The sequence below is a fragment of the Polyangium fumosum genome (assembly GCF_005144585.1).
Classification (GTDB): Bacteria; Myxococcota_A; Polyangia; order Polyangiales; family Polyangiaceae; genus Polyangium; species Polyangium fumosum.
Genome location: NZ_SSMQ01000008.1, coordinates 57,252 through 171,447, shown reverse-complemented (window position 1 = coordinate 171,447; position 114,196 = coordinate 57,252). Strand labels below are relative to the sequence as shown.

The following is a 114,196-nucleotide window of genomic DNA, read 5'->3' as shown; positions in this document are numbered from 1 at the left end:
GCGTCGAACGTGATCACCGTCGCGACCGACGCGCCTCCCTCGCCGTCGAGCTTCGCGACCCCACACCGCCGCGCGCCGAGCGCCCGAAGCCCGTTGATCCATCCCTTGAAGCGCGTCTCCGTGTCCGCGTCGTCGAGGTTCACCCCGGACAAGGACCACGCCTTCGGCCACACGTGCGGGTCTCCCGCGGCGCGCAGCGCGAAGGCGAGCTCGTCGGCCGTCAGCGCGCTCGCCCCGTCGAGCTGGCGCCGCGCCACGAGGCCCGCGACCTCCATGAGCGCGCTGTCGGCGGGCCCGCAGAGGCCGAGCAGCGCGGCTTCGCGGGGCCCGGCCTTCGCGGCGGGGTGTGGGGACGAAACGGCTGGCTTCCAGGTGACGCGCAGCGCGCCGGCTTCGGCGGAGGCGACGAGCGGCAGCACGAGGGCGGCCAGGGCGGGCAGCGAGCAAACGAGCGCGTGGAGGAGGGACGGACCTCGGTGCAATCGGCGCGCATGAGCGTTCATCGACGATCTCCGGGTGGTGTCAACGCGCCGCCGTGTACACCCCTTGCGCGGGGTCGGCGACGAGCGGCGCGCCGAGCATCGTGCGTTCGACGTAGCGCACCATGGCCTGATGCACCTCGCGTGGCGCTCCCCGCGCCCGCTCGGGACGGTGCCGGCCCAGGATCTCGGTCATGACGTATCCGCCGAGCCCCTCCTCGTGGGCGACCTCGAGCAGCGCCTCCATCGCCGGATCCGCGGGCGCGCCCTCCTTCGACATCCGCGCGGCGATGTACGTCCCGATCGCGGACTCCAGGCAGATCAGCTCTTCCATCATCGTGAGGTGGTAGGGCACGTCCTCGGGCTGCTCGAAGATCCGCGCGCGGACCTCGGGCTCGTAGCGCATCACGGCGCGGCAGCCAGCGTAGATCCGCGCGGGATCGCCGCCCGAGGAGCCGACGTGGATCGCGCCTGCACTGTCGACGTCGAGGAAGACGTGGAACAAGGGCAGGCGCGTGTGACGCGACGAGGCAAGGCCGTTCGAGAGCCGGTCGGCCAGGGCCATCGCGCGGCGCGAGGCGGGCCAGAACGCGATGGCCTCGGCGAGCCTGCGGCGCGCCTCCTCGCGCTCCCCTCGCTTTTCGGCGAGCTCGGCGAGCCGGAGGTGCGCCGTCGCGAGCGTGGGGTCGATGCGGATCGCGTCTTCGAAGGCCTCGCGTGCTTCCTGCGGATGCTTTTGCGCGACGAGCATCTCCCCGAGCTCGAGCGCGATCCCCGCGGCCCGCGTGAACCCGCGCGCCGCGCGAAACGCCTCGACGGCGGCCTTCGTCTCGCCCGCGTCGCGCTTCGATCGCGCTGTCGCGAGCGACGCCTTCGCCTCGTCCGAGAGCTTCACCGGAACCAGCGAGAGCGCGCGGTCCTTGCGGACCACCTCCACCGTTTGCCACGGATCCGGCTCTGCGGCCGGGGGCGGGCCGTACTGCGCGACCAGGTTCGCGAGCTCAGGGGCCGCTTTGTCGAGCGCGTAGAGCCGCGGTGACTTCTCGATCACCGTGATGATCAACGTCGAGAACCGGAGCGTCCTCTTGATGTCGTCGAGGCGCGCGGGGCCTGCGTACTCGAACCGATGCAGGTCCGGATACACGCGCGGCGCGGGCACCTGAATCGGCGTGTCGACGGGGGCGAGCAACTCCCGCTGCGCGTCGGTGTACGCGGGGAGCCACGCCGGCGCGTCCCCTCTGGCTTGCGATTCTGTGGCCGGCGCCCCAGGGGCGGGCGTCATCGGCGCGGCGCCGGCGCAGCCCATCCCGCTGAGCGCGAACGTCACGAGCGCTGCCCGAGCTCCGCCACGCATGCCCCAGGTGGTAGCAAATTTCGGCGCGCCTGTCGCTCCCTGGTGATCGTCGCAGTGACCACGCGAAACGCGCGCGTCTCTTCGGCATTTCCGTGGTACGCTCGGTTTGCTTGGGCATCGAGGTCAATAAAGGCGCCAAGGTCGGCTTGATGACCGTCGCGCTCGCGGCTGCGGCGTGGGGCGCGTATCGCTTCATCTCGCCGGATGCGGGCACCGAGAACGGTTATCGCGTCTGGGCATACTTGCCCGACGTGACCGGCGTCGCGCCTCACTCGCGCGTGATGATCCAGGGCATCCAGGTCGGCACGGTCGACCGCATCTGGCTCGACGGCGGCAAAGCGCGTGTCGACATCAAGATGTTCCCGACGGCCCCGCTTTACGACGATGCCGCCATTGGCAAGCGCGCGACGAGCCTGATCGGCGAATACTACATCGTGCTGGCGCCCGGGACGGAAGGCACGCCGCGCATCCCGGATCGCGGGCAGATCACGCACTACATCGAAGAGCCCTCGATCCAGTCCTTGCAGGGGCAGGTTTCGGAGATCCTGAAGGACGTCAAAACGGTGACCGAGTCCTTGAAGGGCACCGTCGGCAGCGACACGGGCAAGGATCAGCTCGAAAAGATCCTGAAAAACCTCGCCGAGGTGACCGAGGCGCTGAACGAGACCGTCAAAGAGAACCGCACGGCGGTCCGCGACACGATCAACAACATCAACACGATCACGCAGAACTCGCAGCCGAACATCAACGCGATCCTCGACAACCTGCGGCAGGTGACGGGCGACATCCGCAAGATGACGAGCGCGCCCGGCGAGAACGGCAAAGGGGGCGAGCTCCGGAACGCGGCGACGCGCATCGACAAGGCGACGAGCTCGCTCGAGAGCGCGCTCGCCCATGCGGACAACGTCGCGGCGCGGATCGATCGGGGCGAGGGCACGCTCGGCAAGCTCTCGAAGGACGAGACGCTCATCAACGAGGTCGAGAGCGCCGTCGGCGACGTCGGCGACCTTGTCGGCGGCATGGGCCGGTTGCAGACCATTGTCGGCCTGCGGACCGATTACAACTTCCTCGCGAACACCATCAAGAGCTACGTCGAGCTGCGCCTCCAGCCGTCCGAGGACAAGTATTACCTCATCGAGCTCGTCAACGACCCGCGCGGCCTCACCACGTTCGAGCAGATCGACGTGGACACGACAAACCCGAACGACCCGCCGCATTACCGCGAGGTCCGCACGGTCACGACGAACGCCTTCCGCTTCTCGTTCCAGTTCGCCAAGCGATTCGGCCCCTTCACGGGCCGCTTTGGCATCAAGGAGTCGACCGGCGGCATCGGCCTCGACTTGCACCTGCTCGACGATCGATTCGAGCTCCGCCAGGACCTCTTCGGCTTCGGCGAGCAGGTCTCGCCGCGCTGGAGGGTCGCGCTCGCGTACGAGTTCATCCGCAAGCTGTGGCTCCTTGGCGGCGTGGACGACATCCTGAACGCCGACCGGCGTGATTACTTCATCGGCCTTCAGCTCCGCTTCAACGACAAGGACCTGAAGACGATCCTCCCCTTCGCGCCGCCCGTGTTCTGACGTCCCGCGCGTGGTGCGGAGCCCGCGCCGCACCGAACTCTCCGCACGTCGCCCCCGCGGCGACTCCTCCGCAGCCGATTTCCCGCGAAAATCGCGGATACGTCGCGCGAACGGGCTCGGCACGGCGCGTGCAATTCCTCCTCGCGAGCGCCGAGACAAGGCGCTGTCCCAAGGAGCCAGCCATGACGTACGTCCCCTCGTTCTTCCGCCCCCTCGCCGTCGCTCTTTGCCTCGCTTTCGCCGCCGCGCCCACGGTCGCTTTCGCGGGTGAGGGCAGCGCCCCGGCCGGCGCCAAGGCCAAGGACGAGGCCGGCAAGAAGCCACGCATCGCCTTCCCGATCCCGGCCGAGCAGTTCACGAAGCACGTGGAGAAGCGCATCGAGAAGGCCCGCGGACGCATGGAGAGCCACATGAAGGAGAAGAACCTCCCCGAGGCCGACCGCGCCGCGCGCCGCAAGGCCTTCGACGCGAGCGCGACCGAGGTCCGCGCCGCCGTCAAGCGCGCCGCGCAGGACGGCACGGTCACGAAGGACGAGGCCCAGGAGGTTCGCAAGCTCGCGAAGGGCCTCAAGCAGGGCGGCCACGACAAGAAGAAGGGCCGTCACCACGACAAGAAGCCCGGAAAAGCGGCCTGATCCGTCGCCCGCCCGCCTCGACCGGAGGCTCCCGCTGTACTACTGAACAACCGAACCCTGTTCACTCCGGTCGAGGCGCCCCGACGCACGTATTCCATCCAACGAAACGCCTGTTCGTCCCCTTGGAACCACAGGCCTTTTTCCGCAGTGGATCCTGTGCCGAACCTGGATCGCGAGCCTGTTGACATGGACTGAAACTTCGTTCAGTATCCGGCCCAGGTCGCGCCTCGCCCGGACGTGCTGCTCGGGCCTGCACGCGCGCCAGGGAAGTCGTCATGGCTCCGCCCAGCGCCAGTCATCGTGTCGTTTGCCTCGGGGTGCCCGGCGTGTCGCAGCTCGGGTGCGAAGAGACCAATGCCCGCGACGTGTTTCACCTGTTCACGGGGGCGCTCGGCCCCACGGGCACCGTCGCGACGTGCCTCGTGGGCGAGGACGCCACGAAAAAGGCCGTCAATAGCGCATTCGACGCGGCGTCCCGCGAGAGCACACCGTTCTTCGTGGTGTATTTCTCGGGCCGGGCCACGGACAAGGGGCTTCACGTCGCGGATGGATGGATTGGCGCCGAGGCGCTCGCTCGCCATTTCGAGCGCGTGCCCGCGCCGTCCGTGCTTTTCGTCCTCGATCTCGTGGTGGGCGCCGTTTCCGACGACGACGTCGTGCCGAAATGGGTCGAGGCGGTGGCGCAGGCGCGCAAAGGCCTGCGGGTGGCGGCGGCGCGGGCGACGCGGATCGGCGTCGGGACCGAGGGGGAAGGACGCGCGCGTTTCACCGGGGCCCTGCTCGAAGCGTTGCAGACGTCCGACGGGGATCTGGAGTTTCAGGGCGCGCAGTACATTTCGGATATGCGGGCGCTCGACCAGTCGCAGGCGATTTTGCAGCGACGGTGGCATGCGACCCACGTCCCCGTCCGCATGGGTCCATTCGGGGATTTTCCACTCGCGCGGTGCCAGGGCGCCGCGGGCGTCGGCAAAGGAAGCATCCTCGGCGTCGCGGCGGGGACGCGCCTCTCTGCGACCGTGCGTTATTCGATCGAAGGGCGCGCCCACGTGCCGACGACCCTGCATTACGCGCTCGAGGATACGAGCCACGAGGTGCTCGGGGAGGGCGACGTCGTCGTGATTCCCGACGGCGACGTCCACGTGGGCCGCCAACGTATTCGCTTGCCCTCGCGCGTGCTCGCCCACCACACCGTGTGGGGGCCGACGCTCGACCTCGGCGAACGCGTGCACGTCCGCTGGCGCGTTTCGATGCGAGATGCTCGGGGCCGCACGCTCGATCGGAAGGTCTTCGGCCACGAATACGCGGCCCTGCCGAAGTCGTCCCGGCGCTCGCGGGGCTGAGGGGCGCGGCGGCCGGCCGGCGACGAAGCGTCGCGCGCTGTGCTACAAGCCGTCCGATGCCTCGCGCGCTTCCCAGCACGGCTCTCATCGTGTCCCTTGTCCTCGGAGCCACCGTGGCCGCGTGTCAGGGGTGCCGGACGCCTCCCGCCGTCACGGCCGAGGAGGACGCGGTTGCCGCGCAGCCGACGGTACGCCTGTACCTCCTGAGCACGGTCGCCGGCGCGATCGAGCCGTGTGGTTGCACGAAGGATCAGCTCGGAGGCGTCGATCACCTGGCGGCGTTCCTCCGCGCGGAGTCGGCCGCCGTGCCTGCGAGCCTGGTGCTCGGCGCGGGCCCGATGCTCTTCGGCGAGCCGACGCTCCGGCCCGAGGAGGTGACGCAGCAGTCGTGGAAGGCGGAGACGCTCGCGGCGGCGGCGAAAGAACTTGGGCTCGTGGCGTGGGCGCCGGGCTTGAACGACTGGGCGGCGGGCGGCGAGGCGCTCACGAAGTACGTGTCGGCCGCGGGATCGGCGCTGCTCGCGGGGAACGTGGACGGCGTGCCCGGCGTGACGGGCGTCGTGGTGCGCGAGGTGTCGGGCGTGAAGGTGGGGATCATCGGCGTGGCCGAGCCGCGGGATCGCGCGGGGAAGCTCCCCGACGGAATCCGCACGAAGCCCGCGGTCGACGCGATGAAGGCGGGGGTCGCGGAGGCGAAAAAGCAGGGCGCGCGCGTGCTCGTGGGGCTCGCGGCGATCCCGCGCGGCGAGGCGCTGCGGCTCGCGGACGCGATTCCCGAACTCGCGGTGCTGGTGCTCGGCAAACCGCAGGAGACCGACCACAACAACGACGCGCCGAAGCCGCCGATGCGCGTGGGCTCGACGCTCGTCGTGGAGACCTCGAACCACCTGCAAACGGTGGGCGTCGTGGATCTTTACGTGCGGGCGCGGGATTCGGAGGTCCTCGCGTTCGCGGATGCGAGCGGCATCGAGCGGGCCGAGGAGCTCGTCTCGCTCGCGGGCCGCATTCGTGACCTCGAGACGCGCATTCAATCGTGGGAAAAGGGCGGCAAGGTGAAGGCCGAGGATCTCGCCGCGCGCAAATCCGACCTCGAAAAGCTGCGCGCCGAGCGGGCGAAGCTCGAAGAGCCGATGCCTTCGCCGAAGGGCAGCTTTTTCCGGTACAAGCTCGTCGAGGTGCGCGAAAAGCTCGGCGCCGACCCGACGATGGCGACGAAGCTCGTCGATTACTACAAGCGCGTGAACGAGCACAACCGCACGGCGTTCGCCGACCGCAAGCCCGTGGCCGCGGCGGCGGGGAAGGCGACCTTCATCGGCATCGAGGCGTGCACGGTTTGCCACGACGAGGAGCGCAAGGTCTACGACGGCACGGCGCACGCGAAGGCGTACGCGACGCTGCAGAAGGATTTCAAGGAGTTCAACCTCGACTGCGTGAGCTGCCACGTCACGGGCTACGACAAACCCGGCGGCTCGACAGTCACGTTCGTGGACAAACTCAAGGACGTGCAATGCGAGGAGTGCCACGGGCCGGGGTCGCTCCACGCGAGGAAGCCGGATGCGGAGGGGCTCATCATCCTGAAGCCCGATCCGCAATCGTGCGTCTCGCAATGCCATCACCCGCCGCACGTCGAGAACTTCGACCCGGTGGCGAAGATGGAGCTCGTGCTCGGACCGGGGCACGGCAAGTAGCATTCCGGCGCGCGGCCTGCGCGGCTGCGAGGGACCGCTCACCGCGACCGTGCTCGAGACCCAGGTCACCTCGCGCCACCGCGAGCTCGATCGGACGCCTCGCCGCCTGGGTCGGCGACGCTGTTCTCGACCTCTCCCCACAGGATCTCGCCGCCTGGATTGCCGCGACGAACGGCCATTGACGGCCGGACGCCCTTCGCACCCCCCTTCTCCTTTCCATCGCGGCCGCGGCATTCCCAGCATCTCCGCGGCGCGGGTCTGGTGCCCTCCTTAGGGACCGAGCGCCGCGTCGATCCGACGACGCTCGATCGCCAGGTTTGCCCCTGTATTCAGCCGCGCGCGGACAACCCGGCGTTCATCATGACCCGCGTCGCATTGCCGTCCCCCTCGTCGATGCCCGGCTGGGCGCGGAGCACGACGCGGTCGCGGAAGCGGTACGTGCACTCGATCGACGAGAGGCCTGCTACGTCGAGGCGTTCTTCCAGCTCGGGGAGCTGAAGCCTGCGCACGGGCCCGTCGAGCCCGCCGTGAGCCCAGGGCGCGCCGAGCGTCTCGACGAGGAACAAGGTCCCGTTCGGCGCGAGCATGGCCGCGAGCTCTTCGAGCGCACGATCGAGCCACGCGAGCCCGTCGCGGAGTGTCCCGCCGCGCAGCTCCATGATGGGCATGAGCACGCTGCCCACCGTGACGACCGTGGCGAGCGGCGTGATGGCGAGCCCCCCTTCGCCGAGCCCCTGCGCGATCGACTTGATGCGTGTCGAGGAGCGCGTCAGGGCTTCCGCGAGCGACCGCTCGGCGCGGATGATCTTCTGGATGTTCGGCTCGACCAGCGTGATGCGGCCGAGCTCGGGGTACGCCGCGGCGATGAGGCGCGTCAGCTTGCCCGTACCGGCGCCGACGTCGACGAGGTGGTCGTCGGCGTCGAGCGGCGGGAGCGAAAGCACGAGCTCGCGGTGGTGCTCGGGCTCCCGCTCGGGCCCGGCCGTGAAGGTGGTGTCGTGCAGGTCGTACCAGTCGGGGTGCTCCCACGGGGGCAACATGCCCCGAGCTTATCGCGGCGCCGCCGTCCGCGCCACGCGCCGCCCGGCCGGCCCCGGGGGGCTGCGCGTCCGCTTCGGGCGGGTTCGGCCGGACGTACCCAGAGTTTGCCCTGGGACGCACCCGTTGAAAAAAACCGACCCGGGACAAACGTCGAGGTTGTCAAACGTGGTCGCAGAGCCTATAGTTTGCCTCGGAACAATGTTCGTCTGGACAATCGATGGCGAGACACACTGCGCGGGATTCGACGAGACCGGCGCGCTCTTCGGAGGCGCCGGTGCGCTCGTGTTCGGGGGGCTTCTCGCGGTGCTCCTCTCCCTGCCTTCGGCCTGGGTCCTCGGGGGGCTCGGGATCGTCGTCACGTTGTGCGTGGGCTGCCGGTATTCGATCCGGATCGGGCCGGACGGCATTCGCTTGACGCTCTACCGCTTCTGGCTCGTCCCCGTCCACCGGCGACATTCCTTGCTCGACGCGAACATCGACCTTCATCAGGACCTCGACGTGGCGGAGCTCCGGGGGCTCGTCATTCGCGAGCTGTACGCCGATCCCGGCTTCGACAACGAGTCTGACGTGTTCGGGCCTCGGTTCGGCCAGACGCGCCTCGTTCGTCTGCACGCGAGGCTCGTGGACGCGCTCGAAGCCATGCGCGCGGCCGCGGCGAACGCGCCCGTGCCGCCCGAGCTCCGCAATTTCGGGCTCGGCCCGCAGATGGGCGCGTTCGACCTCGTCCGAGCGATTCGCGACGACCGCGGCCGCCTTCGACGGGTCCGATCCGTCTCACCCGTCTACGTCGGCGAGGTCGAGGTCCCGCCGGGGTCGATGTTCCATTTCAATGAAGACCGCTTCCTCGATCCACGCCGCGAAGACCGGCTGCACGAGGTGGTGCTCGGCGGGCCGATTCCGCTGCTCGGAAAGACGATCCGCCCGGGGGCGAGCCTCGTCTTCACGCCCTCGGGGCGTTTGTCGAGCTTGCGCGGCGCCTTCGAATCGGAGGTGGAGATCGACGGGACCTGGGTGAACGGGCGCGACGTGCTGTCGTTCAATGAAGAGGGCGAGCTCATGGGCTTCACGCTGGCGAAGGACGGGCGCGCCGCCGGCCGTCGTTTTCCCGTGGGTAGCCGGTTTCAATGCTGGCCCGGCGACGATCTCTTGCCCACGCGCTGGACCGTACGCCTCGGAGGTCCCCTCGAATTGCCCGACATCACGCTGCGCGCCGGGGAGTGGATCGAGCTCTCGGACGACATCTCCCGGATCACGGCCATCTGGCCGCGTTCCGACGTGAAGGCCTACAGGCTCGTGGTGCGGGCCGGCATCGTGCCGATTCCGCTCCGCAAGGACGGGCGTATCGATCTGGCTGGCTGCTTGAAGAGCGGAATCTTGCGGCCCCGCGGGGAGGCCGAGGCGCAACGAGGCTGCTGACCTCAGGCCTTCGGCATCGGCGGCGTCGGCACGAAGAAGCCTTCGAATTCGTCCCAGCCTTCACGCGGACCGGGGAACCCGAGCACGGCGAGCGTCCGCCGCGCCGGCTCGACGACCCCGGGCGGCAATTGCTCCTCGATGGGAGCACCCCCCGGCAGCGCGTCGCAGATCTCCTCGACGAGCGTCGCCGCCTCGATCACGCGGCCGACGTCGCCTGAGAGCGAGCCGTTCCGAGACCGGATCCCTTCTGCCGTGCGCACGAACGCGCGGAGCGTCTCCGTCGCCGAGGCGAGCGCTTCGGGGCTGGCCGATCGGACGGAGGCGAACACGCGGGGCGCCGCGAACATGAAGAGGAGGTTCATGCACTGGGACATCGCATGCGCGACCTCGGCCGCGCGCGTGGCGCTCGCATTCATGGGGGGACATGGTACCACGGACTTTCGGCGTCGGAAAAGCCCTTCGCCGCCTACAGCACGGCCACGACGAGGCGCTCCCGCCGCTCCGTCCACAATGGAGAATGACCGTACGATCACTCCGCCGACGAGGAAAAAAACGCGTTTGGCGGGGTCAATCGTGACGTTGTGGAGCCTGCTTTTCGGCGGGATGACGGCGCGCGACGCCCAGGCGGGCGCCCAGAAAGCCGAAGAGCGCGCCCAGCCCGCCGAGCACGACGAGCAGCGCGGCCCAGATCGGGGCGCCGGGGCCCGGCGTGGGCGCCGCCGCCGCGAGCGCCCACGCGAGGGCGGCCGCGACGAATCCGCCCACCGCGCCCTCCTTCGGCCCCGCCTTGCCGCCGAACCGACCCACGAGAAATCCACCTGCGAGCGTGGCGATCAAAAACCCCACGAGCTGCAGGCCGATGAACGCGAGCTGCGCCGAGAGCGGCACCGCGAGTTTTGCGTCCGCCGGCGCGGGGACGCCGAGCTCGGCCCGATCGACGAGCCGCGCGCCGAGCTTCGCCGCGATCGCCGCGAGCGGCAGCCAGACCAGGAACGTCGCGACCGCGCCGATCCCGGACCAGTGCCACGGCGGCCGATCCTCGGCGTCCGGCTCGTCCGGCGGCGGGCCCGCCTGCACGAGCGGCAGGCGTCGTTTCTTGTCTTCCGCGCTCACCCTAGCTCGGCTTGCGCCAGCGCGCGCGGGCCTCGTCCTGTATGCGGAGCAGCCGGCGCTGCTCCTGGATGAAGCTGCCGTAGGCGCGCGGGACACGCGAGTCCTTGGCGAGCGCGTAGAGCACGCGCAGCGCGGCCTCGGCGTCGTCGGTGGCACGGTGCGCGTTGACGAGCTCGATGCCGAGCAGCGCGGCCATGTCACCGAGCGCGCGGCTGCCCTCGTGCTTGTAGAGCTCACGCGCGAACGTGAGCGGATCGATCCAGTCGACCTCGCGGCGCATCGCGGGCGGAGGGTTCTCCGGGCGAACCGAGGCGCGCTCGAGCTCGGCGAGCATGAAGCCGCGGTCGAAGACGGCGTTGTACGCGGCGGGGATCGCGCCCGCGAGCGTCGCGAGGATCTCGTTTGCGACCTCGGCGAACGCGGGCTTTCCGGCGACGTCCTCGTCGCGGATGCCGTGCACCGCGGTGGACTCGGCGGGGATCGGGCGGCCGGGGTTCACGAGCCAGCTATGGCGCGCGACCACGTCGCCGCGCAGGCCGATGACGACGGCGACCTCGACGAGCCGATCCTGCGCGGCGTTGCGTCCCGTGGTCTCGACGTCGAGGAATGCGATCGGGAGATCGATCCACGGCGCGCTCGCGTCGAGCTCGGAGGCGACGCCGACGGCGCGCACCTTGAGCAGATGCGCGATGCCGGGGTAGTGCCTCCCGGTCGGGAAACAGCCGCAGGGATCGGCGACCTTCATTTCTTCGCGGGACCCGTCGCGGGCACCGCCGAGCTAGCCGCAGGGATCGCGGAGCCGGCGGCAGGCACCGCCGAACCTGCTGCGGGCGCGGCCGAACCAGCTACGGGGATCGCCGAACCTCCGGGCTTCGCGGGCGCCGGGGCCGGCTTGATGCCCGCGAGCTCGAGGTCGAGCTTGATCCACTCCTCGAGGTCTCCGTAGAGGTCCGTGAGTTTGCCGAGCTCGACCTCACGGCCGTTGATGAAGACCGTGGGCGTGCCCTGGAGACCCACGCCGTCGGCTTGCTTCTTGTCCTTCTCGATGCGGCCGCTCGTGTCGTCCGAGTTCATCTCCACGCGGAACTTCGCGACGTCGAGCTCGAGCTTCTTCGCGTACCGTTCGAGGTCCGACTGCTCCAGCCGATCCTGGTTGTCGAAGAGGAGATGGTGCATCTCCCAGAACTTGCCCTGCTTGAACGCCGCGTTCGCCGCGCGCGCGGAAATCTCTCCGTGGGGATGGCTGCCCAGCGGGTAGAACTTGTAGACGGCGCGGACCTGGCCCGGGAACCGCTTCACGAGGTCGTCGACCACCGGGTAAAACGCGCGGCACGCGGGGCACTCGAAGTCCGCCCACTCCACGATCGTCACGGGCGCGTCGGGAGGACCAAGCTCGGGGGAGCCGTCGGTCACCAGCGTGCGGACCTTCTTCGGATCAAAACGAGCCGTGTACGCTTCCTCGCGCTCTTGCTTGCTGCGCCCGGCTTGCACCTGTTTCAGGAGAAACTGCGCCGCGGGAAAACACGCCTTGCAGGGCCGGTTCTCCTGGATGCACTGGCTGATCGGGACCGGCGTCTCCGCGCAAGGGGCGAGCAGCGTCGAGACCTGCGCCGTCCAATCGCGCCGCTCCCGCGGCGTGAGCTGGCCGAGCTCGATCCCCGCGACGCTCGGATCCGGCGTCGCGGAGGGGGCGGGTTTCGGTTCACTCCGGTCGGACGAACCATGACAGGCGCCGCCGCTCCCGAGGAGAGCCAAGAGGAGAGGCGACCATCGCAGTAGGGCCATCGCGGCGCGAGCTTAGTCGGACCGTTCGTCAGGCGCTAGCCCCGTAGCCCCTTGGGCGAACTGGGTGTAGCGTGTGCGCGTGCGGAGCATCTGCTATCGGTTTCCCGACCCTCGGCAGTTCGAGCAGATGATCGGTTCGGCCGGGGATTCCGAGCTCGAGCTCGGGCTTCCTTCCGGCGAATCGGTGGAAGACGGCGAGTGGGTGCTCGCCATCTTCGACGTCGGTCCGGATCGACGGGCCACGTCCGCGGCGGCGCGCGCCACGATCGGCCTCGAGGGTCCTCTCCTCGCGTTCGAACCTCGCGATTGGCGCAGGCTCGCGGACTTCGCGGCGATCGAGGCGTTCCATCGCCCCTCGTCGCGGCCGCCGGCGCGCGCCTCGCAGCCCGACATCGAGCTGCCGCCGAGCCTGCCGCGCTCGTGGCCGCCGCGCGCCGGCGAAGGCGCGCAGATCCTCGTCGTCGACGACGACCCCGACATTCGCGACGTCGTGAGCGCGATGCTCGAAGCCGTGGGCCTCGTCGTCACGACCCGCACGAGCGCGGAGGAAGCGCTCGAGACCGTGCAGCGCGAGAACTTCGATCTGCTCGTGCTCGACTGGAACCTGCCGAAGATGACGGGCATCGAGCTCTGCCGGATGATCCGGCGCGACCTCAACGTCACGCTGCCGGTCCTGTTCTTGACGGCGAACGCGTCGAGCCAGGACATGGTCGAGGCGTTCGCGAGCGGCGCCGACGACTACGTCGTCAAGCCCTTCCGCGCCCCCGAGCTTGGCGCGCGCATCTTCAGCTTGCTGCGCCGGACTGTAGTTCGAGGAGCGTGATCTCCGCGGGCGCGCCCACGCGCATCGGCGGGCCCCAGTAGCCCGTCCCGCGGCTCACGTAGATCTGCGTCTCGCCGAGGCGATCGAGCCCCGCGACGAAGGGCTGCTGAAGCCGCACGAACATCGTCGCGGGGAAGATCTGCCCGCCGTGCGTGTGGCCGCTGATCTGCAGGCCCACGCCGTGCGCGGCGGCCTCGAAGATCTGGCGCGGCTGGTGCGCGAGCAGCACGAGCTCGCGGTTCGGATCACGGCCCGCCACGGCCTTCGCCATGTCGGGGCCGTGCCCCTTCACGTACGAGCCGCCCGTCCAGTCGTCGACGCCCGCGAGGTCGAAGCTCGCCGCGCCCTCGCCGATCGACACGTGCTCGTTGCGCAGCACGCGCACGCCGATGCGGCCGAGCTCCTCCATCCATGCCTCCACGCCCGAGTAGTACTCGTGGTTGCCCGTGACGAAGTAGACGCCGTGCTTCGCGCGCAGATCCCCGAGCGGCGCGACGTGCTCGCGCAGCGCCTCGACCGAGCCGTCCACGAGGTCGCCCGTGATGACGACGACGTGCGGGTCGAGCGCGTTCACGCGGCCGACGATCTCCGCGAGCCACGCGCGCCCGATCGTAGGGCCCACGTGTACGTCCGTGAGCTGCACGATGCGCAGGCCCGAAAGCTCCTTCGGCAACCTGCGCAGCGCGACGTTCACCTTGCGCACCGCGACCTCGCCGAGCGCCTCCGCCGCGCCCGAGCCCGCGAGGCCGAACGTGATCACGCCGGCCGAACCGGCGATCGTGCGCGAGAGGAACTTGCGCCGCGCCTCGTCGAGCGGGCGCGAGGCGAGCTTCGAGAGCGCGTGCACCGCGGCGCGCATCGGCTCGCTGACGAGCAACGTCGAGACGAGCAGCGCGGCCACGCCCATCCACGTGTACACGACGAACGAGACGAGCGCGCCCGCCGAGCGCGGCAAGAGCCGCACGAGGAACATCGACACGGGCAGCGCGACGCCGAGCGCGACGAGCAAGCGCTTCCCCCAGGTCTGCACGCGCTGGTGCAGCGCCGGCGCGCGCAGCAGGCGGTGCCAGAGGTAGTAGTGGATCGCGCCCACGAGCAGGGCGAAGACGACGAGGAAGATCGCGTACTGGAGGAGGGAGCGCTGCACGCGCGGCAGGATGCCACGCGTCTTTGCGCGGCGCTCCGTCCGGCCCGCTCGATCACACTACTTCACACAGACGCCGATCCCGTCGGGGTAGCTGTTCGCGCCGCCCTGGCAGAACATGCCCTCGGGGCAGTCGTTGCCGCCCGTGTGGCAGAGCGCGAGGCACTTCTTGAAGGCGGCCACGCAGAGGTAGCCCGCGGCGCACGGGCAGGCGCCGTCGAGCCCGCTCGCGCCCGGCGCCACGCAGCTCGTCGTGCCGTCCTCGCGCACGATCGTGCACGTCAGGCCCTCGGGGCACGACGTGTCGTCGAGCAGCGTGCACTCCGTCGCGGGGATGCACACGGGGATGGAGAGCGGCGCGGCGTTCATCGTGTCGTCCGCCATCGGCGCGGGCGCGCAGTACGTGTCCTCGGGACACGCCTCGACCGCGCCGCAGCAGTAGGGCCTGCACGAGCCCACGCTCGACCCGGTGCGCGCGCAGCCGAGCCCCGGCGCGCAGTCGCTCCCCTTCGTGCACGGGTCGCCGGCCTGGAAGGTGCCCGGCGTCAAACACTGGGCTGACGCGCCGTTCGGGGTCGGCACGATTTGACACGCCACCTGCGGCGTGCCGTCGGGGTTCATCGCGACGCCGCAGCCGAGCGCGCTCTCGCTCGACATGCACCCCGCGCCGCAGAGATGCGTGTACGACGTGTTGCCGTCGGGCGGCGGGTTCGGCGGGGGAAAGTCGATGCCGCCGCCCGAGGTGGCCCCGCCCGTCCCGCCGCCGTCGGTCGTGGTCGGCCCTGTGGCTTCGCTCTCGCCTGAGGACCCGGAGTCGTAGTCCACCACGTTCGAACGCTCATAACTGGCGTCGACCTGGAAGCTACACGCGACGCCGAGGACAGACGTGGCCGCGAGGAAAGAGAGGAGGTGAAGGGAGTGGGGGGAGCGCTTCGTAGAGGCCATGGCAAGGAGGGGTGCGAGCGCGGGAAGGAATGCCCGAGGTTATCACCACCCCTCATTCACGTCCCGTGCCGCGGCCTGCGCACGCACGGGATCGACGCGTCAGGATCCCGCCTCCCGCCCGCGGATGCAGCACGAACGCCCCGCGGGGCACAGAGGAGGTGGGAGGCTTCGGCGTCGAGATATGACGCCCGTGTCGTGGCGCGAGGTCGAGGCACAGCACCCGGCTCTTCCCGCTCCGTCGACAGGCGCGGGAAGAGCGTCAGGGCATCGTCGGGTTACTTCGCTTCGACGTCGCGCGTGACCAGGTTGCCGGCGCTGTCGTAGGCGCGGACGGCCACGATGTGCGCCCCGGGCGGCACGATCGACGCGATGTCGACCTCGAAGGCCTCGGCGGGCTCGTCGAGGACGCCGTCGCTCGGGAAGAGCGGGCGCCACTCGTCGGAGCCGGCGATCGAGACCTCGATGCGGGCGATGGGGCCGAGGCCGTCGACGACCTCGCCCTTCAGCTTGCGGCCTTGGATGGCGAGCGCCTTGTAGACGGGCGGCGTGTTGTCGACGAGGACCGTGGCCGATTCGAGCGCGTGCTTCTGCACGCGGTCGGGCGGGTTCGAAAGCTCGTCCGTCGCCTCGACGAGGATGCGGTAGGGGCCCTCGGGCAGGCCCGTCGTGTCCCAGTCGAGCTCGGGCCGCGTGAGCTTCTCGCCCGGCTTCTGCACGCTGCGCCACGTGTTCTGGCCTTCGAGGCGGTACGAAACGCGGTAGCGCAGGTCGTCTTGATCGGGGTTGTCGACGCGCCACGAGAGCTTGACCGAGCTCGACGGCCGCGGCGACTCGCCGCCCGAGGCGACGATGCCCATCTTGGCGCTCTTGCTGCCGCTGTTCTTCGCCGTCGCGTCGATCGAGGTGATCACCGCGCGCGCGTTGTCCGTGACGAAGTAGAGCGTGACCTCGCGCAGCACCGCCTTCGGGTCGCGGCCCCACCGCGCGCGGATCTGCACGTAGCGGCCCGGCGGGCTCTGCACGTCGCCGGGCGCGCCGAGGCCTGAAGACCACGCGCTCCACGTCGCGTCGGGCGTCTCGGTGTTGCCGCTGCGCGTGGAGAGCTCGAGCTGACCTTCCGAGCGCCACGCGAGGCGACCAAACGTCGCGCGCAGGCCTGCGTCGAGCACCTTGCTCGTCCACACCGCGTCGGCGCCGCCCGTTCCCTTGATCTCGCGGAACACCACGGGGTCGGTCGTCGCGAGGAAGCGCTGCTTGCCGCTCACCACGACGGCGCCGATCTGGCGCTCGTCCGTGTCGGCGACGAGGCTCGCGACGTGCGCGTCGTCGACCGTGTAGAGCCGCCCCTCGGCGCCCGTGCCCACGTACGGCGCGCCGCTCTCGTCGATCGCGAGCGAGACGTAGTGCGTGTCGTTGTCGGTGAGGAGCTGCTCGGCGATGCCGTCCTTGCCGAAGCGGTAGAGCATGCCCTTGCCGGGCTTCGCGGGCCGCGTCGACTGCGGGCCGGCCGAGCTCGTGCGGTTGCGCTTCGGCGGCGCGAAGCTCTCGTTCATCTTGTTCGCCACCACGAACATCGCGCCGTTCTTGCCGAACGCGATCGCCTTCACCTCGTCGGCGTCGAAGTCGTACGCGACCGTCGCGCGACCCGGGCCCGTGATCTTGTAGAGCAGGCCCTTGCCATTCGAGCCCGCGTAGACCGTGCCGTCGTCGGCGACCGCGAGCGAGACGATGTGCGCCTCGTCGCTGTCGAAATGCACCTGCGCCTTGCCGGCTTGATCGACGCGGAAGACCTTCCCCTCGGGCCCCGTCGCCGCGTAGAGCGACTTCGACTTCGCGTCGAACGCGAGGGCCCACACGTCCTCTGCGCCCGGCAGATCGCCGAACGCCGCTGCGGGGCCGCCGTTGCCGCCGCCCGCGGGCAATCGATAGAGCTTGCCCTCGGGGAACGTCCCCGCGATGACGTCGCCGTTCCACGCGAGGACGAGCGCGCTCACGGCCATCGCGCCCGTCGTCGCGACGAGCGTGGCCTTGCCGCCGGAGACCTTGAAGATCTTGCCGTCGCTGCCGGTGCCGAGCAGCACCGAGCCGTCGGGCAGCACGACCGAGCTCCACACGCTGCTCGCGTCCTGCACGGGGATCGAGCCGAGCGTGAGGCCCGCGCGCACGTTGCCGTTCGAGTCGACGCTCACGCCCGTCAGATCGCCGCCCTTCAGCTCGTCGATCGTGTCGAGCTGGAAGGTGCGGGTGCCGACGGCGGAGGCCGTCTTCGCGGGAACGACGGCGGCGGCGAGGACGAGCGCGCCGATGCCGAGGCGCGCGAGCTTTCCAGGAGAGAGGGATGTCATGCGTGGGGCTTTCTTCAGGCGGCGAGAAACAAGAGGCTGAGGGTGAGGGGAGTGCGGGGGGGCTCAGCGCAGGACGTTGCGCACCTTCACGCGCACGACGTCGCGACCGATCAGGAACTGCTTCAGCGGCACGGCGGTCTGCACCTGCGCGACGAACACCTCGGCCGAGTCGGAGTCGACGCTCGATCGGAGCGTGTCGAGCGCGCCGGCGGGCAGGCGCGAGGCGAGCTTGCCCTTGTAGGCAGCGCCGTTCTCGCGCAGCCGGAACGAGGCCACGATGCTCTCCGGATCGAAGGTCTGGTTCGGCAGGTTCGCCACGAGCTGCGCGACGTTCTCGGGCGAGGGCAGCGGGCGCTCCACCTCGTAGCCGGGGGCGAGCTCGATCTCGACCTCGCGGCCCGCGAGCTCCGTGGGCACGTCGACCTCGATGATCTTCGTCTCGGTCTTGCCCTGGTAGCGCTGCAATTCGAGCTGGATGTGCACCTTCGCGCCCGCGTCGATCTCCGGTTCGAGGATCTTCGCGCCGCGCAAGGTCACGACATCCCGTTCGTAGGAGACCTTGACCTCGGTCTCGATGCCTTCGATCGACACCGGCTCCCAGGGGTTGTTCATGAGCGAGCCGACCGCGCGCACGAGGCGGCCGCGCACGAAGTCCTCGGCGCCGGGCGGATTGCCGCTGCCGGCGCCGAAGTCCGTGAGCGTGATGGTTCCCCAGCGACCGATCTTCAGCTTGCTCGTGGCGCGGTAGGTGAGGTCGTTGCGCTCGGAGGCCGAGGTCTCGAACGCATTGCCGATCGCCATCGCGACGAACGTGGGCGAGAGGAATTGATCCTGCGCGACCTCCAGGTTCCACGTCGGGTGCGGGACGCCGCCGGGCGCGGTGATCGTGACCTTCATCGGGAAGACGGGCGCCTTCACGGACGCGTCGACGACGATCGCGGCCTGTCGATCGTTCACGAGCGCGCCGACGGAGCGCACGGACTCGCCAATTTTGAAGCTCCGGTTCTGGCTCGCCATGATCCAGTGCACGCGCGCGACGGCCGTGGGCAATGCCTCGATGCCGCCGCCGAGCATGGGATGACCAAAGGCGACGAGCTTGTCGCCGCTCACGCGCGTGACCGTGCCGAGGCCCATCGCGGAGATGTCGCCGCGGATCAACTCGACGCCGATCGCGCCGCCGTCGACGAACTTCGTGGGCGCGTCGGCCGGGGGTTTCGTCGACGTGCCGCCGCCCGCCTGGAGCGGCTCCATCCCCATCGGCCCGAGCAGGTTCTGCGCGATCTTGAGCGACGACCCCGCGAGCCCGCCGAGCATGATGGGCGTCGAGGCGCGGGCGAGCGCGCTGCCCTCGGGCGGCGCGAGCAGGCTCGCCGCGCGGGACGCGAGCTGCGTCGCGTGTCCTTGGAGGTCATAACTTTCCGGCGCGCCGTGGAACGCGCGGGCGTGTTTGTCGCGCTTGACGCGGCCGTCGTCGTCGACCGAAGGCAGGGGGCCCTTGCCGGGGATGGGCATGATTGCCTTCGGCATCGGGCGGGCGAGCTCTTCGAGCATCGACTTGATGGGCGTGACGCCGGCGATGGGCTCGACGCCGAAGAGCCATCCGTAGGCGTAGGCGCCGATCATCTTGCCATTGAGGTAGATGGGGCTCCCGCTCATGCCGCCGACGGTGCGGGCGACGTCGAGGCGCGGGTGGTTCGGCGTCTTGATCAGGATGAGATCCTGGTTGGGCCGGAAATTCCTGAGCGTGGAGATGACCTCCACGTCGAAGCGCTCGGGGTTCGTCCCGGAGAACACGGTGAGCCCGTAGCCCTTCATGCCGGGCTTGACCTCGGAGAGCGGCAACGTGTCGGGCGGGTCCGTGACGGCCTCGGCGACGCCCACACCCACGAGGGCGCTCGTGATCACGCCGAGGGCGAGGCCTGCGGGCACGACGCGGGAGCCGGGGAGTCTGTCGAGGAGGGAAGATCGAGGAGAGGCGGGGCGAACTGCGTCGCGGACGGGGAGGAGGCTTCTCGGCACGGGCAGAGCTTAGCGTGAAAATGGAGCGGGGACAGAGCCGCGAAGGTGGATCGATCGTGGGGATCACGGCGGGTTCGTGGGAAAGGACGCGGGGAGACTGCGAAGTCGAGGCGAGTCGGCTCCGCCCGCGCTAGGCTCGGGCGCGTGTCCGGCAAGGACGTTGCCGTCGTCGTCCTCCTGATCGTGGGGTTCGCCTCGTTCGTGACCACGCATGTGTGGCTCGCGGGCAGGCTGATTCTCCACGGATCGTCCCGCCTGCGCGGGCTGCTCGCGCTCGTCGTGCCGCCGCTCGCGCCGATCTGGGGATATCGGCAAGGCTTCCGAAAAGGCGCCGTGTTGTGGGTGGCCACGCTCGTCACGTACGTGGCGGCGCGGGTCGTCGCGCATCTCGCGTGAGCCGAAGCGGTCCTAGAACATCGATCGGTTCAAGAACCGCTCGATGTTCTAGGTGGCTGGTGTTTTTCGAGCCGCGACCACCACAGCTAGCGCATGTTCACGCAGCGGCCGCGCTGCAGGTAGCGTGTCCGCTGCGAAAAACACCAGCCACCTAGGCTTCTTTCGTCCCGAGGGGGACGCCTCGCGTCCCCCTCTCGCCCGGGCAAAGCCCGGTCGATTCACCCCCCGAGGCGAGCTCGCTTCGCGATCTCGCAGAGCATCGAACCGTTCGATGCTCTAGAACTCGGGCGCTTGCTTCACCTTCCGCGCCCAGGCGAGTTTCGGGGCGGCTTCGGTGATCCAGCGGCTGCGGACCTTGGCGGCGAGCTCCGGGTGTTCGGAGGCGACGACGGCGAAGCCATGGACGAGGCAGGTGCCCGGGAAGGATTGGTAGGCGGCGAGGGCGCCGAGGTAATCGTCGCGGTGGAGGAGGTTGTCGATACGTCCTTCGAGGAGTTCGATGACCATGGGCCGGACCTCGGCGCCGACGGACTGGTTCATGCGGATACGCTGCCGGCCGCCGATCCGTACGCCGTTCGCCTCGGCCAAGGGCATGGCTTCATCGATCGTCTTGGCGAGGCAGGCTTCGGGGTCGTTCGGACCTTCGATCGGCGTGTAGAGGAGGGTGGCGGCGGCGTAGTACGCATCGCCGTAACGAAACGACCTCCGTGTCGGCTTGCCGAAAATCTTGAGGCCGCGCCAGTTTTTCTTGTCGGCGAGGGGGACGAGGATCGTCTGCGCGTTGTCCGATCCGTTGACCCAGGGTTCGGTGGCGAGGCGCATGAGCGCAGCGAACGTGGGATCGTCGGCGTCGCCCCCGGGGGTTTTGGGGGTGACGGATTCGGGGCTCGGTGGGCGGGGGGGTGCGCTGGGCGCGCTGGGGGCATCGGGTGCGCTGGGTGCGTCCTGGGTCTGCGCGACGGTCTGCATGGCGCAACCCTCGGCGGCGGCGAGGAGAAGGGCGAAAAGAGGAAGCAAACGCGGCAGCGACATGGCGAGCCCCTTGGGGTGAGCGAGCCTCAAGACGAGAAGGTAGACGGAGTTCACGTGCGGAGCACGCAGGGGCGCGGGCAGGATCGTGGGGCCCGGGTGGAGGTCTGGGGACCTCCCGGACGAAGTCGGCGACCTCCCGGACGAAGTCAGCGACCTCCCGGACGAAGTCGGCGACCTCCCGGACGAAGTCAGCGACCTCCCGGACGAAGTCAGCGACCTCCTGGACGAAGTCAGCGACCTCCCGGACGAAGTCAGCGACCTCATGGACGAAGTCAGCGACCTCCTGGACGAAGTCAGCGACCTCCTGGACGAAGTCAGCGACCTCCCGGACGAAGTCAGCGACCTCCCGGACGAAGTCAGCGACCTCCTGGACGAAGTCGGCGACCTCCCGGACGAAGTCGGCGACCTCGCGCGTGTGGTCAGGCGGGTTCGCCGATGGCGTCCACGAAGGCGCTCGCGCTCGTCGCGGTGGCGGCGAGGATGAGCCAGCGATCGAGCGTCTCGATGTCGGTGCACGTCGCAATGCGCGCGCGCGTCAGAGGCGGAACGACCAGGCCGCGAGCGAGGAGGACCCGTTCGATCGACGTGACACGACCACGTGCTTCCCCACGCGTCTCGCCGCGTGCTTCGCCACGCTTTTCCACCCACTCGTCCGTGTAACGCGCCACCTCGCGTTGATCGAAGAACGCGGTCACGGGCAGCGTCGTGAGCCCGTACTTGTCGAGCGCGGGGATCATCGGGACCTCCGCGCCGGGGCGGTAGACGACGGACGCGACGCCGCGGCGCAGGACCTCGACCTCGTGCCGCTCGGCGTGGACGATCCACACCTCGGGCCAGTCGTGCTCCAGGTAGAGCTTCACCTTCTCTTCGAGGTACTTCTTCGACTGCGTGCCGCGGATCTCGACCGCGAGCACCGGCGTGCCGCGATAGGCATCGTTTCGCGGGGCGGCGAGGTCGCTGACGACGACGACGTCGGGCGCGCGGAGCGAGGGGCCCTGCTCGTCGGTCAGGTCGCAGTAGATGTCGGCGAGGACCGTGTGTCCCTCCCGGGCATGCACGCGGAACAAGGCCGCGAGCAGGGCCATGACAATGGAGTCGGTGGCCTCGCCTCTCATTTGTTCCACCAGCCCGCCTCGGTGAAGCTCCCAGGGGCTAGCGTCGTAGCAGTCGTCCGGGGTGCCGAGCCGAAGGCCGTTCGGTCCGAAGTCGCGGAGCTCGATCGGGCCGGTCCTGCGGGGAGGGCGGGTCGGTCGTGCGTCCATGGGGGGGACGTAGCACGAGCGGCCGGATCGCGACGGACGAGGGGACCCGACGTATCCGTCGGCCAGGGCGGAGGGCCGGCGCCGCGAAGGAGCGCTACCGCTCGCCGCGGCGGAGGCGATCGAGCTCCGCCTGGAGCGCTGCCGCTCGTTGTTCGGCCTCATCGGCCCGCTTGCGCTCTTCCTCGGCCCGCATTCGCAGCTCATCGGCCCGCATTCGCAGCTCATCGGCCCGCATTCGCAGCTCGTCGGCCCGCATTCGCAGCTCGTCGGCCCGCATTCGCTCTTCGTCGACCAGCCGCCTCGCCTCTGCCAAAGCGCGCTCGGCCTTCTCGCGATCCTGGGGCCGCGCGGCCGGCAGCATGTCCACGACGCGCCGCCGCTCCTCGGCAGACAGGGCATTCCAGACCTCCTCGGGAGGGGCGCGCGGGTCCTCGGGATCGACGGCGAACGCTCGCGGCGGCGTCATGGGGGAAACGTAGCATGGCGGGTCTCGCCATCGCCGCTGCGCGCCGCGGGTGCGTCGCCGAAGGTCGGTGTGTTAGCGTCGCAAGAACGAGTTTTTCCGCCCGCATGAGCACCGATAGCGCCCCAAAGAGCCCCGCCGGTGCCTCGCCCGAGCCGAAGGCGCCCGAGCTGGGGGACGTCGTCGCGGGCAAGTACCGCGTCGAGCGCGTGATCGGAAAAGGCGGCATGGGGCTCGTGGTCGAGGCCCAGCACACGACGCTGCCTCAGCGCGTCGCCATCAAGATCCTCCTGCCCGAAGCGGCCAAGCAGGACGACGCCGTGGAGCGATTTCTGCGCGAGGCCCGCGCCGCCGTGTCGATCCAGAGCGAGCACGTCGCGCGCGTGATGGACCTCGGCACACTCGCGTCCGGCTTGCCGTACATGGTGATGGAGCTGCTCACGGGGGCCGATCTGCAAGAGATCGTGCGGCAGCGCGGACCCTTGCCCATCGCGCAGGCCGTCGACGCGCTGCTGCAAGCCTCCGAGGCCATCGCCGAGGCGCACGTGCTCGGCATCATCCATCGCGACCTCAAGCCCGCGAACATCTTCGTCACCACGCGCCCCGATGGATCACCGCTCGTGAAGGTGCTCGATTTCGGCCTCGCCAAGGCGACGAGGGGCGGCGCGCTCTACACGAGCCTCACCGCGGCGAACGTGATCATCGGCTCGCCGTTCTACATGTCGCCCGAGCAGATCCGCGGGCTCAAAGGGCTCGACGCGCGCACCGACATCTGGGCCCTCGGCGTCATCCTGTATCAGATCCTCACCGGCAAGCGGCCCTTCGAGGCGGACGCGACGCACGCGCTTTTCCTCATGATCGGCGGCGATCCGCCCGCCCCGCCGCGCTGGCAGAGGCCCGAGATCCCCGCGGGGCTCGAGGCCGTCGTGCTGCAATGCCTCGAAAAAAAGCCGAGCGATCGCCCGCCGTCGGTCGCCGATCTCGCGCGGCTCTTGCTCCCGTTCGCCTCCGAGGAGGGGCGCATCTCGGTGGAGCGCATTCATCGCCTGCAAGGCGTCGCGCCGCCCGAGCGTCCGCCCTCGATCCTCGACGGGACCGAGAAAGGCGCGGCGCTCGAGCAGGCCGTGCGGCAAGCGTTCGGCGAGGTCTCGCTGTCGGACAACGCGACGACGCTGAAGCGCCCGGTCAAGGCGCCTCCACCCGAAGTGCCCGCCGCGGCTCTCGCGGCTCCCGCGGAGGAACTGAATGCGCGCAATGGCGCCACGGTGGTGATCCCGAAGCCCGCGCCGATGGCCTCGGCGCCGGTCCTCGAGCCGCCGAAGCCAAACGCGCGTGGGCTCGTCGGGGTCGTCGCGGCCGTGATCGTGGTCCTCGTCGTGATCGCCGCGGTGCTCGCCTTGCGCGCGTGGTGATAGCGTCGGCGGGCCATGGACGTCGTCGCTCAAGGTCCGCTGCCCGTCGCCTCGCTCCTCTGGCAATCGCGCCCCGGCACGTGGGCGCTCACGGTGATCTGCAAGGCGACGTTCTTGCTCGTGCCGACCGAGGCGCAGCTCGCGCCCGAGCAGGATCCGATCGTCGAGCAGGACGAGCACTGGGACGACGACGAGACACGTAGCCTGCGCGCCGCGAGCGACATCGCCCCGCTCAAGCAACGCGCCGACGTCGTGCTCGTGGGCATGGCCTTCGCGCCCGAGGCGCGCCCCGTGCGCTCGTTCGTGGCGCGGATGATCGTGGGCGACATCGATAAATCGGTCGAGGTGTTCTGCGACCGGGCCTTCACGCTCGACGGCGCGCTGCAAGAAGGGCCGCGCATCACGCGGATGTCCTTGCGTTACGAGCGCGCGGGCGGCGGGCCGGATACGTGGAACCCCGCGGGCATGCGGCCCGACACGCGGGATCGGCAGGGCCGCATCGCCGTCCCCAATTTGCAGCCGCTCGACAAGGTGGTGAGCGGCCCTGGAGATTTGCTGACGCCGATCGGATTGGGTCCGATCGCGGCGCGCTGGCCCTCGCGGCAGCAGAAGCTCGGTCGTCACGCAGGTCGTTGGAGCCCCGCGGATCTCACGCGCGCGCCCGCGCCGGAGGACGTCGAGATCGCGTACTACCAGGTCGCGCCGCCCGATCAGCAGGTCGACGTGCTGCGCAGCAACGAGCGCATCGTGCTCGACAACCTGCACCCGACACACGCGCACCTCGTGACGAGCCTGCCGGGGCTCGAGCCGAAGGCCGTGCTCGCGGGGCGCGAAGGGGGGCCACGCGTGATCCCGATGCGGGCCGATACGCTGGTGATCGATACGGAGCGCGCGGCCCTCGTGGTGACGTGGCGCGCGCAGATTCCGCTGCGAAGCGCGCAGGAAGAGGGACACGTGACCGTCAGCCTGGAGCACGCGGAGAAGGAGCCGGCGCCACGCGAGGAGATGGGCAAGACGACGGCGTTCGTCGGCGACGAGGAAGGGCCGGCCACGTTGCCCTTCAAGGCGACCTCGCCGGACGCGGTCATCACCTTCGCGCCGGCGCCGCCACGATCTCCGCTCGCTCGGCCACCTTCGGAGGGGACGGTGGCGCTCGAGCGGGTCGATCTTCCTTCGCCCGCCGCGGCGTTGCCCTTCGCCGCGACGTCGCCGGACGCGAACGAGAACGCTGCTGCTCCGGCGATGAAGCCGCCTGCGTTGATCTTCGAGACGCCCGCGCTTTCTCCCGCGCCCGCGCCGAGCCCGTGGGCGAGCGGCGTGCCGCAGACGCCCGCGCCAGACGCGCCGGGGACCGCGCCGCACGCGCGGGCGCCGGAGCCGATCGTTGCTGCTCGAAAGACCATCGGCGAGGTCGTGGTCGAGGGTGCGTTGCCGACGTCGCCCGCGCCGTCGGCCGCCGCGGCGCCGGGCTTCGCGGTCGCGCCGTCGGCGAACGGGGGCATGTCGCCGAGTGATGCGCTGCTGCTCGTGTGGCTCGATCGCAAGACCATGCCGCGCGTCGTGCGCAAGCGCGCGTGGCAGGAGATCCTCGACGCGCGCGAGGAGGAGCCGATCGATCCGGAGTTCGACGATCCGGCCCTCTTCAAGGACCCGGCCGAGATGGAGGACCGCGCAGAGGCGCACGCGATCCTCGGTCGTGCTGCGGCCGTGAGCTTCGAGGGGTTGCTCGACGCGGCGATGCGGGCGGCGAAAAAGGCCCATGCGATTCCGCCCCTCGAGGTCTGCGAGGGCGAGCTCTCGCTGCCGTTTGATCCCATCGAGGCCTTGAAGACGACGGCGGCGACGGCGAGGCCGTTCGCGGCGGGAAAGGAGGCGCTCTCCGCAGCCATCGAGGAAGCCGAAGGGTTCATCGGCTCGCCGGGTTATCAGAATGCGCCGGGCCTCGCGGAGCGCTTCACCCGGAGCATCCGCGAGGCGTATGCGTTGAGCGCGCACGGGCTCGGCGGGGACGACCTCGACGTGCTCGTCGCGCGCGCGCTTTGCGAGGGCCGGCATTACCAGCGGCGCCGGGTCCTCGGCGGAAACCACCTGCGCGCGCTCCTGCGTGCGCCGGGCGAGCGGCACCCGCTGGTGGTCTACTTGCCGGGCGCCATCGCGGACGATCTGCCGCTCTTCGGGCAATTTCCCGCGCGGCTCCTCGGCGAGGTGCATTTCGCGGTCGACCCCGAGGAGAAGCTGCCGATCGCGCTGCGGGCCGTGGCGCTCGGGCGGGTCGTGCGGCTGCCGCAGGCCTGACGCGCATCGCGGGATTGCCGGCTCAGAACTCCGTCACCCACTGGGTGCAGTGTGCGCAGCGCGCCTTGTATTTGAAATCGAAATCCGTGGCGTAGGTCTTGATCTGCTCCAGGCGCACTCCGCGCAGCAAGAGCTGAACGGCCGCGTCGACCTCTGCGCAGACGTAGACTTCCCAGGCCTCGACGCACTGGATCTTATTGAGCTCCGCGCGCAGCGGTTCGAGCACCTTGGCATAAACCTCCGCGGCTTTCGTGCAGCGGATCATCCCGTCCTGGTCCCGATAGAAGGCCTGAAAGGGCCGGTGGTTTCCCACGGAGCTGATCCCGAACGCCATCGTCGTTTGCGTGCCTTCCTCGACGACCGCCGTGCAGAGCGTGGGGTTGTCGCTGACGATGGCCGTCAGCGCCTTGGGATCGTTGAAATGTTCCTTGTGAGCCCTCGCGAGCGCCGCCACTTCTTGCTGGTGCTGCTTCTCGCGCAGCTTCTTTTGCACCTGCTCGGCCGCGATCAACGTCTGCTTGTCCTCGTTGCCCTGCGTCCTCCTCTGCTCGTTTCGCTGGATCAGCTCCTTCTGCTTCTTCTCCTCGTCGCGCCGCTTCTTCTCCTGGTCGACGAATTTCTTGAGAGGGACGAGCGTGGTCCCCCAAAACTTGTGAAACGCGGTCCACTTCGACAAAACGTTCGTGTCGCCCGCCCGCTTTACCCTGTACAGATCTTGATAAAGCTCCCCGATGGTCTCGGGCGCCACGATTTGTTGCTGGAGGCTGACGGCCTCCTCCACGAGGTCCTCGACCTTGCCTGCGAACTCCCTGATCTCCTCGGGGGTCCTTTCCTTCTTCGCGGGTGCGCTCGACGACGGCTCGGCGACCTTGCCCGCGGCACATGCGACGCTCGCGCTGGGCGGCGTCGAGGGGAGCGCGACAGAGGCAGCGTTGATCATGCTCGTCGCTGCCGTCGAGGTCGTCGACGTGGTGGTCGTGGTGGTCGTGGTGGTCGACGTGGTGGTCGTGGTGGTCCGGGGATCGGGGGACATCATCGCGTCATCACCTCCGGGTCCGAAGCCTCGCGCCATTCCTCTTCGGTGAGCCTGTCGCGGAGCGCGGCGATTCGCTCGTCGGGCGGGATCGCCTCGTCCGTCAGAATGGCGCGCACGGCCGGGTGTTCGTGAAACCTCGGCCCCACGACGATCGAGAGCCCCACGAACGCGCCGAGCGACGATTGCCACGTGAGCCCGAACGACCGCCCCTGCGCCACGCCCGCGCGGATGGCCGCGCGGAGGTGCGCGTCGTCGAGGCGATGAACCTCGGGTTCGGGACGCTGGCGGAGGAAGACGAAAATGCGCTCGACGAGCGCGTCCTCCACCAGCGGTTCGAAGGCCTTTTGCTGCCCCCGGCGCAATGTCAGCATCGCCTCATCCCTCCCGGGCGAATCGCAGCACCTCGCCCGTGGTGCCCTCGACGAGAAACGATTCGATCTCCGTGCCGGCTATCTCGCTTTTTTGCCGCGGCGTACATGCCGGCCAGAACAGCCGCAGGACGCGCGGGTCATACAAACGGAAATACATCCGCTTCCCCGTCTCCTCGTCCTGCACCATGAGCGACCGGCGCAGCCTTTGGCGGACCTCCTTGAAGGGTCGCGCGCTCGTCAGATACACGCCCCAGCTCGCGCCCCACGCGTCCTCCACGAGCACGGGGAGCAGCGGCGAGCCCGGCTGGAGGTGCACGAGGTACGGCGCCACCTCGGCGAGGGCCTCGCCTTTTGGGCCTTCGTAGAGCGAGCGAAATTCCTCGTCGCATGCGGCGAGCAAGGCGCGGACGCGCCGATCCCGGGCTGCGTCCAGAATCGCGAAGAGATGCTTCTCCCGCGACAGCACCACGAGCGCCTCCCGGCGCGCCGAAAGCATCTCCGGCGAAGGCGGCGGCGCGGGCGGCGCCGGCGGCAGCTCCGACCGGAGATCCTCGCTGCGGATGCGGAACAGAAACCGCGTCCCGCCCGCGCCGATCCACGCGCCGTTCTTCAGCTCGGCCTCGTCCACGTGCTTGCCGTCGAGCTCCGTCCCTTGCCGGCTCCGGTCGCGCAGGCGGCACGTGGCGCCGTCCCATGCGAGCTCGAAATGCACGAGGGCCATCTTCTCGTCGTGCGCCAGGATCAGATCCGCCCGCCCGCCGCGCCCCACGCAAAAGGGCTGTCCCAAAGGGAGCCGCACCCGTTGCCCTGCCGATCGCCCCGTCACAATGGAAAGAACGGCCTTCATGGCTCCCCGCTCGGCCCGGCGAGCGAGCTCGGCTCGCATTCCTCGCAAAAGGGCAAACCCAGCGCCGCGGCCAGGAGCAGCACCTGGATCTGCGGCGTCGTGCCGATGTTCACCGTGGCAAATCCGGTGCTGATCACCGCGCCGTCCACGGCCACATCGTCGACGCGCGCGGCCGGCATTCCGCCGATGAACACCGTCTCGCAACCCTTGGCGATCTCGCTCGGCACCTCCTGGCAAAGGATCTCGTCCTCGACGCGCGCGGCCGGCTGGAAGCCGATGATCACCGTCGGGCACCCTTCGGTGATGATGCCCGCGCCGTGGACCTCGCACGTCAGCTCGTCGTCGATGCGCGCAGCGAGGGGCATGGCCTAGCTCCCACCTTGGCCGGACGTGCCGCCGGTGCCCGTGCTCGAATTCCCCGCCGGCGCGCCGGGCGGCCTGTCGCGCGGCTCGGCCTCCGTCGCGTCCTCGGGCGCGTCGGGGGAGGCGCCCTTGCCGAAGGCCGGAAACCCGCCGCTGTTGATGTTGACGAGGAGCCCCACGATATCGATGCCCATCGGGTGGAAATCGATGAAGCCGGCCGGTCCCTTGATGGTCAGCCGCAGCCCGGCTTCGAGCACGAGCGTCATCCCCGCCTTGAGGTGGATCTCCTGCCCGGCGTCGAGCGCGTAATCGGCCCCCACCTTCTCCTGCTTGCCCATCTTCACGGTGAGCGAGACGCCGCCGTCGACCTGGCTGCGCTGGTCGAGCAACACGTGCAAATGGTCCTCCGATTCGATGAGCTGCTTGCGCGCGCCCTTCACCACGAGGTCGGACGTGCCGTCCACCGTCTCCATCTTGTTGTGCTGCGTGCGGAGCACCTCGTCGTTCTTGACGAGCTTGTGCAAGTCCCGCTCGGCCTGCACGTAGACGCGCTCCGATCCGGCCTTGTCGTCGAATTTGATCTCGTTGTAGCCGCCCGTGGCGGGGGAGGATTGGCTCTTCCACGTGCTCACGGTCATGTCGTCCGGCAGCTTGTACGGCACCTGCTCGATCGCATTGTAGACGCGGCCCGTCACGATCGGCCGATCCGGGTCGCCGTCGAGGAACGTGACGAGCACCTCCTGGCCGACGCGCGGAATCGTGATCATCCCGTACGCCGTGCCGGCCCAGCCCTGGCTGACGCGCATCCAGCACGAGGAGCGGTCGTCGCTCTGGCCCTCGCGATCCCAGGGGAACTGCACGCGGACGCGGCCGAATTCGTCGGTATGGATCTCCTTGCCCGGCGGGCCCACCACGGTCGCGCTCTGCACACCGAAGACCCGCGGGCGCGGCGTCTTGACCGGCGGGCGATACGGGGCGGCGGGGTCGGAGAAGACCGCGGCGCCGCGCATGGTCCATGCGTCGCCCGGCGTGCCTTCCACGGAGAACGACGAGACGAGCAGCCGCTGGCTCGGCGCGAGCGAGGGGTGCAAGTGGTCCTCGATCGTGAAGACCGCGCCGGGGAAGAGGTCGAGGGTGTTCGTGTCGAACGTGACCCGACGTTTGTCGGCGCGCAGCGATTGCAGGCGGCGCGTCGCGAGGTCTGTCCCGTATTTGGGGTCGTGCCGGGCGATGCCCTGATCGTCCGCCACCGGCGTGCCGCCGCCGCCCATCGTGCCCTCCACGAGGAACGCGCCCGGGCCGTAGGTGTATTGCTCGTATTTGCCCTCGGGGCCCGTCGCGGCAGGGGTGGCCTCGCCGAGGAGCTCGAAGGAGGGTTTGCGGAAATCGTGGTCGCGCATCACGTGCGCGCCCGGCCGGACCTCGTGGCCGAGGCGTACGAGCGAGAGGAACTCGCGCTGCGCGGCCTGGTTCGGGTTGTCGACGAAAGGAATGGGCGGGCGCGGCGCCGCCGCGTGCAGCTTGTCGCCGAACGTGAGCACGGAGCCCGCGCCGTCCTGGTCCGAGAACCAGAACGTGATGCCGGCCTCTTCGAGCAGGCGAGACAGGAACGTGAAATCGCTCTCGCCGTATTGCACCTTGAATTCGAGCTTCGGATAGAGCCCACGATCGATCTGCCAGGTGGGCTTGACGCCCCATTCGCCGAGGAGCACGTCGGTGATGTCGGGGATGGAGAGGTGCTGGAAGATGCGGTGGTTCGTGCGCTGCGTGAGCAGCCAGAGGTCGGGGACGATGGACAGGTGATAGGTCGATAGCCCCGTCTCTTCGGTCTGGGCCTGGTATTGCTCGATGTAGCTGCAGACGCCTTTCCAGGTGCGCGTGCCCTGGTCCTGCACGTAGGTCCATCCGGCCACGATGTGGAGCGAGGCGGGTTTGCCGACGATCGCCTCGAGGTCGAGGTCCGGCCGCTGCGCCCGCGCCACGATGGAGACGTGGAAGAGCTCGGAGAGGGCTTCTTGCACGGAGAAGTTGTGCACGGAGAGCTTCGCTCCGCCTGATAACGTGAGTTCGAGGATCGGCATACAGGTCCCCCTTCGATGGCCCGCTCAAGGGGAGAGCGGCTTGGGTTCGTCGTTGTGGGAGATCACGGCGCGATCGGGGTAGACCCGCGAGACGCGCAAAAGACCGAGCAGCCCGTGAGCTCGGCGGTGAAAGAGACGGGCGGATTGACGTTCGCGCCCGCGTCGTCGTGGACCTCGGCGTCGGGGATGTGCATCGTGGGCCGCGTGCGGGCGAATTTGAGGGGCCCGTGTTCGAGAAACTTCTGTGTGCCGGTGGCGCTGGCCATGGGACGCTCGCTCCGGAGGAGAAGCAAAACGGATCTCGTCGGCGCTGGCAAGCAAGTTCGTGGGCGTTGTAAGATCCGCGTATGAACGTTCCGCTCCATCGCACGGCGATGATGGGTATCACGGCCGTGCTCCTATCGAGCTGCGTCCTCGGCGAGGAGTACGACGAGTATGCCCCCAAGCCCCCGCCAAACCTCGCGTGTGCCGTGATCCCCTGCGGGGGCAGCGGCGATACGTGCGCGCCGTTCGTGATCGAGCCGAACGTCGTCATGGGGGCGCTGAGCTCGGACGCCGCGTCGATCGTCGTCCGGCAATACGAGACGCCCGGCTCGGTTCGGCGCTTGCCGAAGCCGGGCTGTTCGGCGCCCCTGCTGGACGTCGGGGGCCTACGGGTCGAATGGGCCGTGGTCTCGCACGATTTCCTCGCCTGGACCCAGCGCGGCAATGAGACCACGTGCCTCGGGTCGAATCTCTCCTGGTGCGACCCGAGGGACTGCAATCCCGACGTGATCCCCGTGCTCGGCGAGCAACCCGAGTTCGAGAAGCTCGCCGGGATCACGCTCGGAGGCGATTTCCTCTATTACATGCTCACGGACGGGCTCGTGGGGCGGGTGAAGAAGGGCTCGACGAAATACGAGGCGCTCTGGATCGACCCGGAATACAAGCAGGACAAGGCGGCCGCGCTGCTCTACGACATCCGCTACAGCGAGAGCGACGGCCGGCTCTATTTCACGCGCTTCGCGCTGGGGGACGACGTGCCGAACTCGTGCGACGACGGCGAGAAGCCTTTGACCGGCGCGGTGTACACGATCGATCCGTCGGTGGGCGTGGGCGTGGAGGAGAAGGCGCTCGCGGCGGGCCTCAATGACCCGTCGAGCCTCGACGTCTCCGAGGAGTACGTGTTCTTCTTCGCGCAGAACAACGCGCTCCTGAACCGCGTATCGAAGTCCGGTGGGAAGGTGGAGTCGTACGTGCCGAGCAGCGGCGAGCTCATCTTCTCCAATGCGGCGACGGACTTCACGCTCGCGGTCTTGCCGCCGGTCGAGGTGAATGGGGACTGGGTCTATTTCGGCGCGTCGACGTACGACGGCGGCAAGGCGATCGCGCGGCTGCCCGTGGGCGGCAAGAATTGGGGGAGCCAGGTGGCCGAGATCGTCGTGCGGCCGAGCGGGCCGTTCCATTTCACGGTCGACGACGAGGCGCTCTACTGGATCGAATGCGAGACGAACGCGGCGTGCGCGAACGGGCGGCTCAAGGCGCTCGCCCTGTCGCCGCCGCCGTGAGCGTTCGGACGGAGCCCGTCAGAGCGTGACTTCGCGCAAGGAGATGCGGTTCTTGTCGTAGACGCCGAGCCCGAGCTCGCTCGCGATGCGGATGTACGTGGGTTCGCGGCCGGCGTCCTTGAGCGTCGGCAGGCCGTTCTCCTTGCGCCATTGCTCGAGGATGCCCCAGCCGAGCGTGTCCATCGCGACGGGGTCCGTCGTCGCGTAGACGGCCTCGTGGAGCACGCGGCGCTTCTTGTTCTTGTCGAGCGGGCCCTCGTCGTAGATGAGCTTGAAGCCGTCGATGATGTGCAAGCGGACGCGGCTCTTGACGACGTCCTGCGCGTAAAGCTCGGCGATCTGCGGGCTCGCGTTGTGCTGGTGGAAGGCGTGCGGGTTGATCGTCGCGCCGTGCGTGATGTTCTTGAGGCAACCCGTGAAGCCGCAGATCGAGTGATCCTTGATCAAGCCGAGGTTGATCACGGCCGTCGCCTCGGTGAAGGGACGGACGAACTTCGTCGGGATGCCCATCACGCTCCGCTCGGGCATCGTCGCGTCTTCGTTCTCGTGCACGGCCGTCGCGATGCCCGCGGGCAGCGCGGGGTCGGGGCCCTTGTGGCGATCCCAGATGCGCGTGCCCTCCAAGAACTTCGGGTACTGCTCGAAGATCATGATCTGGCTCGCGGGCACGCCGGCCGCCATGACGCCGCGGACGACCTCGAGGATGAGCTCGCGGTTCGTGGCCATCGTCGCGCCCTTTTGGCCCGCGATGCCGTTCGGCTTGATGGCGACCTTGTCGTCCTTGTGGACGAACTTGGCGAAGGCTTCGCCGAGGTCACTTTTGCCCGTGAGCTCGGCCATGACGCGTTCGAGCATGACCTTGGCCGCGCCCTCGGTGGGCCACAGGCCGTTCGGCTGCATCACGTTCGACTTCGCGACCTTCGCGACCTTCCCGGGGATCGAGAGGGGCACGAAGCCCGCGGGAGGTTTCGCGGCGAGGCCGGAGCCCGCGGCGAGCGCGTGATCAGCGCCGAGCAGCGCCGCGCCGGTCAGGGCTGCGCCGAGGAAGGTGCGACGCGAGAAGGCCTCGGGGTACGGGGAAAAACGCGGGTCGGACATGGTCACCTGCTCCCGCGCCATCGTAGCGCAGGTCGAGCGCAAGGTCCCGGTGGCGTCGCCACCCCGCCGCCATGGCGGCGCCACCCCCGCGCAGACCCTTTGCACCCCAAAGGACGCGCTTTCCCGCGTCCCGTCCGTCGGCACGAAGATCGCCAAGGAGCCCGCCGAGGAGGTGTTCGGTGGAACGTTCAGCAGACGACAAGCAGGTCGGGGCGCGGGCGCGGGCGTTGTTCGGGTCGATCGGGGCGCGGCTCTGCGGGTCGGCATGGACGCCGCTCGCAGGGAAAGCCGCGCTCGGGGCGCTCGGGTTTTTGGCGCTCGCGTTCGTAGGGTCAGGCGCGGCGGCGGAGTGGATGCCGCGTCGCGTCGGGGCTTACCTCGGTCCGCCGGCGACGAGCGCGAGCGCGGCGGCGCCGGTGCCGGCGGCGGTCGCGGATGCGGGGGCGGCAGCGGATGCGGGAGCGGCAGCGGATGCGGGCGCGCATGCGGAAGCGGAAGCGGCAGCGGGCGCGGATGCGGGCGCGGTCGCGGACGCGGGCGCGCCGATCGCCGCGGTGACGGCCGATGGAAGGGTGATCCTGAACCTCGCGACGGAGGAGGATCTACGGAAGCTGCCGGGCATCGGGGCCACGAAGGCCAAGGCGATCCTCGCGCTGCGGGCGAAGCTCGGGCGGTTCAAGCGGCCGGAGGATCTCCTCCGGGTGAAGGGCCTCGGGCGAAAGTCGCTCGCGCGGCTCCGGCCGAAGCTCCTGATCGACCCGCCGTAGCGGACGAGCAAGGCCGTGCCAGACTGCGCGCCCATGCGAACGCGCCCCTTCGCCGTCCTCGTCTCGATCGCCGTCGCCGCGTGTTCCCAGGAGCCAGCCGGGGACGCGGCCGCGCCCGCGCAAACCGGGACGCCCGCGCCCCCGTCCGCCGCGCCGCCGCCGGTCCCCGAGGCGGTCGCGGCGCCGGACGATCTCGACGTCGCCGCGCTGAAGAAGGCGCTCACGTGCGCGGCCGACGCGAAGAAGGGGCCGTGCGCCGTGCTCGCCGCGTTCGGGACGTGCAAGCCGTGGAACCCGGTCGTGCCCTCCGGCGACGGTCGATGGATCGGCCGGGGCCACCGCGTCGAGGGCGGCAAGACGAGCGACGAGTTCACCGTCGTCCGTTCGCGCCGCGTGCCCTCGAACGAGGTCGGCCCGGGGCAGCTCCCCGCGAAGGTCGGCATCAGCGATGTCGCCAAGCAGGAGGGTTCGGCGTTCTCCCAGGCGGACCGGCTGATCCGCACGCTCGAACGGTCGGACATCCCGCCGCGGAGCAACATGGCGCTCGACTATCTGAAGAAGCGCGCGTCGTGGCCGGAGGGGTTCTCGATGAAGACCGTCGGGGGCCAGGTGTACGTCGCGTCCGAGGGAGGCGCGTTCGCCTGCCAGGGACCCAAGCAGGAGCTTTATCTGGTGCAGCGCGCCGCGACGCGCGGCGGGCCGGGCGACGGGCTCTACGCCACGGTCTACCCCGTGAGCTGGTAAAACCAGGCACCGGGCGCGCAGGCGGGACGAGGAGAGCGAGGGCCGGGCGTGAGGAGGCCCTACGCGGCGTTGCGCCTGTGCTAAGGACGCGGCGTGTCCCGTCCCGATGGCCGTAGCCCCGCCGAACCTCGCTCCGTCGAGATCGTCCCGCACTTCCACCGCAACGCGGAGGGCTCCGTGCTCTACCGCGCCGGCGGCACGGTCGTGCTCTGCACCGCGTCGATCGACGCCGTCGTGCCCGCATGGATGGCGGGCAAAGGCAAAGGCTGGTTGACGGCCGAGTACCAGATGCATCCGCGGGCGAGCCGCGCGCGAAGGGAAGCGCGTGAAGGGCGCGGCAAGGGGCCGAGCGGGCGGACGCAGGAGATCCAGCGGCTCATCGGGCGCGCGCTGCGCAGCGCGATCGACCTCGACGCGATCGGCGAGCGCACGATCGTGATCGACTGCGACGTGCTGGAGGCGGACGGCGGGACGCGGACGGCGTCGGTGACCGGAGGTTTCGTGGCCATGGCGCTCGCGCTCGCGAAGCTGCGCACGTCGAGCGCGGTCGCGCCGGTGCTGCGTGATCAGGTGGCCGCGATCAGCGTGGGCCACGTCGGCGGCGAGGCGATGCTCGATCTCGTCTACGAAGAGGACAGCCAGGCGCGCGTGGATCTGAACGTGGTGGCCACGGCGCGCGGGGCGATCGTTGAAGTGCAAGCGACGGCCGAGGGCGAGGCGCTCGAACGGCGCGCGCTCGACGGCATGATCGACGTCGGGCTCGCGGGCGTCGCAGCGCTCGTGGCGATGCAACGAAGCGCGCTCAGCGCCGCGGGCGTCGAGCTCGCTTCGCTCTTCCAGGCGGGGAGGTTCGCATGAGCGAGCCGAACCTGCCGCTCTCGATCCTCGTCGCCACGACGAACCGCGGGAAGCTCGCGGAGCTTTTGGCGATCTTCGCCGACCTGCCCATCCAGCTCCTGCCGCTCTCGCAGGTGCTGCCCGACCTGCCGCCGATCATCGAGGACGGCGCGACGTTCGTGGACAACGCCTTGATCAAGGCGCGCACGGCGTCCGAGGCCGCGATGATGGTGACGCTCGCAGAGGACGCGGGGCTCGAGGTCGACGCGCTCGCGGGGCGGCCCGGCGTGCGCTCGGCGCGCTTCGCGAAGGAAGGCGCGACCGATTCGGAGAACAACGCGGCGCTGCTCGCGGCGCTCGAAGAGATCGACGACGAGCACCGCACGGCGCGCTTTCGCTGCACGATGGTGCTGCTCGATCCGTGGAACGAGGTGCAGCCCGAGGTGATCTGCGAGGGCCGCTGCGAGGGGACGATCGCGCAGCAGGCGCGCGGCGCTGGCGGCTTCGGCTACGACCCGCTCTTCATCGTCAAGGGCGACGGCCGCACGATGGCCGAGCTCGGCGACGACGAGAAGAACCGCATCAGCCACCGCGCCGAGGCGGCGCGCGCGATGCGGCCGGTGCTGGAGGCGTTGATCGAGAATCGGCGCGCGACGGTGACGCGCGTGGTAGGCGAGCGGTGAACGGCAAGGAGCGCAAGCGCCCGCCGAAGGTGGAGGAGTGGCGCGGCGTCGGGAGCCTCGGGACCATCGGGCTCGAGGTCGTCCTGTCGATCGCGTTCGGCTACTTCGGCGGCCGCTGGCTCGACGGCAAGTTCGGCACCGAGCCGTACCTCGCGATCCTCGGCTTCTGCTTCGGCATCGGCGCGGCCGTGAGGGCCTTTCAGCGCGCGCTGCGCGAGATGAAGGCGCAGGCCGAGCGCGAGGAGCGCGAGCAAGGCAATCCGCTTCCGCGCTACGACGCGCCCGACGAGCGCAAGGACGAGCCTCCGATCACGAAGGCGGACGACGAGGGCACGAACAACGACGACGGGAAGGGGGGCGCATGAGCGAAACGGAAAAGCCTTCCAAGCTCGACGCGCCGATGCGCGGGGCGCTCGTCGGGGTGATCGGGTCGGCGGTCGTCTTGACGATCGGCTCGTTTGCGCTCGGCGGGCCGCGGTTCGGGATCGGCGTGGCCATCGGCGGGGCGCTGGCGCCCTTGAACCTGTGGGTGTTCGCGCAGGTGGGCGAGGCGTTTTTGTCCCGGCGGGGAAACACCGCGCCTTGGGCGGTCATCGCCACGTTGAAGCTCGCGCTTTTGCTGGGCGGGGTTTGGCTCATTCTGCGCAGCGGGATTGCGTCGGGCCTCTCCCTCATCGTGGGGTATGGGGCGCTGCCCATCGGGATCACGGTGGGGACGCTGTTTGGCCCGAAGCCCCCGGACGACTTCGCGGACGGTGATCCAAAGCGCAGATCTTTCGGGGACGCGCCGCGCAAAGATGTGCTAAAGGCGAGGCCCGCCGACGAGGGGGACCCCTCGAACGAGCCCTGAGATCGAGCAGCGAGTACGAGTTCGAGATTGGAGCGCTCCGGTGATGGAGCGACGACGGTCATGCCCGAGCATACTGGTTTTCTGACCTTCCTCCTGGCCCACCTCCCTGGTCTCCGCGAGAACGCGAAGAACCTCGGCTACAGCTTCATCGGTCACGAGCCGATGAGCTACCACTCGGTCGAGCCGATCTTCGCGAGCCTGCTCATCGTCATCGTGTTCATCGCGATGGCGATGTCGGTGCGCTCGAAGTTCCGGCGGCTCGACGAGTCGGTGGTCCCGGACGACCGCCTCAGCCTGCGCACGTTCTTCGAGGCGTTCTTTGGCTACTTCTACAACATGGCCAAGGACGTGATGGGGGCGGAGAACGCCAAGCGGTACTTCCCGCTGATCGGCGGCGCCGCGGGCTTCATCTTCTTCTCGAACGTCTCGGGCCTGATCCCCGGCTTCTCGCCGCCCACGTCCAGCCTGAACGTCACGCTCGGCTGCGCGCTGCTCGTCTTCCTCTCCTTCAACATCTGGGGCATCAAGGAGAACGGCTGGAGCTACATCGCGCACCTCGCGGGGCCGAAGTGGTACCTGGCGCCGCTGATCTTCCCGATCGAGGTGATCTCGACCTGCGTCCGTCCGATCACGCTCAGCGTGCGTCTGATGGTCAACATCGCGGTCGACCACCTCATCGCCTCGGTCTTCTTCGGTCTCGTGGCGATCTTCCTGCCGCTGCCCGTGATGATGCTCGGGCTCATCGTGATCGTCGTGCAGACGCTGGTGTTCTGTCTGCTCAGCAGCATCTACATCGGCCTCGCCACGGAGCACCACCACGCAGACCACCACTGAGGCGCCCCCACCGAAAGATCGCGGTGGAAACCTCAAAAAGTCCCTAGCCAAACCGTCAGATTCGGATTAGAGCGGGGCCGCCCGAAGCGAAGCCCCCGAGCCCTCGGGACGTGAGACCGAAGAGTCGGTCCCCCCGAACCCCGTGGGTCGTCTCGATTGATGCATGCAGCCCCCCATGGGGGCGCGTGGCCTGAAAGGAGCAGAACCGGATGTCTCTCAAGAGCAAGCTCACCCTGTCCACGCTGGTCGCCACCGCGCTGGCCCTCGTTCCCAGCATGGCGTTCGCGCAGGATGCTGCTGCTTCGAACAAGTTCGACACGAGCGGCATGATCGCGCTGGCCGCCGGCCTCGCGATCGGCATCGCCGCCCTCGGCGGTACGCTCGGTCAGGGCCGCGCCGCTGCGGCCGCCCTCGAGGGCATCTCGCGCAACCCGGGCGCCGCGGCTCGTATCCAGACGCCGATGATTCTCGGCCTGGCGCTCATCGAGTCGCTCGTGCTCTTCGCGCTGATCATCGCGTTCTTGCTCCAGGGCAAGATCCCGCAGCTCTGATCGGACAGGCCACGCACGGACTTCACCGGGCCGCAAAGCAGGGCGTCGAGGAGACTCGGCGCCCTGCTGTGCACATGCGGCGGCCTGATGCAGACGGCGGCTAACGTAGGTGGCGGAGCACGTCGAGGACGACGTGCCCGAACATCACGAGCACGCCGAAGACGAGGAGCGTGATGCCGAGCGGGTCCTTGCGATCCGTTTGAAGCAGCCACGTCCCCGCGAAGACGAAGGTCGCCACGACGAGGCCCGCGAAGAGGCGACGTCCGAGGCGATCGACCGTGCGCGGGAGGGTCGGATCGGTGGTGCGTAAGGTCAGCCGCCCGAGGCGTAGGTCGTCGAAGATCTCGCGGAGCTGCTGCGGCATGTCGTAGGCAGCGCCGGAAAGGCGCTCGACGCCGCGCCAGAGCTCCATGCCGATGCGCTCGGGCGAGTAACGTTTGCGCAGGAGATCGAGGAACAACGGACGCGCGACGCCAAAGACGTCGAGGTCCGGGTCGATCTCCTTGCCGACGCCTTCGATCGTCATGATCGCCTTGCCGACGAGCAGGAAGTCCGGCGGGATCTCGATGCCGTACTTGGCCGCGCCGCGCATGAGATCGCTGATCATGGCGGCGACGTCGATTTCCTTGAGCGGCCTGCCGACGTACTTCTCGGCCAAGAGGCTGACCTCGGCGCGGTAGGCGCGCATGTCGATCTTCTTCGTCGGCGTGCCGATCGCGTAGAGCGCATCCGCGACGCCGAGGTGGTCCTGACGAACCGCCGCGATCATCAGGTCGAGCGTCTTGTCGCGCATCTCCGGCGACAAACGGCCGACCATGCCGAGATCGATGAGGCCGATCGTGGGGCTGTCGGGGTCGCCGGAGATCAAGATGTTCCCAGGGTGCGGGTCCGCGTGGAAAAACCCGTCCTCGAAGATCATCTTCACGACGATGCCGACGGCGGCCTGCGCGATCGCCGGGCCTTTGTGCCCATGGTGGCGGATCTCGTCGTAGACCTTGCCGCCGGGGAGGAGCTCCAGCGTGAGCACGGTCTTCGACGAGGCTTCGCGGTAGACGCGCGGGAAACGCGCGTGCGGGTGGCCTGCGAAGTTGCGCGCGAACTTCTCGGCGTGTTCGGCTTCGAGCGCGAAGTCGAGCTCGCTCGTGATCGCACGGTCGAACTGATCGACGAGCGCCGAGGGTTGGTACAAGGCCGATTCGGGGATCGTGCGCTCGATGAGCTTCGCGAGCGCATGCAAGAGCTCGAGGTCCCGCGCGACGGTCGTGCGCACGCCGGGCCGCTGCACCTTCACGACGACCTCTTGCGGGCCGTCCGCGTGCTTGAGCACGGCGCGGTGGACCTGGCCGATCGAGGCCGCAGCGAGAGGTTTTTCCTCGAAGCCTTCGTAGACGTCCTCGATCGGCGCGCCGAGCGAGGCCTCGACCGCGCCCTTGATGTCGCTCCAAGGCAGCGGGTTGACCTCGTCCTGGAGCTTCTTCAGTTCGAGGATCCAGTCGTTCGGCAGGACGTCGGGGCGCGTGGAGGCGATCTGGCCGAGCTTCACGAACGAGGGGCCGAGATCCATGCACACGAGCCGCACGCGCTCGGGCAGCGAGATGCGCCGTCGTTCTTCCTCGCCACGCTTCGTGTCGTCCTCGGGCGCCTCGACGAGCGCGTCGCTCGCCTCGTTGCCTGCGGGGAGCTCGGGCAAGGCTTGCGCGCGTCCACGACCGCCGAGCCCGAGCCGCTGCGCGAGCTCGCCGAAGCCATGACGAACGAGCACGACGTAGATCTGGCGCAGTCGGCCGAGATCACGAACAGCGTTGACGATCGAGACCATGCAGGGCGCTCTCTAGCGTACACGCACGACGGTGCCCACGTCGTGCGTGCTCGGCAAGGCGGCCGTCCATCCGGCGGGCACGCGCGGCGTGGTCCAGAAGAAGAGCCGCTGCGCGTCGAGCGGCGCGAGGTTCACGCAGCCGTGGCTGCGCACGTGGCCGAACGAGCGATGCCAGAACGCGCCGTGCAGGCCGACGCCCTTCGCGAAGAACTGCACCCACGGCACGTCTTCCATCCGGTAGTACCGCGTCGCGCCCTCGTCCTCGAGGTTGTCCATGTTCGACGTGAAGAGCTTCGCCCAGATCCGCGACGTGCCGCGCGGCGTGGCCGTGGCCGATCCTTCGCGGCCCTTGCCGGTCGAGACGAGCGTCGCGAACACGGGGCGTTTGCCCTCGTAGGCGACGAGCGTCTGGCTCTCGAGCTCGACGTCGATCCACTTCTCGCCCGCAGCGACGTCGACCTCGGGCGGCGGCGGGGCGATCGTCGCATGGCGGAGCTCCGACGAGCGAACCCATGCGCCCTCGCCGATGCGCGAGAAGCGCGCGCCGCCGACGTTTTTCTCCTCGAAGAAGGGCACACGCTCGAAGCGCGCGCGGCTCGACTCCACCTTGCCGAGGGCGCCCGGCGTCGAGAAGACCTTCGCCTTGTCGACGAGGATCCACGCGAAGGGCAAGACGTCCGCGGGCGCGTCGGGTTTGATCTCCTCACCGCGGAACGCGATCGGTCGCGCAGGGCCGAGGTCGCGCATCGGGATCCAGAGCTCGTTGTGGCTGCGGCCGTAGCGCGCGCCCTCGACCACGCGCTCTTCCACGATCGCCACGGCAAACCCCGGTTCGAGCTGCATGTCGGGCGCGCCGACGTCGACCGCGTGAAGCTTTTTGTACGCAAACGATCCGTCGGGGCCGACGAAGTAGTACCGGAAGGGCAAACCATCCGCGGTCTCGCGGATCGCGCGGTAGGCGGCGTCCACGAAGGGCGTCTCCGCGAGCTCGACGGCGTCCTCGCAGACCCACGCGATCGGGCCGATCGAGAGGAACCGGCCCTTGCAGCCAGGGCCGCGGCGCGCGGCGAAGATCGGAAGGTGCACGTCGAGCGCAGCCGATCCGCGGCGCGGCGCGCCTTCCCACGGAGAAGCGAGGATCGGCTGGTCGGCCTTGAGGATGCGCGCGCTGACGATGCCCTGGGGCAGCGGCTCGGTCTCGGGCGCGACCCAGGGAGGCTCGTTCGAGGCGCGGGCGTGGCCCGTGACGAGGAGCGCGGCGAGCGTGAAGGAGAGGAGGGGCGGGGCGTGACGGGTGGCTCGCACGGTTTGTCCACGCGAGCCACCCATGACCACCCCCATCAGCCCATCAGCGGTAGGAGAACCGGACCTCGTGATCGCAGATCCGATACGAGTCGCCTTCGCCGATCGCCTTGCGCGTGATGCGCTGGCCGTTGAACTCGACGCCGTTCGTCGAGCCCATGTCGACCATGTAGTACTGGCCGTTCAGGTACTCGACCATCGCGTGCTGGCGCGAGACGTTCGGGTCCTTGATCGTCAGGTCGCTCGACTGCTTGCCGCGGCCGATGATGAAGCGGTCCTTGTTCACGATGCTCCGCTCGCCGCCGTAATAGGCGAAGAGCGGGATCGCGCCCGGGATGCCGCCGGCCGCGGAAGGCGCAGGCGCAGGCGGGGCCGGCGGCGGGCCGGGAGGCGCCATGTTGCCGTACTGCGGCGGCGGAGGCGGCGGCGGAGCCCCGAAGCCGATCGCCGAGGGAGGTCCCGGCGGCGGGGGCGGCGGCGCGCCCATCATCGGGCCCGGCGGCGGGGGCGGCGGAGCGCCCATCATCGGACCGGGCGGAGGCGGAGGCGGCGCGCCCATCATCGAACCGGGCGGAGGCGGAGGCGGCGCGCCCAGCGACGGCGGGGCCGGAGGAGCGCCGGTCGCCATCGGGGGCACCGGCGTGGCGGCCGGGGGCGGCACCGAACGCGTGAGCGGAGGCGGAGCACCCGGGCCCATCGTCTGCCGGTTCGGCGGCGGGGGCGGAGGCGGACCCCCGGGACGCGCGACGCCCGTGGGCGGCGGCGGCGGCACGTTCGGGCGCGACTGCATGCCCGGGCCCGGCGGCGGCGCGGGGACGCTCGGCGGCCGGTTCCCCGGCTTCGGGGGCGGCGGCGGCGCGCCGGTCATCGAGACAGACGGCGGACGCGTCGTCCCCGGCGGAGGCGGCGGCGGCGTCGCGGTCGCGGGGCCGGGCGGAGGCGGCGGCGGCGCGCCGAGGCCGGGGGGAGCGCCCATCGGAGGAGGAGCGCCCATCGGAGGAGGAGCGCCCATCGGGGGAGCGCCCATCGGAGCCCCTCCCATCATGGGCGGAGGCCCAGGCGGAGCGCCTGGACCTGCGGTCCCCGTGAGGCTCGGCGGCGCACCCCCGTAAGGCGAGGGCGGCGGAGGCGGAGCGCCGTAGGGCGAAGGCGGCGGAGGCGGCGGCGCGCCGAGGCCCGGACCACCCATCATGGGCGGAGGCGCGGGCGGCGCGCCGGGGCCTCCCATCATGGGCGGAGGCGCGGGCGGTGCGCCGGGGCCTCCCATCATGGGCGGAGGCCCGGGGGGCGCGCCCGGACCTGCGGTCCCCGTGAGGCTCGGGGGCGCACCGTAGGGCGGGGGCGGCCCCGGCGGCGTGCCGAGCATGGGCGGCGGCGGCTGCGGCGCCGGGGCGCCGACCATGGGCGGCGGCGCGGGCGGCATCGCGGACATCGGGGCCGAGCTGTAGGCCGCGGGCATGGCGGGCGCGGCTGCGGCGGGGGCCGGCGGGTAGCCCGGCGGCGGTGACGGCGGCGGCGCGGGGATTCCCGGCGTCGACATCGGGTTGCCGCTTCCGGGGGCCGACTCGTTGCGGACCGCGCCGGGGAACGGTGTACGCGGGCTGTAGCTGCGCTGCCGCGCGTACTGCTTCATCGACTCGTTGATGAGGTAGTCGATCGAGCACTCCAGCTCGCGTGCCATCTGTTCGAACGTCTCCCAGAGGACGTCGCGGCACTGGAATGTCCTTGCGCTCTTCTTGTTCGGATCCGCGCTCATTTTTCCCTAATCGTCGTCGATGGTTCCGAGCCGTGCTGAGGATCCGGCACTCCCGATCCTCCGAGACCTGGGCGGCACGCTCGGCGATCACTCGCCGGGGCGTGCTCTGCCGCTCATTTCTTTTGCTCCTTGGCAGCTTCGGGTTTGCGCTCCTTCATGGCCGGCACGACGCAGTGGCGGACGAACTCGCCGATCGTCTTGATCTCTTTCTGCTCGCGCTCCTGGCTGCCCTCTTTCGGGACATCGCAGACCCATTTGCAGTCGGGGTCGCTGTCGCACTTCGGGGCCCTGCCCTCGTCGGACTCCAGCGACGACAGGGCGGAGACGTCCGCCGACGTTCCGTACGTGAAATAATACGCGATCGCGCTCGTCCGCGCTGCGGGTGATCCAGGGCCGAAGTATTTCTTCAGCGCATCGAGGGGCGTGCCCTCCTTCAGCTCACCCATATATGCGCCATACGTGAGCGCCTCGCCGAGGGCGAAGTTTTTGTCATCGGGGAGCTTGCCGAGGAACTCGCCCACGTCCTTGACCGTCGACATTTTGAGCACCGTCGTCGCGGCGGCGCGGCGCACCTTCCATTTGTCGGTCTTGAACAGGGCGTAGAGCTTCTCGACGACGGCCTCGCGGGGCAGCTCGCCGATGCGGCGGAAGGCTTGATCCAGCACCACGTCGGGCGCGTCGCTGCCCGCGATCTCGAGGATCCGCTTGACGTCGTCGGCGTTGTCCTTCTTGAGGTGCCCTTCGAGCGCGGCGAGCGCGGTTTGCCTTCGTTTCTCGCTTTGATCCTTGCGCGCCGCGAAGCCGAGCAGGTGATCGACCACGGGCCGGCCGCCGACCTTGCGCATCGAGGCGAAGACCTTGATCAGCTCGTCGTCCTGGAGCGCCTCGATCTGCTTCTTGAACTGCTCCTCGGTCGGCGTGAGCTTTTGCGCCGCGTTCGAGTCCTTGAGCTCGGGCGTGCGCACCTTCGTCCAGTCGTCCGAGAGGATCCACTTCGCGACCTCGACGAGCGCCGCCGACGCGGCTTCTTTCGTCTTCGCGTCGCCGAGCTCCGCCACGAGCGAGGCCATGGCGTCGAGCTTGCGCGTCTCCTTCGTCATGAGCTTCGGCAGCCCCACGACCGCTTCCACCCCGATCACGCGCAGGAGCTGCTCCATCCCGTAGGCCTGCCCGCGTGATTCGAGGCGGCGTTCGAAGTCGGCCATCGCCCACTCGACGAGCGCGCCGCGCAGCGTCTGCTTGAGGCCTTCGTCCGTGACGAGCGGCGGCTTGTCCGCCACGAGCATCGCGTAGGCCGCGTCTTTGTACGGAAACGATCCGTCCGCGGGCGCAGGCTGCCCGGGCTGCGCGACGGGCGGCGGGCGCTTCAGCTCCACGATGATCGAGGAGACGAGCTGCGACACGATCGGCCCTTGCACCTCGGCGCGCAGGCCCGAAAGCACGTCGACGAGGCTGCCTTTGCAGGCCTCGTTCTCCGGCGGATCCTCGCTGTCGATCTGCGTGAAGGCGAGTCGCCTGCCGGATCGCGGCTTCATGCGGATCAGCGCCAGCGCGCTCTCGACGCGGAGCGAGGTGTCGTACTTGTCGTACAGCAGCACGGCGCAGAGCTTTTTCGGGCCGTGGGCCGTGTTCTCCCAGCGGTGGATGTCGTTGTCGTCGACGCGGCAACCGCTCGACACGAGCCCCATGCCCAAGGCCACGAGGCACGTCGCGAGAACGCTCGCGGTCTTGGGGCGCGGCCCTGCTCCATCAACGCTTCGCATGCTGTCCTTGAGAATGGCGGCGATGGTACCGCTCGGGGCGTCCCAGGCTCAAAGAATTTCGGGTCCTTAACAAAGGCGCACCCGCGCCGCGCCGCGCCGAAGAGGAGGATCCTCTGTGCCCTCGACCACGAACCCGGCACGTCCCGCCAGCTTCGCCACCAGGGACTTGCATAGAAGGAAGAGTGGGAATATGTAGGCAAGGTAGGTTCAGGTAGGCCATGACCGTTCCCCTCTTCGCTCCGCGTCGTGTGCAGACCGCCCCAGGTCCCGGTGAAACTGTTTCGTCGCCCACGAAAAAGACGCGTGGCGGCGGAGGCCGGGGGGGCGAGGGCGAGAGCGCGTCCGCGGCGACGGCCGCGCCGGCGCGCCATACGTATGCGCGGGAGGCGGCGGCGCTCGTGCTGCTCGCGTCCGCACTTTACACGTCGCTCGCATTGGCGTCGTTCCGTGGAGACCCGCTGCGACCGGAGGTCGTGGGGCCGGACTGGGTCGGGCCCGTGGGCGCAGCGTTCGCCGGGTTCGCGGCGAGCACGGTGGGCGTCGTCGCGTGGGCGCTTCCGATCGAGCTCGTGGCGCTGTCGGCGCCGCTGCTCGGGGGCAAGCCGTCGCGCGCGAGCGTGTCGCGCTTCGGCGGGGACACGGTGGTCGTGGTGATCCTGGCGGCGCTCGCGCACGTGGCGTTCCCGGTGGCGACGTCGTTCGGCGCGATGCCGCTCGGCGGCGCGGTGGGCGAGCTGTTCGGCGAGGTGATGCGCTCGCTGTTCTCGGCGATCGGCTCGTACATCATCGGGTTGACGGTCGTCTCGTTGATCCTGGTCCAGCGCGCGACGTTCTCGTTCATCGAGCTCGTGCAGCGGATGCGGCGATCGCTGGAGAACGCCGGCGAAAAGGGTGCCTTCGGCCTGCGCGCGCTCGCGTCGGCGTGGCAGAAGGCGCGCGAGATCGAGCGCGCGAGCACGAAGGACGAGAAGGCCGAGCGCGCGGCAGACGCGAAGATCGTGGCGACGCCCGCGGCGGACGCGATCATCGCGGCGCTGACGGCCGGTGACGAGGGCGACGAGATCAAGAAGGACGCGACGCCCGACGCGATGAACGTGGTGATCGCGAAGGGCGCATCCGAGCCGGCGCTGCCGGTCGCTGCGTGGAACGACGGCGGCGCGATCGCGAGTGCGCTCGTCGAGGCGGATGCGCCGAAGCCGCAACAACGCAAGCGGCGCGTGCAGCCGGCGAAGCCCGCGGCTGCGTCCGAGGAGACGGAGACGAAGGAGAATGCGGCGCCGGCTGCGGTGATCGTGTCGAACACGTCGGCGGCGCCGATCGAGGCCGCGCGATCGATCACGCCTGCGGCGTCGGCTGCGCCTGCACCTGCTGCGCTCACGCCCGCTGCTCCGGCTGCGCGCGCTGCGATCGCGCCTGCCCCGATCGCGCCTGCCGCACCTGCGCCTGCTCCGATCGCGCCTGCTGCACCCGCGCCCGCGGCTGCGTCGAGCACGTCGAGCGTCAAGGCGTCGACGGGCCCCGCGATCTTCGCGCCGCCCGCAGATCCCGCGGCGATCGTGGCCGTCTCCGACATGGCCGCGGGAGACTCGTTCTTCGAGGCCGCCGCCACGCCGACGCCGCCCGTCGCGCCGCCGAAGCCGCAAGCGCCCAAGGCGATCACGAAGGCGCGCCCGATCGAGCCGCCGAAGACGCCGGCCGCGCGGCCGCCTCCGCCGCCCACGCCCACGCCCGCGCCCGCGGTCGTGAACGAGGAGATCGACGACGAGGAGGACGAAGCGGACGACGAGGACGAGCGCGACTTCGAACACGACCTCGAGCACGAAGCACCGGCGAGCGAGGACGAACCGGACGAGGCGATCGACGAGAGCCCGATCGTGCCCGTGAAGGTCGAGGCCCCGAAGTCCATCGCCAAACCCGTGACGCCTCCGAGCGCCGTCGCGCCGGCCGCGCCGCTTGCGGCACCGCAGGCGATTCCGCGCGCGCCCGAGAAGCCGAGCGCGCCCGAGGTCGTGAAGGTCGTGCCTGCGGTGGGCAGGGGCTTCCGCTTGCCCACGACGGACATGCTCGAACCGCCCTCGCCCGGCGATCGCTTCGCCATCGACGAAGAGCAGCTCCGCGACAACGCCGCGCTCCTCGAAAAGACGCTCGCCGACTACGGCGTGAGCGGCAAGGTCGAGGAGATCCACCCCGGGCCGACCGTGACCACGTTCGAGGTCGCGCCGGCGGCGGGCACGAAGGTCTCGAAGGTCGCGAGCCTCGCCGACGACCTCGCGCTCGGCCTCTCGCGCAAGGTGCGCATCATCGCGCCGATCCCGGGCAAGAACCGCATCGGCTTCGAGCTGCCGAACGAGCGGCGTATGCCCGTCTCGCTCCGCGAGCTCGTCGAGGATCGACGCTTCCAGGAGATGAAGGCGCCGCTGCCTTGTGTCCTCGGCCGCGACATCATCGGCGCGCCGTACTTCGCCGACCTCGCGTCCATGCCGCACGTGATCGTCGCGGGCGCGACGGGCGCGGGCAAGAGCGTCGGGCTCAACGTGATGCTCGTCAGCTTGCTCTTCCGCAAGACGCCCGACGAGCTGCGCATGCTCATGATCGATCCCAAGGTCGTCGAGCTCGCGCCCTTCGATCGCATCCCGCACATGCTGCTTCCGGTCGTGACGGACATGAAGCAGGCGGCGAATGCGCTCAAGTGGGCCGTCGACGAGATGGAGCGGCGCTACCAGCTCTTCGCGAACGCGGGCACGAAGAACATCGGCACGTACAACGCGTGGGTCGAGAAGGTGCAGCGCGGCGAGGCCAAGCCTCCGCGGCCGCCGAAGAAGGTCGCCGCGATCTCGGCCGAGGGGCTCGAGGTCGAGGTCGACGCCGCGAAGGACGGAACCGACGTGGCCATGCCGGAGAAGATCCCGTTCATCGTGATCGTCGTCGACGAGTTCGCCGACCTCATGATGCAGCAGGGCAAGGACGTGGAGGCCAGCGTCGCGCGCCTCGCGCAGAAGGCGCGCGCGGCGGGCATGCACGTCATCCTCGCGACGCAGCGCCCGAGCGTCGACGTGATCACCGGCATGATCAAGGCGAACTTCCCGACGCGCATCGCGTTCCGCGTGGCGCAGAAGGTCGACAGCCGCACGATCCTCGACGAGCAGGGCGCCGAGCACCTGCTCGGCCGCGGCGACATGCTCGTGAAGATGAACGGCGCCACCGACACGCGCCGCGTGCAGTGCCCCTTCGCGAGCGAGGAAGAGGTGCAGCGAATCACCGACTTCCTGCGCCTCCAGGGCGAGCCCGTCTACGACGAGGCGATCCTCAAGCCGCGCGACGAGGAGGGCCAGGAGGCGGACACGAATGATGCCGAGAACGATCCGATGTACGACGCTGCCGTAAGGATCGTGGCCGAGACGCGGCGCTGCTCGACGTCGTGGATCCAGCGCAAGCTCGGTGTCGGATACAACCGTGCCGCAAAAATCGTCGAGGCCATGGAAAAGCGTGGGATTGTCGGTCCTGCGAACGGAGCGAAGGACCGGGAGGTGCTGATCGCGCCCCTCTGATCGCTATTTGTTTTCCGTCCCCGCGTGCTAGAGACACCGTTCGAGATGGCGTGCGAAGAAGAGCGCACACGGCTCATCGCTCAGATCGCGAGCCTCCTTCGGGAAAACGCGTTGCCGCCCGCCGCTCGGGAAGCGGGGCTGACGCTGATCGCGTGGCTTGCGCGGCGCATGCCCGGCGAGTCCGTCTCGCTCGCCGGCAAAGAAGAGATGATGCGTCGCTGCGTGGAGCACGGCTACACGCTGAACGGCGTGCACGGCGCGAACGGCGCGGCCACGAACGGCGCGCACGGTTCGTCGGGTTTGAACGGCGCGAGTCCGGGGCAGATCCGCGGCGGCGAGAAGCGTAGCGGTTCGTCGCGCAGTCGCGGTCGTCGCGCGCGGTGAGGGTCGCGCCGGGGCCGCTCCTCGCGTCCGTGGCCGCCGCGACGATCGTCTCCGCACTCGCCGCCGGACGCGCGCAGCCGACGCGCATGACTGCGCGCGCGACCGAACAAGTGATCCTCGACCCAGCGCTCCGCCTCGCGGAGGCCTTCCCGCCGCCGCCGCCGCCTCCGCCGCCCGAGGTCGTCGTGCGCGGCCCGCCGAGCCGCACCTTCCGCGGCGACGCAAAACGCCGGCATCAAAGCCCCTTCTACGGCCCACGCGCGCTCCCCGCTGCCTCCGTCCTCCACGAGGCCGCCGCACCCATCGCCGCGATGCCTGCCATCCTCGAAGGCGGCGATCTCCTCGTCGCCTCGCTCGGCGGCACGCTCACGCGCCTCTCGCCCACGGGGGATCTCCGCTGGAAGATCCAGCTCGGCGATCGCATCTACGCGAGCCCGCTCGTCACCGGGGATCACGCTGTCCTCGGCTCCGACGCCGATCGTGTCGTCGCCGTTCGCCTCTCGGATGGCCGCATCCGCTGGCAGCTCCTCGTCGACGGAGACGCGGACACCTCGCCGGCGGAGGCGCCCGATGGATCGATCGTGATCGCCGCCGGCACCTCGCTCTACGTGATCCGCCCGAGCGGCGCCTTGCGCACGCGCATCCGCTTGCAGCGCAAGATCTACGGCTCGCCCGCGATCGACGACGACGGCACGATCTACGTCGGCGCGCAGGACGATCACCTCCACGCGTTCACGCTCGCCGGCGCGCGTGTCTTCCGTCGTGATCTTGGCGCCGACGTCGACTGCGCCCCGCTCGTCGGCGACGACGGCGCGATCTTCGTCGGCACCGACGGCGGCCAGGTCTTCGCGTTCGAGAAGAGCGGCGCGCTTCGGTTTCGCGCGGACGTCGGCGGGTTCGTCCGTGGGGGGCTCTCGCTCGGCCGCGATGGAAGCGTGATCGCGGGAGTGTACGGCCCGAGGCCCGGCATTGTCGCCCTGGATCCGACGAGCGGCGTCGAGCGGTTTGCCTTTCGGGTACGTGAGGGCGGCCCCCGGGAGCTCGGCGTCCATGGCGGGCCCCTCGTCGATGCGGAGGGGCGCCTCTACTTCGGCGCGGCCGACGACCACGTCTACGCCGTCGATTCCCGCGGATCGCGCCTCTTCTCGGTGCCGCTCACGGGCGACGTCGACGCGCCGCTCGTCCTCGGCCCGGGCGGGGTCCTGTACGCCGGCGCAGAGGACGGTCGCCTCTACGCGATCCAGGGGGCGGCACTTCCCGCACCGACCAGAAACGGCCTGTGGTAGGGGTTGTCTGGTCATGGCCGAGCTTTCGGTGACGCTTCCCGATCCGCGCCCCGACGACGCGGAGGATGTCGTCTGGGGGTTGTCGACTGCGAAAACGTTGTGGGCGCGTGGTGAGCGGAGAGACGCGGTCGTCTGGCTCCGCCGCGCCGCCGAGGCCGCCGAGTCCTCGGGCAACGTCTTCCGCGCCTCCGAGCTCGGGATGTACGCCCAGGAGCTCGATGACGCGCTCGCCGCCGCGCCGGCCGCCGACGTGCCGCCTCCGCCGCGTGCGCCCTTGCCCTCGTTCGACATCGAGTTCGATCCCAACACCGGCACGCCGCCGCCCGCGCACGTGAGGCCCGCGATCGTGCCGCCGGCGCCGCTCCCGCCGATGGCGCCGCCGCCCGTGCCGCCGCCCCAAGCGACGACACCGCAGCCTCCCTCGGCCGTACCACACACCATGCGGCCGCCCTCGATGGCGCCGCCGCCTCTTCCTCCACAGACCACGCCGATCGCGCCTTCGCCCGGCTCCTTGCGACCGCCGCCTCCACCGTCCGTGCTCCCGCCGGCGGCGTCGTTCGTCGCGTCGCCCCCGCCGAGCGTCGCGCCGCTCCCGCCGCCCGTATCGCCCATCCCGCCGGCGCCGCTCCCCGAGGGAGACCTCCTCGCGCCGCCGTCGCGCCCGCCTTCGGTGCGTCCTCCGCCTCGCTCGGTGACGCCGCCGCCGATGTCTGCGACGACCGCGCGGACGACCTCCACGCCCCCGCCGGGGCCGGGCAAGTCCGTCGCGCCGCCCCGCAAGACCCCGCTTCGCTCGCCGATCCTCGATCCCTGGTCGGAGGGAGATCCGCAGAGCGCGAACCTGCCGCGCGGCGAAGAGCCCGTGCAGCGGCGCAAATCGCCGACCGGCGAGTCGAGCGCTAGCCTCGCGCGGCCGCGTCTCCCGGCCGTGCACGAAGACGACGGCGTCCTCACCTCGGCTGCGCCGCTCGAGCAGACCCTCGGGAAAAAACGCGCCGTCCCGCCGCCGCTCCCCGGCGGCACCGCGCTCGCCGCGTCGCCGGCGTCGGCCGCTGCGCCGCCGGCCAAGCCGCCGCCGCCGCCGCTGCGCGCCTCGTCCCCCGCGAATCCTGCGGTCGCGCCGCCCGTGCCGTCTCCGGCCTCGGTGCGCCCGCCCGTGCCTCCGCAGCCGCCGTCCGTGCGGCCGCCGCCGCTTCCGCCGCCCGTCGCCGAAGCGCCGAACGAAGCTGCCGCCCCGCTTCCCCCGCCGGTCCCTGCGGCCCCCGAGCCGCCGGCTCCCGCGGCTGCGGCTGCGCCGGCTCCTGCGGCCGAAGCGAGCGGATCAAACGAGCCCGCGGCCGCGCCGCAGCCGGGACAGCTCGCCACCCAGGCCGCCGCCGTCCCGCAAAAGCAAGGCCCGCGCACGCCGAGCGTGCCTCCGAAGGCACCCACGCCGGCCATCGTGCAGAAGTCCGCGGGGCCCGCGACGACGCCCTCCCCGCCCGTCCTCGAGCCGCGCACCGAGGCGAAAACGCAGCCGCCCGTCCTCAAGGCGGATGCGCCGCCGCCCGAAGCTCCGAAGGCTCCTACGCCGACCAAGCCCGCGATCGGCGGCATCAACCCCGCCGCGCGTCGCGCCCTCGCCGACACGCTCCAGAGCCCCATCCCGGCGAGCGCGCTCCGGGTTCCGAAGCCTCCGACCGTCGCCACGCAACCGGCGCCGGACAAGGAGCCCGGCTGGGCCGTGCCTCCGCCGGCGAAGACGGCGCCCGCCGTGCCCGACGCCATGAAGCGGTCCGGCACCACGATGCCGCCCCCCGCGCCGCCGCGGCCTGCGGCCTCGCCTGCCGGTCGCGCCGCGCTCACCGCGCTCAAGCCCGACGCGGCGCAGCCTGTCGCCGAGGCGCCGAAGGCCGAAGCGCCGAAGGCCGAAGCACCGAAGGCCGAAGCACCCAAGCCCGCGCCGCCGGCCGCGGCCGAGCAAGCGCCGCTCTCCTCGGGACCGCCGCGCATCGGCGACGTGATGCTCGAAGCGATCGAGCCGCTCACGGACCTGCCCGAGGACGTGCAGCGCGCCCTCTCGCGCGCTGCGAAGCTCGAGGAGCTCGGCCCCGGCCAGACGCGCGCGCTCGGCGTCATGCTGGTGATCGCGGGCGACGTCTCCGTCTACGCGACCGACGCGACCGTGCCGGGCCACGTCGCGGGCCCGCGCTCGTTCTTGACGTCGCGTGGCTCGTTCGAAGGTGGCTTCTCCATGCGATTCGTCACCGGCGCGAGCGGCGCGAAGATCGCGTCGTGGGACGAGGCCACCTTCGACCACGCGCTGCGCTCGTGCCCCTGGGTGCTCGACGACTGCAAGGCGAGCGCGGATCGCTTGCAGGCGCGCGCCGGCCTCGCGCTCGGCGCGCTCGGCGGGCTCGACGCCAAGACCCGCGACGCCCTCGTCACGCGCCTCGACATGCGCGTGCGCGAATCGGGCGAGATGATCACGCAGGAGAACGAGCCGATGCCTGGGCTCGTCTTCGTCGTCGGAGGCGGCGTCGAGATCCTGGAAGGTGATCCGCCGGCCGTCGTCGGCGAGGCGCGCGCCGGCGAGCTCCTCTTCGCCGACGCGTTATGGGCCGGCGTCCCTGCGCCGCTCTCGTCGCGCGCGATGGCCTCCGGCGTGATCCTCCTCGTCGGCGATCGCAAGCTCGCGCTCGAACTCGCGGCGGACGTCCCGCTCATCGCCGAGCTCCTCGCGCGCTGAGCCGTCTTCTCCCCTCTCCCGCGAGGGAGAGGGGTCGGGGGTGAGGGCGCTCAGCGAACCGCCGTCGTCGTGCCGCGTGGATCCGCGGCCGGCGCGTTCGGGCTTGCCGGATCCGCGGAGCTCGTCCCTTCGACGGGCCCCGTCTCTTCGATCATCCAGATGAGCTCGCTGTTGCCTTGGGCGCCGGCGAAGCGGACCCCGAACCATTTGGCTTGGGGCGAGATCGTCGGCCTCCCGTCCCCCGTCGAGCGCGGGAAGCGGATCCGGAACGCTTGCCTGTGCACCGTGCTGTACGGGAAGTACGTCCGTTCGAGCGCGTTTGGCTTCGTGATCGCGATGATCTCTTCCGGCGCCGTCTCGTTGCCCGTGTCGTCGATCAGCCGCACGATCCACGCGCTGTCGGCCTTCGTCAGATCGTTGAACCGACGCTCCCCGCCGTAGAGCGCCACGAAGAACTGGTGCCGCTGCCGCGTCTCGTCGAGCGTGCGTTCGAGCAGCTTCTTCCGTTGATCGATCGTGAGCCGGTAGTCCTGCACGTAACGCACGACGTAGGCCCATCGAAAATCCCACGACTCGAACGTCGCCGTCGCGGTCAGGTAATTTTCGAGTTCGCTCACCGCGAACAGGTCTTCGGTGCGCGTCCACTTCCGCAGCACGCTCTCGTAGTCCGTCGCGACGTACTCGCGTGGACCTTCGGCGAGGCTCACGCGTGGGGTCACGCATCCTGTGGCGCCGAGGAAGAGCGTGGCCGCGAGCGTGGCGCCGAGGAGCGTGCGTTCCATCGTGATCACTTCGAGAGCATGTGCGGCACGTCTTTGAAGACCGTGATGTACAGCGCGAGTCCGAGCAGCGTCAGGATGCCGAAGCCGTTCGTGTAGACCTCGACCATCGCGTTCGGCTTGCGCCGCGTCACCGCCTCGTACGCGAGGAACACGAGCCGCCCGCCATCGAGCGCCGGGAACGGCAGCAGGTTGAAGATCCCGATGTAGGCCGACAGCACGCCGAGCAGCCACAGGTACGCGGCGAGCCCTTGCTTCGCGGCGTCCTCGGTCTCCTTCATCATCCGCAGCGGGCCGCCGAGGTCCTCCGTGTTGCCGCGGAAGAGCTGCGACAGACCTGCGCCGATGCTCTTCACCACCTTCGGCGGCTCGGTCAGCGCGAAGATCGCCGCCTCCTTGAGCGGCACGGGCAGCTTGTGCGGCGCGACGCCGATCTTGCCCTTGCCGTCCTCGTTCGAGGGCGTGATGTCGAGCGACTTGCGCTCCTCGTGGTTCTCGTCGACCTTCCGCTCGACCACCACCTTGATCGGCTCGCCCGGGCGCTTCGAGATCTGCTCCGCCATCTCGTTCCACGTCCCGACGGGCGTGCCGGCGACCTCGACGATCTTGTCGCCGGGCTGCACGCCTGCGTTATGCGCCGGCCGGCCGGGCAATGCGTCGACGTACGTGAGGAGCTGCCGCTCGTTGTTGATGACGACCTCGGCTGCTTTGCCGCCGTAGAGCGTCGCGCCGAAGAAGAACACCGAGGCGAAGAGGTAGTTCGCGAGCGGGCCGCTGAAGATCGTCACGATGCGGCCCCACAGGCTCCCGTTCGAGAAGTTGCCCTTGTCCTTCGGGTCGACCTCTTCGAGCGGGTTCATCCCGTCGATCTGCACGTACGCCAGGAAGGGGATCATCGCGACCTGGTAGACCGTCGGCCCTTGCTTCTCGGCGTCGTGCTTCCAGAGCCTGAGCTTCACCTTCTCGGCGGCCGAGGTGAACCAGTAGTAGCCGTCCTTCGGGGAGATCTTGAAGAACGTCGGTCCGAAGCCGATCGAGAACTTCAGCACGCGCATCCCGAACGTACGCGCCGCGAGGAAGTGCCCCCCTTCGTGGACCACCATCAACAAGGCGAGGGCCAGGATCCCGAACATCGTCGCCAGTCTACCTGCCCGGCAGACGATCCGCACGCGTGAGATGCGCTCGGATCACCAGCTTTACCGTGCTTTTTGACTCGAATGAGGGGGGCCGCTCGGGGGGGCCCGGAGCCGTTTGCGGGCGGGCCCGTCCCCCCGGGGGCGGGAAGGCGGGCCCGGGGGGCTCGGTCAGCTCCCGACGAAGAAGGACACGCCGACGCTGAACATCGGGTACCCGAGGCGGAAGGTCAGGGCGATGTCGTTGTTGAAGTGGATACGCGTGCCGAACCAGATGGCCGGGTCGATGTCGACGTAGCGGAAGGCGCCCTCGCTGCGGAGGATGCCGCCGAACTCGGCGAATGCGCTCCAGCTCCGCGTGAGGAAGAAGTTCCACTGGAGCGCCACGGGCGACCAGATCGCATAGTTGTCGCGGTAGTAACGACAGTAGCGACACTGGGTGAAATCGAGGCCGAACGAGATGCCGATCGTGTTGTTGATCTTCTTGATGAACATCGGATCGGCGAGCTCGATCGTGGCGCGGAAGCCACCGCCGAGCTCGGCCCCCGAGCCGTACCGACCGATGCCGTAGCCACGTCGGAACAGGATGAAGTTGGCGTGCGGCTCGAGCTCGGCCCGGTACGCCGGGTGTTGCGAGGGGTTCTTGATCACCCAGTCGACGGCGTGCGCGTCCGGCGAGTACGCCACGAAGGCCCCGGCGGCAGCGAGACCTGCAGCAAGCAAGCGGTGTGTCGTGCGCGTCTTCATGGGACCTTCGTAGCAGTAGAATTTCCGGGAAGGAAGGAACCAGCATCAACTCGTTCGCCCGGTGGTCACGCGAGATCCCAGGCCGCGAGCCGCTCTCCGCGTCTTTTTGCGTCGAGGGCGGCCCCGACACCGCAAACGCTCGCCTCGCGGCGGGGATCGATCTACCTACGGCGGGGTTCGTCCCCGTGGGCTCACGGGTGACCACGTCCCCGGATCCGCATGTCTCCTCGCACGAGCGCACGTTGTCTCGGCGCGACCGCGCTCGTCGCGGCGCTCGTGATCCCCGCGCGCGGCCATGCCGATGCGGACGCCGACGAACCCACGAAGCCCGCGCTCGACGTCACCGTCCGCGGCTCCACCACGCCTGCGTTCGTCTCGCGCGCCTCGATCGACGATCGCGCCCGCGAGCCTGTGGATGCCGCTTCGCTCCTCGCCGAGCTGCCGAGCGTGCACGTACGTCGCCTCGGCGCGGACGGCGCGCAGGCCACGCTCTCCATCCGTGGCTCCGCGTCCACGCAGGTCGGCGTCTTGCTCGCCGGCATCCCGCTCACGAGCGGCGCGGATCCTTCGTTCGACGTCGGCGCGCTCCCGCTCTGGCCCGGCGCGAGCTTCCGCGTCTACCGCGGCTTCGCGCCGGCCTCGCTCGGCGCCACCGGCTATCTCGGCGGCGTCCTCGTCATCGATCCGCCGACGCCGCTCGCGGGCGCGCGCACGGAGTGGCAAGCGCTCGCCGGCTCCTTCGGCGCGCTCAAGGTCCGCGCGGGTGACGCGCGCAAGATCGGCGACGTCACGCTCGGCCTCGGCGTCTTCGGCGCACGCTCCGACGGGGACTTCTCGTACGAGGTCACCGACCCATTCACGGGAAAACGCGCCGCGCGCACGCGCACGAACGCGGGCGCCGTCTCTGCGGGCGCGGTCGGCCGCGTCGCGCTCGAACGATCGTGGGGCTCGGTCGGCGCGACCTTCCTCGCCGACGCGCGCCGCGTCGGGCTGCCCGGCTCTGCCACGTACACCACGCTCTTCCCGCGCCTCGAAACGGATCGCCTCGTCCTCGGCGTCGACGCCACCGTGCGTGACGTCGCGCGTGGCTCGCTCCGCCTGCAAGCGTGGGGACGACGCGAGGGAGCGACCTACGCGGACCCGTACGGCGAGATCGATCCCACGCGCGTCGGCGTCGACGCGCGCCAGACGATCCTCGCGGCGGGCGGCTCCGTCGGTTACCGCGTCGTGCTCCCGCGCGCCTTGCGCTCGAACCTCGGCGTCTTCCTCGACCTCCGCGGCGAGTCGCTCACGCCTCCGGAGACGAGCGCCGTCCTCGCGGGCACCACGGCTTCACGCCTCGCGGGCGGCGCCGGCGTCGAGTTCGAAGTGCGCCCGTTCGAACCGCTTCGCCTCTTCGCGACCGCGCGCCTCGACGCGCGCCGCGACCGCGCGACCGACGTCCCTCCCTCGCTCTCCCCGACGGGCGACACGAGCCCCACGGCGGCGGACCTCGTCCCGAGTGGCCACCTCGGCGCCTCGTACCGCTTCTCCGACGCGGCGATCCTCTCGGCGCACGGCGGCTTCCTTCGCCGCTTCCCGAGCTTCGTCGAGCTCTACGGCGATCGCGGCAGCTTGCTCGGCGACCCGCGCTTGCGTGTCGAGGGCGCGCTCGCGGCGGACGTCGGCTTGCACGGCGACGTCGCGGCGGGCCGCGCGACCTTCCGCTACGAGCTCGTCGGGTTCGTCACGGCGCCACGTGACCTCATCGTCTTCCTCCCGCTCGGGCGCAGCACGTTCCGCGCGAGCAACGTCGACGCGGCGCGCATCGTGGGCGCGGAGGTCTCGGCCTCGCTCGTCGCCGCGAACCTCGCGACCACGTTGAGCTACACGCTCATGCACACGGAAAACCTCGGCGCGGATCCGCTCTCCTACGGCCGCCCGCTGCCGGGCCGCCCGCTGCACGACCTCTCGTACGACGCGGCGTATCGCTTTGGCCCGGTGCGGCTGCGGTATGGCATCGACGCAGTCGCGGGCACGACGGTGGACACGGCGGGCACGCTCCTCGTCCCGCCGCGCTTCTTCCACAGCGCGGGCGCCTCGCTCGACGTGCCGCGCGTGCGCGTGTTGCGGATCGGCATCGAGGTGCAGAACCTCTTCGACGTGCGCACGTTCGGGGTGCCGTCGGAGCTGCTCGGGACGAGCGTGGCGATGCCGGTGAGCGACTTTTTGGGGTTTCCGCTCCCGGGGCGGACGGTGTGGGTGACGGCGCGGTATCGGGGGACTTGAAGGCTCAAGCGGGACGGGTGTTCGGGGCGATGCCCCAGGCGACCAGCTTTTCGCAGAGCTCGCCGACGGGCCCCTTCTTTTCGATGCCCAGCAGCTTGGCCATACGCTTGCGGTCTTTGTTTTCCATCCACGCGACTGCCAGCTCGAGCGCCTTTTTTCCGAGTGCATCCTTCAGATTGGCGTGATCGTGGAAGGCAGACGTCCCTCCTTGCCTCTCGGTTTGCTTCAGCTCAGCAAGCGCCGTGAGCTCCGACTTCTTCCCAGCAAATGCCTCTTCGTAGACCGGCGGGCTGATCAAATTTTCCGCATAACGCACATGTAATACGTGAACGTGCTGCAAGGGGGTGTGGCCGATTTTCTGCACATTCTCCGCCGTCTGCCCCAGCGGGGCCCCGGCATGACTCCGGTCGCTGTCCACGATGGCGAGGACGATCTTCCCCTCCGCGCAGAGCTTCGCGAACGTTGGCGCTGTGGTGCTTCCGCCTCCGCCGCGCTCGTCGAAGGAGAGCTGCGTCCGCCACCCGCAATGCGCGACGAATGCCTCGCCCAGAATTCGATAAAGCACAGCGTCCTTCGGGTTTTCGCCGAGCAGGATGGTTCCGTTCGTCGACCGCGTCAGATCGTCGAAGTGATGCAGCGATACGCGGATGATCTCTTTTCCGCCTTGCATCGCGCTTCCGTCGAACGTCGCGCCCAGCCCCACCTGGATGAGCCATTTCATCCGGTTCCGGAGCCCGAGGATCTCCGAGCTGCTCGCTTCGATGTTCCGTAGTGCACCCTTCTCGCGTGGCCCGAGCGCATCGTGGACTGCCGATAGTCGCGCGGTTTGTGCCTTGTCGATCCACACGACGTGTTTCCCGGCGCGATGGGCGAGCAGGAGGTTTTCGATGCACTCGCGGGATTTCTCCGCCGAGTTGCCCTTCCCGATCGCGTCGTCGATCGCCGACGAGTCTATCTCGATCAGCACCGCTCAACCATCCGCGACGGGGGCGAAGAACCCGAAAGGCCAAGCGTCGTTCAGTGCGCCGTCGGGCGTGTATCCCGCGATGCGGACGTCGGTCTGGCGCGTCTCGGGATCCTGGTCGAAGATGACGATCTGCACGTCCTCGGCGCCGATCACGCCCTTCTGGATGAGAGCGCCGAGCCCGTTGACGATCCCCTCGCTGTGCGTCTCGACCATGATCTTCACCTCTCGCCCGGCGTCGCGGCTCGTTCGCCAGGCGCTCGCGATGGCTCCGGCGAGCTTCACTTGATGCGCGGGGTGCAGGTGGAGTTCGGGTTGCTCGATCGCGAGCAACGATGTCGGCGGGTCGTCCGCCCCCCGCTCGCGGCAACAGGTCGACCAGAGGATCGCCATGAGGGGCAGGACCTCCGTGTATCCGAAGCCGATATCGACGAGGTTGATGTGGCGGCTCCCGCCTGGCTCCCGGACGAGGATCTCGGCATTGAGCCCGGAGATGTCTATCTTGGATTCGAACTCGAGGTGCTCTTCGGTGAACGCCGCGAAGCTCGCCCGCTCCGCCTCTGATAAAGAGTACATGAACATGGCGAGGTTTTGCCCGTCGGGGTCGACGTCGTCGACGGAGATGTCTTGCAGACGATAGGACCGATCGGCCGTCGCGCGAAGCGGGGCGAGGTAGGCGACGCGGCTCATGAAATCTGCGATTTGCATGTCCGCTGCGTCGAGGACCCACGGGACCAGGCGAGCGAACGTGCGATAGAAGATCTCCTGGAACACGTGCCCAAAGTGGCCGTCTTTCCTGGCGTCCTTCTTGACGCTGAGCCCGCTGTCCCTCTCCAGGTGTTGCCACATCGCGTCGTGCCCGCCGAGCGATACATGATCCGCGATCTCCACGAGGGTCTTGTCGTGCGTCTTGCCGTGATAGAGCGGACGCAACGAGCGCGCGAGCTCGTTCAAGAGTGCCTCGTCGTAGTCCGTGTCTCTCCATTTGGGTGGGTCGAGGTGTAGCGGCGGGACGACGGGTTGATACTTCACCTTGCCGTGGCTCCCTGGGCGAATGTTGGGCAGGAGGTAGGCGATACCGCTCAGCGCCATATCGAGGTCTTGTGGCATCATGTCCGCACCGTCGACCGTGAAGCTCAGGAGACGGCCGGTGGGCGAGAATCGCAGCGACGCCGTGACCGCGAAGTCCGGCTGTGTGATGTCATATCCCTGCACGAAGGAGCCGTGCGGCGGTTGCCCCTCGGCGAGGGTCATCGAGACATGAAACCGTGGCGGCGTGTCCCGGAGCGTGACTTCGGTGCTCAGAGGCAAGAGGACCGTGAACTCGAACGTCACCGTCCGCTCGGTCGCGCGGTCGTTGATGGCGTTGTTCAGCGTGCCGAAATCGATACGCCGTTGGAGATACCAGAGGATCGGGCTCTCGGTCGGCCTCTCCACGCTCTGCTTCAGCAGCGGGAACGTGCGAAGGAACGTGCTCTTCCCGGAGCTGTTCCGGCCGACCAGGACCGTGATGGGGCGGATGGGGATCTGGGGCGTGTCGCTCAGGGAGCGGAGGTTCTTGACGCGTAGCGCTTCGAGGCCCATCGCGGGCCAGCCTACCGCGTTTCGAGACCAGGGGCGAAGAATTCCGGTGGGGAGGGGGAGGCGAATCAGCCGGCCGTCTCGGGGTCGGGCACGGCGGCCTTCTTCCCCCGCCGCGTCGCGCGGCTCGCCGCGACGGCCTTCGCATGGGCGATCGCGTCATTCAGGGGAGCGAGCAGGCCCCGATTCTCACGGGCGACCTCGACGTTCCCCGCCGGCACGCGGCTCTCCAGGTATTTGCGCAGCCGCCCGACCACGTCGACCCACGCGGCCTCCGCCTCCTTCCCCAGGCTGACATGGTCGCCGACCGCGCCGCGCGCCGTGGCTCTCTCCGCGAGCGCGAGGTCACTCTCTCCGACCGCGAACTCGAGCCGCTCGATCCATTCCATGGGAAACGAAATGCCCGCGAGCGTCGCGGCGTGCTCCGGCGCGCGCAGGACGGCGAGGATTCGCCGGACCTCCCGGTTCTCGTCGGGCACGTGATCGTCGAGGAATGCGCGTCCGCGCGGGAACGCGGCGGTATGGAGGGCGCGCGCCGAGACGACGTAGGGACCTGCCCGGCGGCTGCCCTCGACGTCGATGAACCCCTCGATGTGCCGGCCGATGGTATCGACCTCGATATCGGCCTTCTCGCTGCGGTCGGCATGCGCGGCGCGCGCGGCGCTCGTCTCGTCTTTGCCGGCGACGTGCGCTTCCAGGCGCGTCGTCGTGGCGTCGAGCTGGGGGATGAAGGCGTCGAGCGCGGGCTCGGGCGGGCCTTTCTGGGCGCGGAGGAGGAGGTTGTCGTGGACCTGGCGGCCGATGGTGGCTTTTTCGGCGCGGGAGAGCTTGGCGGGAGAATGATTCGTCGGCACGGGAAATACCTCGTTGAACCGAGCGCGGCGGAATGCCGCGCGGCGGGCTTCGAGGGATCGCTATGGCAAGTCGGATGCCAGCGTGAAATGGGGCGGAAAAGAGGGGGGCGCGGGTCGGGCGCGGGGGGCGGGTGATCCGAAACGGAGCGGTGAGCGCTCCAAAATGGAGCGGGGCGCTCCAGAACGGAGCGGCGAAGCGCCAGGCGGAGGTCTGGAGGGGAGGGGAGGGGCTCGGCGAGGCGCCAGGCGGCGGTCGGGGAGGTCCGGGAGGGGCTGGGCGAGGCGCCGGGCGGAGGTCGGGGCGGTCGGGGGGCGGCTTGGCGAGGCGCCGGGGGGAGGTCGGGAGGGAAGGGGAGGGGCTTGGCGAGGCGCCGGGGGGAGGTCAGGAGGGGAGGGGTGGGGCGGGCGAGGCGCCGGGCGGAGGTCGGGGCAGCAGGAGGGAGGCCAGGCTGCGCGCCGCGGAGAGGTCCGGGGGATCCGGGTGGAACGTGGCGAGGCGCCGGGTGCGGAGGAGCGAGCGGTCCGGGGTGTTTGGCGCGGCGCCGCGGCGGATCTGCCGGTCGGGGCATGGTAGGGTGCGGGGCATGTCGGCGAGGCAGGACTGGGAGGAGGTCTACAAGCTGTTCGATCCCGAGCAGCCCGCGTACGACAGCCGGATTCGCGTGGATCGGACCGACGGCCCCGTCACGCAGATCGTGAAGGCGCTCGGGCGGACGTTCGGCACGCCGCGCGTGCTCTTCACCGGGACGACGGGGACGGGCAAGACGACCGAGCTTTTGCGGCTCGCCGAGCAGCGCCGCGGGATCGAGCTCGTCGTGTTCCTCGACCTCGAACGGCATTTTTCGGACGTCGTCCAGGACCCGAGCGCGCTCCAGAAAGTGAGCCCGTGGGAGGTTTGTTTCCTCGCGGGCCTGCACCTCATCGCGGAGTTTCGCGGGCAATGCGGGATGGAGCTGCCGGAGCTGCTCGTCCGGGATTTCGCCGAGGCCTGGTCCCGGGCGGCGCGGCGGACCGAGACGCCGAGGGCCGCCGAGGTCGACGTGGGCGTCTTGACGAAAGCGCTGCTCACGGTGGCCTCGGGCGGCGTGGCGATGGCGACGGGCGCGCCGGCCGCGGCGGTGCCCGTGATGGGCAAGCTCGTCGCGGAGGCGTTCGGCGCGCTCAAATTGAGCTTGCCCGTGGGCCGCAGCGCGCGCGAATTGCCGGATCAGGACCCCGACATGCAGACGCTGCTCGGGTGCGTGAACAACCTCGTCACCGAAGCGCGCCGCAAGAGCCGCCCGGTGCTCTTCGTCATCGACGGCCTCGATCGGATTCGTGACATCGAGCGGGCCAAGGCGCTCTTCGTCGATTCGCAGATCATCTCGAAGCTCGAATGTCCGAGCATCGTCTGCGGCCCCTTTGCGCTGCGGCATCACCCGTCCACGGCGGCGGTTCGGGGCTGGAGTGCGGTCTGCGTCCTCGTGAACGAGCCGGTCCTTCTCCAAGCGGATCCCCGAAAGCCGGGCCCGGGGGTCGCGTTCTTCTGCAAGCTCTTCGACCGCCGGGTCGAGCACATCCAGCAAAGGAACAAGCAGAGGCTCATCCCCGACGACCTTCTTCAGCGGCTCGCCTATCGTTCGGGCGGACGGGCTCGGGATTTCATCCGTTTCGTGCAGGCGGTGGCAGAGCAAGCCTGGGACGCCGATGAGCCGGTCGCGTCCGAGAAGACCGTGAAGGGCGTGCTGGACACGATGCGGCGGCAGCGCGAGATGGGCCTGCACATGGGGCACATCCACATGCTGGAGCAGGTCGCCGCCGAGCCCGAGCACCGTTTGCCGGAGCATCCGCTCGCGCAGGAGCTCCTGACCTATGGCACGCTTCTCCCGTACCCCAACGAGTCGGAATGGTTCTACCCGCACCCCCTCCTGACGATGCACCTCGTGAAGGAGCCTGGCTCGACGCCATCCTCCGCGAGCTGAAGCTTGCGGGCGAGGGCCGGGGCCTGCTCGTCCTCGTGGACCACGCGCGCCCGGAGCGGCTGCGCGACCTCGTCCTCGCGCTCCTGCCGACGTATCCGGACGTCGAGGTCTATACGGACGTGCGGGCCGTGTACGAGGTGCCAGAGGGCGCGGTAATGGTCCTGGCGCCGCGGGCGGAGGATGCGGACTGGCTGAATCAGCAGAGGCCGGTGTTCGCGCGGCGGAAGCTCAGGGTGATCCTGTGGTGTGAGGCGGAGACGTCGGTCGCGCTTGCGCAGAAGGCGGTCGATTTTTTCGATTGGATATCGCATCGGCACGAGTGTCCACCGGGGGTGCCGATGCATGCGGTGTATGGGATCCGGGCGGCGCTTTGTGCGCGGGCGCCGGGCATTCTGTGGAGGGGTGAGAACCTCGAAGCGTGTTTTCGGGTGGCATTGCCGGGGAGGCGGCTCGTTCATGTGAGCGCGCAGCTTTCGCACGAGGAGCTTGTGCAGGCGATCCGCGACGCGGGACGCGCGTGGCTTGTCGTGCACGATGCTGCCGATCAGGCCGACGCATCGAAGGTCGAGGCCGCGCTCAAGGAACTCGGGATCAGGACGCGCGTCATTTGGGTTGATGTCCTCCTGGGGCTTGGCAGCGTGGACATTTTTTGGACCTTCAAAGCGCATTGCCTTGGCCTCGTCGAGGCGCGCGCGGCCCTGGCGGCCCTGGGAGCGCGCGCCCCCGGACGAATCGCTGCGCTCGCCGCGCTCGAGCCAGAAGCCGTCCAAGTGATCGAGTTCGGTTTGCGGCGTGGCGTTCCGGAGACGGACTTCGAGCGGTTGATGCGAAACGCCGAGGATCCCGGAGCCGCTGCGGTGAGCCTGGTCGAAGACGACATTCCGTGGTTATGGGTCATGTTTTGGCGCTCGCTGTTGTGGCGCGGCACGGGACGACTGTGGCCTTCGTGGCTCCGCGCGCCGCACGAGGACACGCCGCTTTCCTGGGTGGCGTTTTTCGCCACCAAGGACGCACTTCAGCGCGGAACTGTCCGCGAGGCGACCCGATGGGCTCGCTCCTCATACATCATCTCTGCGGCAGGGATCCACGAGCGGGTCAGCGTAGAGTTTACCAATGCGCTTCGCGCGCTCGCACTGGTGTATTCCCGCAAGGAAAAGTTCAGCGACGCCGTGTCCCATCTTCATGAGGCAATCCGCGTGGCCCAAATCCGCCTCGGCCCCGACGACCCCTTCCTCGGCGGCCTCTACGGCGACCTCGCGGACGTCCTCGCCCAGAAGGGCGACTTTGACGAAGCCAAACGCCTCGCCGAGCGCGCCTTCCAGATCGAAAAAGGCATCCCCTCCCTTTCGAGCCCCTACATGAGCCGCGCCTACAAGCGCTTCGCGTACATTCAATCCCTGCGGGACGCTGCGGCCGCTCAGGCCGAAGGCAGGAGTCAGGGCAGCGGATGAGAAGGAATGGTTCTGCCTGGGCGCACGGCACGTTGCACCGACGATGACGCGGTAGTAGTCCTGACGGACAACCACCATGCCCCCCCTCTCCACCCCCCGCTACGACCACATCGGCCAAGGCTACGCCCATACCCGCAAGGAAGACCCGCGCCTGCGGGATCGCATCCTCGCGGCGCTCGGTCCGGCGCGCACCGTCGTCAATGTCGGCGCGGGGGCCGGGTCCTATGAGCCGCGCGACCGCCACGTGGTGGCCATCGAGCCGAGTGATGTCATGGCCGGACAGCGCCCGCGCGAGCTCGCCCCCGCGATTCGGGCGACGGCCGATTCGCTCCCGCTGCGTGATGGCAGCGTCGATGCGGCCATGACCGTCTTGTCCCTCCACCACTGGGACGAAGGGCAGGAGCGGGGCGTGCGCGAGCTGCGACGGGTCGCGACAGGGCCCGTCGTCATCGTCACCTGTGATCCGGAGGTGAGCGGCGCGATGTGGCTGATGGCCGATTATCTGCCCGAGGTCGCGGCGCTCGACCATCGGACGTTCCCCCGCCCCGCGCAGCTCGCCGCCTGGCTCGGCGGCCGCACCGAGATCGTGGTGGTGCCCATTCCGCGCGACACCTCCGACTGGACGCTGATGTCGTTCTGGGCGCATCCCGAGCGGGTGCTCGAGGAGGACGCGCGCAACGCCACCTCGGGTTTTGCCCGGATGGAACCCGCGGTCGTCCATCGCGTGGTGACCGCGGTGCGCCGCGACCTCGCAGACGGCACGTGGGACGCGCGCCATGGCCACTTGCGGAGGCTCGACGAATACGACGCCGGTCTGCGGCTCGTCCTCAACCTGCCTTCTTGACCGCGCGAATCCTGGAGGGCGGTCGGATCGGGTACAGCCACGCGTGCGCCCATCCGTCCTCTCCATGGATTGCATCCGCGCGGCCGACGAGAATGGAGGGCATCATCGTGCCCTGGGGGAGGAAATCATGAAGGCACAGAGCGCGTGGTTCGTCCTGGCACGTTTTGCGCGGCGCCGAGGCGGACCTGCCGGTCGGCGCATGATAGGGTGCGGGCGACGTCATGGGACTCTACGATACGGTGCGCGTGAAGGGGCTCCAGGGCTGGACATGCTCCGAAGGACACGACCTCATGCAGGCCGCGTGGCAGACGCAAGATCTCGGCTGCACCATGGGCTCCTGGACCTTGGCTGCGAGGCTCGACGGAACACCCGGCTTGGAGGGAGAACGAATCGAGCTGCCATTGACCGGCCGAATCGCCATCTACACGCATTGCATCCAGTGCCCGGCTCTCTTCGACGAGCTCGACGTCGGGGGCAACGTCATTCTTCCGTTCGTCGAATTCGAGGTCGACCTGGTGGAGAGTGTCGTTCGAAGCGCTGAACGGGTAAGCGAATCGACGCCGGAGCATCTGGCCCGGTGGATCGAGCGATACGGCTGTGAAGGTCCGATGACGTATGCGGAAGCGGTCGCGACGCAAATCACGCACGTGCCGGATCGGGCTCGGTCGCTACGGCGTTTCTTGACCAAGCTCGTCAGGAGGGCCTTTCGCGCTGAGCCGAGCGACGTCGAGATTCTCGCCCGATTGATTCGAGAAGAACCGACGCTGGTGCACGCTCGTGACGCCATCGGACGAACGCCTCTTCATCACCTGATCGAGCAGATCCGTGCCGATCCCCCCTCCCGTCCGGAGAACGTGACCCTCGAAGCGCTGGCGGAGCTTGTTCTGTTGAAAGGCGGCGATCCCAATGCGAGGGACGAAAAAGGGCTCACGGCGCTCTTCCTCGCATCGACGCCTCGAGCTGCCGCGCTGCTCGTTCGGCATGGGGCGCGTGTGAACGAGGCCAATCACCAGGGAAACACGGCGCTCATGCATGCGGTTCACGATCCGAAGCTCTTTGATGCCCTGCTGAATCTCGGAGCAGATCCCCATCAGGTAAACTCCAGTGGACATAGTGCTCACACGTGGAAGATGCTTGACGAGGGACGGAAAACTTGATCGCATTCTGATACCGCATGGAATCCCCGCGGGACGCGGCGGCCGCTCAGGCCCACCCGGACCGCCCATCACACCACCGCTCCCCTCCTCGTTCCACCCATGACCCTCACCCTCGCCATTCACCTCCGATCCTTGAGCGAACCCCTCGTGCAGGCCTGGCGAGAGGAGTTCGCCGGCGTGCCGGGCGTCACCGTCTCGTACGGGGATATTTTCTTCGATCGACCCGGCCCGGTCACGGCGAAGGATCCCATCGACGTACACGCGGACGCCGTGGTGAGCCCCGCCAATAGCTTTGGCTTCATGGATGGCGGCATCGACGCGGTGTACACGCACCACCTCGGTCCCGAGCTCGAAGCTCGATTGCGGGCGACGCTCGCGACGCGGTTCGGCGGTGAGCTTCCCGTGGGCCAGGCTATCCTCGTTCCGACGGGACACGCCGCCATTCCCTGGTGCATCAGCGCGCCCACCATGCGCGTCCCCGCGGACGTGAGCGACACGGTCCATGCGTATCTCGCGATGCGCGCCGCGCTGCTCTTGGTGCTCTCGCACAACGAGAGCGCGGCCGAGCCCATTCGGTCGGTCCTCTGTCCGGGGCTCGCGACAGGCGTCGGGCGTATGCCGCCCGCGCGCTGCGCGCGGCAGATGCGGGAGGCGTGGAACCAGGTCATCGGCCGACGGCCCACGCTTCCCTATTCGCTTTACGAGGCCATGGAGGAGGACAGCCGGCTGCGCGCGTGAACGCGCTTCGCGCCGCTGCCGAGGGGCTTCCCGGCCCAGGGCATGGTGCTACTTCCCGGTCAGCGTCGCGTACAGGATGTTCGTGCACATCTCGTCATTCGTCCCTTCGCCCCACGTCGTCGGCGTCGTGCGCCCCCGCGTGTCGAAGTCGCACGAGATCCCGAAGGTGTTCCCAGGGGCCACGTCGATCGGGGTCTCGTACCACCACAGGTCTTGCCAGTGGAAATTCCAGCGGTCGACCTCGGTGAGGCACTCTTCACCGCTCTCTCGTTTCAGGGAGGTGCGCTGCTCCCGGCCAATCACGTGCATGTGCGGCATCGCGCCGTAGACGCGAATGCCGCCGGAGGCATCCACGCCGCCGTACCACCCGAGTTGCTCCAGCGGCAGATCGACGCTGACATTGGCTTTTGCGGCCTTGGGGGGCAGCGAGAACTGAAAGCTCCCGACCGGTAGCAAGTACGCCCGCGTCAGGGAGGGATCCTTTTCGAGCTGGTACGTCACCTTCGAGCGGTCGGAGAAGGGTCCTCCCGTCAGTGGTACGTTGTAATGCACCTGAAGGGCGATCTTGCGGCCCGCGCCGTGGAAGATCCCCGTGCCCGCGGGAAGGATCGTCGCCCCGCTGCCCGGGACCCATACGCCGTAAAGGACGGAGTTCTGCACCCCGGCGGCGCCGAAGCATCGATACCCCGGCCCGGGATCCGCGGCGTCCAGGGCCTCCGCGTCGGCGTCGGCCTGGTCGTCGGCCAGGTAAAAGAGCGATACGTGGTGCACGACGCGCGCGTCCCCGGGCTGGATGTCATACCCCGTGATGAACGTGTCCTCGGTGATGCCCGGATCGACGACGAAGCAACGGTATTCGTCGAGCTCGCCCGGAAGAGGCTCGGGCGTGTAATCGAGGCCGATGTCGAAGCTCGCCAGCTCGCCCGCGAGCTTCGGTGTGTCGAAGGTGGGCGGCGGGGGCGCGTCCTTCGGATCCCCGAGCGGCGCGCCGGCTTCGGACCAGCGCTGGAAGAGCGCGATCTGCTCGTCGCTCAGCCACCGAGCATTCTTGTAGGTATGGCACGAGCCGTCGTTGTTGACCGGCATCGGCGGCATCGTGCGGGACCCGGTCGCGGCCGCCATGGCCCCCGCCATCGTCGCCGCGGTCTCGGCGTCGGTCAGGGAAAACGGCGCGATTCCGCCGGCCACGTGGCAGCTCGTGCATGCTTCGTTCACGAGCGGCGCGATGTCCTTGTAATACGTGGGACCGGTCGAGCCGCCGGGATTCTCGGCGGCGCCGCATCCGGCGACGCAGCCAAGAGCCAGGAACGAGGACACGACGATGGAACGTCTCATGGTTCCTCCATGCGCAGAGGGCGACAAGCAAAGACGAACGGCCTGCCCGCTCGCACGCATGGACAGTATCAGGCTAGATATATCTGTCAAGATTCATCTAGGGGGTAGATGTATCTGCACAGATTCATCTACCCCCGGCGCGGCGGTTTCTTCTCGGGCGCCTCGGGGCCATCCTCGTCCTGCTCGCCTGCGCGCAGGACGAGGTCGTGGACCAGCTCCAGCGCCGCGAGCACGCGGGCTCGCTCGCGCGCGGTGGCGTGGGTTAGGAGGGGTTCGATCGCCTCCTCGACGCTGCGTGTCATGCGTTGTTCGACGGTCTCCTTGTAATGCACGGTGGCCTCGATGCGCTGCTTGCGTCGGTCGTCCGCGTCCGGGAAGCGGCGGACGAATCCCTTGCGCTCGAGCTCGGCGATCACCTGAGAGATGCGGCTTTGCGCGATCGAGAGCTGCGTGACGAGGTCGCTCGCGGTGAGTCCCGGGCGCTCGATCACGGCGCGCAGCACGAGCCGCTCGGCCACGGCACGCAGCACGAGGTGCTCGACCGAGGGCTCGTCAGGCACCCCCTCCGGAGCGGCCATCGCGCGCTCGGCGAGCGTGGCTAGTTTCCGGCCGACGAGATAGAGGGAGGCAGCATCCATCCGCCCTTGCTCACGAAGATCGCGCGTGCTGTCAAGACGAAACGTGCCCACACCCTGCGAGGCGCACACGGCATGAAATCCAGCCCCCTGCGCTTCTTCCTCCTCGTCTTGCTCTCCCACGGATGCGCCCCGCAGCCCGCGCGCGTGCACACGGCGGCCGCTCAAGCCCACCCGAACCGCCGATAAAACCACCGCTTCACGACCTCCACCGTCCCCAGATACGCCGCCACGAGCGGGACCAGCATCAAGAAAAACGCCGGCGGCAGCGGCGCGAAGCCCACCTTCGCCCCGAGCGATGTGAAGGGAAGGAACACCGCCAGCGCCACCACGAAAAGGCTCGTCCCGAAGAGCGCCCGGCTCGGCCTTCCCCGCAGCGCGCTCCCTTGCGTCCGGATCACGAAAATCACGAGCACCTGCGTCGCCAGCGATTCGACGAACCAGCCCGTCTGGAACAACCGCTCGTCTCCTTGGAAGAGGTGGAGCAGCAGCGCGAAGGCGGCAAAATCGAAGAGCGAGCTCACGGGCCCGATCACCAGCATGAAGCGGCGAATGAACGGCATGTCCCACCGGTGCGGTCGGGCCACGAAGTCCGGGTCCACCCGGTCCGTCGGGATCGGCAGCTCCGAGAGGTCGTAGAGAAAATTGTTCAAGAGGATCTGCGCCGGCAGCATCGGCAGGAACGGCAGGAAGAGCGAGGCGCCGGCCATGCTGAACATGTTGCCGAAGTTCGAGCTCGTCCCCATCAGGATGTATTTGAGGATGTTGCCGAGCGTCCGGCGCCCCTCGACGATCCCCTCCGCCACCACCGAGAGGTCCCGTTCGAGCAGGAGGATGTCCGCCGCCTCCTTCGCCACGTCCACCGCGCTGTCCACCGAAATCCCCACGTCCGCCGAATGCAAGGACGGCGCGTCGTTGATCCCGTCGCCGAGATACCCGACCACCCGCCCTCGTTTCTTCAAGGCGAGGATCACCCGGTTCTTTTGCGTCGGGTTCAGCCGGCAAAACAGGTTCACGCTCTCCACGCGCGCCCCGAGCGCGTGCACGTCGAGCTTGTCGAGCTCCGCCCCCGTCAAGCATCCACGCACCGGAATGCCGAGCTTTTGGCAGACGTGCGTGGCCACGTGCTCGTTGTCCCCCGTCACGATCACGACCGACACGCCCGCGCCCGCGAGCGCGTGGAGCGCCGCGCCCGCGCTCTCCTTCGGCGGATCCTCGAAGGCCGCGAACCCCGCGAAGACGAGCTCCATCTCGTCGCCTTTCACCACGTGCTGGCACGCGGGCGCCTCGGCTTTCCAGGCGATCCCGAGCACGCGGTATCCCTCCCGCCCGAGGGCCTCGAATCGCTCGGAAAAGGCGCGCCGCGCCGCCGCGTCGAGGGGACGGACGTCCTCGGGCCCCTTCCCCTCATAGTGCGTCGAGACCCGCAGGACCTCCTCGAACGCGCCTTTCACGACGAGCCGCGTGTCTCCGTTTCGACGGACCAGCACCGAGATACGCCGGCGCTCGAAATCGAAGGGCACCTCGTCGAGCTTCTCCCAGCCGCCGACGTCCACCGTCTCGTGCCGCAGGATCGCCTCGTCGAGCGGGCTCCGCAGGCCCGACTCGAAATGGCTGTTGAGGTACGCGAGCTCGAGCGTCCGCGGGCTGTCCCGGCCCTGCGGGTCGAGGTGCTTTTCCAGGCGAATGCGCGCTTCGGTCAGCGTGCCCGTCTTGTCCGTGCAGAGCACGTCCATGCTGCCGAGGTCGTGAATGGCCGAGAGCCGCTTCACGAGCACCTTCTTTTTCGACATCCGCAGCGCGCCGCGCGCCAGGGTCACCGAGACGACCATGGGGAGCAGCTCCGGCGTGAGGCCCACCGCGAGCGCGAGCGCGAACAGGAACGACGTGAGCCACGTGCGCTCGCGGACGAGGTTCACGAGCAGCACGAAGAGCACCATCCACATCGCCAAGCGCAGGATGAGCAGCCCGAAACTCCGCGTGCCGAGCTCGAATGCGGTGGGCGGCGGCTTTCCCGCGAGCGCGACGCCGATCTTGCCGACCGCCGTCTTCGTCCCCGTCTGTGTGATCACGGCCTTGCCGCTGCCGCTGAGCACGGACGTGCCCATGAAGACCTCGTCCGTCTTCGGCCCGGGATGTTTTTCCACGGGATAAGGCTCGCCCGTCAAGAGCGCCTGGTTGACGAAGAGGTCGCGCGCTTCGAGCAGCGTTCCATCGGCGGGGATGAGGTCCCCGGCCGCGAGGAGCACGACGTCGCCAGGCACGACCTCCTCGATGGGCACCTCGCGCGGCGCGCCGTCCCGCACGACGGTCGCGTGGACCCGCGTCGCTTTGCGCAGCGCCTCGACCGCGCGGCCGGCGCGGTGCTCCTGCAAGAAATCGAGCACCACGCTGAGCACGACCATGATCATGATGATCGTCGAGCTCCCGAGGTCCCCCGTCACCGCCGAGACGACACACGCCGCGAGCAAAAGGAGAAGGAGGGGGTTCTTGAAGCGAGCCAAGAACTCCACGATCGCCGCGCGGCGGCGCCCGCCGAGGAGCTCGTTGCGCCCGTGCGACGCGAGGCGCTTCGACGCTTCGGCCTGCGAGAGGCCCTCGTCCGTGCTCAAGGCGCCTCCCCGAGGCCGAGCTCCTCCGCGAGCGCGAGGAGCCTCCGATACGCCGGCACGTCTTCGAGGGAGTTCCGTCGAAATGCAGGACCTTCGATGCGCGCCGCCGTCGTATCTCCCGTCGACCGCTCGGCCGCGCGGGCGTGGTAATGGCAGGCGCGTTCGAGGTCGCCGCCGCGCTCGAAATGCTCGGCCAGCACCGTCGGGTCCTGCTCGCCGTGCCGTTCGAGCCATTCTCCGGCGAGGAGGTGGCCGAGCGCCCGATCCTCGCCGAGGAGCATCGAAGACGCGCCTTCGCGGAGCAGGGCGTGACGAAAGCGGAATTCCTCCTCGCCGGGGAATCGGCTCTCGTGCGCCTTTGCGATGAGCTCGCCCTCCATGAGCCGCGCAAGCGCGTCCTGCATTTCGGATGCGTGGAGGCTCGCGCCGAGCAAGGCCGCGACGCCCCCGGGCCAGAACGTCTCCCCGAAGATGCTCGCCGCCCGCAGGATGCGGCGCGCCGGCCCGTCGAGCTGCGCGAGCCGCGATTGCACCATCGACACCACGGTCGCCGGGAGCGTGGTTTGTTTCTCCTCTGCCGCGCGGATGAGCTCCTCCAGGTAAAACGCATTGCCGTCGGAGAGGGCGCAGATGCGCGTGACGGTCTCCTCGGACGCCGCGTCGCCGAGCACGTGCCGGACGAGCTCCTCGCTCGCCTTCGGGCCGAGCTTGCGGAGCCGAAGCTCGTACAAACGCCGCTTCGACCAGAGGTTCGGAAAGGCGTCGTGGACCTCCGGCCTCGCCAGCGCGAGCACGAAGAGCGGAGCGCTCCCGCATTCCCGCAGCGCGGCGTCCACGATCTGCACCGTCGGCCGATCGCTCCATTGCAAGTCGTCGAGCACGAGCAGCACCGGTGCCGCGCTGCATTCGGCCTGCACGAAGGAGAGCCAGGCGTCCTGGATGCGCTCGGCGAGGAGCTGGGCGTTCTTGCGCGCCTCGCGGAGCTGTGCGCTCTCCGCGTTCGGAAAGGGCGCGGAGGTGATCTCGCCGAGCATCTCGGCCACGGGCCGCCCGGCGGGGCCCATGCGCTCGGTGATACGCGCGAGCAGCGCCTCCCTCCGCGCTTCGAGCGGCAGACCTTCGCGAAGCCCGCACGCGCTCCGGAGGGCCTGCCCGAGCAGGCCGAGCGCCGAGCTTTGCCGGAGCAGATCGGCGCGCGCGTGCCAGATCGAAAGGAACCCGCTTCGCGCGCGCAGCTCCCGCACGAACTCGTGGGCCAGGCGCGATTTGCCCATGCCCGGCGGCGCCACGACGAGCACGCCCTGCGCGACCCCGTCCTCCACGCATTCGTCGAAGAGCTGCAAGGCCAGCGCGAGGTCGCGCTCCCGGCCCACGTACGGCGTCGGCTTTCCGAGGAGCAAACGCGGGCCCTCCGCGATCTGTCGCCGCACGACCGTGCGCCGCTCGCTCCCGGTGAGCGCGCTCCGGGGGCGCTCCTTTGCCGGGGCGTCGTCGACGAGCCACGACGTCGAGAGGGCCGCGGCGACGGCCCGCCCATCGGCCGGCCGGCCCTCCGGGTGTTTCGAAAGCATTCGCGCGAGGAGCATTTCGAGCCCCTCCGGCGCCCGAGGGACGAGTGCCCGCAGCCGCGGGGGTTCGTCGAAGAGCGTCTTGCTCAGGACGGCCAGGAACGTCGCCCCCGGAAATGCGCGCTGCCCGGTCAGGCATTCGAAGAGGACCGCGCCGAGCGAAAAGACGTCGGCCCGGGCGTCGACCCCTTCACGATCCCTCGCTTGCTCGGGGGCCATGTACCCGGGCGTGCCGAGGATCAACCCCGTGTCCGTCAGCCGCGAGGCGCCGGGGAGCTGCGCAATGCCGAAATCGAGGACCTTCAATCCCTCGATGCGCCCGCCGACGAGGAACAGGTTGCCCGGCTTGACGTCCCGATGCACGACGCCCCGCGCGTGCATGGCGCCGAGCGCCTCGGCCGCGGCGCGGAGCAATCGAACGCCCTCGGCGACGCCGAGCGGACCCCGCCGGAGGCGGCTCGCGAGGTCCTCCCCCTCGAGCCACTCCATCACGAGCCAAGGCTCTCCGGACGGCAGCACGCCGCGCGCCACGTACCGCACGATATGCGGGTGCGAGGACGTGGACAGGATCGCCGTCTCCCGCTCGAAGCGCGCGGCAGCGTCGTCCGGGCCGGCCCGGAGCACCTTCACGGCGAGCCGCTTGCCCGTCGAGCACTCCCGCGCTTCGTAGATCTCCCCCATTCCGCCGGTCCCCGCGAGCCGCACGAGCTCGTACCGCCCCCCCAGGGTCTCCCCGATCCCGAGCATAGGTTTCCCCCCCCCTCCGACGCGGACGGGCCACGCTACCATTGCCTCCGGCCCGCCGCGAGGTTATGCGCGAACGACGGCCATGACCACTCCCGCCGAGCCTGCCGAGACCGAGACCGAGATCCCGCCGGAGCTCGTCCCCAAGAAGCGCCGCTTCTGGCCCGTCGTCGCCGTGTTCGGCGCGCTCGCGGGCGCAGCCGGCTTCTTCGGCTTGCGCTCGCTCGCCGAGCCCGAGCCGCTGCGGGTCATCGTCGCCGTGGATCTCGACGGGCACTTCTGGGACGGCTCGCGCGCCTCGGCGCGGCTCGTGAACGAGCTTTGCCAGCGCCTCGACGCGATCGGCTTCGAGCCCGTGCGCGCCGGCGACCCCGAGGTCCTCGACGTCCTGCGCGAGGCCGAGAGCCCCGAGGCGGCCGCGAAGAAGCTCCGCGCCGCGTTCATCGTCAAGGCGAAGCTCACGCCCGAGACGATCGAGCATCCGGTCTCCGGCGGGTACTTCGAGGTCCGCGCCGACGCTTCGTTCGAGGTTCGCCACGTCCGCGACGAGGTCGCGCAGAGCGGCCGCCTCGTCGGCTGGGCGGGGGGCAAGCAGAAGGTCGACGCCTTGCGCCGCCTCGCCGACACGCTCGCGCTCCAGGCCTTCGATCAGGTCGTCCCGCACCTGGTCAAGCACCCGGCGCTCCAGAGCATTTTCCAGGGCAACGACATCAAGCTCGCCGATCACGTCGCCAAGGCGAAAAAATACGTCGAGGTCCGCGGCGGTCGCCTCGGCGACGCGCAGCGCACGTACGAGGACCTGGAGAAGCGCCGCAAGGAGTTCGACAGGGGCCCCGCGAAGGTCACCTACCACAGCGTGCTCGGGGCGGACGACGCGCTCGGCGGTTCGGCCGCGCCCGGGTTTCTCGTGAAGACGGCCGACATCACGCCCTTCGTTGCGCCGCGCACGATGAACCTCTCGTGGATCACGGGGCTCGAAACGCTCGAATGGCGAAAGCCCGGCGGCGAACGGAAGCTGCTCTGGAGCGGGTATCACCTCTTCAGTTATCCGGCGGCCGCGCCGGACGGCGGGCGCGTGGTGTTCGCGGAAGATTTGTTCGGCTGGGCGAAGACGCTCACCGTGGTCGAGCCCGACGGCAAGGCGCGGCGCCTGCGGATCGACGAGGATCACCGATTCTCGTCGCCCGAGGTCGCGCCGGGCGGCAAGGCGACCGCGCTTTATGATCGTCCCTGCCGCGATTGCCCGGGCAACCTGCTCGTCGTCTCGCTCGACGATGGCAAGACGCTCTACGAGCGCGCGCCCGAGGGCGGCTTTTTCTCGGGTTTCGCCTGGCTCGACCCGAACCGGCTCGCGTTCCTGCACATGCCGGGGTTGCAGGAGAATGCGCCCGCGCCGAGCGAGGAGGCGTCGGGCGAGGCCGCGTTCAAGCCTCTGCACCAGACGTTGTACGTCGCCGACCTCGGGGCCTCGCCGCCGGCCGTGACGCGGCTCTACGAGGTGGACCCCCACGACCGCTTTTCGGCGCTCGAAGCGAGCCGCGACGGCAAAAAGCTCGTCATGGAGACCCTGGGCCTTTCGATGTTCGACATGGAGGCGGGCAAGCTCCTGCGCTTCGACATCGGGTCGGTGGAGAACCCGAGTTTTTCGCCCGACGGCAAGCTCGTGACGTTCACCCGGCACGGGGACGTGTTCCTGTTCGACGTGGAGCAAAAACACGTCCGTCGGTTCACGCAGAACCCCTGGAAGGAGCGATATCCGCTTTTCTCCGAGGACGGATCGCGCATCTACTTCGAGTCCACGAGCGACGACCCGAACTACGAGCGCCGCACGATGTCGCTCATCGGTTCCGTCGCGGTCAAGGACGCCGGGCCGCCGGAGCCCGCGAACGCGCCTTGACGGTCTGATTCCCCCTCCTTACCCCCTTCTTCCTTTTTGCTCCCGCGTGCGGGAGAGGTAAACGGCATCATGTCCCAGCAGCGGATCGTCCTCGTCACCGGCGCGACCGACGGAATCGGGCGCCAGACCGCGCTCGAGCTCCTTCGGCGCGGCGCCCGCGTCCTCGTGCACGGGCGGACCACGGCCAAGACGAACGCGGTCTGCGAAGCGCTCGCGCGGGAGAGCCATTCGAACGACCTCGTGCCCGTCGCCGCGGATCTCTCGTCGATGTCCTCCGTCCGCGCGCTCGCCGCAGAGGTCGCGGGCCGCGTGGAGCGGCTCGACGTGCTGCTGAACAATGCCGGCGTCTTCATGCACGAGCGGAAGCTCACGGAGGACGGATTCGAGATGACGTTCGCCGTCAATCACCTCGCGCCGTTCCTGCTCACGCACCTCTTGCTCCCCAAGCTCCGCGCGAGCGACGGCGGCCGCATCGTCACCGTGAGCTCGATCGCCCACAACCGCGGGCAGATCGAATTCGGCGATCTCACGTCCGAGCGATATTTTCACGGGTATACGGCGTATGCCACGTCGAAGCTCGCGAACGTGCTTTTCGCGTATGAAATGGGAAGGCGGCTCGCCGGGACGCGCATCACCTCGAACGCGCTGCATCCGGGGGTGATCGGCACGAAGCTCTTGCGCAGCGGCTTCGGCATGGGCGGGGGCACGGTCGCGCAGGGGGCCGCGACGTCCGTGCGGCTCGCGATCGACCCTGCGCTCGCCGAGGTCACCTGCAAATACTTCTCCGACGAGCACGAGGAGGCCTCGTCGAAAGCGTCGCACGATCGCGTGCTCCAGCGCCGGCTCTACGAAGTCAGCACGAAGCTCGTGGGCGTCGAGGGTCTGCCGGACGTCACGTAGGGTCACGTTCGCCCCTTGTGGCGTTCGCCCTTGTGTGTACACTCCGCGCCAAACCAAACAGGGAGACGATCCACATGGCGACGATCACGCTGAAGGGCAATCCGATTCACACGTCCGGCGAGCTGCCGAAGCAGGGCAGCGCGGCGCCCGATTTCCAGCTCCTCCGGGGCGACCTCGCCCGGGCCTCGCTCGCGACGTTCTCGGGCAAGAAGATCCTCAATATCTTCCCGAGCATCGACACGCCCGTTTGCGCCATCTCGGTCCGCAAGTTCAACGAGCTCGCGTCCAAGAAGGGCGTGACCGTGCTGAACATCTCCGAGGACCTGCCCTTCGCGCAGAAGCGCTTCTGCGGCGCCGAGGGCCTCGCCAACGTCGAGACGCTCTCCGCGTTCCGCTCCTCGTTCGGCAAGGATTACGGCCTGGAGATCACCGACGGCCCCCTCGCCGGCCTCGCGGCGCGCGCCGTGCTCGTCCTCGACGGCGACAACAAGGTCCTGCACGCCGAGCTCGTCCCCGAGATCGCGCAGGAGCCGAACTACGACGCCGCGCTCGCCGCCATCGGCTGATCTCCGCCGCCTCGCCCCCCTTTCGCCTTCCCTGCGAAAAAGATTACACATTTCCAGAAGTTGACGCCGCTTCCAGGCGCCTCGACAATCTGGCGCATTGCGTCGTGCTCACGCCTGCTTGGAAGGCGCCGGCCCGGCGCTCCACGGGAGATGGCGTATGAGGAAGCTTGCGCTTGCGGTGGTTCTCGGTTCGGGTCTCGCTTCCGTGGGGGGATGCACGGTGTCGCAGTACGAGCCTCCGCCTCCGCCGGGGCTGGGCGATGGCTGCACGGCGGAGGTGGCCTGCAAGGGGACGCCGGTCGCGGTCGAGCACGGGGTCGTCACCGCGAAGGACGATGCCTTCCATGCTGTCGCGGCCTCGAACGACGGCGTGGTATTCATGGGCGGCTTCGGGTCGGGGACGACGGAGGCCGACGGCGTGCCGAAAGAGGGCAACGTCCTGCTCACCCGGCGCGGCCCTGATGGGGCGATCTCGGATTGGTCCGGCAAGTTCGTGCCGGGGAAGGAAGGCACGCTCGTCACTGTCGCGAGCCTCGCGGTCGCGCCGGCCGGGGAGGTCGCGGTGGCCGGGTATTTCAATGGCACGCTCCAGATCGGGATCGAGTCGTACGCCTCGCAGGCGAACTCGCGGGACGCGTTTCTGGCCGTGTTCGATGCGCAGGGCGCGCTCGTGTACCTCAAGGCCTTCGGGGACCAGGCCTACCAGGTGGCGCACGCCGTCGCGTTCGATCCGGCGGGCAACGTGTACCTCGGCGGCTCGTTCGCAGGGACGGTGGATTTCGGCGACAAGGCAGCCCTCGAGGCGTCAGGGACGGGCGACGGGTTTTTGGTGTCCTACGATCGCACCGGCAAGCTCCGCTGGAGGGTGCCGGTGCGCGGCGCCGGATTCCAGGCGGTCTACGCGCTCGCCATCACGGACGACGGCGATGTCGTCGCGGCGGGTCTCATGGATGGGGAGAGCTCCCTCGGGCCGCTCGAAGGAGAGCTCACCGAGTGGAAAGACATGTTTCTCGCGCGCTTCGACGCGGCGTCGGGAGATGTGACGTGGGCGCAGAGGATGGGCGGGTCGGGCGACCAGATCGTCGACGCGATCGACATCTCCCCGAAGACCGGTGAAATCGCGCTCGTCGGCAATTTCCGCGGCGGGAAGATGGACCTCCTCGGCAAGCAATACACGAACGACGACATGCACGTATGGGACATGTTCGCCGCGTTTTATTCGCCGACGGACGGCGCGCTCCTCCGGAGCGCGGCGTTTCAAGGACCCGGGATCCAAGCCGGCACCGGCGTCGCGTTCGATCCGGCCGGGGATGTCGTGATCGGCTGCCTGTTCTCGCAGCAGCTCCAGCTTGGCATCAAGCTCCTCGCAACGGAGAGCGGGCTCGACGCGGACGCCTGCGCCTTCAAGCTGCGGGGCGGGACCCTCGACGTGGTCTGGGGCCACGACTTTGGCGACGCCTGGGCGCAGGGGATCACCGCCGTCGACGTCTCCCCCAAGACGGGCCGTCCGCTCCTCGTCGGCGGCTTCCAGAGCAAGCTCGTGGGTATCCTGGACGAGCCTGAGAGCGCCGGCGGGTTCGACGCGTTTTTCCTCGAACTTTCGCCCTGACCGGGCCGCGATCGCCTCGTCCCGAAAAAAAGTTGGTCACATCGAGGCCCGACCTCGCCACATGGCGAGCGCGCTAAGCTTGCGCTCGGAGGGAGGAACCGATGGTGAATGTGTGGAAGGTCTCGACGCTCGTGCTCGCGGGAGCGCTCGTGGTCGTCGTCGGCAGGGGCGCGGTGCAGGAGTCGGCCGCGTGTGACGCGGAGCTCCCCTCGGCCGAGCAGGTGACGCGGCTCAAGCTCGCGCGGGGCCTCGCGTTCCTCGATCGCGCCGAGCAAGAGGTCGAGCAAGCGACAGCGGCCCGGCCGCGGGAGCGCGCGAATGCGCTCGCGCAGATCGCCAAGGCCAAGGCGTCGATCGAGCTTGCCCTCAGTCCGGCCGTCGAGCCCCAGCCCCTCCCCAAGCCCCAGCCCCAGCCTCTCCCCAAGCCCAAGGTGCGCATCCCGCGCAAGCCGGTGAGCGAGACGCCGGCCACGCAGGCGGCGACCACGACGGTGCAGCCGCGCGGCAATCCGTTCCTGGTTTCCACGCGCAAGGACCCGCTCGGCGGCCGCGACTGAGCGCGCGGCCGCGAATCTTCACCCCTCCCGCAAAACCGATCGGCGGAAAACCCGTAGCCCTTCAGCCCACGCGCGCCGTCACCGCCCGCAGGATCTGCTTCTGCACCGCCGCGAAGAGCGCGAGCACGGGCAAGCTCAAAATCACGTTCCCCGCCATCACGATATGCCAGCGCACGCCCGTGCCTTGCTCGCGGAGCAAGGCCACCGCGAGGGGCAAGGTGCGCACGTCGTCGTCGGTGGTCATGACGAGCGGCCAGAAATAATCGTTGTAATGGAACACGAAGCTGAAGAGGAAGAGCGACGCGAGCGTCGGCCGTAACATCGGGGCAAGCAGGCCGTAGACGATCCGAAGCTCGCTCGCGCCGTCGAGCCGCGCCGCCTCGATCATCTCGTCGGGCACGGAGAGCAGCGCTTGCCGCACGAGGAACGTCCCGAGCGCGCTCACGCCGAACGGCAAGACGAGCGCCGCGAACGTGTTCACGAGGCCGAGCGGGCCGAGCATCGAGAAGACCGGGACGAATGTCACCTGCGCTGGAATGAGCAGGCACGCGAGCACGAGGGCAAACGCCACCTTCTTGCCGACGAAATGCAACTTGGCGAGCGCGTATCCCGCGGGCAAGGCGAGCAGGATCTGGAGGAGCGCGATGGCCACGGCCATGACTGTCGTGTTGAGGAAATACCGACCGACGGGGATCGCCGTGAGGACCTCGCGGTAGGCGTCGAACTGGATCGATTTCGGGAGGGGCCACGCGGGCGCCGCCACGATTTCCGGCAAGGTCCGGAGCGAGGTCAGCACCATCCACGCATACGGCCCGACCCAGAGCAGGGCCACGACGACGAGCAGGATGCGCGAAAAGGCGAGCTTCATGCGCGCCTCGCGCCGGTGCGGCCGAGCCGCCAGGAGCCGAGCTGCAAGGCCGTGAGCCCGAGCAGGAGCACGAAAAACGCGACGGTCATCGCGCTCGCCCGCCCGACGCGCAGGTTCACGAAGACGTGCTCGTAAATCGCGTAGACGAAGACCGTCGTCGATTTCACGGGTCCGCCCTGCGTCATCACGCGGACCACGTCGAAGGCCTGGAACGAGAGGATCAAGCTGGTCGTCCCGACGAACGAGGCGCTCGGGCGCAACATGGGCCAGGTGACGTGAAGGAACCGCGAAATGGGCCCGGCCCCGTCGAGCGCCGCGGCTTCGTGCAAGGAGCGCGGGATGTCCTGCAGGCCCGCCAGGAAAATCACCATCGAATACCCCGTGATTTTCCAGACGCTCACGGCCGCGAGCGTGTAGAGCGCGACCGCGGGATCCCCGAGCCAGTTCTTGGGGACGATGCCGATGGAGCGGCAAAGCGTGGAGAGCAGCCCGCCGTCCGCGTCGAGGATCCACATCCACAAGAGGGCCACGGCGACCCACGAGACAACGTACGCGCTGAAGACCGCGCCCCGCACGAAGGCATACAGCTTTCCGGGGCGATCGAGCGCGAGCGCGAGGCCGAGGCCGAGGCCGAGCGAGGTCACCACGACCACGACGCTGTAGGAGAGCGTCCGCCCGATCGTGCCCCAAAGCTCGCCGCTCGCGAGGAGCTGTCCGTAGTTCGCCGTGCCCACCCATTCGGGAGGCGTGAGCATGTCCCAGCGATAAAAGCTGTTCTTGAAGACGAGCGCGAGCGGCCAGAAAAAGAAGAGGCCGAGCACGAGCGCCGTCGGGGCGAGGAAGAGATAAGGATCGAGCGGGCGCTTCGGCTTCATGGCTCCCCCGCCGCGCGGCGCGCCTCGTCGAGCGTCGCCCGCGCGTCCCTCCTGACGAGGACGGCCTCTTCGAGCCGCGGCTGCACCGCCTCGCGCTGGATGCGGAACAAGGACGGCGCCCACGGCCACGCGAACGCGTCCTTCAATTGATCGAGCGCGACCCGGTCGTTCGGGTGCTCGCGGTAATACCCGCTCGCTTCGAGTTCGGCGAGCCCCTTTTGCGAGACGGGCAAATACCCCGTCCGCGTGGCCCATTCGTTCGCTTGCCGCGGCTCCATCATCCATTGCAGGAAGGCGCGGGCCGCGGGGCGCTCGTGCTCCGAGGAGGCGGTCGGCACGACGAACATCGTGCCGCCCGTGGGCACGCTCCGGCGTACGTCCCCCGGCAGCGGCGCGGCGCCGACCGGGAATTTGGCGTTCGTTTCGAGGTACTTGAGGAACGCGGTCGAGGTCCAGATCATCGCCACGCGGCCCGCGAGGAAATCGGTGTTCGTGGCTTGCCAGGCATTGTAATCGCGTCCGGGCGGCGGCTTCATCGTGCGCTCCTCGTGCACGAGCCGCTGCCAGAATTCGAGCGCGCGCACCCCGGCCTCGCCGCCGAGCGAGGGCGTCCCGTCGTCCTCCACGACAGTCCCGCCCGCTTGGCCCACGAGCGCGACCCAGAACCACCAATCGATGGGGCAAGTGAATCCATGGCGGGTCACGGTCCCGTCCTTGGCACGGACGGTCGCCGCGCGGGCCACGGATTCGAGCTCTTTCCAGGTGGTCGGCGGGCGCAGGCCGAGCGCGTCGAAGATCGCGCGGTTGTAATACGCAATCGGCGTCGATCGATTGAAAGGCGCGCAGACGATCGGCCGCTCGCCGCCCCGCACGAAACACCCGGTTTGCCCGAGGGCGGCGACGACGTCCCCGGTCACCGGGTGGGTCTCGTCGATCGGCAGGAGCGCACCAGCCTGCGCGAGGTACGGCACGACTTCGCCGACCACGTGCGTGAGCGCCGGCGCCGCGCGCGCCGCGATTGCCGTCCGGAGCTTCGCCAGGGCCTCGAAATAGTCACCCTGGTAAATGGCCTTGATGCGATACGTGGATTGCTCGGCGTTAAACCGATTCACCAGCGAGAGCAGCACCTCGCGGTTGGTCCCGCCGTACGCGAACCACAACGACGCCTCGCCGTCCTTGCCGCCGCGCGCGCAGCCGGCCCCCGCGAGGGCGGCGAACGACGAGGCGAGCGTGATCAGCGCGTCCCTGCGCCCGAGGCGCGCGCTCATCCTCGCGCCTCCGCGAGCCTTCGGCCCGTCTTGGCATCAAAAAACAGGCAATGGCGCAGCTCGACCGCGGCCACGAGCGCGTCGCCCGGCGCGAAGGACCCCCAGCCCGGCATGCGCGCCGCGATCCTCGTCCCCGCCGCGTCGAGGTACAGATACGTCTCGGCGCCGAGGGGCTCGGCGTGCACGACCTTCGCGGTGATCGAAATGTCGTCGGGGCGTGGTTTGTCACGCTCGATCGATACGTGCTCCGGCCGGATCCCCACGACGACGCGGTTTGGCAGCCCGAGCGTGACCGGCACCGAAAAAAGGAGGCTCGGCGCCTCGATCGTCCCGGCGTGGTACGTCGCCTCGATGCGATTGATGGCCGGCGTCCCGAGGAACGAGGCCACGAAGACATTGGCCGGCGCCTCGTAAATCTCCTTGGGCGTCCCCACCTGCTGGAGCACGCCGCTCTTCATCACGGCGATACGATCGCCGATCGTCATCGCCTCGACCTGATCGTGGGTGACGTAAATGCTCGTGACGCCGAGCCTGCGCACGAGCGAAGCGAGCTCGACGCGCAACTCCGCCCGGAGCGCGGCGTCGAGGTTCGAGAGCGGCTCGTCGAACAAAAAGACCCGCGGCGAACGCACGATCGCCCGCCCCATCGCGACCCGTTGCCGCTCTCCGCCCGAGAGCTCGCCGGGCCGCCGATCGAGCAGCTTCGACAAACCGAGTATCTCCGCCGCCTCCCCGACCTTTTTGTCCTGCTCGGCACGCGGCATGCCGCGCATTTTGAGGGGGAATGCCAAGATCTCGCGCACCTTCATGTGCGGATACAGGGCATACCCCTGAAACACCATGGCGACGTCCCGATCCTGCGGCGCGACATGCGTGACGTCGCGCCCGTCGATCCGGATTGTCCCGGCGTCGGGCGTGTCGAGCCCCGAGACGAGGCGCAGTGTCGTCGATTTGCCGCACCCCGAGGGGCCGACGAGGACGAGCATTTCGCCGTCACGCACGTCGAGGTCGAGTTTGTCGAGGGCGGGGATTTCGGTGCCGGGGTGCTTTCGGACGAGTCCGCGGAGCTCGATCGTCGCCATGGGCTCAGGTCCCAACGACGACGAGGCTCGGCATCTCGGCCGCGCGCGCGAGCAATCCCGCCTTCGGCCGCACCCCGACCGGCACGTGCGACGAAGCGAGCATGGGCACGTCGTAATTCGAATCCCCGAACGCGCCGAGCAGCGTCGCGCCCGGGCACGCCTCGCGTAGCGCGAGGGGCTTGTGGTCCCCATAGACAGGCCGCCCGGCGAGCTCGGCCGCAATGCGCCCGTCCTGGATACGAGGCGTCATCGCGACGACACGATTCGCCGGGATTCCGAGGAGCGCGACGCCAACCTCGACGATCCAGCGCGGCGAAGCCGAGACCACCCACACGGGCACCTTTTCCGCCTCGGCCCAGGCGAGGACGGGCGAAAGAAATCGGTGCAGCCGCGCTTCGAGCCCGCGCGACGCGACGACACGCGCGGCAAACTCCGCCACCTCACCCAGGGAAAACCCCGCGAAGACCCAGGCCATCATGGCGAAGGCGCGCACTTCTTCATACGTGCCTTCCGCGAGCGCTTGGTAGAGGCCTTGCGCGATGTCGAGCGTGCGGCTGTCAGCCTTCACGCCGGCCGCGCGGGCTTCGACGATGAGCGCCTCGCGCGCCTCTTCGCGCACCGCCGACTCGGCGATCAGCGTCTCGAAGAGGTCGTTGCCGACGTCGCCGCTCCAGAGCGTCCCGTCGGCGTCGAACGCGAGGACCAGGTCCTCCTCGCGCGGGAGCGCCGCGCGCGCGGCCACGAGGCGCCGAACGACGCCCTCGGGGGTCTCTTGCATCGGGGTTCGACCTTCCTGCACGGTCTCCCCCTACCACATCCGCGGCGCGGCGGGCCATCCAGCCAGCAGGCAAACACGTCCGTCGCAGGCCTTGCGCCGCCACGCACGCCTTGCGTTTCGTGACGACGCGATCTGTCGCGTTTCGCGTTCTCCGGAGCGATTTTCTGTGGATCTGGCCCGCGGCACGTCCGTTGCGATGGCAGCTTTGCCATGACCACCCGACATGCCGTCGTTTGGCTCGATCACAATGAGGCCCACATTTTCCACCTCACGCCCGAGAGTTATGCCGGGGAGGTGATCAGGTCACCCCACGCGCATTCGAAGCTGCACCGCAAGGCGGGCCCGAAGGCCTCGTCGGGGCACGCGAACGAGGACCCGCATTATTATCACGATGTCGCGATGCTCCTCGCCGGCACCGAGGAGATCCTCGTGGTCGGGCCCGCGAACGCGAAAGACGCGTTCGTCCGGCACCTGGAGAACCACCACCACGACCTGAAATCGAGGATCGTCGCGGTGGAGACCCTCGATCACCCGACCGACAAGCAGATCGTCGCCCACGCGCGCGCGTACTTCAAGCGCGAGGGGACGCTGTAGGGTGGCTCAGCCCTCGAGCATGCGCGCGAGGCCGCGGAGCGGGATGGTGAGCCAATCGGGACGATTGTCGAGCTCGTAACCGATCTCGTAAATGCATTTTTCGAGCACGTAGAAATCGAGGAGCAGGTCGATGTCGGGGTCGTGTTTCGGGAGAAACTCGCTCCCCGCGGCCGCGCCGAGGTAACCGGCGAGGTAGACGGCCTCGGCCCAGGCGACCCAGGCATAGGTCCAGGGTTCGAGCACGGGCACGTCCTCGGGACGCGCGCGGCCGGAGGCGAGGGCGGAGGCCGCCGCATAATCGAAGGAGCGGAGCATGCCGGCCACGTCCCGGAGCGGGGTGCGGCGGTAGCGGCGCGTCGCGAGCGGGCGCATGGGTTCGCCCTCGAAATCGATGAAGACGAAATCGTCGCCGGTGAAGAGGACCTGGCCGAGGTGGAAGTCGCCGTGGCAACGGATCCGCGTGGCGTCGACCTTGCGCGCGCCGATCGCCTTGAACCGCCGGTCGACCTCGTCCTCGCGTCGCACGATCTCTCGCGCGAGCTCTGCCGCGCCCTCGGGCAAGGCGCGCGCCCGCCGGCGAAGCGCGTCGAAGGTGCGCGCGAGCATCGTGTGCGCGCCCTGATAAAGGGATTGCTGGTGCAAGGTGGAATAGGGCTCGCGGCCGAACGTGCCATCGGTCGTGTCGGCCGCGAGCGCCGCGTGGAGCTCGGCCGTCCTCTGGCCGAGTTTGGTCAGCCAAACCACCTGCGCGCCGAGCAGGTCGTGCGCGAGGGGCGGCGTCGCGCCGCGCGCGCGCTCGGTGAACGTGCCCCGCGGCAGGGGCGGCACGGCGCCCGAGCGCGCGGCTTCATCGGCGAGGACCCTCTCGAAGAAGAGGTCGATGGATTCGAGCGCGAGCTGGAACGCATTCCCCCGGCTCGGCACCCATTGCTGGACCATCCCGAGCACCGTGCGATCACGCCCGGTCACCTGGTATTCGATGGCGCCCCCGAGCCGCGGGACGTTGGGGTAGCCTTGCGCGTCGAGGAACGCCTGGACCTCGAACTCGGGATTGATTCCCTCCTCGACCTGGCGGAAGAGCTTGAGCATCACGGATTCGCCATACACGAGGATGCTGTTCGATTGCTCGGCCGAGAGGAGCCGGCCGCGCTCGGTGGCCTCCTCGGGCACGTTTTGCAGGGAGGGATGCGGGACGAACCGGATCTCGCCGCGCGCCCCGGAAAACCTCGCGCCCTGGCGCACGAACCGAAGGAGCGCATTCGCGAGATCGGGGTCGACGAGCGCGTCGACGAGCGTGCCTTCGATGACCTCGGTGTGCCCATTGCTCACGTGCAACCGAACGGCCGCGATGACGGCGTGGGCCGCGCTGGTTTCGAGCTCTCGCGCGCGCTCGCCCGTCACGAAGGCGATGGGCAGGACGTAGGTCTCCGGAGGCCCGGAGGCGAAATCGACGCGGACGAAGAGGAGCCACGCGAGCGGGGCGCTGGGATCGCCGAGAGGAATGGCGTCCAGGATCGTGGCGCTCGAACGCGCGCGGCCTTTGCTGCGGAAATACCGCCGCGTCGCGAGGTCATTGCAGAGGACACGTTCGAGCGCGCGCCGCCCCTCGGGCCGCTTCACGAGGCTCTCGATGGATTGCTCGGCGAGCAGGACCGGGAGCCTTTCGCGCGCTGCGATCGTGAGAGGCGCGGTGCGCTCGAGGCCGAACCAGAAGAAATCGTGTGGCCCGAGCGAGAGCGGGTATTTGCCTTCGACCTCGGGGAAGCGGGTCCGGCCGAAGAGCTCCGTGGGCACCATGCCGCGGAAGCGCGAGAGGTCGAGCTCGACGAACTGGCCATACCGCGAGAGGTTCGCGACGACGAGCACGTGCTCGTCCCGGTGGGAGCGGATGAACGCGAGGACGCGGTGGTTGTCGGGCTGGAGGAACTCGATCGTGCCGCGGCCGAAGACCTCGTATTGCTTGCGCAGGCCGATGAGGCGCTTCATCCACCAGAGCAAGGACTGCGGGTTCGCCTGCTGGGCCTCGACGTTGACGGCCTCGTAATGGAACTCGGGGTCGACGATGACGGGCAGGTAGAGCCGCTGCGGGTTGCAGCGGGAAAACCCCGCATTGCGGTCGGAGCTCCATTGCATGGGCGTGCGGACGCCGTCGCGGTCACCGAGGAAGATGTTGTCGCCCATGCCGATCTCGTCGCCGTAATAGAGGACGGGCGTGCCCGGCAGCGAGAAGAGGAGCGCGTTCATGAGCTCGATGCGGCGGCGCGTGCGCATGAGCGGGGCGAGGCGGCGGCGGATGCCGAGGTTGATGCGCGCGTTGCGCTCCTCGGCGTAGACCTTGACCATGTAATCACGGTCCTCGTCGGTGACCATTTCGAGCGTGAGCTCGTCGTGGTTCCGGAGGAACGTCGCCCACTGGCAGGACTCGGGGATCGACGGGGTCTGGCGGAGGATGTTGACGATGGGAAAGCTGTCTTCGAGCTCGACCGCCATGAACATGCGCGGCATGAGCGGGAAATGGAAGTTCATGTGGCACTCGTCGCCGGCGCCGAAATACGCGGCGGCGTCGGTGGGCCACTGGTTCGCCTCGGCGAGGAGCATGCGGCCCTCGTGGCGAGAATCGACGTGGGCGCGGAGTTTTCTCAGGAACGCGTGTGTCTCGGCGAGGTTCTCGCAGTTCGTCCCCTCGCGCTCGTAGAGGTACGGCACCGCGTCGAGGCGCATGCCGTCGACGCCCATGTCGAACCAGTGATCGACGACCTTGAGCAGCGCCTCGTGGACGGCGGGGTTGTCGAAGTTGAGGTCGGGCTGGTGGGCATAAAATCGGTGCCAGTAATAGGCCCGCGCGACCGGATCCCAGGCCCAGTTCGAGCTCTCGAAATCCTGGAAGATGATGCGCGCCTCCTCGAAGCGGTTCGGCGCGTCGCTCCACACGTAGAAATCACGGTACGGGTCGCCGGGCGGGGCGCGGCGCGCGCGCTGGAACCAGGCGTGCTCGCTCGACGTGTGATTGAGGACGAGCTCGGTGATGACGTGGATGTCCCGGTCGTGGGCCTCGCGGAGCAGGCGGGCGAAGTCCTCGCGCGTGCCGTAGCTCTCGCTGACGCCCGTGTAATCGGCGATGTCGTAGCCGCCGTCCCGGAGCGGCGAGGGATAGAACGGCAGGAGCCAGATGGCCGTGACGCCGAGGTCCTGGAGATAATCGAGCTTGTACGTGAGCCCCGGGAGATCCCCGATCCCGTCGCCGTTCTGATCGTTGAACGCGCGGACGTGCAGCTCGTAGACGACGGCGTCCTTGTACCAGAGGGGATCGCGTTTCATAGGAAATACTCGTAATCGGTCTCCCTGCGGGCGAGCCTCCGCGCATGGAAGACACAGGCGGGCGAGGTCCGCGGATCGAGCTCGACCCAGTTTCGCTTTCCTCGGAACGTATAACGCGCGCCGCTCAGGAGGTCATGGACCTCGAAGCCCCGGCCCGCGTCCGTGAGGCCCGGCAGATCGAGCTCGACCCACGCGCCGTGCTGGTGATACGAATCGAGGTTGACGACGACGATCAGCGTATCGTCCCCGTGCGTCTTGCCATAGGCGAGGACGAGGTCGCTGTCCGTCTGGAAAAATTGGAGATTGTCGTTGCGCGCCAGCGCAGGGTGCTCCATCCGGATGCGGTTGATGCGCGTGATCATGGGGCGCAGGCTGTCCGGGCGGCGGAGGTCCCAGCGGCGGAGTTCGTATTTCTCGCTGTTCGCATATTCCTCGGCGCCCTCGCGCGGGGGATTGTGCTCCATGAGCTCGAACGCCGGGCCATACATGCCGTACGAGCTCGACAGCGTGGCGGCGAGGACGAGGCGGATGAGGAATGCCGCGGGCTCGCCGTTCTGGAGGTGCTCGGGCAGGATGTCGGGCGTGTTCGGCCAGAAGTTCGGGCGGTAAAACTCGGCGACCTCGGTCTTCGTGAGGTCGTGCATGTAGGACGTGATCTCGTCCTTGGAGACACGCCAGGTGAAATAGGTGTACGACTGGGTGAAGCCGCGTTTGGCGAGGCCATGCATGAGCGCGGGGCGCGTGAATGCCTCGGAGAGGAAAATGACCTCGGGGTGGTCGCGCTTGATCGAGCGGATGACCCACTCCCAGAACGGCAGGGGCTTCGTGTGCGGGTTGTCGACGCGGAAGAAGCGGACGCCGCGGGCGATCCAGAACCGGAAAATGCCTTCGAGCGATCGCCAGAGTTCGGGCCACTCTTCGGCCTCGAAATCGAAGGGGTGGATGTCCTGGTACTTCTTGGGAGGATTCTCGGCATGCCGGGCGGTGCCGTCGGCGCGGCGCGGGAACCACCCCGGATGCTCCTGGACCCAGGGGTGATCCGGCGAGGCCTGCAAGGCGATGTCGAGCGCGACGTCGATGCCGAGGCGCGCTGCGGCCTGGAAAAAGCGATCAAAATCGTCGAGGGTACCGAGCGAGGGGTGCACCGCGGTATGGCCGCCCTCGGGCGCGCCGATGGCCCAGGGGCTGCCGACGTCGCCCCGCTGCGCGACGAGGGTGTTGTTTTTTCCTTTGCGGTTCGTCTGGCCAATCGGATGGATCGGCGGGAGGTACAGGACGTCGAAGCCCATTTCGGCGACGTACGGCAGGCGCGCCTCGGCGTCGGCGAAGGTGCCGTGGCGACCCTCGGGGCCGAAGGAGCGGGGAAAAAGCTCGTACCAGGTGGAGAAGCGGGCCTTTTCGGGGTCGACGACGACTTCGAGGATGCCCGGGTATCGCGTGGCGAGGCGGCGGTCGGGGTGCCGCGCGGCGGCCACGCACAGGCCGCTGTCGAGCACGAGCGTGATTCGTTCGGTGAGCGGAATCGTGTCGTCGCGCAGGCGCGCAGCCACGGCCGCGAAGGAGAGGGCGTCGTCGCCGGTCGCATCCTTGGCGGCCTGTTCGAGCAGAGTCGCGCCGTCGAGGATGTCGACGGAGACGTCCTGCGCCGCCTCGACGCGTTTCTTGAGGTCGCGGCGGAACGTGCCGAACCGATCGATCAAGGCCTCGATGGTGTATTGCCAGAGGCCGATCGTGTCGGGCGAAAACGATGCGACGAATCGATCGGGCTCCGCGGTGGCTTCGAGCTTGGCCGAGAGCCAGGGCGGATCGGGATCCCCGATGGACGGCGCGGGGCGATAGAGGAGCGAGCAGGCGAGCAGGTCGTGCCCGTCGGCGTACACGAGGGCCGAGACGTCGATGCGATCGCCGAGGATTCGCTTGATCGGGAAGCGCCCGCCGTCGATCTCGGGACGGACGCGCTCGATCTGCACACGCCGGCGGCCTTCTTCAGGGAGCTTGTCGAGATCCACCGAGGCGCTTCGATGCGCCGCAGGCGAGGGGAGTTGTCCGAGCGGGCGGGCCCGGGAAGAGAAAGGTTGTCGTCCGGCCGAGGTCCAGGGTAAGAGCGGACGTCGTGATCAAAGCCTCCCTGGATCCCCATTTGCGCGCCCGCATCCTCACGTCCCGGCCCCTGCCCGGGGTGCGAGCGGGATCGGCGCTGGTTTGGCACGACCAACGATTGCTCGTGATCCAGGACGACGCCTTCTCCGTGGTGTGGGTCGATCCGGCGTCGGGGGTGATGTCGCGCGTGAGGCTCGAAGGGAGCGGGGACGAGCTGCCGAAATCCAAAAAACCGGATTTCGAGGCTGCGTTCGTGGGGCCGGGGCGGGTCGTGACCGTGCTCGGGTCGGGCTCCGCGGCTGTGCGTCGGCACAAGGCGTCGGTGGATCTCGATTCGGGCCGCGTGCAGGTCACGGACCTCGGGCCGCTCTTCGACGCCGTCGAGGCGCGGATCGGCGTCCGGCCGAACATCGAGGGCGCGTTGCTGGCGGGCGAGGTCTTGCGCCTCTTTCATCGCGGCGCGGGGCCCGGGGCGAGCGCGACCGTGGATGTGGCCGGGAGCGTGCTCCAAGGCCACGCGGTGGAGATTTTCGGGCACACGTCGTACGACCTCGGATTCGCGGAGGGCGTGCCGCTGCATTTCACGGACGCGTCGGCGTTCGGCGGGCGGACGCTTTACCTCGCCGTCGCCGAGGGGACGCCGAACGCAATCGACGACGGACCGGTCGTGGGCGCCGCCGTTGGGTTTGTCACGGGCGAGCAGGCGCGTTATGCCATGCTCGAAGAACCCTCGGGGGAGGGCTCGTGCCGCAAGGTCGAGGGGATCACGTTCGATCCGGAGCGAAAGACGATCTGGGCCGTCACCGATCCCGACGATCCCGAGCGGCCTGCGGAGCTTTGCGCGATCGCGCTGGAAGGGTTTTTCTGAGGCGAGGCCGCGGCTTCACCACGACGACGGCCGCCTCCGCGAGGAGACGACCGGGACGAGCTCGTTCGGCGTGAAGAGATCCTTGGTGCGCCAACCTTGGAGGTCGTACTCGTCGAGGCAGCGGCCCGCGAAGGCCTTGCAGCGCTCGGCGAGGCCACTCGTGGTGGCCGCGGAGAGCACGTCGATGCGCATGTCGTCGGCGCTCTCCAGGCGGTCGCCCGAGGCGAAATGGCTGTCGATCTGGCCGCCGAGCGCGTCCCAGAGCAGCTTCGTGAGCTTGACCCGATCGAGCGCGGTGTAGCCATTCTCGCCACGCACGAAGCGCTCGAGGTACGCCCGCGTCTCGGGGTTCATGAAGTCGCTCGCGTTCGCGGAGAGGAAGACCTGGCCGGTGCCCACCGCCCGCTCGATGACGTCGCGCAGCCGCGGATAAGCGAGGGTCGAAAAGATGCGGAAGGACAAACCATGTTCGGGGTTCGGGAGCAAGGCGCCGTTCGCCCAGGGCGCCGGGACCCGCGCCTGCGCCTCGGTCAGGCCCCAGAACAGATTGCGGTAGGAGAGGACTTCGCCGAGCGCGGCGCGTACCTCCGGCGAGCCGCCCGTGCCCGCCGCCTCGACGGAGCGCAAAAGCAGGCCCGCGAGGAATTCGAGCTTGATGCTGAGGCGCGTGCACTCCTGGAAGCTCGCGCGCGCGGCGAAGGAGGCGCGCTGGATGGCCGCGGCTCGGCCGCCTTCGTCGCGATACAGAAATACGTTTTCCCAGGGGACGAGGACCTCGTCGAACGAAAGGACGGCGTCGTCCTCTTCGAGGCGGCTCGTCAGCGGGTGGTCGAAGGGGCTGCCGTGGAGCTTCGTGTTCGTGGTGGCGCTCGCGCGGCATTGCAGCTTCACGCCGCGGCTGCCCATGGGCACGACGAACGAGAGGGGGATCTCCTCGTCGCCCACGATCCCCGGATGCACGACGAAGCTCCCATGGGAGAGCGCCGCGACCGAAGGGACGGGCGTCGCGCCATTGAGGACGATCCCCGCGTCGGTCTCGCGCTCGACGTAGAGAGGCGCCGGGGCCGCGGCATTCGGCGGGTGCGTGCGTCGTTCGAGCATCGCGTGATGGAAAAAGAGGGCCTGCGTGCTCGCATTGCGATACCAGGTCCGCGCGTTGTCGGCGAAGCGGCCATAGACCTCGGGCGCGGCGCCGAGCGTCGCGACGAGGCTCGCGCCTTCCTCCGGGCTTTGCCCCATCCAGCCGTACGTGATGCGCGCCCATTCTGCGATGGCGTCGCGCGTCGCCACGAGATCGTCGATGCTCCGCGGGACGCAGAAGAAGCGGTGCGTCCGGGCGCCCGAGCCGAGGGCCGTCTCGGCCGTGAGCGCGCTTTGCCGCGCGGGATCGTGCAGGGCGTCGTAGAGGCGCGCGAGCATCCGCGTGGCGTTGCGGAAGACCGGGTGGTTTGGCAGGTCGGTGACGCGCTCGCCGCGGATCCAGACGTCACGCCCGTCGCGCAGGCTCTCGAGGTACTCCGCGCCGGTGAGCGGGCGCATGCGAGGGGCCGCGGTGCCATTCGTGCGAGGGGCGCTCATGACGTCGTCTCCTGGGCAGCCCGGTAGTCTAGCCCGGTCTGCCCGTTCTACCGCAGATTTCGCCGAGAATATCCCGCAGCGTCGCGAAAGGACCGCGCTTTTTTTGGCGCCCCCGGCTGTCCGGTGCAACATCGCGGGCGCCCCATGCGGAGCTCGCTCGTCCGAACGGTCGCCCTCGCCTGCGCGCTCGCCCTCGGCGCAGGCTGCTCGCGCGAGGTCGCGGAGCTCGACGCGTCCTTCCTTCTGCCGCCCCTCTCCACGGCCGAACCACGCGCCGCGCTCGCCCTCGACTGCGACGATCTGCCCAACCTGTCGCCCGAAGAAGCCGCCCGTCCGCCGTTATCGCCGCCGCGCCTCGAAAAGTCGACACCACGGGGAAAACCGCCGGCCTGGAATGCCGTCGCGGACGTGACGCTGCCGGATCCGGTCGCGGACAAGGTCGACGCGATCGACGAGGCGTACTTCCGGCGGACGGGAAAACACGTCACGGTCACGAGCGGGACGCGGGACGCGGCGCGGCAGGCCAAGGCCATGTACAAGATGCTGCGCGTCGGCGGGGATCCGCTCCGGCTCTACCGGAACAAGGAGGCCGCGCGCGAGATCACGCAGGCCTACGAGAAAGCACGCGCGGCGCGGAAGGAGCCGGACGACGTCGTGGCCGCGATGTACGAGGTGCTCAAATCGCAGATCGCCCGCGGCGTGTACATTTCGGCGCACCTCCGCGCGGGGGCCGTGGACGTGCGAAGCCGCGACATGTCGTCGTCCGACAAGAAGGCATTCGTCGCGGCCGTGAACGACGCGAAAGGCGTGACCCTGCTCGAAGAGTCGGCGCCGCCGCACTGGCATTTGCAGGTCGATTGAAGGCGCGTCAGGCGAGCGCGGCCGCCCATTGCGCGATTTCGCGCCAGACGGGAAGCGAGCGCGCGTCGGTCACGAGCCCCATGTGATCCGGCGCGCGGCCTTCGTGCTCGGCGTGCGTCACGACGCGCAGCCTCTTCTCCGCGCTGCCGATGCGGGAGAAGAAACGCGTGACGGAGGCGGGGTGCGCGAGGAGTTTGTCGCCCTCGCTCGCCACGGCGAGGACCGGGCAGGCGACGCGGGTGAGCGCCTCCGCATAATCGTACCGATCGTCGATGCTGCCGTAGCGATCGGAGGACCACACCTTCCAGAACTGGCGGATGTACGGCAAGGCGACGGCGTCCGTGCCGATGCGTAATGGTTTGGGGTCAAAATAGCCGACGGCCTCCGCCGCGGCGAGCCAGGTCCGGAGCGTGGCCGCCTTCGCGGCGCGCCGCGCGGCGCTCGGTTCGTCCGAAGGGAACCAGAAGTTCCCGGCGATCGAGGCGATCGCGTCGGGGGCCTTGTCCGGAAAAACGCCGGCCGACACGAGCGCTGCGTGTGCGCCGAGGCTGTGGCCGACGACGATCACGCGCTTGTCCGGGAACAGGGAGCGGGTGAGGCCGACGAGCGCGGGGACGTCGAAGAGGACGCAATCGTCGTACGTGTACCGCGCGCCTTCCCGCGCGGAGGGGCCGCTCTCGCCGTGGCCGCGCAGGTCCATGGAGACGACCGAGAGCCCGGCCGCGGCGAGGGTCGCGGCGAGGCCCGCGCCGCGTGGTTTGTCCATGCTCCTGCGGCTCGCCATCATCGCGTGCAGGAGCAGCGCCACCGCGGGCCGCGCGCCTTCGGCGAGGACCTCGCCGCGCAGGTGCCAGCCGTCGTCGGTCCGGGCGGAGACAGGCCCGATTGCGATCATGGAGACGAGGCTACCACGCGCCGCATCCTTCGCTACAGTGCGCGCCATGCTGGACGAACTGCCGATCCCCCTGTTCGCCGCGCAGCCCGGCGTGACGCCGGGATGGGTGATCCGCAACCTCCCCACCTGGGCGTACACGAAGTCGGTGTACGGCGTGGCCATGTGGCAGTGGGTCGCGCTGCCGCTCGCGTTCGTGCTCTCGATGCTCATCGGCGCCCTCGTGTCCGCGCTGTTCGTGCGCCTCACGATGCCGATCGCCCGGCGCACGGCGACGAAGTGGGACGACGAGCTGCTCGTCGCGCTCCGCGGGCCCGCGACGCTCTTCTTCGGGACGACAGCGTTCTGGTCCGTGGAGCCGGCGATCGCGCTGCGCCGCGCGGCGAGCGACGTGGTGGGCCGCGGCGTCGACGCGTTGCTCGTCGCGAGCCTGCTCTGGGGCCTTTTCGGCCTGCTCGACGTGCTCGCCCACCGCGTGGGGGCGCGGATCGCGAAGGCGGGCGACACGAAGGATCGCGGCGGCGCGCTCTCGCTCGTGGCGATCTCGACGAAGGCCGCGAAGGTCCTGCTCGTGGTTTTCGGGTTCATCGTGGTGCTCGGGCAGCTCGGGCTCCAGGTGACGGGGATCATCGCGGGCCTCGGGATCGGCGGCATCGCCGTCGCGCTCGCGAGCCAGAAGACGCTGGAGAACCTGTTCGGCTCGTTCACGATCGGCGTGGACCGGCCGCTGCACATCGGCGATTACGTGAAGGTCGACGATCTCGTGGGGACCGTGGAGCAGATTGGCCTGCGCTCGACGCGGATCCGGACGCTCGACCGGACGCTCGTGACGATGCCGAACGGGCGGCTGTCGGACATGCGGATCGAGAACTACAGCGCCCGCGACCGGCTGCGTCTGCACGTGAAGATGGGCCTCGTGTATTCGACGCGCCCCGCCGTCGTGCGGCGGATCGTGGAGGAGATGCGCGGTTATCTCGCCGAGCGGCCGGGCATCTACCCCGACGCGATCAACGTGAACCTGATCGGCTTGGGCGAGTCGGCGCTGACGATCGAGGTGATGGTCTGGTTCGACTCCTCCGAGTGGACGGAGTTTCTTACGTGGCGGGAGGAGATCCTGCTCGGGTTGATGGAAATCGTCGAGAAAAACGGCTCGGCGTTTGCGTTTCCGACGCAGACGGTCCACGTGGCGTCGTATCCGTCCCCTCCGCAGCCGCGCCCGGCCGAAAAGGAGGCCCAAGCGGTGAGGCTTTACAGCGCGACCGATCTGAAGGATACGTGACAAAAGTCCGAGACGAGGAGGCCCCGTGGCAAGCTGGCGAGACGAGCTCATCGAGGCAGCGAAGACCAAAGCGGAGCGCGACGCCGAGGAGCAGGAACGGCATCGAAAGCGCGTCCAAGAGGCGCTCCACACGGCCGAGGCCGCGCTCTCGCTGGGCGCCGAGGCGCTGCGCTTCACCCGCGACCGGCTGCGCGACAAGGGGCAAGTGCCCACGTTCGGCGAGCAGGCGGACGACTACAAGCTGAAGCTCGGCGATTTCAGCCTGCGCGTGGAGCTCGCCCGGGACGCGGCCGTCGTGCGCGTGACGTTCGGCGACGGCAAGCCGCGCGAGTTCGACTTCGCCAAGGATCGGCACATCGCGCCCGCCGACGTCGAGGAGTACATCGGCCGCCGCGCCGTCGAGCTCGTACGCACGGCCCAGAAGTCATCCCCCTGGTGATCACCTGGGGGCATAGCTCGGACAAGCCGAGTTATGCCCCCGCACCCCCGTTCGTGGTAGAGGCGTTGGCGTGAAGCCGACCCTCCTGCCGCGCCTGCGTGGGCGCCTCGCGATCCACGCGTCCCTCCTCGCCCTGCTCGCCGCCTGTGGCCCCGCGGCCGAGCCCGTCACCCCGCCGCCGCCCGTGCCGCTGGAGCTGGCCCAAGCGGCGGCGCCGAAGGCGGAAAACCCCATCGAAAAAGGGGATCCGCAGCGGATCGACGCGGACGTGAAGCAACTCGCGTCGGACGCGTTCGCCGGTCGCGGCACGGGCGATCCGGGCGCGCAGCAAGCCGCCGAGCACGTGGAGAAGCGCTTCCGCGAGCTCGGGCTCGAGGCGTTCGGAGATGCGGACGGGAGCGGGAAGAGCTTCAAGCAGAAGTTCTCCGCGCGCGTCGGCGCGAAGGTCGAAGCGCCGACGGTCTCGCTCGCGAAGAAGGGGCAGAAGGCGGCGAAGACGCCCGCAGCGGCCGACGTGATCACGGCGGAAGGCGCGCAGACGGGCGACGCGAAGGGCGAGGTCGTGTTCGTCGGACACGGCGTGACGGCGCCCGCGGCGTCGTGGGACGACTACGCAGGCAAGGAGATCGCCGGGAAGGTGGCGCTGATCGTGGACGGCGCGCCGAAGCCCGAGTCCGGCGGCAAGAACGCCGAGGCGCTGCGCGACTTCAAGAGCGTGCGGTACAAGCTGCGCACGGCCCGCGAGCACAAGGCCGTCGCGGCGATCGTGGTGGCCGCAGGCGAGGAGCTGCCCGCCGCGCCGGAGAACGCGAGCGGGATGGGCATCCCCGCCGTGGTGATCAAGCGGAGCGCGGCGAAGGCGTTGTTCCCGGAGATCAAGTGGGACGACGCTGCGGTGAGCGCGCCGAAGGCCGCCGTGAAGCCGAAGGCGCTCGCGGGCACGGAGCTCTCCGTGGCGACGCGGATCGAGCCGACGTTCGCGGACGCGTGGAACGTGGTCGCGCGGCTTCCTGCCCGCGCGGGGACGAAGACGGCCGAGGAGTACGTCGTCGTCGGCGCGCACTACGATCACCTCGGCAAGGGCGGCACGTCGCACTCGCGCGCGCCGGGCTCGCGCGAGATTCACCACGGCGCGGACGACAATGCCTCGGGGACGGCGCTCCTGCTCGACGTGGCGCGGCGTTTCTCGAAGCTCGCCGAGAAGCCCGCGCGGAACATCGTGTTCATCGCGTTCGGCGCGGAGGAGCTCGGCACGCTGGGTTCGCGGCACTGGGTGGAACACCCGCCCGTGCCGATCGGCTCGGTGACGGCGATGATCAACGCGGACATGGTCGGGCGGATGCGTGACCGGACGCTGGTCGTCGACGGCACGGGGACGGCGGCAGCGTGGCCGGAGCTCGTGAACGCGGCGAACACGGGTCTCTCGCTCACGCTGAAGCTCGGCGCCGAGGGCTTCGGCGCGAGTGATCACGCCTCGTTCACGGCAGCGCGTGTGCCCGTCGCGTTCCTGTTCACGGGCGTGCACGACGACTACCACAAGCCGAGCGACACGGCCGACAAGGTCGATGTGGGCGGTATCGACCTCGCCGCGACGCTCGCCGCGCGCCTCACGCAAGCGGTCGCGGAGCGCCCGGAGCGGCTCGCGTTCGTGGAGGCGCCGGCGGCGCACGATCCGCACAAGGGTGGCGGCGGGGGCGGCGGGCGAGCCTTCCGCGTCTCGCTCGGCTCGATCCCGGACTACGCGTGGCAGGGCAAGGGCGTGAAGCTCACGGGCGTGCGTCCGGACGCACCCGCGGCGCGCGCGGGCCTGCAGGCGGGGGACATCATCGTGAAGCTCGACAAACACGAGATCACGAACGTGCACGACTATACCTTCGCGCTCGGCGATCTGGAGCCGGGTCGCGAGATCACGGTCGAGGTCGAGCGCGACGGCAAGCGCGTGGCGCTGAAGATCATCCCCGCCCCGGGCCGATGAGCGAACGGTACACGACGTCGTCGAGGCTGGGCCTCGGCTTCCTTTTCTGCGTCGCGCTCGCCACCTCGGCGACGGCCCCTGCGTGCTCGGGCGGCTCCACGCCGGCCGCGCCCGACGCGTCTGCGGACGCCGCGATCGAAGCCGCGGAGGCGGCTGCCGAGTTCGATGCCGCGCTCGCGGATGCAGCGCTGGATGCGGATGCAGACGCGGACGCGGACGCCGATGCGTTTGCGGATGCGAATGCGGATGCGTCTGCGTCGCTGCCTGGGACGAGCGAGGGTTGTCCGGGCGACATGGTGCTCGTGGCTGGCGCGTATTGCCCGCTCGTGCAGCAGAGGTGCACGGAGCACCACGACGAATTCGAGAAGGACGAGGCAAAGAAGAAAAAAGCTTCCGAGCAGGGCGAGGGCTCCGGGGCGAGCACGGTGAGCGAGCGTTGCATGCGGTACGAGGAGCCGTCGGTGTGCCTCTCGAAGAAGCGCACGCCGATGCGGTTCTGCATGGACCGTTATGAATGGCCAAACCAGAAAGGCGAGCTGCCGGCGCTCCTGGTCTCGTGGGGCGACGCGCAGAAGCTCTGCGAGGCGAAAGGAAAGCGGCTCTGCGCGGAGGCCGAGTTCAACTTCGCCTGCGAGGGCGAGGCGATGCTGCCGTACACGTACGGCTACGAGCGCGACCCCACGGCGTGCAACATCGACAAACCCTATCGAAAACGCGAAAAGAAGCTGTTCAAGTACGAACGGTGCATGAAGCGCCCGGAGTGCAAGGCGGAGCTGGAGAAGCTCGACCAGCGCTTGCCGACGGGCTCGATGCCGCGCTGCGTGTCGCCGTTCGGGGTGTACGACCTGAACGGCAACATCAACGAATGGGTGGTGCGGCCGAAGCAGAAATACCCGAACCGGAGCGGCCTGAAAGGCGGCTGGTGGGGCCCGGTGCGCGGCCGCTGCCGGCCGACGGTGGGGTTCCACAAGGAAGACGATTACGGCTACGAGGAGGGGTTCCGCTGCTGCAAGGAGGCGGAGGGGACGTGAAGGAGCGGACGGGCGTCAGTGCCCGTTCGTCGTTGCGAGCCAGGTGGCGAGGTCCTCGGGCGATAGATCGAGGACGACATCGCCCAGCCGCTCGGCGCCTTGTTGAAGGAGCCGCTCGGCCAACGTCGCACGTTCGGTCGGTGTGAGCGGGCGGCGGAGGCGGCGCTCGAACTGATGCGCGAGCGGGGCGAGGCCCGTCTGGAGGCCCTCCTCACGACCCTTCTGCCGACCGTCCTCCAACCCTTCCTTGTAAATCCAGTTCTGCATCACCAGCTCCCTGGGTAACATCGTTCTTACCACACTTCGGAGATCACGGCCTCGCTGATCCGCTTCCGCGAGGACCGCCATCGCCACCCCGAGCTCCTCGAATGCCTCGGGCGATACCTGCGCCCGGAGATCCTCCATGACCCGCCGAATGCAGGGCTCGTCCGCATCCCCCGCGAGGGGCGCAAAAATGAGCCAGAAGGGGCCGCGCGCCGCGAGCTCGGCGACGGTCCGCTGATACACGGGCTCGATACGAAAATGCACCCCCGAGAACGGCGCATCTGGGGGCGAGAGGCGGTACGAACCATGCGGTGGCCAGGGCTCCGCTCGGCCTCCCAGGAGCACGACCACGCTCTCGATCGGCGGCACGAGCTGCGAGCCCGCGCGGCTCTCGGCCGCCACGGCGAACGCCATCAACGACTGGTACTCGTAGCTCCGGAACGGCATATTTGCAGGCATGTCGCCCTGCCATTCGAGGTGGAGCAGCCTCCGCTCGCCCTTCACCTCGACATCGAGCGTGCGGTCGAGCTCGCGATGGCGCGAGGCAACCTGCGTTTCGAGCACGGAGGCCGAGAGCGGGCCCTTCACGCCAAGCAAGCCCCGCGCGAGGTCCTCGGGAAAACGGTGCGAGACGTGGCGGAGGATCAGGTCGACGCTGTCGTTCTCTTCCACGGAATCGTTCATCGAACCTCCTTCCTGGACGGCTGCGCAACGCTTACGTTTGTCCGATGGATCCGTCAAGAAAAACGTTTGTCGAGAAATGTGATGCCTGCGCAGTCGATTCGTGAAATGAAAACGCGCGTCGACACACCCCACGCCGAGGGCCTTTCTCCGTCCCCAGCACAGCCCGGCGGCCACGATCCACGCATCTTGACCCACCGCGTCGAGCACGCCCCCGCCTCTCATTCGGGTTTTCCACCCGCCCTCGTCTCCGCTAGGCTTCGGGCATGGGGCTAGGACATCGTGGGCAGCACGGCTTTCGCGGCGGGCTCGGGCTCGCGGCGGTGCTCTTCTTCGCGGCGTGCGGCGGTAGCCAGGCCGACGGCTCGCCCCCGACGGTCGAGGGCGGCAACGCGTACGCGCCCATGCCCGGGCAAGGGACCGTCGCCGGACAGCAGGTCTCGTACGGGCCGTCGACGCTTTATGGCACCACGCCCCAAGGTCAGGTCGCGGGATACGGGCAGCCACAAGCAGCGCCGACAGGCACCACGCCCCCGCCGAGCGCGCTCTCCCCCTTGTGCTCCGAGGCCACCGCGATCGTGTGCGGCGGTCATCGTTGCAATACGCAGGTCGGACGCTGCGCGATGCCCTGTGGCTCGGCGCAGGATTGCAATCCGGGATTTTCGTGTCTGGGGGCGGGCGGGCCGACGGCGATCTGCGTGCCCGGCAGCCCGTGAAGGCAGGTCAGGCCGCGCCGGGCTGAATGCCCTGCACGGCGAGCATCTTCTCACGCTCTTTTTGCTTGTCGAGGTCCTGGTACTTCGCCTCGAGCTTGTCGACGTCGAGCTTCACGATCCGGCCCCAGAGCATGAACGTCGGGCCGAGCACCGAGCCGTAACATTCGGCCTTCACCCGCTCGTCGTAATAGGGATACGCGGCGTGGTGGAAGCTCTTCAGGTTGTAGAACGGGATCCCCGGGTACTTGTGGTGCTCGTTGTGATACGTGACGTTGTTCCACAAGAAATTGAGGAAATCGCTCTTCGTCCCGTAGGTGCGTGAGCTGTACGCGTCGTCGTCTGTCGCCGGCATCTCGAAATGCTCGATCATCGACGTCACGCTGGCGAGGATCGCACCGAAAATGAAGGGCAGGGCGAAGCAGAAGAACCATACCTGAAACGGCATGTACCAGGCTGCCAGGCCCACGAGCGAGAAGTAGCCGAGCGTTTCGAGATGCGTTCGTACCTGGAGCGCCGGCGTGAGGCGCTTCATGTAGAACTTCAGCATCTGCCCGAGGAAATAGAACGGGTACGCGAACGTGTAGACGACGAAGAGGAAGATCTTCGCCAGCGTGGGATGTTTCGTGTAATCGGTGACCACGACGTTGTCGACGTCGGGGTACGTGTTCGTGATCTTGTGATGGTGCAGGTGATAGTTCGCGTAAAGCGTCACCGGAAACCCCGAGGGCGACCAGCACAAGAGCGCGAGCAGGTACGAGATCGTCTTCGATCGCGAGAGGTTTCCGTGCACGGCGTCGTGCCCCGCCGCCCCGAGCCCGCGGATCAGGTTCGCGATCGTAAACGCGACCACGATGCCAATCAGGATCGCGAAGCGGTGATGCTGCGTCGCGTAGAGGACCCACGCGAGGCCCGCCCAGAGACCATAATGCAGCGGGATCTTGAGCAGGTAGATCGGCTTGCGCTCGTAGGCCGCGCGCAAGATCTCCCGGGGTACCGCGTCCATGCCCTGTCCAGCCATCACTCACTCCACGTAAGAATCGTCGGGGGCGGAAGGTGGCAAAGATCGGGACAGATGACAAGCGCGGACGCTGCTAAGCCAGCGGCATGACGACGCGCATCGAGACCGACACGTTCGGACCCATCGAGGTCGAGGCCTCCCGCTACTGGGGCGCGCAGACAGAGCGCTCGCTGCACCACTTCGCGATCGGCGCCGAGCGCTTCCCGAGGCCCTTCCTCCGCGCTCTCGGCCTCGTGAAGAAGGCCGCCGCGCTCACGAACGCCGAGCTCGGGCTGCTCGGGCCGCAGGAATCGCGCTGGATCGTGGCCGCCGCCGACGAGGTGATCGCAGGCCAGCACGACGCGCATTTTCCGCTCTCGATCTGGCAGACCGGCAGCGGGACGCAGACGAACATGAACACGAACGAGGTCATCGCGAACCGCGCCATCGAGACGAGCGGCGGCGTGCTCGGCTCGAAGAAGCCGATCCACCCGAACGATCACGTGAACCTCGGGCAAAGCTCGAACGACGTGTTTCCGACCGCGATGCACGTCGCGATCGCGTCCGAGATCACCGCCGCCCTCCTGCCGAAGCTCGCCACGCTGCGCGCGACGCTCGCCCGGAAAGCCGAGGCGTGCGCGGAGGTCGTGAAGATCGGAAGGACGCACCTGCAAGACGCGACGCCGCTCACGCTCGGGCAGGAGATCTCGGGCTGGGTCGCGCAGCTCGATCAAGCCAAGGGGATGATCGAGCGGGCGCTTTCGCCGCTCTACGAGCTCGCGCTCGGCGGGACCGCGGTCGGGACGGGGCTCAACACGCATCCGGAGTTCGCCACGCGCGCGGTCGCGAAGATCGCCGCGCTTGCGGGCTTACCGTTCGTGCCCGCGCCGAACAAGTTCCAGGCGCTCGCCGGGCACGAGGCGATCGTGTTCGCCCACGGCGCGCTGAAGACGCTCGCCGCGAGCCTGACGAAGATCGCGAACGACGTGCGGTGGTTGTCGAGCGGGCCGCGCGCAGGGCTCGGCGAGATCACGATCCCCGAGAACGAGCCCGGCAGCTCGATCATGCCGGGCAAGGTGAACCCGACGCAAAGCGAGGCCGTGATCATGGTCGCGGCCATGGTGCAAGGGAACGACGTCGCCGTGGGGATCGCCGGCGCGGGCGGAACCTTCGAGCTCAACGTGATGAAGCCCCTCCTCCTGCACGCGACGCTCCAGTCGATCCGGCTGCTCGGCGACGCGATGGCCTCGTTCGAGGAGCACTGCGCGCGCGGAATCGAGCCGAACCGCGCCCGGATCACCGAGAACCTCCAGAAGAGCTTGATGCTCGTGACCGCGCTCGCGCCGCGGCTCGGCTACGACGCGGCGGCGCGTATCGCGAAAAAAGCGCACGCCGAGGGGACGACGCTGCGCGAGGCGGCGCTCGCGCTCGGGCTGCTCACGGGTGCGGATTTCGACGCGATCGTGCGGCCAGAGCTCATGATCGGCCCGAACAAATCGATCTAGCCACGCCGAGCGGCCTCTGGGACGATGAGGGCATGCGTACGTTGGTCCTCGACATCGGCGGCACGGGTCTCAAGGGAAGGGTCCTCGACGGCGAGGGAAACGCGCTCACCGAGCGGGTCCGCGTCCGCACGCCCGCGCCCGCCGATCCCGAGGCGGTGCTCACCGCGATCGCCGAGCTGATCCGCGGGCTCGGCGACTTCGATCGCGTGTCGGTGGGATTCCCCGGCGTGGTGACGGAGGGGACGACGCGCACCGCGCCGCACCTCGACGCGGCCTGGGCCGGTTTTCCGCTCGCGAAGGAGATCGAGCGGCGCACGGGGAAGCCGGCCCGGGTGATCAACGACGCGGGGCTGCACGGGTTCGGGGTCATCGAGGGGCGCGGGACCGAGATCCTGATCACGCTCGGCACGGGGATGGGCTTCGCGCTCTACGTGGACGGGCATTACGTGCCGAACATCGAGCTCGGGCATCACCCGTTCCGCAAGCGCCAGAAGTACGAGGATCGGATCAGCAACGAGGTGCGGAAGAAGGTCGGCAAGCGCCGGTGGAACACGCGCGTCCGGGGGGTGATCGCCCAGATCGCCCCCATTTTCAATCACCGCAAGCTCTACCTCGGCGGCGGCAACGCGCGGCACGTGGAGGCCGAGGGGCTGCCGAGGGATGTCGTGCTCATCGACAACGTGATGGGCCTGCGCGGCGGCGTGCGGCTCTGGTCGGTCTGAAAGAAAGACCGGGCGCGCGTGGCCAGGGGGATCACCACGCGCGTCCGGCGACCAGAAGCCTTTGGGATCCCTACGGAATCATCCAGGGCAGTTCGAGCTGAAAGCCCACGAGCACGCCCTGCATGCCGCGTGCCTCGGCCACCACCGTCGTGGCGGTCTCGATGGGCATGAGCTGGGCCCGCGCAGGTCCCACGTAAAGCGTGGGCTGCTCGGGGCTCTGCGGGATGAACGTCCGCATATCCGCGCCCCACAATTGCGAGGGGACGCTCACCTGTACGGCCGGCGTGAGGGCGGGCGGCGCGCCATAACGCGTGAGATCCGCGAACGCCTCGAATGCCTCGAACGTATCGAGCAAGACGCGGCGGTAGCCATCCCCGAACGGGGCGGCCGGTGTGATTTCCGGGGCGGGCTGCCAGGGCTGGCTCCCTGCCGAGAGCGGCGCCAGCGGCGCCTGTGCCCAAGCCAAAGCAGGCGTGCCGAGCGCGATCCCGATCGCGACGACCGCTCCCAGCACCTTCGTGCAAGCTCCCATCGCACGCTCCTCCATGGACGCACGCCGCGCGCGCGCCGGTGACCGTGGGAGGCGGCGAACCGTCCCCGAATCCAATGGCAAACACGAATATAGCGAGTGCCAGCGACAGTGAAAAGAGGGTCTCCTCACGCGGGCGGCATTTTCCAGCGCGCGGTCGCATCCCGACCCGCTCGCCCGAGGAGGGGCCCGACGTGCCTACGGCCCTTCCTCAGGTGGCTGCTTGCCCCGCCCGGACGTGACACAAGGCGGCAGAAATGAGGGGTACGTTGGGGGGGGCATGCCGCGTGGCGGCGTCACTCCCAGGTGACGTCGACCGGCGTCATCGCGCCCGCGGGGTCGAAGCGTAGCGCATACACGCCCGTCACCGTCGAGAGGAGCAGGATCGCGAATCCCTCGCGGGAGAAGAGCCGCAGGTCGAAGAGCGTCGAGAGCTTCTGGACCTGGCCGTCCTTGTAGAGGTCGTCATAGAGGATCGCGTCGTCCGCGCGCTCGATGTCTTCGGCCTTGGCATAACGCATGCGCACGCCGCCACGCTCGCCGGCCGCCCACACGACGAGCAGCTTTCCGTCGACGTCGACCGCGTCGACTTTCCGCTCGCGCGGGCCAAACTCATATTGGCCCTTCAGGATCTTGTCGAACGTGATGTCGTGCACGCGGCAGCCGGCGGTCGTGCACTGGCTCTGCGCGATTTTCGTGGCCCAGCCTTTGTCCGGGCCGCCCGGGTAGAGCCGCGTGACCACGGCCTCGGTGCCGTGGCAGGAGAGCACGCCGTCGCTGACCGTGGGCGACATCGGCGGGCTCCACTTGCCGCCGACGAGGAAGCTCATGAAATCGTTGTCGTAGCCCTTCACGCGGACGACCATGGCCTGGGACGACCGGCAGCCGCCGATGTGCGGGGGTTCGTCCGCGCCGCCCTCGACGAGGCCCGGCTCGGGCAGTTCCCCGACGTCGGCGAACGAAGGCTCGGCCTGGCCCGCGAGGCCATACGGCGAGACGAAGAGGCGGCGCTCGTTCTGCTTGGTCACGCCGCGCAGGATGAGGTGGTCCCAGAGGATCTGCGTCGAGTAATAATAGTTGCCGATCCGGAAATCGGGCTCGAGCTTGGTGCGTCCGGGCGCGCCGCCGGCGGGCCTGCGCGTCAGCAGGAGGTCCTTCGTCTTCTCTTCGAACCCGAGCGCCGCGGCCGCGCCGTCCTTCTTGGCATAGCCGCCATAGCTGTACATGGCGTCGATCTTGTCGCCGCTGTCCGCGCGGAAAATGCCGGCCTGGCCACGCTCGCCCGCGAAGACGAGCGGCGCGGAGTCGTCGTCGGCCGTGCCCCAGAGGCGCAGGCCGTGGCCCTTCGGCATCGAGCCCGGCAGCGATTTGCACGTGGCCTTCGCGTCCTTCGCGGCGAACGTGCAGAGGAACGGCGCCTTGTCCACGCCCTTCTCCTCGATGAGCAGTCGCATCACGCCGGCCGGGTGCGCGTCCGTGTAGGCCGCCTTGAACGTGAACGCGGTGCGCGAGAGCGGCTCGCTGAGCTCGTCGAGGCGCGTCGCGTCGAGCGGACGCACGGGCTCGGGCGCGCGCGGGCCCTTCTCGACCACGACGCGCTGCACGCCGGCTTTCTTGGCCTGCGTGAAGGCCTCGTCGATCGCCTCGGAGAGGTCGCCCATGCGCGCCGTCGGCTCGCCGAGGGATTTCGCCAGGCCTTCGGCCGCGGCGCCGAGGTCCTTGCCGCCTGCCTCGGTGCGCCCCGCGCTCTTCCACACCTCGGCGACGGCGTGGCCGAGCGGCGCGCACGCGGCCGGCCAGGGTTTGTCCACGCCCGGCGTCATCCGCTCGGCGTCCGTCATCGTCATCGCTTCGAGCTGCACGCGCCGGAAGCGCTGGCTCGCGGGCTCCTTCTCGTCGAGCTCGGCGCCGATCGTGCACGTTGCGAACGCGCTCCATGCCTCGGCGATCGCCTTCGTGTTCTGCGCGTCCTGATACCGGAGCAGCCCGAAGATCCCGCCGCCTCCGAGGACGACGGCGAGCGCCCCGAACGTGAGGAGCCGGCGCGAGCGCTTCTTGCGGTCTTCCACGAGCTCGTCGATGGGCTCGGGCGGCGGCGGCTCGTGATCGGCCGCGTGCGAGGAAATGGGTTCGTTCATGATGGAGTGTTCTCCCTCCCAGGGCGGCCCGAGACATACCACGCGTTCTGATGATTCCGGAAGATTCCCCCGATGGACAGGCGTGGGTCCGTCTGGCAAGCTCGCGCGCCCATGGCCGGATCCCTCCCCATTCGCAGACCCATCTACCCCGAAATCGAGCCCTTCCGTACCGGGCGCCTGCGCGTCTCCGACGTGCACGAGCTCTATTTCGAGGAGTCCGGCAATCCCACCGGAAAACCCGTCGTCTTCCTGCACGGCGGGCCCGGCGGCGGCAGCGACGCGAAGCAGCGGCGGTTCTTCGATCCGGCCCATTACCGCATCGTCCTCTTCGACCAGCGCGGCTGCGGCAAGAGCACGCCCCACGCGTCGCTCGACGACAATACGACCTGGCACCTGGTCTCGGACATCGAGCGGCTGCGCGAGCACCTCGGGATCGAGCGCTGGCAGGTCTTCGGCGGCTCGTGGGGCTCGACGCTCGCCCTCGCCTACGCGGAGAAGCACCCCGAGCGCGTCACGGAGCTCGTGCTCCGGGGGATCTTCCTTTTGCGCAAGTGGGAGATCGACTGGTTTTACCAGGACACCGGCGCGGGCGCGTTTTTCCCCGACGCCTGGGACGCGTACCTCGCCGCGATCCCCGAGGCGGAGCGGGGGGATCTCGTGGCCGCATATCATCGGCGCCTCACGAGCGACGACCCGGCCGTGCGGCAAGCCGCGGCGCGCGCGTGGAGCGTGTGGGAGGGCAGCACGAGCTTCCTCTTCCAGAACCACGATTACATCGCGCGCTGCGCGGGCGCCACGTTCGCCGACGCATTCGCCCGTATCGAGTGCCATTACTTCGTGAACCGCGGGTTCTTCGAGCACGACGGGCAGCTCCTCACGGACGTGGGCCGCATTCGCCACATCCCCACCGTCATCGTGCAGGGGCGCTACGACGTGGTTTGTCCCGCGAAGAGCGCGTGGGATCTGCACCGCGCCTTTCCCGAGGCAAACCTTCGTCTCGTGCCCGACGCGGGGCACTCGGCGTTCGAGCCTGGAATCATCCACGAGCTCGTCACGGCGACGGACGCTTTTCGCAGCAAGAAGTGAGCGTGCCCGGCGATTGACGGAAAGCCGCGAGCCTGGTTGGATGGAAAGGCCATGAAGCGAAAGGCCCCCCGGAGAGCGCTGGCCATGACGGTCGAGACGCTGTTCGAAGCGGCCGCGTCTTCCGGTGCCCCGGGCGAGGCGACGAACGAGGACGTGCTGCTCGTGTCGGGCCACGTGTACGGCGTGTTCGACGGGGGGCGGAGCGGGGCGATCGCGAGCGAGGTGTTCGGCGAGCGGACACGCGCGCCGCTCGCGGAGCTGTGTCAGGAGGCGAATCGGCGCATCGGCGCGGCGCGGGCCCAGGGCGGGGCGCAAACGGGCAGCGCGGCGGCCGTGGTGCGGATGGCGAAGGACACGTTCGAGTGGGTGATGGTCGGCCGGAGCCAGGTCGTCGTGGTCCGGGCGGATGGCTCGTTCGAGCGCCTCGCGCCCGAGGACGCGCACGTGCTCTCCGGCGAGCCTTCGGCCGAGGCGTTCATGCGCGCGGGGGAGCGCAAGCTCGCGGGCGTGCGGCATCTGCTTCTGTTCACGGATGGGTTGCTCGCGTCCGGCGCGGACGAGGCCATGGAGGACCTCGTGCGCCGTTTCCTCGACGGAGGCCTCGGGGCGGTGCGGCAGGCGGCGAACGAGGCGGACGTCGCCGCGGTGGCGATTTCGTTGTTGCCGCCGAACCCGGTGGCGCGAAAGCGTATCTCGATGTACCCGCGCCGGATCCTCACGGGAGGCGCGAAGCGGAGCTCGGGCGTGCCTTCGCGGAGGCGGCGGAGCCGGTTTCCCTGAGTTTTGCTAGGGCTTCTTGGCCAGATGGTCGGCGAGGTTCTGCGTGAGCGCGACCATCGTCAGGGTCGGGTTCCACGACCCGCTGACCGGCCAGAGGCTACCGCCCGTCACGTACACATTTTCGACGCCGTTGAGCTTGTAGTTCAGGTCCACCACGCCCTCCTTGCCTTTGTCGATCCACAGGGTGGAGCCCTCGTGGACGAGGCCGGGCACGCGGCGCTCGGTGATGCTGGGCCGCTCCTTCGTCCATTCGCCCTTGTTGGGATCGCCGTGCCAGTATTCGATCCCCTTGTTCTTCGCGTCCGGGGGAAACAGCGCGCCTTCGAGGAGCTGGAACGTCCCCTCATCCATCGTGTCCCACGTCGCCCGGTCCGTGTCGCTGGCCAGCACCTGCAAGGTCACGTTCGTGGTGGGATCCGACCCGCCATTGGGACGGAAGAAGTTCTGCGGGTTGTTGCAGTCGATCTCGCCCAGCACGGCGCACACGAAGACCAGGTGGTCCTGCGATGTCGCGAGCTGCGCCTGCGACGCCGTCGCCACGACGTCCGGCATGTAGCGCGCTGCCTTTTCGGCGTATTGCTCCGGGTTCTTGTCGGAGAGCACCGAGAGCTGAATATGGTACTGCATTTTGCTCTTCGGGTTCTCTCCCGCGACGTAGATCGCCGCGAGTTCGAGCTCCTCGAGCTTGTCGCCGAAGGGGTAGGCGTTCCGGGGGATACGCGCGATCACCGAGGTGATGAAGTGCGAGGTGAAGCGCGTGCCTGCCTTCTCGACCTGCGGGAACGAATTGAGCACCAGCGTGGTCGCCGGCAGCGTCCCCATGGCCAGGATCACCTTCGCGTTGCCCACGTTCACGACCCCGCGGGAGGTCTCGAGCGCGGTGGCGTGGTGCTCCGTTTGTCCATTTTTGATGAGATTCTGCTGGAGAATTCGGGTGACCACGCAGTCGGTCGCGATGTGCAGCGGGCTGCCTTCGCCCTTCGCGGCGAGCCTCGCCTGACGGTCGATCAGGTTGAGCAGCGGCGCAGGCGTCGAGAACTTCGCGAAGTCGAGGCCCTCTTGCACGCCGGCCCCGACCGCCAACGGCGCCGCCATGAAGCGCGTCAACGAAGAGACCTTGCGCCGGTTCTCTTGCAGCATCTTCTGCAGCTCTTGTTGCAACTTGGCGTAGACCGGGCGGGTCTGGGCAACCTTCCGCTTGAGCTTGGGTTCGTCGAGATTCTTGTCGATCTCGTCGGCGGGGACGACGTTCAGCAGCTTCTCGGCCTCTCCGAAGTATTCGTTCGCCGCGCGAATGACCTCCTCCGGCCAGCCCGCCATTTCCTCGTGCGTGGGGCGGGGGCACCACGCGCTCCACAGGGTGCTGCGACCGCCGAAGAAGGGCACCATTCCGTGCTGGAACTGGATGTTGCCCGGGGGCTGGGCCACTGTATTGGCCGACAGGGTCCAGGGGAAGGTCTCGGAGAGGCCGCCCAGGGTGCGCTGGTAGGAGATGGGCAGGTTCTGGAAGTGCTGCGGGAGGAAAAACGAGCCGCGCTCGACGATCAGGATCTTCGCGTGGGGGTTCTTGCTGAGCGTGCGCTCGGCGAACGCCAGCGCGCAGAAGCCGCTGCCGATGACGATGTAATCGAACGTCTCCTCCTCGCGCGCCCGCTTCCAGCCTGTCTCGGAGAGGAAAAAAACGTGATTCATCACCTGCTGCCCGCTGGGAGTCTGCGGGCCCGGCGTCGGGTATCCATAATTGAAATTGGGAGATGACGAAGCAGCGCTCATGGCTTCTCCACCTTTCGTTCGAAAATAGGAAGGTCGCCCCCTGGAGCTCGGTCATCCGAGCCCACGCTCGGCCCCGCGACTTCGCCGACGCAAGAATCGTCCGCCGGGTGCCCGGGGTGCGAGCGTACGAACCATGCAACGCAAGGCGCCTTCCTTCGTCAAGACTTTTGATCGCGCTCGCTTCGCGAAATCAGCGCGATCTCCACAGCGTGTGTCGTGGACGTTTCTCGCGCGGCTCGGCAAGCGCACGCAATCTCGCGCGCTGCGATCCGGGAGCAAGGGAGATGGGAGGAAGGGGTGAGGGGCCCTGGGAAGGGCCCCCGAGGGCGATTACTTCATCAAGCTGACGAGCGTCGCGGCCATGTCGGCCGGGGTCGGGGCGACCTTCACGCCGGCGTCTTCGAGCGCAGCGATCTTCTCGTCCGCCGTGCCCTTGCCGCCCGAGATGATGGCGCCCGCGTGGCCCATGCGCTTGCCGGGAGGCGCGGCGCGCCCCGCGATCAGCGCCGCCACGGGCTTCTTCATGTTCGCCTTGATCCACGCCGCGGCCTTCTGCTCCGCGCCGCCGCCGATCTCGCCGATCATGATCACGCCGTGCGTGTCCGGGTCCTCATTGAAGAGCTCGAGCACGTCGATGAAGTCCATGCCCGCGACCGGGTCGCCGCCGATACCCACGCACGACGACTGGCCAATGCCCAGCGCCGTGAGCTGACCGACCGCCTCGTACGTGAGCGTGCCCGACTTCGACAGAACGCCGATATGGCCCTTCTTGTGGATATGCCCCGGCATGATGCCGATCTTGCATTCCTCGGGCGTGATGATGCCGGGGCAGTTCGGCCCGATGAGGCGCGTCGGCTTGCCTTCGAGGTACCGGCGCACCTTCACCATGTCGAGCACCGGAATGCCCTCCGTGATGCAGATGACGAGCCGACAGCCGGCGTCCGCGGCCTCGACGATCGCGTCGGCCGCGCCCACGGGCGGGACGAAGATGCAGGAGACGTCGGCGCCCTCTTTCTTCACGGCTTCTTCCACCGTGTCGAACATCGGGACCTTGTCCTCGAATCGCTGGCCGCCGCGGCCGGGCGTGACGCCGGCGACGATCTTCGTGCCGTAGGCGAGGCAGGCGCGGGCGTGCTGCGAGCCGTACTCCCCGGTGATGCCTTGGATGACGACCCGCGTGTCCTTGTTGACGAGAATGCTCATCGCAACTGGTTCCTTTTCGTGACGAAAATCATCCCCGGCATCAGGCCGCGGCGCCCGGTTTCACCGCGGCGACGATCTTTTGCGCGCCGTCGCCCATGGAAGAAGCGCTCTCGATTTTCAGGCCGCTCTCGTCGAGGATCTTGCGACCCGCCTCGACGTTCGTGCCTTCGAGCCGCACCACGAGCGGCACCGACAAACCGAGCTCCTTCGTCGCCGCGACGATACCCGCCGCGACCACGTCGCAGCGCATGATGCCGCCGAAGATGTTGACGAAGATGCCCTTCACCTTGTCGGAGCGAAGGATCATCTGGAACGCCTTCTTCACCTGCTCCTGCGTGGCGCCGCCGCCGACGTCGAGGAAGTTCGCGGGCTTGCCGCCGTAGTGCAGGATGATGTCCATCGTGCCCATCGCGAGGCCCGCGCCGTTCACGAGACAGCCGATGTCGCCGTCGAGCGAGACGTACGAGATGCCCACCTGCTTCGCCTCGAGCTCGACCGGATCCTCCTCGTCCGCGTCGCGCAGATTCGCCCACTCGGGGTGGCGGATCTCGGCGTTGTCGTCGAACGTCATCTTGCCGTCGAGCGCGACGATGTCGCCCTTCTTCGTCACGACGAGCGGGTTCACCTCGACGAGCGAGCAGTCCTCGGCGAGGAAGCACTTGTAGAGGCCGTCGAGCAGCTTCGTGAACTGCCGCATCTGCTCCTTCGCCCCGAGCCCGAGCGCGAACGCGAGCTTGCGGGCCTGGTAGGGGGCGAGGCCGATCACGGGGTCGACGTGCAGCGTGTGGATCTTCTCGGGCGTGTCGTGGGCGACCTGCTCGATGTCCATGCCGCCCTCCCGCGAGGCCATCACGGCGATGCGGCGGCGGTCGCGGTCGAGCGTGAGCGCGAGGTAGATCTCGCGGTCGATGTCGAGGCCCTGCTCGATGTAGAGCCGGCGGACCTTCTGCCCGGCGGGGCCCGTCTGCACCGTGATGAGCTGCATGCCGAGGATTTTCTCGGCGAGCGCGCGTGCTTCGGCGACGCCGCCCTTTGCGACCTTCACGCCGCCGCCTTTGCCGCGGCCGCCTGCGTGGATCTGGGCTTTCACGACGACCACCGGGATCCCGGTCGCCTCGATCAGGCGTTGCGCCGCGGCCTCCGCCTCCGCCACGGAGAAGGCAGGCTCACCCTTCGGCACGGGGATCCCGTAGCGTGCGAAGATTTGCTTGGCTTGATACTCGTGGATTTTCATGCGAGGGCGGGCAAGGTATCACACGCATGAGTCCAGCATGGGATCGAATTTGAAAAGGTTGACCGTGGTTGTCGTGATGTCCCTCACGGCATCGAGCTGCGGC

The 114,196-nt window shown here is 69.0% G+C and carries 97 protein-coding genes (1 of these 97 running past the window's edge); 46 read left to right on the top strand and 51 right to left on the bottom strand.

Translation table 11 applies throughout. The annotated features are described in order from the left end of the window. Together E8A74_RS10465 and E8A74_RS10460 are read right to left on the bottom strand one after the other, a co-directional pair. On the bottom strand, positions 1–503 hold the 5' end (the start) of the coding sequence (locus tag E8A74_RS10465) for a CAP domain-containing protein (RefSeq protein ID WP_136928813.1). 706 nt of this gene lie to the left of the window's left edge; the window shows 503 of its 1,209 coding nt (coding positions 1–503); its start codon is at positions 501–503; the stop codon falls past the left edge of the window. Between the two features lie 19 nt (positions 504–522). Continuing rightward, positions 523–1,833: a tetratricopeptide repeat protein gene (locus E8A74_RS10460; RefSeq protein ID WP_136928812.1), complete on the bottom strand. Its 1,311-nt coding sequence runs from the start codon at positions 1,831–1,833 to the stop codon at positions 523–525. A gap of 110 nt (positions 1,834–1,943) precedes the next feature. On the opposite strand from E8A74_RS10460, the gene E8A74_RS10455 reads away from it, so the two are divergent. The 4 genes from E8A74_RS10455 (at position 1,944) to E8A74_RS10440 (ending at position 7,073) form a co-directional block, all read left to right on the top strand. Then, positions 1,944–3,410, top strand: coding sequence for an MlaD family protein (locus tag E8A74_RS10455; RefSeq protein WP_232379479.1), 1,467 nt, complete (start codon positions 1,944–1,946; stop codon positions 3,408–3,410). A gap of 182 nt (positions 3,411–3,592) precedes the next feature. After that, positions 3,593–4,045: a hypothetical protein gene (locus tag E8A74_RS10450; RefSeq protein ID WP_136928810.1), complete on the top strand. Its 453-nt coding sequence runs from the start codon at positions 3,593–3,595 to the stop codon at positions 4,043–4,045. A gap of 275 nt (positions 4,046–4,320) precedes the next feature. Next, the gene (locus E8A74_RS10445; RefSeq protein ID WP_136928809.1) at positions 4,321–5,385 is read left to right on the top strand and encodes a hypothetical protein; all 1,065 of its coding nucleotides are present in this window, start codon (positions 4,321–4,323) and stop codon (positions 5,383–5,385) included. A gap of 89 nt (positions 5,386–5,474) precedes the next feature. Further along, positions 5,475–7,073, top strand: coding sequence for a multiheme c-type cytochrome (locus E8A74_RS10440; RefSeq protein ID WP_232379478.1), 1,599 nt, complete (start codon positions 5,475–5,477; stop codon positions 7,071–7,073). 329 nt (positions 7,074–7,402) lie between these two features. Here E8A74_RS10440 and E8A74_RS10435 read toward each other — a convergent pair whose 3' ends face one another. Continuing rightward, positions 7,403–8,113 (bottom strand): small ribosomal subunit Rsm22 family protein, encoded by a 711-nt coding sequence (locus E8A74_RS10435; protein WP_136928807.1) that lies wholly within the window; start codon positions 8,111–8,113, stop codon positions 7,403–7,405. 199 nt (positions 8,114–8,312) lie between these two features. On the opposite strand from E8A74_RS10435, the gene E8A74_RS10430 reads away from it, so the two are divergent. Further along, entirely contained in the window at positions 8,313–9,530 is a 1,218-nt protein-coding gene (locus E8A74_RS10430) for a hypothetical protein (RefSeq protein ID WP_136928806.1), read from the top strand. Positions 9,531–9,532: 2 nt separating this feature from the next. Here the strand turns inward: E8A74_RS10430 and E8A74_RS10425 are convergent, their stop codons facing one another. From E8A74_RS10425 to E8A74_RS10410, 4 genes are all read right to left on the bottom strand, one after another. Beyond that, entirely contained in the window at positions 9,533–9,946 is a 414-nt protein-coding gene (locus tag E8A74_RS10425; RefSeq protein WP_136928805.1) for a hypothetical protein, read from the bottom strand. A 151-nt stretch (positions 9,947–10,097) separates the two neighbouring features. Then, positions 10,098–10,643 (bottom strand): hypothetical protein, encoded by a 546-nt coding sequence (locus E8A74_RS10420; RefSeq protein ID WP_136928804.1) that lies wholly within the window; start codon positions 10,641–10,643, stop codon positions 10,098–10,100. A gap of 1 nt (position 10,644) precedes the next feature. Further along, positions 10,645–11,388 (bottom strand): 3'-5' exonuclease, encoded by a 744-nt coding sequence (locus E8A74_RS10415; RefSeq protein WP_136928803.1) that lies wholly within the window; start codon positions 11,386–11,388, stop codon positions 10,645–10,647. Further along, positions 11,385–12,428: a DsbA family protein gene (locus tag E8A74_RS10410; RefSeq protein ID WP_136928802.1), complete on the bottom strand. Its 1,044-nt coding sequence runs from the start codon at positions 12,426–12,428 to the stop codon at positions 11,385–11,387. The genes E8A74_RS10415 and E8A74_RS10410 overlap by 4 nt, the downstream gene beginning before the upstream one ends. A 79-nt stretch (positions 12,429–12,507) precedes the next feature. Here E8A74_RS10410 and E8A74_RS10405 point away from each other — a divergent pair, with 79 nt between their 5' ends. Beyond that, positions 12,508–13,251 (top strand): response regulator transcription factor, encoded by a 744-nt coding sequence (locus E8A74_RS10405; protein ID WP_136928801.1) that lies wholly within the window; start codon positions 12,508–12,510, stop codon positions 13,249–13,251. On the opposite strand, the gene E8A74_RS10400 is transcribed toward E8A74_RS10405, so the two are convergent. From E8A74_RS10400 to E8A74_RS10385, 4 genes are all read right to left on the bottom strand, one after another. Next, positions 13,214–14,398, bottom strand: a complete 1,185-nt coding sequence (locus E8A74_RS10400) for a metallophosphoesterase (protein ID WP_136928800.1) — start codon at positions 14,396–14,398, stop codon at positions 13,214–13,216. The two genes, E8A74_RS10405 and E8A74_RS10400, sit on opposite strands and share 38 nt — an antisense overlap. A 57-nt stretch (positions 14,399–14,455) precedes the next feature. Next, complete coding sequence (locus E8A74_RS10395) at positions 14,456–15,340, bottom strand: hypothetical protein (RefSeq protein WP_136928799.1); 885 nt, start codon at positions 15,338–15,340, stop codon at positions 14,456–14,458. A 275-nt stretch (positions 15,341–15,615) separates the two neighbouring features. Next, entirely contained in the window at positions 15,616–17,685 is a 2,070-nt protein-coding gene (locus tag E8A74_RS10390) for a hypothetical protein (RefSeq protein WP_136928798.1), read from the bottom strand. 63 nt (positions 17,686–17,748) lie between these two features. Beyond that, complete coding sequence (locus tag E8A74_RS10385) at positions 17,749–19,614, bottom strand: SpoIVB peptidase S55 domain-containing protein (RefSeq protein ID WP_232379477.1); 1,866 nt, start codon at positions 19,612–19,614, stop codon at positions 17,749–17,751. A gap of 234 nt (positions 19,615–19,848) precedes the next feature. On the opposite strand from E8A74_RS10385, the gene E8A74_RS10380 reads away from it, so the two are divergent. Then, a complete protein-coding gene (locus tag E8A74_RS10380; protein WP_136928797.1) occupies positions 19,849–20,100 on the top strand; it encodes a hypothetical protein in 252 nt (83 codons plus the stop codon). Between the two features lie 276 nt (positions 20,101–20,376). Here the strand turns inward: E8A74_RS10380 and E8A74_RS10375 are convergent, their stop codons facing one another. After that, a complete protein-coding gene (locus tag E8A74_RS10375; RefSeq protein ID WP_211365329.1) occupies positions 20,377–20,922 on the bottom strand; it encodes a hypothetical protein in 546 nt (181 codons plus the stop codon). Positions 20,923–21,217: 295 nt separating this feature from the next. Here E8A74_RS10375 and E8A74_RS52100 point away from each other — a divergent pair, with 295 nt between their 5' ends. Then, positions 21,218–21,616: a methyl-accepting chemotaxis domain-containing protein gene (locus E8A74_RS52100; RefSeq protein WP_170229021.1), complete on the top strand. Its 399-nt coding sequence runs from the start codon at positions 21,218–21,220 to the stop codon at positions 21,614–21,616. Here E8A74_RS52100 and E8A74_RS10365 read toward each other — a convergent pair. Together E8A74_RS10365 and E8A74_RS10360 are read right to left on the bottom strand one after the other, a co-directional pair. Beyond that, positions 21,552–22,394, bottom strand: a complete 843-nt coding sequence (locus E8A74_RS10365; RefSeq protein ID WP_136928796.1) for a Uma2 family endonuclease — start codon at positions 22,392–22,394, stop codon at positions 21,552–21,554. The two genes, E8A74_RS52100 and E8A74_RS10365, sit on opposite strands and share 65 nt — an antisense overlap. A 94-nt stretch (positions 22,395–22,488) precedes the next feature. Continuing rightward, positions 22,489–22,860: a hypothetical protein gene (locus E8A74_RS10360; RefSeq protein ID WP_136928795.1), complete on the bottom strand. Its 372-nt coding sequence runs from the start codon at positions 22,858–22,860 to the stop codon at positions 22,489–22,491. A 104-nt stretch (positions 22,861–22,964) separates the two neighbouring features. Between E8A74_RS10360 and E8A74_RS53840 the strand changes: the two genes are divergently transcribed. Both E8A74_RS53840 and E8A74_RS10350 read left to right on the top strand, forming a co-directional pair. Next, positions 22,965–24,269, top strand: a complete 1,305-nt coding sequence (locus E8A74_RS53840) for a serine/threonine-protein kinase (RefSeq protein ID WP_136928794.1) — start codon at positions 22,965–22,967, stop codon at positions 24,267–24,269. 15 nt (positions 24,270–24,284) lie between these two features. Next, the gene (locus E8A74_RS10350) at positions 24,285–26,564 is read left to right on the top strand and encodes a DUF2169 family type VI secretion system accessory protein (RefSeq protein WP_136928793.1); all 2,280 of its coding nucleotides are present in this window, start codon (positions 24,285–24,287) and stop codon (positions 26,562–26,564) included. Between the two features lie 22 nt (positions 26,565–26,586). On the opposite strand, the gene E8A74_RS10345 is transcribed toward E8A74_RS10350, so the two are convergent. The 6 genes from E8A74_RS10345 to E8A74_RS10320 form a co-directional block, all read right to left on the bottom strand. After that, positions 26,587–27,600 carry a hypothetical protein gene (locus E8A74_RS10345; RefSeq protein WP_136928792.1) on the bottom strand — a complete coding sequence of 338 codons (1,014 nt, stop codon included), beginning with the start codon at positions 27,598–27,600 and terminating at the stop codon, positions 26,587–26,589. Further along, on the bottom strand, positions 27,597–27,971 hold the full coding sequence (locus E8A74_RS10340) for a hypothetical protein (protein WP_136928791.1): 375 nt from the start codon (positions 27,969–27,971) through the stop codon (positions 27,597–27,599). Before E8A74_RS10340 ends, E8A74_RS10345 begins: the two co-directional genes overlap by 4 nt. 4 nt (positions 27,972–27,975) lie before the next feature. After that, a complete protein-coding gene (locus E8A74_RS10335; RefSeq protein WP_170229020.1) occupies positions 27,976–28,818 on the bottom strand; it encodes a DUF4123 domain-containing protein in 843 nt (280 codons plus the stop codon). Further along, on the bottom strand, positions 28,815–29,183 hold the full coding sequence (locus E8A74_RS10330) for a PAAR domain-containing protein (RefSeq protein WP_136928789.1): 369 nt from the start codon (positions 29,181–29,183) through the stop codon (positions 28,815–28,817). Before E8A74_RS10330 ends, E8A74_RS10335 begins: the two co-directional genes overlap by 4 nt. Positions 29,184–29,186: 3 nt before the next feature. Further along, positions 29,187–31,262 carry a type VI secretion system Vgr family protein gene (locus tag E8A74_RS10325; protein WP_136928788.1) on the bottom strand — a complete coding sequence of 692 codons (2,076 nt, stop codon included), beginning with the start codon at positions 31,260–31,262 and terminating at the stop codon, positions 29,187–29,189. Positions 31,263–31,324: 62 nt separating this feature from the next. Next, entirely contained in the window at positions 31,325–31,528 is a 204-nt protein-coding gene (locus E8A74_RS10320; protein ID WP_136928787.1) for a hypothetical protein, read from the bottom strand. 81 nt (positions 31,529–31,609) lie between these two features. Between E8A74_RS10320 and E8A74_RS10315 the strand changes: the two genes are divergently transcribed. Then, positions 31,610–32,809, top strand: coding sequence for a hypothetical protein (locus E8A74_RS10315; protein WP_136928786.1), 1,200 nt, complete (start codon positions 31,610–31,612; stop codon positions 32,807–32,809). An 18-nt stretch (positions 32,810–32,827) separates the two neighbouring features. On the opposite strand, the gene E8A74_RS10310 is transcribed toward E8A74_RS10315, so the two are convergent. Further along, positions 32,828–33,907, bottom strand: a complete 1,080-nt coding sequence (locus E8A74_RS10310) for a DUF362 domain-containing protein (RefSeq protein ID WP_136928785.1) — start codon at positions 33,905–33,907, stop codon at positions 32,828–32,830. 179 nt (positions 33,908–34,086) lie between these two features. Here E8A74_RS10310 and E8A74_RS10305 point away from each other — a divergent pair, with 179 nt between their 5' ends. From E8A74_RS10305 to E8A74_RS10270, 8 genes are all read left to right on the top strand, one after another. Then, on the top strand, positions 34,087–34,674 hold the full coding sequence (locus E8A74_RS10305) for a ComEA family DNA-binding protein (RefSeq protein ID WP_170229019.1): 588 nt from the start codon (positions 34,087–34,089) through the stop codon (positions 34,672–34,674). Positions 34,675–34,707: 33 nt separating this feature from the next. Next, positions 34,708–35,418: a hypothetical protein gene (locus tag E8A74_RS10300; RefSeq protein WP_136928783.1), complete on the top strand. Its 711-nt coding sequence runs from the start codon at positions 34,708–34,710 to the stop codon at positions 35,416–35,418. A gap of 93 nt (positions 35,419–35,511) precedes the next feature. Next, positions 35,512–36,276, top strand: a complete 765-nt coding sequence (gene rph, locus E8A74_RS10295) for a ribonuclease PH (protein WP_136928782.1) — start codon at positions 35,512–35,514, stop codon at positions 36,274–36,276. Then, positions 36,273–36,938, top strand: coding sequence for an RdgB/HAM1 family non-canonical purine NTP pyrophosphatase (gene rdgB, locus E8A74_RS10290; RefSeq protein WP_136928781.1), 666 nt, complete (start codon positions 36,273–36,275; stop codon positions 36,936–36,938). Before rph ends, rdgB begins: the two co-directional genes overlap by 4 nt. Then, the gene (locus E8A74_RS10285; RefSeq protein ID WP_232379476.1) at positions 36,935–37,303 is read left to right on the top strand and encodes an AtpZ/AtpI family protein; all 369 of its coding nucleotides are present in this window, start codon (positions 36,935–36,937) and stop codon (positions 37,301–37,303) included. The genes rdgB and E8A74_RS10285 overlap by 4 nt, the downstream gene beginning before the upstream one ends. Further along, positions 37,300–37,788: an ATP synthase subunit I gene (locus tag E8A74_RS10280; protein WP_136928780.1), complete on the top strand. Its 489-nt coding sequence runs from the start codon at positions 37,300–37,302 to the stop codon at positions 37,786–37,788. Before E8A74_RS10285 ends, E8A74_RS10280 begins: the two co-directional genes overlap by 4 nt. Positions 37,789–37,848: 60 nt before the next feature. Then, positions 37,849–38,622 (top strand): F0F1 ATP synthase subunit A, encoded by a 774-nt coding sequence (gene atpB / locus E8A74_RS10275; RefSeq protein ID WP_136928779.1) that lies wholly within the window; start codon positions 37,849–37,851, stop codon positions 38,620–38,622. Between the two features lie 209 nt (positions 38,623–38,831). Further along, positions 38,832–39,173 (top strand): ATP synthase F0 subunit C, encoded by a 342-nt coding sequence (locus E8A74_RS10270; RefSeq protein WP_136928778.1) that lies wholly within the window; start codon positions 38,832–38,834, stop codon positions 39,171–39,173. Between the two features lie 100 nt (positions 39,174–39,273). Here E8A74_RS10270 and E8A74_RS10265 read toward each other — a convergent pair whose 3' ends face one another. From E8A74_RS10265 to E8A74_RS10245, 4 genes are all read right to left on the bottom strand, one after another. Continuing rightward, positions 39,274–40,992: an ABC1 kinase family protein gene (locus E8A74_RS10265; RefSeq protein WP_136928777.1), complete on the bottom strand. Its 1,719-nt coding sequence runs from the start codon at positions 40,990–40,992 to the stop codon at positions 39,274–39,276. 12 nt (positions 40,993–41,004) lie between these two features. Continuing rightward, on the bottom strand, positions 41,005–42,297 hold the full coding sequence (locus E8A74_RS10260; RefSeq protein ID WP_232379475.1) for a L,D-transpeptidase: 1,293 nt from the start codon (positions 42,295–42,297) through the stop codon (positions 41,005–41,007). A 43-nt stretch (positions 42,298–42,340) separates the two neighbouring features. Continuing rightward, positions 42,341–44,050, bottom strand: a complete 1,710-nt coding sequence (locus E8A74_RS55470) for an FHA domain-containing protein (protein ID WP_170229018.1) — start codon at positions 44,048–44,050, stop codon at positions 42,341–42,343. Positions 44,051–44,163: 113 nt separating this feature from the next. Continuing rightward, on the bottom strand, positions 44,164–45,813 hold the full coding sequence (locus tag E8A74_RS10245) for a HEAT repeat domain-containing protein (protein WP_136928774.1): 1,650 nt from the start codon (positions 45,811–45,813) through the stop codon (positions 44,164–44,166). Positions 45,814–46,031: 218 nt separating this feature from the next. Here E8A74_RS10245 and E8A74_RS10240 point away from each other — a divergent pair, with 218 nt between their 5' ends. The 4 genes from E8A74_RS10240 to E8A74_RS10225 are packed head-to-tail and all read left to right on the top strand — an operon-like array spanning position 46,032 to position 53,759. Next, entirely contained in the window at positions 46,032–49,361 is a 3,330-nt protein-coding gene (locus E8A74_RS10240) for an FtsK/SpoIIIE family DNA translocase (protein WP_136928773.1), read from the top strand. A 45-nt stretch (positions 49,362–49,406) separates the two neighbouring features. Next, on the top strand, positions 49,407–49,745 hold the full coding sequence (locus E8A74_RS10235) for a hypothetical protein (protein ID WP_136928772.1): 339 nt from the start codon (positions 49,407–49,409) through the stop codon (positions 49,743–49,745). After that, a complete protein-coding gene (locus E8A74_RS10230) occupies positions 49,742–51,031 on the top strand; it encodes an outer membrane protein assembly factor BamB family protein (RefSeq protein WP_136928771.1) in 1,290 nt (429 codons plus the stop codon). Before E8A74_RS10235 ends, E8A74_RS10230 begins: the two co-directional genes overlap by 4 nt. Positions 51,032–51,044: 13 nt before the next feature. Continuing rightward, a complete protein-coding gene (locus E8A74_RS10225) occupies positions 51,045–53,759 on the top strand; it encodes a hypothetical protein (RefSeq protein WP_136928770.1) in 2,715 nt (904 codons plus the stop codon). Positions 53,760–53,809: 50 nt separating this feature from the next. Here the strand turns inward: E8A74_RS10225 and E8A74_RS10220 are convergent, their stop codons facing one another. From E8A74_RS10220 to E8A74_RS10210, 3 genes are all read right to left on the bottom strand, one after another. After that, a complete protein-coding gene (locus E8A74_RS10220; protein ID WP_232379474.1) occupies positions 53,810–54,541 on the bottom strand; it encodes a hypothetical protein in 732 nt (243 codons plus the stop codon). A gap of 5 nt (positions 54,542–54,546) precedes the next feature. Next, positions 54,547–55,671: a M50 family metallopeptidase gene (locus tag E8A74_RS10215; protein ID WP_136928769.1), complete on the bottom strand. Its 1,125-nt coding sequence runs from the start codon at positions 55,669–55,671 to the stop codon at positions 54,547–54,549. A gap of 171 nt (positions 55,672–55,842) precedes the next feature. Further along, positions 55,843–56,418, bottom strand: coding sequence for a hypothetical protein (locus tag E8A74_RS10210; RefSeq protein WP_232379473.1), 576 nt, complete (start codon positions 56,416–56,418; stop codon positions 55,843–55,845). Between the two features lie 219 nt (positions 56,419–56,637). Between E8A74_RS10210 and E8A74_RS10205 the strand changes: the two genes are divergently transcribed. Further along, positions 56,638–58,686 (top strand): TonB-dependent receptor plug domain-containing protein, encoded by a 2,049-nt coding sequence (locus tag E8A74_RS10205; RefSeq protein WP_136928768.1) that lies wholly within the window; start codon positions 56,638–56,640, stop codon positions 58,684–58,686. A gap of 4 nt (positions 58,687–58,690) precedes the next feature. Here the strand turns inward: E8A74_RS10205 and E8A74_RS10200 are convergent, their stop codons facing one another. From E8A74_RS10200 to E8A74_RS10190, 3 genes are all read right to left on the bottom strand, one after another. Beyond that, positions 58,691–59,533, bottom strand: coding sequence for a hypothetical protein (locus E8A74_RS10200; RefSeq protein ID WP_136928767.1), 843 nt, complete (start codon positions 59,531–59,533; stop codon positions 58,691–58,693). A gap of 123 nt (positions 59,534–59,656) precedes the next feature. After that, a complete protein-coding gene (locus tag E8A74_RS10195) occupies positions 59,657–61,234 on the bottom strand; it encodes an AAA family ATPase (protein WP_136928766.1) in 1,578 nt (525 codons plus the stop codon). A 65-nt stretch (positions 61,235–61,299) separates the two neighbouring features. Then, positions 61,300–62,085: a hypothetical protein gene (locus E8A74_RS10190; protein WP_136928765.1), complete on the bottom strand. Its 786-nt coding sequence runs from the start codon at positions 62,083–62,085 to the stop codon at positions 61,300–61,302. A gap of 584 nt (positions 62,086–62,669) precedes the next feature. Here E8A74_RS10190 and E8A74_RS10185 point away from each other — a divergent pair. The 5 genes from E8A74_RS10185 to E8A74_RS10165 all read left to right on the top strand — a co-directional run bounded on the left by E8A74_RS10185 (position 62,670) and on the right by E8A74_RS10165 (position 68,236). After that, positions 62,670–64,046: a hypothetical protein gene (locus tag E8A74_RS10185; protein ID WP_136928764.1), complete on the top strand. Its 1,377-nt coding sequence runs from the start codon at positions 62,670–62,672 to the stop codon at positions 64,044–64,046. A 35-nt stretch (positions 64,047–64,081) separates the two neighbouring features. Beyond that, entirely contained in the window at positions 64,082–65,497 is a 1,416-nt protein-coding gene (locus E8A74_RS10180; RefSeq protein ID WP_170229017.1) for a tetratricopeptide repeat protein, read from the top strand. A 76-nt stretch (positions 65,498–65,573) separates the two neighbouring features. Beyond that, positions 65,574–66,341: a class I SAM-dependent methyltransferase gene (locus tag E8A74_RS10175; protein WP_136928762.1), complete on the top strand. Its 768-nt coding sequence runs from the start codon at positions 65,574–65,576 to the stop codon at positions 66,339–66,341. Between the two features lie 221 nt (positions 66,342–66,562). Next, the gene (locus E8A74_RS10170) at positions 66,563–67,498 is read left to right on the top strand and encodes an ankyrin repeat domain-containing protein (protein ID WP_136928761.1); all 936 of its coding nucleotides are present in this window, start codon (positions 66,563–66,565) and stop codon (positions 67,496–67,498) included. 99 nt (positions 67,499–67,597) lie between these two features. Beyond that, positions 67,598–68,236 carry a macro domain-containing protein gene (locus E8A74_RS10165; RefSeq protein ID WP_136928760.1) on the top strand — a complete coding sequence of 213 codons (639 nt, stop codon included), beginning with the start codon at positions 67,598–67,600 and terminating at the stop codon, positions 68,234–68,236. A 48-nt stretch (positions 68,237–68,284) separates the two neighbouring features. On the opposite strand, the gene E8A74_RS10160 is transcribed toward E8A74_RS10165, so the two are convergent. From E8A74_RS10160 to E8A74_RS10145, 4 genes are all read right to left on the bottom strand, one after another. Further along, positions 68,285–69,571 carry a monooxygenase gene (locus E8A74_RS10160; protein WP_170229016.1) on the bottom strand — a complete coding sequence of 429 codons (1,287 nt, stop codon included), beginning with the start codon at positions 69,569–69,571 and terminating at the stop codon, positions 68,285–68,287. 128 nt (positions 69,572–69,699) lie between these two features. Then, positions 69,700–70,209, bottom strand: coding sequence for a MarR family winged helix-turn-helix transcriptional regulator (locus E8A74_RS10155; protein WP_136928758.1), 510 nt, complete (start codon positions 70,207–70,209; stop codon positions 69,700–69,702). A 161-nt stretch (positions 70,210–70,370) separates the two neighbouring features. Then, positions 70,371–72,818, bottom strand: a complete 2,448-nt coding sequence (gene mgtA, locus E8A74_RS10150; RefSeq protein ID WP_170229005.1) for a magnesium-translocating P-type ATPase — start codon at positions 72,816–72,818, stop codon at positions 70,371–70,373. Beyond that, positions 72,815–75,133, bottom strand: a complete 2,319-nt coding sequence (locus E8A74_RS10145; protein ID WP_170229015.1) for a serine/threonine-protein kinase — start codon at positions 75,131–75,133, stop codon at positions 72,815–72,817. The genes mgtA and E8A74_RS10145 overlap by 4 nt, the downstream gene beginning before the upstream one ends. An 82-nt stretch (positions 75,134–75,215) precedes the next feature. Here E8A74_RS10145 and E8A74_RS10140 point away from each other — a divergent pair, with 82 nt between their 5' ends. The 5 genes from E8A74_RS10140 to E8A74_RS52085 all read left to right on the top strand — a co-directional run bounded on the left by E8A74_RS10140 (position 75,216) and on the right by E8A74_RS52085 (position 80,659). Next, on the top strand, positions 75,216–77,027 hold the full coding sequence (locus E8A74_RS10140) for a TolB-like translocation protein (RefSeq protein ID WP_136928755.1): 1,812 nt from the start codon (positions 75,216–75,218) through the stop codon (positions 77,025–77,027). Between the two features lie 69 nt (positions 77,028–77,096). Continuing rightward, a complete protein-coding gene (locus tag E8A74_RS10135) occupies positions 77,097–77,927 on the top strand; it encodes an SDR family oxidoreductase (RefSeq protein WP_136928754.1) in 831 nt (276 codons plus the stop codon). A gap of 74 nt (positions 77,928–78,001) precedes the next feature. Beyond that, on the top strand, positions 78,002–78,493 hold the full coding sequence (gene tpx, locus E8A74_RS10130) for a thiol peroxidase (RefSeq protein ID WP_136928753.1): 492 nt from the start codon (positions 78,002–78,004) through the stop codon (positions 78,491–78,493). A 220-nt stretch (positions 78,494–78,713) separates the two neighbouring features. Next, entirely contained in the window at positions 78,714–80,102 is a 1,389-nt protein-coding gene (locus E8A74_RS10125) for a hypothetical protein (RefSeq protein WP_136928752.1), read from the top strand. 101 nt (positions 80,103–80,203) lie between these two features. Next, positions 80,204–80,659, top strand: coding sequence for a hypothetical protein (locus E8A74_RS52085; protein WP_170229014.1), 456 nt, complete (start codon positions 80,204–80,206; stop codon positions 80,657–80,659). Positions 80,660–80,720: 61 nt separating this feature from the next. On the opposite strand, the gene E8A74_RS10120 is transcribed toward E8A74_RS52085, so the two are convergent. From E8A74_RS10120 to E8A74_RS10100, 5 genes are read right to left on the bottom strand one after another with little or no spacing between them, the layout of a single operon-like run. Further along, positions 80,721–81,527 carry a carbohydrate ABC transporter permease gene (locus E8A74_RS10120; protein ID WP_136928751.1) on the bottom strand — a complete coding sequence of 269 codons (807 nt, stop codon included), beginning with the start codon at positions 81,525–81,527 and terminating at the stop codon, positions 80,721–80,723. After that, positions 81,524–82,402 (bottom strand): carbohydrate ABC transporter permease, encoded by an 879-nt coding sequence (locus E8A74_RS10115; RefSeq protein WP_136928750.1) that lies wholly within the window; start codon positions 82,400–82,402, stop codon positions 81,524–81,526. Before E8A74_RS10115 ends, E8A74_RS10120 begins: the two co-directional genes overlap by 4 nt. After that, on the bottom strand, positions 82,399–83,670 hold the full coding sequence (locus E8A74_RS10110; RefSeq protein ID WP_136928749.1) for an ABC transporter substrate-binding protein: 1,272 nt from the start codon (positions 83,668–83,670) through the stop codon (positions 82,399–82,401). The genes E8A74_RS10115 and E8A74_RS10110 overlap by 4 nt, the downstream gene beginning before the upstream one ends. Then, a complete protein-coding gene (locus E8A74_RS10105) occupies positions 83,667–84,752 on the bottom strand; it encodes an ABC transporter ATP-binding protein (RefSeq protein WP_136928748.1) in 1,086 nt (361 codons plus the stop codon). The genes E8A74_RS10110 and E8A74_RS10105 overlap by 4 nt, the downstream gene beginning before the upstream one ends. A gap of 4 nt (positions 84,753–84,756) precedes the next feature. Then, a complete protein-coding gene (locus E8A74_RS10100; protein WP_136928747.1) occupies positions 84,757–85,551 on the bottom strand; it encodes an HAD family hydrolase in 795 nt (264 codons plus the stop codon). Positions 85,552–85,740: 189 nt separating this feature from the next. On the opposite strand from E8A74_RS10100, the gene E8A74_RS10095 reads away from it, so the two are divergent. Then, complete coding sequence (locus E8A74_RS10095) at positions 85,741–86,124, top strand: translational machinery protein (protein WP_136928746.1); 384 nt, start codon at positions 85,741–85,743, stop codon at positions 86,122–86,124. A 6-nt stretch (positions 86,125–86,130) separates the two neighbouring features. Here the strand turns inward: E8A74_RS10095 and treS are convergent, their stop codons facing one another. Beyond that, positions 86,131–89,442, bottom strand: coding sequence for a maltose alpha-D-glucosyltransferase (gene treS / locus E8A74_RS55825; RefSeq protein ID WP_136928745.1), 3,312 nt, complete (start codon positions 89,440–89,442; stop codon positions 86,131–86,133). Then, positions 89,439–91,451 (bottom strand): alpha-1,4-glucan--maltose-1-phosphate maltosyltransferase, encoded by a 2,013-nt coding sequence (locus tag E8A74_RS10085; protein WP_136928744.1) that lies wholly within the window; start codon positions 91,449–91,451, stop codon positions 89,439–89,441. Before E8A74_RS10085 ends, treS begins: the two co-directional genes overlap by 4 nt. Positions 91,452–91,555: 104 nt before the next feature. On the opposite strand from E8A74_RS10085, the gene E8A74_RS10080 reads away from it, so the two are divergent. Further along, positions 91,556–92,410 (top strand): DUF6929 family protein, encoded by an 855-nt coding sequence (locus E8A74_RS10080; protein ID WP_136928743.1) that lies wholly within the window; start codon positions 91,556–91,558, stop codon positions 92,408–92,410. Between the two features lie 15 nt (positions 92,411–92,425). Here the strand turns inward: E8A74_RS10080 and E8A74_RS10075 are convergent, their stop codons facing one another. Then, positions 92,426–93,988, bottom strand: a complete 1,563-nt coding sequence (locus E8A74_RS10075) for a 4-hydroxyphenylacetate 3-hydroxylase N-terminal domain-containing protein (protein WP_211365328.1) — start codon at positions 93,986–93,988, stop codon at positions 92,426–92,428. A gap of 144 nt (positions 93,989–94,132) precedes the next feature. Here E8A74_RS10075 and E8A74_RS10070 point away from each other — a divergent pair, with 144 nt between their 5' ends. Next, positions 94,133–94,849, top strand: a complete 717-nt coding sequence (locus E8A74_RS10070; protein ID WP_136928742.1) for a hypothetical protein — start codon at positions 94,133–94,135, stop codon at positions 94,847–94,849. Positions 94,850–94,856: 7 nt separating this feature from the next. Here E8A74_RS10070 and E8A74_RS52080 read toward each other — a convergent pair whose 3' ends face one another. Continuing rightward, a complete protein-coding gene (locus E8A74_RS52080; protein ID WP_170229013.1) occupies positions 94,857–95,744 on the bottom strand; it encodes an alpha/beta fold hydrolase in 888 nt (295 codons plus the stop codon). 46 nt (positions 95,745–95,790) lie between these two features. On the opposite strand from E8A74_RS52080, the gene E8A74_RS10060 reads away from it, so the two are divergent. The 4 genes from E8A74_RS10060 to E8A74_RS10045 all read left to right on the top strand — a co-directional run bounded on the left by E8A74_RS10060 (position 95,791) and on the right by E8A74_RS10045 (position 100,465). Beyond that, positions 95,791–97,020, top strand: coding sequence for a mechanosensitive ion channel family protein (locus E8A74_RS10060; protein ID WP_170229012.1), 1,230 nt, complete (start codon positions 95,791–95,793; stop codon positions 97,018–97,020). A 25-nt stretch (positions 97,021–97,045) separates the two neighbouring features. Beyond that, positions 97,046–97,459 carry a hypothetical protein gene (locus E8A74_RS10055; RefSeq protein WP_136928740.1) on the top strand — a complete coding sequence of 138 codons (414 nt, stop codon included), beginning with the start codon at positions 97,046–97,048 and terminating at the stop codon, positions 97,457–97,459. 70 nt (positions 97,460–97,529) lie between these two features. Further along, on the top strand, positions 97,530–99,434 hold the full coding sequence (locus E8A74_RS10050) for a M20/M25/M40 family metallo-hydrolase (protein ID WP_232379472.1): 1,905 nt from the start codon (positions 97,530–97,532) through the stop codon (positions 99,432–99,434). After that, positions 99,431–100,465 (top strand): formylglycine-generating enzyme family protein, encoded by a 1,035-nt coding sequence (locus tag E8A74_RS10045; RefSeq protein WP_136928739.1) that lies wholly within the window; start codon positions 99,431–99,433, stop codon positions 100,463–100,465. Before E8A74_RS10050 ends, E8A74_RS10045 begins: the two co-directional genes overlap by 4 nt. 15 nt (positions 100,466–100,480) lie before the next feature. Here the strand turns inward: E8A74_RS10045 and E8A74_RS10040 are convergent, their stop codons facing one another. Continuing rightward, positions 100,481–101,413, bottom strand: a complete 933-nt coding sequence (locus tag E8A74_RS10040; RefSeq protein WP_136928738.1) for an RpnC/YadD family protein — start codon at positions 101,411–101,413, stop codon at positions 100,481–100,483. A 263-nt stretch (positions 101,414–101,676) separates the two neighbouring features. Between E8A74_RS10040 and E8A74_RS10035 the strand changes: the two genes are divergently transcribed. Next, positions 101,677–102,126, top strand: coding sequence for a hypothetical protein (locus E8A74_RS10035; protein ID WP_136928737.1), 450 nt, complete (start codon positions 101,677–101,679; stop codon positions 102,124–102,126). 7 nt (positions 102,127–102,133) lie between these two features. On the opposite strand, the gene E8A74_RS10030 is transcribed toward E8A74_RS10035, so the two are convergent. Continuing rightward, complete coding sequence (locus tag E8A74_RS10030) at positions 102,134–103,129, bottom strand: fatty acid desaturase family protein (RefSeq protein ID WP_232379471.1); 996 nt, start codon at positions 103,127–103,129, stop codon at positions 102,134–102,136. 101 nt (positions 103,130–103,230) lie between these two features. Here E8A74_RS10030 and fumC point away from each other — a divergent pair, with 101 nt between their 5' ends. Beyond that, positions 103,231–104,628, top strand: coding sequence for a class II fumarate hydratase (fumC, locus tag E8A74_RS10025; protein WP_136928735.1), 1,398 nt, complete (start codon positions 103,231–103,233; stop codon positions 104,626–104,628). 32 nt (positions 104,629–104,660) lie between these two features. Then, positions 104,661–105,350 carry an ROK family protein gene (locus tag E8A74_RS10020; RefSeq protein ID WP_136928734.1) on the top strand — a complete coding sequence of 230 codons (690 nt, stop codon included), beginning with the start codon at positions 104,661–104,663 and terminating at the stop codon, positions 105,348–105,350. Between the two features lie 70 nt (positions 105,351–105,420). On the opposite strand, the gene E8A74_RS10015 is transcribed toward E8A74_RS10020, so the two are convergent. Next, positions 105,421–105,882 (bottom strand): hypothetical protein, encoded by a 462-nt coding sequence (locus E8A74_RS10015; RefSeq protein ID WP_136928733.1) that lies wholly within the window; start codon positions 105,880–105,882, stop codon positions 105,421–105,423. A 293-nt stretch (positions 105,883–106,175) separates the two neighbouring features. After that, positions 106,176–108,017 (bottom strand): hypothetical protein, encoded by a 1,842-nt coding sequence (locus E8A74_RS10010; RefSeq protein WP_136928732.1) that lies wholly within the window; start codon positions 108,015–108,017, stop codon positions 106,176–106,178. A gap of 111 nt (positions 108,018–108,128) precedes the next feature. Between E8A74_RS10010 and pip the strand changes: the two genes are divergently transcribed. After that, complete coding sequence (pip, locus tag E8A74_RS10005) at positions 108,129–109,103, top strand: prolyl aminopeptidase (RefSeq protein WP_136928731.1); 975 nt, start codon at positions 108,129–108,131, stop codon at positions 109,101–109,103. A gap of 51 nt (positions 109,104–109,154) precedes the next feature. Next, positions 109,155–109,883, top strand: coding sequence for a PP2C family serine/threonine-protein phosphatase (locus tag E8A74_RS10000; protein WP_136928730.1), 729 nt, complete (start codon positions 109,155–109,157; stop codon positions 109,881–109,883). 6 nt (positions 109,884–109,889) lie between these two features. Here the strand turns inward: E8A74_RS10000 and E8A74_RS09995 are convergent, their stop codons facing one another. The 3 genes from E8A74_RS09995 to sucC form a co-directional block, all read right to left on the bottom strand. Continuing rightward, entirely contained in the window at positions 109,890–111,656 is a 1,767-nt protein-coding gene (locus E8A74_RS09995; protein ID WP_136928729.1) for a GMC oxidoreductase, read from the bottom strand. Between the two features lie 330 nt (positions 111,657–111,986). After that, the gene (sucD, locus tag E8A74_RS09990; protein WP_136928728.1) at positions 111,987–112,859 is read right to left on the bottom strand and encodes a succinate--CoA ligase subunit alpha; all 873 of its coding nucleotides are present in this window, start codon (positions 112,857–112,859) and stop codon (positions 111,987–111,989) included. A gap of 40 nt (positions 112,860–112,899) precedes the next feature. Beyond that, entirely contained in the window at positions 112,900–114,093 is a 1,194-nt protein-coding gene (sucC, locus tag E8A74_RS09985) for an ADP-forming succinate--CoA ligase subunit beta (RefSeq protein ID WP_136928727.1), read from the bottom strand. Positions 114,094–114,196 lie beyond the last annotated feature (103 nt).

Excerpts from the sequence above, each read along its gene's own strand:
- E8A74_RS10460 (WP_136928812.1), bottom strand. The coding sequence starts at position 1,833 with ATGCGTGGCGGAGCTCGGGCAGCGCTCGTGACGTTCGCGCTCAGCGGG.
- E8A74_RS10450 (WP_136928810.1), top strand. The coding sequence starts at position 3,593 with ATGACGTACGTCCCCTCGTTCTTCCGCCCCCTCGCCGTCGCTCTTTGC.
- E8A74_RS10445 (WP_136928809.1), top strand. The coding sequence starts at position 4,321 with ATGGCTCCGCCCAGCGCCAGTCATCGTGTCGTTTGCCTCGGGGTGCCC.
- E8A74_RS10435 (WP_136928807.1), bottom strand. The coding sequence starts at position 8,113 with ATGTTGCCCCCGTGGGAGCACCCCGACTGGTACGACCTGCACGACACC.
- E8A74_RS10430 (WP_136928806.1), top strand. The coding sequence starts at position 8,313 with ATGTTCGTCTGGACAATCGATGGCGAGACACACTGCGCGGGATTCGAC.
- E8A74_RS10425 (WP_136928805.1), bottom strand. The coding sequence starts at position 9,946 with ATGAATGCGAGCGCCACGCGCGCGGCCGAGGTCGCGCATGCGATGTCC.
- E8A74_RS10415 (WP_136928803.1), bottom strand. The coding sequence starts at position 11,388 with ATGAAGGTCGCCGATCCCTGCGGCTGTTTCCCGACCGGGAGGCACTAC.
- E8A74_RS10410 (WP_136928802.1), bottom strand. The coding sequence starts at position 12,428 with ATGGCCCTACTGCGATGGTCGCCTCTCCTCTTGGCTCTCCTCGGGAGC.
- E8A74_RS10395 (WP_136928799.1), bottom strand. The coding sequence starts at position 15,340 with ATGGCCTCTACGAAGCGCTCCCCCCACTCCCTTCACCTCCTCTCTTTC.
- E8A74_RS10390 (WP_136928798.1), bottom strand. The coding sequence starts at position 17,685 with ATGACATCCCTCTCTCCTGGAAAGCTCGCGCGCCTCGGCATCGGCGCG.
- E8A74_RS10375 (WP_211365329.1), bottom strand. The coding sequence starts at position 20,922 with ATGCGCCTCGCCACCGAACCCTGGGTCAACGGATCGGACAACGCGCAG.
- E8A74_RS10365 (WP_136928796.1), bottom strand. The coding sequence starts at position 22,394 with ATGGACGCACGACCGACCCGCCCTCCCCGCAGGACCGGCCCGATCGAG.
- E8A74_RS10360 (WP_136928795.1), bottom strand. The coding sequence starts at position 22,860 with ATGACGCCGCCGCGAGCGTTCGCCGTCGATCCCGAGGACCCGCGCGCC.
- E8A74_RS53840 (WP_136928794.1), top strand. The coding sequence starts at position 22,965 with ATGAGCACCGATAGCGCCCCAAAGAGCCCCGCCGGTGCCTCGCCCGAG.
- E8A74_RS10350 (WP_136928793.1), top strand. The coding sequence starts at position 24,285 with ATGGACGTCGTCGCTCAAGGTCCGCTGCCCGTCGCCTCGCTCCTCTGG.
- E8A74_RS10345 (WP_136928792.1), bottom strand. The coding sequence starts at position 27,600 with ATGATGTCCCCCGATCCCCGGACCACCACGACCACCACGTCGACCACC.
- E8A74_RS10340 (WP_136928791.1), bottom strand. The coding sequence starts at position 27,971 with ATGCTGACATTGCGCCGGGGGCAGCAAAAGGCCTTCGAACCGCTGGTG.
- E8A74_RS10335 (WP_170229020.1), bottom strand. The coding sequence starts at position 28,818 with ATGAAGGCCGTTCTTTCCATTGTGACGGGGCGATCGGCAGGGCAACGG.
- E8A74_RS10330 (WP_136928789.1), bottom strand. The coding sequence starts at position 29,183 with ATGCCCCTCGCTGCGCGCATCGACGACGAGCTGACGTGCGAGGTCCAC.
- E8A74_RS10325 (WP_136928788.1), bottom strand. The coding sequence starts at position 31,262 with ATGCCGATCCTCGAACTCACGTTATCAGGCGGAGCGAAGCTCTCCGTG.
- E8A74_RS10320 (WP_136928787.1), bottom strand. The coding sequence starts at position 31,528 with ATGGCCAGCGCCACCGGCACACAGAAGTTTCTCGAACACGGGCCCCTC.
- E8A74_RS10315 (WP_136928786.1), top strand. The coding sequence starts at position 31,610 with ATGAACGTTCCGCTCCATCGCACGGCGATGATGGGTATCACGGCCGTG.
- E8A74_RS10310 (WP_136928785.1), bottom strand. The coding sequence starts at position 33,907 with ATGTCCGACCCGCGTTTTTCCCCGTACCCCGAGGCCTTCTCGCGTCGC.
- E8A74_RS10300 (WP_136928783.1), top strand. The coding sequence starts at position 34,708 with ATGCGAACGCGCCCCTTCGCCGTCCTCGTCTCGATCGCCGTCGCCGCG.
- rdgB (WP_136928781.1), top strand. The coding sequence starts at position 36,273 with ATGAGCGAGCCGAACCTGCCGCTCTCGATCCTCGTCGCCACGACGAAC.
- E8A74_RS10280 (WP_136928780.1), top strand. The coding sequence starts at position 37,300 with ATGAGCGAAACGGAAAAGCCTTCCAAGCTCGACGCGCCGATGCGCGGG.
- atpB (WP_136928779.1), top strand. The coding sequence starts at position 37,849 with ATGCCCGAGCATACTGGTTTTCTGACCTTCCTCCTGGCCCACCTCCCT.
- E8A74_RS10270 (WP_136928778.1), top strand. The coding sequence starts at position 38,832 with ATGTCTCTCAAGAGCAAGCTCACCCTGTCCACGCTGGTCGCCACCGCG.
- E8A74_RS10265 (WP_136928777.1), bottom strand. The coding sequence starts at position 40,992 with ATGGTCTCGATCGTCAACGCTGTTCGTGATCTCGGCCGACTGCGCCAG.
- E8A74_RS55470 (WP_170229018.1), bottom strand. The coding sequence starts at position 44,050 with ATGAGCGCGGATCCGAACAAGAAGAGCGCAAGGACATTCCAGTGCCGC.
- E8A74_RS10245 (WP_136928774.1), bottom strand. The coding sequence starts at position 45,813 with ATGCGAAGCGTTGATGGAGCAGGGCCGCGCCCCAAGACCGCGAGCGTT.
- E8A74_RS10240 (WP_136928773.1), top strand. The coding sequence starts at position 46,032 with ATGACCGTTCCCCTCTTCGCTCCGCGTCGTGTGCAGACCGCCCCAGGT.
- E8A74_RS10235 (WP_136928772.1), top strand. The coding sequence starts at position 49,407 with ATGGCGTGCGAAGAAGAGCGCACACGGCTCATCGCTCAGATCGCGAGC.
- E8A74_RS10225 (WP_136928770.1), top strand. The coding sequence starts at position 51,045 with ATGGCCGAGCTTTCGGTGACGCTTCCCGATCCGCGCCCCGACGACGCG.
- E8A74_RS10220 (WP_232379474.1), bottom strand. The coding sequence starts at position 54,541 with ATGGAACGCACGCTCCTCGGCGCCACGCTCGCGGCCACGCTCTTCCTC.
- E8A74_RS10215 (WP_136928769.1), bottom strand. The coding sequence starts at position 55,671 with ATGTTCGGGATCCTGGCCCTCGCCTTGTTGATGGTGGTCCACGAAGGG.
- E8A74_RS10210 (WP_232379473.1), bottom strand. The coding sequence starts at position 56,418 with ATGAAGACGCGCACGACACACCGCTTGCTTGCTGCAGGTCTCGCTGCC.
- E8A74_RS10205 (WP_136928768.1), top strand. The coding sequence starts at position 56,638 with ATGTCTCCTCGCACGAGCGCACGTTGTCTCGGCGCGACCGCGCTCGTC.
- E8A74_RS10195 (WP_136928766.1), bottom strand. The coding sequence starts at position 61,234 with ATGGGCCTCGAAGCGCTACGCGTCAAGAACCTCCGCTCCCTGAGCGAC.
- E8A74_RS10185 (WP_136928764.1), top strand. The coding sequence starts at position 62,670 with ATGTCGGCGAGGCAGGACTGGGAGGAGGTCTACAAGCTGTTCGATCCC.
- E8A74_RS10175 (WP_136928762.1), top strand. The coding sequence starts at position 65,574 with ATGCCCCCCCTCTCCACCCCCCGCTACGACCACATCGGCCAAGGCTAC.
- E8A74_RS10170 (WP_136928761.1), top strand. The coding sequence starts at position 66,563 with ATGGGACTCTACGATACGGTGCGCGTGAAGGGGCTCCAGGGCTGGACA.
- E8A74_RS10165 (WP_136928760.1), top strand. The coding sequence starts at position 67,598 with ATGACCCTCACCCTCGCCATTCACCTCCGATCCTTGAGCGAACCCCTC.
- E8A74_RS10160 (WP_170229016.1), bottom strand. The coding sequence starts at position 69,571 with ATGAGACGTTCCATCGTCGTGTCCTCGTTCCTGGCTCTTGGCTGCGTC.
- E8A74_RS10155 (WP_136928758.1), bottom strand. The coding sequence starts at position 70,209 with ATGGATGCTGCCTCCCTCTATCTCGTCGGCCGGAAACTAGCCACGCTC.
- E8A74_RS10145 (WP_170229015.1), bottom strand. The coding sequence starts at position 75,133 with ATGCTCGGGATCGGGGAGACCCTGGGGGGGCGGTACGAGCTCGTGCGG.
- E8A74_RS10140 (WP_136928755.1), top strand. The coding sequence starts at position 75,216 with ATGACCACTCCCGCCGAGCCTGCCGAGACCGAGACCGAGATCCCGCCG.
- E8A74_RS10135 (WP_136928754.1), top strand. The coding sequence starts at position 77,097 with ATGTCCCAGCAGCGGATCGTCCTCGTCACCGGCGCGACCGACGGAATC.
- tpx (WP_136928753.1), top strand. The coding sequence starts at position 78,002 with ATGGCGACGATCACGCTGAAGGGCAATCCGATTCACACGTCCGGCGAG.
- E8A74_RS52085 (WP_170229014.1), top strand. The coding sequence starts at position 80,204 with ATGGTGAATGTGTGGAAGGTCTCGACGCTCGTGCTCGCGGGAGCGCTC.
- E8A74_RS10120 (WP_136928751.1), bottom strand. The coding sequence starts at position 81,527 with ATGAAGCTCGCCTTTTCGCGCATCCTGCTCGTCGTCGTGGCCCTGCTC.
- E8A74_RS10115 (WP_136928750.1), bottom strand. The coding sequence starts at position 82,402 with ATGAAGCCGAAGCGCCCGCTCGATCCTTATCTCTTCCTCGCCCCGACG.
- E8A74_RS10110 (WP_136928749.1), bottom strand. The coding sequence starts at position 83,670 with ATGAGCGCGCGCCTCGGGCGCAGGGACGCGCTGATCACGCTCGCCTCG.
- E8A74_RS10105 (WP_136928748.1), bottom strand. The coding sequence starts at position 84,752 with ATGGCGACGATCGAGCTCCGCGGACTCGTCCGAAAGCACCCCGGCACC.
- E8A74_RS10095 (WP_136928746.1), top strand. The coding sequence starts at position 85,741 with ATGACCACCCGACATGCCGTCGTTTGGCTCGATCACAATGAGGCCCAC.
- treS (WP_136928745.1), bottom strand. The coding sequence starts at position 89,442 with ATGAAACGCGATCCCCTCTGGTACAAGGACGCCGTCGTCTACGAGCTG.
- E8A74_RS10075 (WP_211365328.1), bottom strand. The coding sequence starts at position 93,988 with ATGAGCGCCCCTCGCACGAATGGCACCGCGGCCCCTCGCATGCGCCCG.
- E8A74_RS10070 (WP_136928742.1), top strand. The coding sequence starts at position 94,133 with ATGCGGAGCTCGCTCGTCCGAACGGTCGCCCTCGCCTGCGCGCTCGCC.
- E8A74_RS52080 (WP_170229013.1), bottom strand. The coding sequence starts at position 95,744 with ATGATCGCAATCGGGCCTGTCTCCGCCCGGACCGACGACGGCTGGCAC.
- E8A74_RS10060 (WP_170229012.1), top strand. The coding sequence starts at position 95,791 with ATGCTGGACGAACTGCCGATCCCCCTGTTCGCCGCGCAGCCCGGCGTG.
- E8A74_RS10045 (WP_136928739.1), top strand. The coding sequence starts at position 99,431 with ATGAGCGAACGGTACACGACGTCGTCGAGGCTGGGCCTCGGCTTCCTT.
- E8A74_RS10040 (WP_136928738.1), bottom strand. The coding sequence starts at position 101,413 with ATGAACGATTCCGTGGAAGAGAACGACAGCGTCGACCTGATCCTCCGC.
- E8A74_RS10035 (WP_136928737.1), top strand. The coding sequence starts at position 101,677 with ATGGGGCTAGGACATCGTGGGCAGCACGGCTTTCGCGGCGGGCTCGGG.
- E8A74_RS10030 (WP_232379471.1), bottom strand. The coding sequence starts at position 103,129 with ATGGACGCGGTACCCCGGGAGATCTTGCGCGCGGCCTACGAGCGCAAG.
- fumC (WP_136928735.1), top strand. The coding sequence starts at position 103,231 with ATGACGACGCGCATCGAGACCGACACGTTCGGACCCATCGAGGTCGAG.
- E8A74_RS10020 (WP_136928734.1), top strand. The coding sequence starts at position 104,661 with ATGCGTACGTTGGTCCTCGACATCGGCGGCACGGGTCTCAAGGGAAGG.
- E8A74_RS10015 (WP_136928733.1), bottom strand. The coding sequence starts at position 105,882 with ATGGGAGCTTGCACGAAGGTGCTGGGAGCGGTCGTCGCGATCGGGATC.
- E8A74_RS10010 (WP_136928732.1), bottom strand. The coding sequence starts at position 108,017 with ATGAACGAACCCATTTCCTCGCACGCGGCCGATCACGAGCCGCCGCCG.
- pip (WP_136928731.1), top strand. The coding sequence starts at position 108,129 with ATGGCCGGATCCCTCCCCATTCGCAGACCCATCTACCCCGAAATCGAG.
- E8A74_RS10000 (WP_136928730.1), top strand. The coding sequence starts at position 109,155 with ATGAAGCGAAAGGCCCCCCGGAGAGCGCTGGCCATGACGGTCGAGACG.
- E8A74_RS09995 (WP_136928729.1), bottom strand. The coding sequence starts at position 111,656 with ATGAGCGCTGCTTCGTCATCTCCCAATTTCAATTATGGATACCCGACG.
- sucD (WP_136928728.1), bottom strand. The coding sequence starts at position 112,859 with ATGAGCATTCTCGTCAACAAGGACACGCGGGTCGTCATCCAAGGCATC.
- sucC (WP_136928727.1), bottom strand. The coding sequence starts at position 114,093 with ATGAAAATCCACGAGTATCAAGCCAAGCAAATCTTCGCACGCTACGGG.